The following is a 114,115-nucleotide window of genomic DNA, read 5'->3' as shown; positions in this document are numbered from 1 at the left end:
TCCGCGGGTACGCGATCACAGTGTGCTCGACTATGTCGCGAACCTGCCGGGGCCCGACGATGTCGTGGTGGCGCGGGTGCCGTTCAAGAAATTCGTGGTGGTGCGCAGTCCGGAGCTGGCGCGACATGTGTTGGTGCACAACCAGAACAACTATATGAAGAGCCCCGAGTACGACATGCTGGCGGTGGCCTTCGGACGCGGACTGGTCACCGATCTCAACGACGAACAGTGGCAACGCAATCGGCGACTGGTACAGCCGATCTTCGGCAAACGCAATGTGGATGGCTTCGCACCGCTGATGGTGGCGGCCGCCCAGGATGCCGTCACGCGAATCCGCGCGCTGTCGACCGAGCACGACACTGTCGATGTCGGGGCCGAAATGAACCGTCTCACACTGGATGTCACCTCACGCACCATGTTCGGCACCGATATCACCGGCCCCATGTCGGAGGTGGTGCTGGCGCGGCTGCTGCGGTTCTTCGGGCGCGGATTCATGACCAATCTCAGCCACCCGCTGCACAATATCGCCGCCTGGGCGCACCGCCGCGTCGGCCGTGACGGCGATGCCGCGAATTCGCGCTGGCCCATGCGAATCATGCGGGCGGGCGGCTGGATCATCGAACCGCGCACCATGCGCGATCTGCGCCATGCCGAACGCGTGGTCGACGGGCTCATCGCCGACCATCGCGCCGGACGCATCGACCGCACGGACAATCTCCTCGCCCTGCTCATGGACGCCTCCGATCCGGAGACCGGCTACCGCTACACCGATCAGGAGATCCACGACGAGCTCATGACCTTCATCGGGGCCGGAATGGAGACCACCGCAACGGCTTTGAGCTGGGTCTGGCAACTGCTCGCGGAGAACCCGAAGGCCCGCGACCGGCTCTACGAGGAGGTCCGCACCGTGCTCGGCGGCCGCCCGGCCACCGCCGCCGACCTGGACGAGCTGCCCTGGACCCATGCCGTCGTCGCCGAGACCATGCGCCTGCTCCCGCCGGTCATCGGCCTCGCCCGCACCGCCAAGGACGCCGATGTGCTCGGCGGCTACCCGATCGCACCCGGCACCACCGTGGCCATCGTCATCCACGGCGTACACCATCACGGCCGGGTCTGGGAACGCCCCGACGAGTTCGATCCGAGCCGCTATCTGCCGGAAAACCTGGAGCGCGAACAGAAACGGGCCTCGCTACCCTTCGGCGCGGGCAAACGCATGTGCGTCGCCTCGGGGTTCGCCAGCATGGAGGCGGCGCTGGTCGTGGCCACCTTCGCCCAGTATCTGCGCTTCGACGCCGTCACCGAACAGCGTGTGCGACGCCAGATCTCGTTCACCGGCGGCCCGGACGGCCCCCTGCCCATGCGACCGGTGTTCCTCGACGATCCGTCCTCGCTGCACCGGGCCGTATAGTCGCGCGATGTGAACCTGCCCCACGATCCGCGACACCGTCGCCGACGCGGCGGCACCCGGCGCTGGCATGAGCACAACTCCGCCCGGCAGACCCTCATCCTCGAATCCGCCGCCGCCCTCATCGAGGAAAGCCCTGCGGGACAGGAGGTTTCGGTGCAGCGGATCGCGCATCGCGCCGGGCTCGCCCGCTCGGTGATCTACCGGCACTTCGACAATCGCGAGGACCTCGACGCCCAACTGCGCGCCTTCATCCTGCGGCGCTACCTCGAACAGTTCGAATCCGTCCTCGTCCTCGACCCGGCGAAATCCGTGGCCGACACGATCCTCGACGTGATGCGCACCGTCGTGCGCTGGGCCGGTGAGCATCCCGCGCTCTACCGCTTCGCTCAGAGCGGCCCGGTGCACGGCCATGCCGCGGGGGAGTCCAGCCTCGCCATCGCCCGCCACAGCGTGTCCGACACACTGTGGCAACGCTTTTCGTCGTGGACCGCCGTACTCGGCATCGACGTCGAACCCTTCCACCCGCTCGTCTACGGTGTGGTCGGCCTGGTGGAAGGCGTTGTCACGCAATGCCTCGAAGCACCGACCGATCCCGCCTTCGCCGATCCGGAGGCCATCGCGCGCATGCTGTCCACCTCGGTCTGGCACCTGTTCGCCGGGCACGCCGCCGACCTCGGCTACCACTTCGACCGCTCGGCCAATGTGGCGGCCGTCCTCGGCGAGCTGTTCTCCCATGCCGCGGGCGGATTACCGCCGCCCGCACCGTGATTCAGCGAATCCGGTCCAACTGCTTGGCCACGAGGTCGAGAAAGGCGTCCACCTCGTCGCGGTGATACGCGGGCGACCCCTGCGCCGCCAGGGTGAACGCGGTGTGCCGCACCTCCTCGGCGGTCAGCCCGATCGGCCCGTCGTGGGCGAGGGTGGCCGCCAGCCGATCCAGGAACGCGCCCACCTCCTCCGCCGCGTACCCGGGCATGCCGTACGGCGGCGCGGAGAACTGGATGCGCAGCACATCGTCGTGGGTGAGCCGATCGGATTCGTTCACGCCCGGAATACGTCGCCGCCCCCGGCGCAGATACTCCAACTCGATACATAGGTGATCGAGAAAATCGTCCACCTGCTCCTGGTCGTATCCGCGATGTCCGAATGGCGGTGCGCCGAAACGGGCTTGGCGGATATCGGCGGCCGTGAGGTGATCGCGGCCGAGCAGCGTCTCGGCGATCCGCTCACGGAAGGCATCCACCTCGGCCGGGTTGTAGCCGTGGTGGCGGGCTTTGCCGAAGCGTTTACGGCGGACTTCCTCTGGAGTCACGCGGGTCATTGTGCAATGCGCCGGGAACACCGGTGTGGCCGAGGTGCTCTCCGGGGGCTCGCGGTTCAGTCCTTGCGCACGCCGTCGACGAGCAGCCGCCGAATCGCTTGCGTCATACCGGACATCGCGGACTCGTCGGGTTCGCGCATACCGTGCAGAATGGCCGCCAGGATCATGCCGGTGACCGCGCGCGCGGTATTGCGGGTGTCCAGATCGGCGCGCAGATAGCCCATGTCCACGCCGTGCTCGAGGTAGCCCGCGGTGAGCATGTCGGCGGTGTCGAGCAGCCCGTACAGCCGCATGGTCAACTCACTGTCGATACCCGTGGCCTGGAACAGCAGCAGCTGCGCCACCCGACGGTCCTCCAGGAAGATGCGGCTCAGCGCCGCGCCGATGCGCTCGGTCTGGCGGCGGTACTCCTCCAGGCTGGTCGCCGCGTCCGGCGCGTTCTCGGTGCCCAGGGATTCGATGATGCGCGCGGCCAGATCGTCGATGACGTGATCGATGATGTCGCGCTTGTTGGTGAAGTACCGGTAGAAGGTGCCGTGCCCGATGCCCAGCTCGGAGGCGATATCGGCGATGCCGGTGGCGTGATAGCCCTTCTCGGCGAAGCACGCGAACGCGGTGTCGATGATCTCCTGGCGGAGTTCGGCCTTGCGGCGCTCGATTCTCGAGGATGGCTTCGTCACGGACCCGATGATACGGTGTTCACAAACGGAATGAGATGTCATTCCGTGATAACTGATTCAGCTTCACAGTGCAGGGAGGTTCGGCGTGGCACCTCAGTACGACGCCATCGTGGTCGGTGCCGGTTTCGGCGGGATGGGTGCGGGCATCGAGTTGGATCGGCTCGGGCTGAGCGATTTCGTGATCCTGGAACGGGAGAACGACCTCGGCGGCACCTGGCATGTGAACCGCTATCCGGGCCTGGCGGTGGATATCGCCTCGGTGACCTACTCGTACTCCTTCGAGCCGAACCCGCACTGGTCGCGGCTGTTCGCGCCGGGCGCGGAGCTCAAGCGCTACGCCGAGCACGTGGCCGACAAGTACGACCTGCGTCGCCGCATGCGCTTCGACACCGTGGTCGGCGGCGCGCGCTGGGACGAGGAGCATCAGCACTGGGTGGTGGCCATCGAGAACGGCGAATCCCTCACCGCGCGGTACCTGCTCGCGGCGACCGGATTCCTGTCCCAGCCCTACACCCCGCCGTTCCCCGGCATCGACAGCTTCCAGGGCAAGATCATCCACACCACGGCGTGGGAGGACGATTACGACCTGACCGGCAAGAAGGCCGCCATCATCGGCACCGGCGCGACCGCGGTGCAGCTCATTCCCGAACTGGCCAAACAGGTTTCGGCGCTCACGGTCTTCCAGCGCACGCCCATCTGGGTGGTGCCCAAGATCGACGCCCCCATTCCGGCCCCGGTGCAGACGCTGTTCGAGCGCTTCCCGGTGACGCAGAAGGGCGCGCGGTTGGTGAACACCTCCATGCTCGAGGCCCTCATGGTGGTCGGCGTACTGCACTTCAAGCAGGCCAAGCCGCTGAACAAGGCCGCCGCGGTGCTCGCCAAGGCGCATCTGCGAGCCTCCGTGCGCGACAAGGAGACTCGCAAGAAGCTGACCCCGGACTACGACTTCGGCTGTAAGCGACCCACCTTCTCCAACCTGTACTTCAAGACCTTCAACGAGCCGCATGTGCGCCTGGAGACCAACTCCATCGACCACATCGAGCCCGACGGCATCGTCACCGCCGACGGCCACAAGACCGAGATCGACACCCTGGTCCTGGCCACCGGCTTCAACCTGTGGGACGTGAACTTCCCCGCCATCGAGATCATCGGCCGCGAGGGCGTGAACCTCGGAAAGTTCTGGCGCGACAACCGCTTCCAGGCCTACGAGGGCATCTCCGTGCCGAAGTTCCCCAACTTCATCTCGCTCAACAGCCCGTACTCCTACAGCGGCCTGTCGTACTTCACCACCATCGAGGCGCAGATGAAGCACATGGGCCGCCTGTTCGGTGAGATGCTGCGCCGCAAAGCCCAGGTCTTCGAGGTCACCGAGGCCGCCAACGCCAAATTCCTGGAGACCGTCACCGACAAGCTCGGCGACTCGGTCTTCTACAGCGGCCAGTGCTCCACCGCGCGCAGCTACTACTTCAACCAGCACGGCGAAGCCGCCCTGCTGCGCCCCAACAGCACTCCCACCACCCACCGCCACGCGGTCACCTTCCCGCTGGACGACTACACCTACGAGCAGGCCAGCGCCTGAGCTTCGGGGCTGGAGCCCCGCGAGGGTCGCGCGGTCAGTGGGTCGGCACTGACCGCGCGTCGCGCCCGTGTCCCCGCAGGTCTGCCGCAGGGCGAGGCCCGCGGCAGAGGCCATGCGAATGCCACCTACTGCCCCGAGGGCCTCGGGGTGGCCTCCGACCTGTCCTCACCTGCTGCCCGAGGGTTTCGGGGCCGGTTTTCCCGCCACGCCACATCCGACCTTCACCCCCTCCCCACGGGGTTTCGGGGGCGCAGCCCCTGAGAGTCCCCCGAGAGTTGGGCCAACCCGATGTGGCACTGGCTCGGACAGCTGGCAGACTGTGTGGGAAAGTACCCATCCGACCATTGACTAGGGGCTGACTTCGAGAATGGACCTTCTGCTTCCGCTGCTGTTGGTTGCCCTGCTCGTCCCGATGTTCCTCGGCATGCGCCGTCAGAAGCGCGAGGCGGCCAAGGTGACCGAAATGCAGGACTCCCTGAAGGTCGGCGATCGGGTCACCACCACCTCGGGTCTCTACGGCACCGTCGTCGATCTGGACGACACCACCGTTGATCTGGAGATCGCCGAGGACGTCGTCACCACGTGGCTGCGGCTGGCGATCCGCGACGTCCGCACCGAGGACGCCGAGGACACCGCCGAGGAGAACTCGACCGGAGCCGTCGAGATCACCGAGCCGCAGCAGGCCGACGAGACCACCCGCCTGACCAAGGACTGACAACACCGAGCCCCATCGGCGCACCCGGACACCGGGTGGGCGGTGGGGCCGCGGTGTGTTCACCTGTCCCCATCCTCGATTCCCGCCTAGGAGATACGAACCGTGCCACCTTCCCAGGGATCGGCGCATCCATGGCGCTTGCTCGGCGTCTGGGCCGCGCTGGTGGCCGTGATCTACGTGCTGATCTTCTTCACCGGAGACAAAGCCCTCACCCCGAAACTGGGCATCGACCTGCAGGGCGGCACCCGGGTCACGCTGACCCCGCGCACCCCCGACGGCGGTAAGCCCAGCCAGGAGAGCCTGCGCAAGGCGCAGAGCATTATCGAGCAGCGCGTGAACGGGCTCGGCGTCGGCGGCTCCGAGGTCGTCATCGACGGCGACAATCTGGTGATCACGGTCCCGGGTGACAGCGGCTCCCAGGCGAAGACCCTCGCCACCACCGCCAAGCTCTACGTGCGGCCGGTGATCGGTCAGCCCATCGCCGCGCAGCAGCAGGGCGGCCAGCAGACGCCACCGCAGACTCCGCCCACGGACGGCACCCAGCCCCCGGCCACCGAGACCCCGGGCGCACCGGAGACCACGGGGGCCCCGGCCCCCGAGACCCCCGCGACCACCGAGGCCCCGCCCGCGCAGAACCGGGTCTTCCCCGCGCAGAACCCCACCGACACACCGACTCCCACGCCGTCGCCGCAGCCGGGTTCCACCACCCAGGCCGAACAGACCAAGCAGGAGATCGACGCCGCCAAGGCGCTGCGCCAGAGCACCGATCCGCAGACCCAGCAGCTGGCCATGCTCACCATGGACTGCGGCAAGCCGGATCCGTTGGCGGGCAACGACGATCCCAATCTGCCCCTGGTCACCTGTAGCCAGGACGGCCAGTCGGTGTACCTGCTCGACAAGGCCCGCCTCGACGGCCAGGAGATCAAGGACGCCTCGCCGTCCATGGATCAGGCGCGCTGGGTGGTCAATATCGAGTTCAAGTCCGGTGGTTCGGAGACCTGGGGCCAGCTGACCAACGAGTACTACCAGAAGCAGTTGGCCTTCGTCCTCGACTCCGAGGTCGTCTCCGCGCCGACCGTGCAGGCCGCCGGACAGTTCAGCGGTTCCACCCAGATCTCGGGGTCGTTCAACAAGCAGACCGCGACCGAACTGGCCAATACCCTGAAGTACGGTTCGCTGCCGCTGTCGTTCACCACCTCCGAGGCCGAAACCGTCTCCGCCACACTGGGTCTGTACTCGCTCAAGGCCAGTCTCATCGCGGGTGCCATCGGCATGATCGCGGTGCTGCTGTACTGCGTGCTGGTGTACCGCCTGCTCGGCGTGCTGGCGGGCTTCTCGCTGCTCATGGCGGGTGTCGCGGTGTACGGCGTGATCGTGCTGCTGGGCCGCTGGATCGACTTCACCCTCGACCTCGCCGGTATCGCGGGTCTGATCATCGGTATCGGTCTGACCGCCGACTCGTTCGTCGTGTTCTTCGAACGAATAAAGGACGAGATGCGCGAGGGCCGCAGTTTCCGCTCGGCCGTGCCGCGCGGTTGGCAGCGCGCACAGCGCACCAACCTCTCCGGTAAGACCGTCTCGCTGATCGCCTCGGTGGTGCTGTACATGCTCGCCGCCGGTCAGGTGAAGGGCTTCGCGTTCACCCTCGGTGTCACCACCGTGCTCGACGTGATCGTGCTGTACCTGGTGACCGCGCCCATGCTGTTGATGGCCTCGCGTTCACCGTTCTGGGCCAAACCGTCGGTCAATGGTTTCGGCGTGGTCTCGCAGATCGCGCGGGAACGCAAGTCCGCCGTTGCCGTCAGCGCTGGCAAGGAGGCGTGAGAATGAGCAATCCGGGTATGGACTCCGAAATCGACTACGTCGAAGCGACCGACGCGCCGCGTCACGGTTTCTTCGAACGGCTCTACACCGGCACCGGCGGCTTCCAGATCGTCGGCCGCCGCAAGCTGTACTACAGCCTGGCCGCGGCCTTCGTACTCATCTCGCTGCTGAGCATCGCGGTGCGCGGATTCACCCTCGGCATCGACTTCGCGGGTGGCACGCGCATTCAGCTGCCGTCCGAGGGCGTCAGCGTCGAGCGGGTGGAGGAGGTCTACAGCCAGGCCCTCGGCCACGATCCGGTCACCGTCCAGAAGGTCGGCTCCGGCGCCTCGGCCACCATTCAGGTGCGCTCGGACACCCTCGATGTGGCGCAGGCCGATCAGCTGCAGACCGCGCTGTTCGACGCCTTCCACCCCAAGGACAGTTCGGGCAATCCGAGCAAAGCGGCCATCTCCATCGCCGAGATCAGCGAGACCTGGGGTGATCAGGTCACCAAGCAGGCCCTGATCGCGCTGCTGGTCTTCGTCGCATTGACCATGCTGTACATCGCGATTCGTTTCGAACGCGATATGTCCATCGCGGCCATCGGCTCGCTGTTCTTCAACCTCATCGTCACCGCGGGCATCTATTCGCTCGTCGGTTTCGAGGTGACCCCGGCCGCGGTCATCGGTCTGCTCACCATTCTGGGTTACGTGCTCTACGACAATGTGGTCGTCTTCGACAAGGTCGAGGAGAACACCCGCGGCGTCCTGCACCTGACCCGGCGCACCTACGGTGAACAGGCCAACCTGGCCGCCAACCAGACGCTCATGCGCTCGATCAGCACCACCGTCATCGGCATCCTGCCGATTATCGGCATGCTCGTCATCGCGGTCTGGATGCTCGGCGTCGGCACCCTGAAGGACCTCGCCCTGGTGCAGCTGGTCGGCATGATCGTCGGCGCGTACTCCTCGATCTTCTTCGCGGTGCCGCTGCTGGTCTCGATCAAGGAGCGGTGGGGTCCGGTGGCCGCGCACACCAAGAAGGTGCTGGCCAAGCGCTCCGGCGCGGCGACCACCCGGGTCGGCACCGCCGCCGCGGCCCGCGCCGGTTCGGCGGCCCGCCCCGTCGGCGTGGGCGCCGGACGGGAAGCCTCGGCCCCGCGATCGCGGGATGTGGAGGGTCCGCGCCCCGGTGCGCGGCCGAGCGGGAAACGACACAAGAGAAGGCACTGACAGTGCGCCGGGGGATGCGTACGTCGGGGCGTCGCGAACATCCAGCGGCGCGGCAGGACAGGGAAGCGCACCGGGCCGAGGGCCCGGTGCGCGCCACCAACTCGGGAGGCAGTGCACAGGTGCGACGGCTCACGCGTGGCAGCGACCGGTCGAGTGGCGCGCGGGCGGGGTCCGACCTCGCCCGGCCGCACAGGGCAACGGCGCGTGGACGTTTCACGCGCGCCGCCGCGGTGGTCGCCGCGGGTGCGGTCGCGGCCGGTGCGCTCGCCGGATGCGCCGGTAAGAACCAGGTGCCCTCCATCGGCTACGGCGTCGACGCGCTCATCTCGAGCTACAACGGCGGCAGCACCCTGGGCGCGAGTTCCGGTGCGGCGGCGGTATTTCCGCGCGTGCTGACCGGGTTCTTCTACACCGGCCCGGACGGGCAGCAGGTGGCCGACACCGATACCGGCACCGCCAAGGAGGTGCCGGGGGAGACCCAGACCATCCAGTACCGGCTCAATCCCGACGGTGTGTGGTCCGACGGCACGCCGACCTCGTGTGACGACCTCTATCTCGCCTGGGCCGCCCGCGGCGGGCGCTTCACCAAACCCGGTCCGGGCGGGCCGATTCCGCTCTTCGACGCCGCCAGCACCGCGGGCTACTCCGATATCGAGCGCGTGGAGTGCCAGCCGGGCTCCAAGGACGCCACCGTCACCTTCCGCCCGGGACGCAAGTACCAGGCGTGGAAGACACTGTTCGCGGCGGGCGAGCTCATGCCCGCGCATGTGGCGGCGCAGGCCGCCGATGTCGCCAATGTCGTCTCGGCCGTGGGCGGTAACGACGCGGGCGCGGCCGAGCGCATCGCCGACTTCTGGAACAACGGGTGGACGCTGACGCCCGGCAAGCTCGACGCCACCCTGCTGCCCTCCTCGGGCCCCTACCGGATCGAATCCTTCACCTCCGACGACGGTCTGGTGCTGGTGAAGAACGAGAAGTGGTGGGGCAATGCCGCCAAGACTCCTCGGATCGTGGTGTGGCCCAAGAACTTCGACCTCAAATCCAAGGTATCGGACAAGGAGGTCGGCGTCGTCGACATCGGCGCGGGCTCACTCGGCGAGGTCGATCTGGGCGGCTTCTCGACGCAGAACCTGCCCAGCCGAGGCGCGGAGCAGCTGGTGCTCGCCACCGGCGGCGTCTTCAGCTCGGCGGAGGCGCGTCGCGCGCTGGCGCTGTGCACCCCGCGCCAGGCCCTCTACGATCAGCTCGGCCACCCGGACTTCGACGCCGAGGGCGGCCTCGGCTCCGGCCCGCTGAATTCGCGCACCCTGCAACAGGATTCGCTGTACTACCCGTCGGTGACCGGTGCCGCCAACCGCTACAAGGGCGGCGACGCGGCGGCGGCGCAGCAGGCGCTCGGCGCGGCCAAGGTGTCGAATCCGACCGTGCGCATCGGCTACCTCGCCCCCGACGACCGACGCGCGCGGACGGTGCAGCTCATCGCCGACGCCTGCAAACCCGCCGGAATCAGCGTGGTGGACGCCGGAGCTCCGGACTTCACCCCGGCCCAGCTGGCCGATGGCCGGGTGGACGCCCTGCTGGGCGGCACCGCCTCGCTGCCCGGCCCCTCCGGTTCGCTGCCGGGCGTGGAGGCCGCCATGGCGCTCTACAGCGGTCAGGGTCTCGATTTCGGCCGGTTCAGCAATCCCCGCTACGATGCCATCGCGGATCAGCTTGCGGCGGAGGAAAATTCGACAACAGTACTGAATCTGCTGACCGAGCAGGAAAACCTGCTGTGGAACGAGATGCCGTCGATTCCGCTGTTCGTCACCCCGCGCACCATTGCCTTCGGTGACGGTATGGAGAACGGAATCGCCAACCCCACCAAGGCCGGTGCGGGCTGGAACATGGACCGCTGGGTTTTGAAGCGGTGAGGCTGCGGCGAGGTGATGAGGAGTGGGTGGAATGAGCAAGCACGAATTGGTGGAGTCACCCGAATTGGCCGGTGAGCGGGCCGCCCGCGCCGAGGACGCGGTGCGGCAGCTGACCCGATGGCACGACGATTTCCCCACGCCGGGTGTGCGTTTCGCGGATCTGACCCCGGTGTTCGCGGATTCCGAGGGTTTCCGCGCGGTGCTGGACTGTCTGGCGGGATGTGCGCCGGAGGCCGATCTGGTGGCGGGTGTGGACGCGCGCGGCTTCCTGTTGGGTGCGGGTGTGGCCGCGGTGCTGGGTACCGGTGTGGTGGCGGTGCGCAAGGCGGGCAAGCTGCCGCCGCCGGTGATCTCGCGGGAGTACACCCTCGAATACGGTTCGGCCGCACTGGAAATCCCGGCCGACGGTATCGATCTGCGGGGGCGCAATGTGCTGCTGCTCGATGATGTGCTCGCCACCGGCGGCACGCTGGCCGCCGCGGCGGAGCTGTTCACCTCGGCCGGGGCACACGTGGTCGCCGCCGCCGTGGTGCTCGAACTCGGCTTCCTCGGCGGCCGCGACCGTCAGGGCGACTACCCGCTGACGTCGATCGTGAAGCTCTGACCCCACTGGCGAGAGCACAGCGGCGTCAGGCGACGATCCGGGCGATGATGCCGGTGACGATCAGCCAGAAGATCGCGGCCAGACCGTAGTTCACGATGATGTCGAGATCGCCGTTGCCGGTGTGGAACAGGCCCGGGAAGAACAGGGCCAGCGGCTCGGCGAGCGACTTGATGAACGTGAAGAAGCGGTTGGTCTGATCGGCGTCGAAGACGAGCAGCAGGATGTAGACGGCTTCGATGAGTGCGAACAGTGCACCGACGCCTCCGATAACCCGGGCGGCGGTGCCCTCGTAATGGGTGCGGTACGTATAAGGCATGTGGTGGGAATGCCCGGATCGCGACACCCGAAACGGTCAGAGCCGGGCCACCATCCGCGCGCAGAAACTGGTTACGACCAGCCAGAAGATGGCCGCCAAACCATAGTTGAGCAAAACATCGAGTTTCACGCTGTCGGTGCGGAACAAGCCCGGGAAGAACAGCGCCAGCGGCTCGGCCCAGGACTGGACGAAGGTGAACAGTTTGTTCGCCGGATCCGCCTCCAGCACGAACAGCAGAATGTAGAAGGCCTCGACGATCGCGAACAGCGTGCCGACGCCTCCGATGATGCGGGCGGTGCCCTCATTGGTGCGATACGAAGCGGTCATGCCGCAGGGTATGCCCACGAGAGCGACTGGTAGAACCGGCTTTCCGCGTGTCGCGACCGATTCGCGGCCGGACCGATGGCATGTCGAGAACACCGCCCGACCAGGACGTTGTTCGTTCGCGCAGGCAGTGAGTGGGCCGCGCCGGTGCGGCGCGCGTCACGGAGATAACCCCTTGCGGGGTCCGGGGTCGGTCGTTAATTTGGACGAGTCTTGTTCCCGTTGATCGGAGTCATGCCGTTGATCTCTTGAGATAGCGCCCTGGGTGGCCCGCGTCCGCGCGCCGCACCGTCTTTCGCCTATCTCGAGGAGTGTGCATGTCCAGTACGTTTGTCGTTTCCTTCTCCGATCTCACCTTCGCCTGGCCCGTGGGCACCCCCGTCGTCGACGGGCTGGATGCCGTCCTCGGCCCCGGCCACGTCGGTCTGGTGGGCGGCAACGGCGCGGGCAAATCCACGCTGCTGCGGCTGATCACCGGTGAGCTGCGCCCGGTGCGCGGGTCGGTGACGACGCCGGAGCGGGTCGGCTATCTGCGCCAGGACCTCGGATTGGCGACCGGGCAGCGCGTCGACGAGGTGCTCGGTATCGCGCGGGTGCGAAAAGCCTTGCACCGCATCGAATCCGGGACCGGCACCGAGGCGGACTTCGATATCGTCGGCACCCGGTGGGATGTCGAGGCTCGCGCGGTGGCGTTGCTCGGTCGGCTCGGATTGCACTACGTGGCCGGTGCTGTCGCACAGTTGGACCGCCGCCTCGACACCCTCTCGGGTGGGGAGACGGTGCTGCTCGGCTTGGTCGCCGAACTACTGCGCGAACCGGAGCTGCTGTTGCTCGATGAGCCCACCAACAACTTGGATCTGGTTGCGCGGCAACGGCTCTACGAGGTGATCGGCCAGTTCCCCGGCACGGTGATCACGGTCAGCCACGACCGTGAACTGCTGGAGCGGGTCACCTCCATCGCGGAACTGCGGCAGGGCGAGATCCGTTCGTTCGGCGGCAATTTCAGCGATTACGAGCGGATCGTCGAGGCCGAGCAGGAGGCCGCGCGCGCCGCGGTTCGCGATGCGCGCGGCGATGTGCGCCGCCAGGCCCGGGAACTCGAGGAGGCGCGCATCAAGCTCGATCGGCGGCTGCGCTACGGCAAGAAAATGGAGGCACAGAAGCGTGAACCCAAGATCATCATGGCCGAGCGCAAGCGCCAGGCGCAGGTGTCGGCGGGCAAACTGCGCAACAACCACCTCGGCAAACTCGACGAGGCCAAGGACCACCTGACCCAGGCGCAGGAGCAGCTGCGCTCCGACAAGGAGATCCGCGTCGACCTGCCCGATACCCGGCTCTACCCCGGGCAGGACGTCGTCGACCTGGAGGAGGTGACCCTCGCCAACGGGCCGATCGTGACGCTGAAAGTCACCGGCCCGGAACGCATCGCCCTCACCGGCCGCAACGGCGCGGGCAAAACCACGCTGCTGCACCGGATCTGCGCGCAACCGCCGAAGGTCCCGTGGCGCATGCTGCCGCAACGCCTCGATATCTTCGACGAGAGCACCTCGGTCTTCGACAACGTCTCCGCCGCCGCACCCCATGTGCGTCCGGAACGGATTCGGGCCCAATTGGCCCGCTTCCTGTTCCGCGGCTCCGACGCCGATGTGCTGGCGGGCGCGCTCTCGGGCGGCGAACGTCTGCGCGCGGCCCTGGCCATGCTCCTGCTGGCCGACCCGGCCCCGCGCCTGCTGCTGCTCGACGAACCCACCAACAACCTGGATCTGCCCAGTCTGAAACACCTCACCGAGGCGCTGGCCAGCTTCCAGGGCGCGCTCGTCGTGGTCAGCCACGACCCGCGCTTCCTGACCGATATCGGCGTCACCCGCCGCGTCGACCTCTCGGCCGACGGGCTCGCCGAAATCCCGTTCGAGTAGCGGGTTTTCGATGAGGGCGGCGCGAATGTCGAATCCCGGAAACCGGTGCGGCGTCGCGGCTGGAGCAATCCGGACGCAACGCCGCGCCGAAACGGGTAGAAATGGTGGTAATCATGCAGCGGCGCGGCCGCCCGGCCGGGCGACACGCACCATCCCGACCCCGGTACGAAACCCGGATTAAAGTTGGTGTTCCGGGTGGTTGCATGGTCCGATACGGTGTTCCGATCGCGACCGGGAGAGGTGGTGTGGCATGACTCAGCATTTGGACAAGGCGAATGCCGGGCAATCGAGCAATGGCTCGTCGGCCACGCCTACGCCCAATGCCATGCCGCAGCGTCAGGGTGGCGCCCCGGCGGCCGTGCCGACCTCCGCGTCGCGGCGGGTGCGGGCCCGGCTCGCGCGGCGCATGACCGGTCAGCGCGGTATCGCGGCGGTCAAGCCGGTGCTGGAGCCCCTCGCCACCGTGCACCGCGAGCTGTATCCCAAGGCGAACCTGCAACTGTTGCAGCGCGCCTTCGACGTGGCCGACGAGAAGCACGCCCACCAGTTCCGAAAATCCGGTGATCCGTACATCACGCATCCCCTGGCGGTGGCCAATATCCTCGCCGAGCTGGGCATGGACACCACCACCCTGGTGGCGGCGCTGTTGCACGACACCGTCGAGGACACCGGCTACTCCCTCGACGAGCTGACCGAGGAGTTCGGTCAGGAGGTGGCGCACCTGGTCGACGGCGTCACCAAGCTGGACAAGGTCAATCTGGGCGCGGCCGCCGAGGCCGAGACCATTCGCAAGATGATCATCGCCATGGCCCGCGACCCGCGCGTGCTGGTGATCAAGGTGGCCGACCGGCTGCACAATATGCGCACCATGCGGTTCCTGCCGCCGGAGAAGCAGGCGAAGAAGGCCCGCGAAACCCTCGAGGTCATCGCGCCGCTCGCCCACCGGCTCGGTATGGCCACCGTCAAATGGGAGCTCGAGGACCTCGCCTTCGCGATCCTGCACCCGAAGAAGTACGACGAGATCGTGCGCCTGGTCGCCGACCGCGCGCCCTCGCGCGACACCTATCTGGCGAAGGTGCGCGCCGAGATCGTCAACACTCTCGCCGCGAGCCGCATCAACGCCATTGTCGAGGGCCGCCCCAAGCACTACTGGTCGATCTATCAGAAGATGATCGTCAAGGGTAAGGACTTCGACGATATCCACGACCTGGTCGGCATCCGCATCCTCTGCGACGAGGTGCGCGACTGCTATGCCGCGGTCGGCGTGGTGCACTCGCTGTGGCAGCCCATGGCCGGGCGCTTCAAGGACTACATCGCCCAGCCCCGCTACGGCGTCTACCAGTCGCTGCACACCACCGTGGTCGGCCCCGACGGCAAGCCCCTGGAGGTGCAGATCCGCACCCAGGACATGCACCGCACCGCCGAGTTCGGTATCGCCGCGCACTGGCGGTACAAGGAGACCAAGGGCAAGCACTCCAACGACTCCACCGAAGTCGACGATATGGCGTGGATGCGGCAGCTGCTCGACTGGCAGCGCGAGGCCGCCGATCCGGCCGAATTCCTGGAGTCGCTGCGCTTCGACCTGAAATCGCCGGAGATCTTCGTCTTCACCCCCAAGGGCGATGTGATCACGCTGCCGCAGAAGTCCACCCCGGTGGATTTCGCGTACGCCGTGCACACCGAGGTCGGCCACCGCTGTATCGGCGCGCGCGTCAACGGCCGCCTGGTCGCCTTGGAACGCCAGCTGGAGAACGGTGAGGTCGTCGAGATCTTCACCTCCAAGGCGCAGAATGCCGGACCCTCGCGGGACTGGTCGAATTTCGTGGTCTCCCCGCGCGCCAAGGCCAAGATTCGGCAGTGGTTCGCCAAGGAACGCCGCGAGGAGGCCCTCGAGGCGGGCAAGGACGCCATCAGCAAGGAGGTCCGCCGCTCCGGACTGCCGCTGCAGCGGTTGATGAGCGCGGACGCCATGTCGGCGCTCGCCCACGAACTGCACTACACCGATATCTCCGCCCTGTACGCGGCGGTCGGCGAGAACCAGGTCTCCGCGCACCATGTCGTGCAGCGGCTCATGGCGCAGCTCGGCGGCGTCGGCGATGTGGAGAACGAGCTGGCCGAGCGGTCCACGCCGTCCACGGTGCCGTCGCGCCAGCGCGGCAGTGGCGATGCGGGCGTGGAGATTCCGGGCGCGCCCGGCACGGTCGCCAAGCTCGCCAAGTGCTGCACCCCGGTGCCCGGCGACGAGATCATGGGCTTCGTGACGCGCGGCGGCGCGGTGAGCGTGCACCGCACCGACTGCACCAATGCCGACTCGCTGCGCACCGAACCGGAACGCATCATCGAGGTGAAGTGGGCCCCGTCCCCGTCCTCGGTCTTCCTGGTCGCCATCCAGATCGAGGCCCTGGACCGCACCCGCCTGCTCTCCGATGTCACCAAGGTGCTGGCCGACGAGAAGGTCAATATCCTCTCGGCCTCGGTCATGACCTCCGGCGACCGTGTGGCAATCTCCAAGTTCACCTTCGAGATGGGCGACCCGAAACACCTCGGCCACCTGCTCAACGTGGTCCGCAATGTGGAGGGCGTCTACGACGTCTACCGGGTGACCTCGGCCGCCTGACCTCCCGGCACACCTCGAGACAGCGCCACGTTAGTGTTGCCTGTCCCGAGGAACCGAGGAGAGTTCATGACCACGTTCGAGAATGTCACCGTCACCAAGCAGGCGAATGTCTACTTCGACGGCAAATGCGTGTCCTACAGCCTGCAATTGCCCGACGGCACAAAGAAATCCGTCGGTGTCATCCTGCCCGCCACGCTGACATTCACCACCGGAGCTCCCGAGGTCATGGAGCTGATCGACGGCGAGTGCAAGGTCACCCTCGCGGGCGCGACCGAGGCGGTCACCTACCGGGGCGGCCAGTCCTTCGACGTTCCCGGCGACAGCTCCTTCCAGATCGAGGTGCTCTCCCCGGTGCACTACGTCTGCCACTACGGCTGACCCGTTCTTCTCGCGGACCCGGTCGGGCAGTACCCGGCCGGGTCCGCGTCGTATTTCCCCGGCTCCCCACGGGCTCGGGTCGCTCCGCAGTACGCTGCGAGAGTGCTGATCGTTGCTGGATATCTGCGGGTCACCGAGCGCGAGCGCTACCTCGACAGCTGCCGCGAAGTCGTCGAACAGGCGCGAAAGGCCAACGGCTGCTTGGACTTCAACCTCGGAGCCGACCTGGTCGAACCCGACCGCGTCAACGTGTACGAGCGGTGGGCGACCCGCGCCGACGCGGAGGCGTTCCGTGGTGCGGGGACATCGGGGGAGCTGGCGGAGCGGATAGTCGGGGCCGACGTCCGAGAGTTCGAGTACGACACCGAGATACGCCTGTAAGGAGGCCGCCGACCCCGCCGCGCTGCGCGACTATCGCGCCGCGGCCGAACGCGGCGATCTCGACTACGTGCCGGTGTGGGCGGGCGAATCGGTGGACCTGATCACCGATCTGGAGCCCGCCGCCGCGCTGACCCGTCGCCTCGGTCGCGAGGCGGCAGCGGCGATCGCCCGCGTGGCGGGCTGAGAACATGGTCACTTCAAGGGAAGTGCCCCCTCCATACCGCCGACGTCGGTCACCTTCCAGTCCGCGCCGCGGTCCACGGTGACGTTGTAGGTGACGGTGGTCTGCGCGCCCTGCGGATTCTGCGCATTGGTGGAGCTCACGTTCACGAAGACGTTGACCTTGTACACGCCCCCGGATTCGGAGACCACCCTCGCGGTGATGGGCAGCGCGGTCGAGGTCCACTTCAGCGGTGTGAGGATCTCCTGGAGGGCGGGTGCGGTGCTGTCGAACTTGGTGGCCAGCGCGGGCGCGGTGTTGTTCTTGAGCCGGGTCACCCAGCCGGTGAAATCGGCGAAGTTCACCGTGGACGCGCCGACGGCGTAATCGGTGGCGATCTGTTCGGCACGGGCATGGTCGGCGGCGACGGCGTCGCGGTGGGCGATATCGTCGCGGGCGGCCACCAGCAGTACCGCGAGGACCACGGCGACAATGGTCGGCACGGCGACGGCGGCGGACCAGAGCAGGGTGGTCAGCGGAATCGAAATCGTGCGCGAACCCGCTGGGGCAGCGGCCTTCTCGGGGTCGGACTCCGGCTTCTTGTCGAGGTCGATGCTCATCGGAACTCCCACGGTGTCGGACTATTTGACGTTGATCTGCAAGCGCAAGGTGCCGTCGGGGGTGGTGGCGTGCAGCGCCTGGGAGATCAGGCTGCCCAGATCCAGACGGCCCAACAGCGGCGGCACCAGCGCGAAGACGGGTTGCAGCAGCGGCGCCAAGGGGGCCACCTCGGGGCCGATCCGCTCGAGCCGCACGGTGATCTCGCGCAGGAACGGCGCGAGCCCGATCGTCTCCGGGGTGTCCTCGAGGAAGGAGTGCGGCACATTGCCCGCGCGAATGATCGCCGCGATGGAGGCGGCCACCTCCACCACCCGAGGCCCGAACTGCGCCCACGGTTCCGCCGCCTGGCGCATGGCCGGACCCGTCCAGTCCATATCGGTCGCATTGGCCTGTAGCGCGATGAGCAGCCGCCGAATGACCTCGGTGCGGGCCAGCAGCGTCGAGGCGAGCAGCGTGGTGGAGCGCGAGAGCTGCGGAATCACCGCGTCGGTTCCGTCCACCGCGGCGCTGAAGGTGTCGACCAGTGAGGCCAGCGCGGGGGGATCCAGCTGCCGCAGCAGTTCGGTGGTGGTGCGCGCGATATCCGGAATCGACACCGGCGCGGCGAGTTCGGTGGCGTGCACCACCTGTCCGTCCCGTAGGTAGGGCCCCTCGCCCGAGGGCGGATCGAACTCCACATACGCCTCGCCGAGTCCCGACAGCCCCTCGATGCGCACCGCGCTCGCGGTGGGAATCCGGTACTTCGCGTCGATGCGGAAGGCCACCGCCACGCCCTCGGCCACATGCTCCACCGAGGTCACCTGCCCGACCTCCACACCGGAGAGCAGAATCTTCGACCGTGGCAGCAGCCCACCGGATTCCGGCACGATCATGCTGGCGCGCACCTGCTCCTGGAACCAGGTCACCCGCACCACGCCGAAGGTCAGATACACACAGCCCACGACGAGAATGACGGCGATACTCGCCAGCGACAGCAGGGTATTCGGCTTCACCGGACCACTCCGATCATGCGCAGGGCCCGCACAATGCCGTCGATCCGCTCGTCCCCGGCGATGGGGGCCCCGCCCTCGATCGTCACCGTCGTGACATTCACCTTGGGCCCGCGTTCGACGAACGGAATTATCTTGTCGCGCAACAGCGCGACCAGTCGATTGAGATTCGACGGCGCGCGCAGATCGAGCGGGTTCGCGGCGAACAGCAGCGGTACGAACGCCTTGGCCGCCGCGTCCCCGGCACGAAACAGCGGTGCGAACGGCTCCACCGAATGCCCGATCGTCCCCAGCGATCCGACAATGCCGAGGGTGTACACCAGCGACTGCACATCGGCCGGAATATCGCGTGCCCCTTGCTCACTCAGCAACGCGGCCACTTCGCGTGGATTGTCGAGCACCGCGTCGAGGTCGCGCTCGAACGCGTCGAGGAAGCCGTCGACGATATCGAGATTGGCGGCGACGTCCTGGACATCGGTGCCGAGCCGGTCGGCGATGCGCGCGGTATCGACCGGTTCGGCGGGCAGCACCGCGTTGGTCTGCTCGATGATCGATTGAATCCGTTGTGGCGCACCGCCTCCGATGAAAGTGGACAGCCCGGCGAGGAGATCCTCCACCTGCAAGGCCGGTTTGGTCTGCGCCAGCGGAATCACCCCGCCCGGCGCGAGGGTGGCCCCGGCATCGCCCGGCGGCGTGGTGAGTCCGATGAACACATCGCCGAGCAGGGTGTTCTGCCGCAATTGCGCCGTCGTGTCGGCCGGTAGCCGCACCGAGGTCGAGATGGCCACCACCGCGTCGATCCGCCCCGGCCCGGCGCTCGACGGATCGACCACGGTGACCGCGCGCAGGCTGCCGATCTTGGCGCCGTTGGCCACCACCTTGGCTTGGGCGGGCAGATTCAGCGCATTGGCGAATTCGATATGGATCTCGTAGGTGTCCCCGCCCACCGTCGCACCGGGCATCGGCACCGAGGCGGGATCGAAGCTACACGCCGCGGGCAGCGCCGCGGCCAGGGCCATCGCCATTGCGGCGACCGCGCGCCGACTTCGCGGACCGTTCATCGCGCACCCGCCAATCCCAGCACCAGGGGCACCAGATCCACCTGCGCCATCCCGTCGGCCGACGACCCGCAGCGCCCCGGCAGCACGGCGTTCACCACCGCGCAGACGTGATCGGCATCCGCTTGCGGCAGCGCCACTTTCGGCGCCGCGTAGGTCACCTTCGTCTCACCGGTCACCGGATCGATGAACTGTTCGAAGGCGGTGACGATGGCCGGAATCATCTCCAACAGCTGGCGCAGCGACCCGATATGGGCCGAGAGCAGCGTGAGTTTCGGGACGAGCGCGTCGAGGCCGCGCAGAATCGGCCGCCCGTACTTGTGCGCGATCCGGTCGAGCCAGGGCAGGATCACCAGCAGCGCGTCGACGATCGCCACCGCATGACCCCACATCGAATTGACGAAGTCGAAGCCCTCCGGTGCCCGGGTGACCGCGAGCTTGATATCGGCCCAGTTCAGCGCGACGCTCTCGGCAATGCCGCTGAAGGCGTCGATGATCTCGCCGAGATGCCCGATGGCGGCGTCGGGTTGGCGCAGCGCCGTGGCGAGATCCTTGATGAGCAGATTGAGCCGCTGCCCGGTGCCTTCGGTGGCCTGGTCGAAGGTGCGCACCCCGATGCGCAGGCGCTCCTGCTCGGCGGGATCGCCGTGCCCGGTCAGCTCGTCGGCGAGATCGGAGAACGCCTCGAGGGTCTGGCTGATGCTCTTGGGCGTGAAGGTCTTGTCGATACAGACGCGTTCGTCCCACGGAACGCGGGATTCGCTCTCGCCCAACACTTCCAGGTCGCGGTCGGCGAGAATCGTATCGGAGACCGTGGTGGCGGTGACGTCGCCGTAGAGCAGATGATCGGCGTCGACGTCGAATGTCACTCGCACCGAGTCGTTTTCGGGCCGCACGCCCGTGACGGTGCCGACCGGCAGCCCGAGCATGGTGACATCGTTGCCCGGATACAGGCCGATGGCATCGGGCATGATCGCGCAGTAGCCCACGGTGCGCTTCAACGGATCGAAGGCGATGAGGTACGCCGCGGCCGCCACGATCGCGACCGCGGTGACGCCGACGAGGGTGATGAACCCCTGGGAGCCGAGAAAGCGCTTCATCTCAACACCCCTGCCCCGGCAAGGGAATACACACCGTCGGCGCGGTCACGGTGAGCGCCGACTGGTCCACGGTGAGCCCGTCCTGCGGCGTGACCGCCGCGACCAGCCGGGTGCGCAGGTCGGCGAGGCCGGTGAGGGCCTGGTCGATGCGCCGACCGAGATCCTCCAGCTGCGGCACCGCCTCGACGAGTTTGTCCGCGAGCGGTTCGAGCACCGACGTCCAGGCGGGTTCGATGGCGGCGATGCGGGAGAGCAGTTCGCTGGTCACCACCAGCGCCTCGGCGATCTCGGCCTTCTTCGCCAGTCCGCGCGTCTCCAGCTCGCCGATCTTGCGCACGAAGGTGCCCAGCAGCGATTTGTTGCGGTCGATGGTGGTGAGGTACTCGTCCATCACGGTGAGCGCCCGGGAGATGTCGGAGTTCTGCCGATTGAGCAGACCGACCAGACTCTCCACGGCATTTCCCATGCGCCGCAGCGCATCCGGACTGCCGCTCAGCGACTGCTGGAGCGCGGTGAAGTTGCGTCGCAGCGTATCCCCGTCCACCTCGGCGGTCGGTGCGGCGGCATCCTGGAGCGTGCGAATCAGGCTGTAGGGCAGGCGAACCCGCTCCGGCGGAATCACCCCGTCGCCGAGCGGCTCGTCACCGGCGGGGAAGACGGCGATGTAGTGCCCGCCGACAACGGTGAGCATGCGCACCTCGAGGGAGGTGAGATCGCCCAGACGCACCTCGTCGTTGACGGTGAAGGTCATGCGCACCCGATCGGGTAGCAGCCGTAGCGATTTCACCGTGCCGACCGGAATGCCCGCGACGCGTACCTCGTCGCCGACATCCACCGCCCGCGCCTCGCTGAGCTCGGCGGTGTAGGTGGCCTTGCCGAGGGGGAGTACGTAGATCACCCCGGTGGCGACCAGTACCGCCGCGAGTACCGCCGCCCCGAACACGCCGAGCCGCAGTTCCCGCCGGGCTATCGCCGTCTCGTGCCGATCCGACGCGGTGAACAGTTCCGCCAGGCGCGCGCGAATACCCTTGGCGCGCAACGGAGTGCGAGGCTTCAGCGCTGACATATCGAAACCCTCTGTCCGGCGATGAGGACCGCGAACGGCGCGGGCACCTCGGCCGCGCCCTTCGAGCAGGTGAGGTCGACCCCGCCCGCACCACCGTCGGCGGGCGGCAGCAGGTTGGCCAGGGTCTGCAACAGGCCGGGCAGCCTACCCAGCACCTCCAGGGCCGCCTGGGGATCCGGGAACAGCAGCCGCAGATCCTCCTCCAACAGCGGATTGTCACGCGGGGTGAATCCGAGGGTCTTGAGCAGACTGTTCAACGGCCCCAACGTCGACGGCGCGACCGACGAGAAGTCCAGCAGCCCATCGAGTTCGACGGTGAAGGCGCTGAACACATCGGCGATACCGCGCAGCAGCGTCACCAGATGCGGGGATTTGCCACCGATCTGGGTGGAGATGTCCTGCAGGTTGGCCACGATCGCCGAGAGCACCGTCTGGCGGTCGGAGACATAGCGACTCAGCTGTTCGAAGGCGTCCAGGGCGGGTCCGATGCCATTGCCATTGCCCTGAATGACGGCGAGCACGCTCTCGGCGAACTGATTCAGCGCACCCGGCGAGAACTCCTCCAGCACCGGCTGCAAACCATTGAACAGCTGCGTGATGTCGAAGGAGGGAATGGTCTTGTCCATTCCGATCAGCGACCCCGGTTGCAAGCGCGCGGCGGGCTCATCCGGTTGCCGCACATCGACATACCGCTGCCCGGTCAGGGTCTGGTACCGGATCGCCAGCCCGCTGGTGACATACATGGGCCGGTCCCGCAGCACCGTGAAGCGCACGATCGCCCGCGTACCGTCGAGGTCGATGGCGCTCACCTTGCCCACCTGCACGCCGTACATGCGCACGTCGTCACCGGTCTTCAACCCGCTCACATCGGTGAATTCCGCACGGTAGTTCAGTGTTTCGCCGCTGACCGGCCGCCGGATGGCGCTGATGACGACCAGCAGCAGGACGACCATGGCGGCGGCGAACAGCCCCAACCGCACGATCACACCGCGTGTCGACGATGTTCTCATCGCACCCCCTCCGGTTGCGTCAGCGCCGTGAAAGCGGGCAGCCCGAGCAGCGGCACCCCGAGCCCCGGCACGCCCCGTAGCGTCACCTCGAGATCGACCATCGGTCCTTCGGGGGTGTCGACGAATACGCGGTCCAGTCGCGCCAGCAACTCCACCAGCTGGGCCTGCGAGGTCGCCGGATCGGGCAGCGTCGCGGCGAGCGCCTCGACGATCGGCGTCAACGGGTCGAGGAATCCACCGAACTGCGTGTGCAGCGTCCGGAAGGTCTCCGCCGCCCCCAACAGCACCCCATTGCGGATCACCGCGACCGAGGCGTTGTAGCGCTCCCGCTCGGTCCGGAAGATCTCGATATCCAACAGCGACGCCGACAGGAGGAAGGTGGAGGAGGTGAACGCGCCGAACCCGTCCAGGAACGACGCGTACTGCGCGATCAGATACGACGACGGGTAGCGCTGGGTATCGGCGACCAACCGGCTCATGGTGACCACCGCGTCCAAGATCGGCGTGAAAGCCCGGATATCGGAATCGAATCGGGTGATCAGCTCGGAGAGCTTCGGGGTGAGCACCTCGGTGGCCGTGGCGGTGAGCTGGCGCAGTAGCGCCCCCATGGTCACGTCCTCGACCCGGCCCGCGAGATCGATCACCTGCCCGTCGCGCAACGGCTCGCCGCCGGGGGCCGCCCGCAGCGCGACCGTGCTGATACCGAACAGATTCTCCGGGGCGTAGTCGACGCTGAACGTGTCGGTGAGACCGGCGGTTTGGGATTCGTCCAACTCCAGGGTGAGCAACTGCCGCCCCTGCCCGACGGCGGCGACCTCGGTGATCTTCCCGACCGCCACCCCGTCGAAGCGCACCGCCGCGCCCGCCACGATGCCCTCACCGATCTGCTCGGTGCGCAGCTGAATCCGCAGCCGATCCGGAATCGCCCTGTCGCGGTAGGCGTTCCACGCCAGCACGGAGATCACCACGAGCAGGATCACCACGACACCGAGACGGCGGGAGGCGCGCCGGTCGATGCGCACACCGGGAATCGCGTAGTTCGGCATGGCGGCTACCCCGGAAATTCGATGGCCGAGTTGACGCCCCACAGCAGCAGCGTCAGCACCATGTCCAAGACGACGATCGCGACGAAGCTCGCCCGCACCGCACGCCCGGACGCGATACCCACGCCCTCCGGGCCACCGGCGGCGAAGAAGCCGTAGTAGCAGTGAATGAGGATCACCGCGATCCCGAACACCAGAATCTTGATCACCGCCGCGAAAACGTCGTAGCCGCTGGTGAATTGGAAGAAGTAGTGGTCGTACACGCCGCCCGCCTGCCCGTGCAGCAGCACGATCACGGTGTCGCAGGCCAGATACGACAGGATCAACGCGATGAGGAAGGTCGGCACGATCGCCACCGCTCCGGCGATGACCCGGGTGGTCACCACGAAGGGGATCGACCGCAGCCCGAAGGATTCGATGGCGTCGATCTCCTCGGAGATGCGCATGGATCCGATCTCCGCGGTCATCCTGCACCCGGCCTGCGCGGCGAACCCCACGGCCGCCGCGATCGGGGCCAGTTCCCGGGTATTCGCGAAGGCCGACACCACGCCGGTCACCGACCCGAGCCCGAGCAGGTCCAGGGCCGCGAAGGATTGGATGCCGACCCCCGCCCCGATGGCGATGCCGAGCACCACCAGCATCGGCACCGTGCCGCCGCCGACAATGAGAGAGCCACGGCCCCAGGTCATATCGGTGATGGTGCGCATGGTCTGGGCGCGATAGCGCCGCAGCGTCAGCGGGATTCCGGCAATGGTCAGCGCCACGAAACCGAAGGCGAATCCGGCATTCTCCAGTGAGGAGAGGACCCGGCCGCGTTTGCGGTACGCCCGCGCCGCCCAGCCGAGGCCCTGGGGTTCATACGGTGCCGCCGTCATCACGCCACCCGAATCGGCAGGAACATCGTAACCACCTGCGTGATAGCGAGATTGACCACGATGATGGCGGCCACCGACAACACCACCGCCGCGTTCACGCCATCGGCGACACCGCGTGGACCACCGCGCGCCTCCAGACCGCGCTGGCAGGCCACGATGACCACGATGAATCCGAACAGCATGGCCTTGGCCAGGGAAATCCACACATCCGCGAGCACGGTGAACGCCCCGAAGGTGGCCCAGTAGCTGCCGGGCGTGACGTTCTGCGCGCCGATGGCGACGCCGTACCCGGCGACAATGCCCACGAAGACGATGAGGATATTGAGCAGCGGCGCGACGAACACCATGGCGACCACGCGGGGAATCACCAAGCGGTGCACCGGACTGATGCCCATCACGCGCAGCGCGTCGATCTCCTCGCGCACGGTGCGCGCCCCCAGGTCCGAGGCGATGGCCGAGGCTCCCGCCCCGCCGAGCAGCAATCCGGTGGCAATGGGCGCGCCCTGTTGAATGACCCCCAAACCACCGGCCGCGCCGATGAGCGAATCCGCCCCGAGCTGATGAATGAGATTGCCGACCTGTACCGATACCACCACACCGAAAGGCACGGCCATGAGAATGGCGGGCAGGGCGGTGACGGTGATCAAATACCAGGCCTGATGCAGCATTTCGCGCCACGGAAAGCGCCGTGCCAGCACATCGGTCACCGCGCCGCGGACCGATTCCACCGCCAGATCGACCGTTCTGCCGAAGGTGCGCAGGCTCGCTGTCGCGGTATCGGTGAAGTTCCGGCGGATGATTCGCACGGCGGAGTTCGGATCGCCCCGCGACGATTCGGGCCGCATGGACACCCCCCTCTCGGGTAGTGCTGCCACTGCCGCGCCCGGGCCGCCGAACTGATCACAGGTCCACGACAGCAGCGTCGATATTCGCGCGGAGACCGTCGGGATCCATTGGCCGGACAGGTGATTCGGACCGACACCGGTGCGGAGCCGGAGGGAATCGACTCGGAGTGCCCGACAGGCGCACTCCTCGAGGCTAACGGACCGGTTCTCGGGTTATCGCCGTATTCGACAGGCCGATTCCGCCATATCGTGGCGGCTTCGGTCGGGCCTGGACACCCCCTCCCGGCGTGCCGCCGTGGCGATAGCGGGTGGGCATGAATTAATTGCGCGCATGTTCGTTCGCTCGATATTCGCTGTCATAGCGGCGGCGGTCGCGGTGGGTTTGGCGCTGTGCACGTTCGTGATCGCGCGCTTCCAGGTACCCGAGCCGCTGCTGCGGTTCTCGCTGGTGGTCAGCAATTACGGCCTGTACCTGATTCCGGCGGCCGCGGTCGCGGTGGGGCTGGCGTTGCTGTCGCGGCTGCGCGGGGGTTGGTTCAGTCGCTGGTTCGGCGTGCTGATCGTGGTGGTCTGCGTCGTCGGCGCGGGTGCGGCCTTCGTACCCATGGTGGCGTCCTGGCGGGAGGCACAGCGCCACGACGCCAGCCTTTCGATCGGCGACTACCTCACGGGCGGCGCCAACACCGGGAAGCCGGATCCGCGACTCGCGGTCGGCTACAACACCATCGACAATCGCGAGTTGTTGATGGACGTGAAGCTGCCGCCCGGCGCCCCGGAGCGGCCGCGCCCGGCGGTGGTGTGGGTGCACGGCGGCGGCTGGGCCGAGGGGGATCGCGGTGAAGGACCGAAATGGCATCGGTGGCTGAACGAGCGCGGGTACGCGGTCTTCGCGATCGACTACCGGCTGTCTCCGCCAGCGCGCTGGGATCAAGCGCCCGCCGATGTGAAGTGCGCTATCGGCTGGGTGAAACAGCATGCGGGGGAGTATCGCGTCGATCCGGCGCGGATCATGGTGGCGGGTGGCTCGGCGGGCGGCAATCTCGCGCTCACGGGCGCGTACTCCGACAGCCGCGTACCGCCCAGCTGCGCGGTGACCGATACCGCCGTCGCCGCGGTGGCCGCCTTCTATCCGCCGACCGACCTGATCACCGGATGGCGAGACCCCGTGCTGCAACCCGAGATTCGGCAGCTGATCGAGGACTACACCGGCGGCACTCCGGCACAGTTCCCGGATCGCTACGCCCTGGCGTCGCCGATCACCTATGTGCGCCCCGGACTTCCGCCGACGCTGCTCATGCACGGCACCCGCGATCACGTGGTGCCCTACGGTCAATCGGTCGAGCTCGCCGAGCGTCTGGACGCCGTCGGCGTCGCCCGCGAACTGCTGCCGATTCCCTACGGTGAGCACGCCTACGACTTCGCCTGGGGCGACTGGGGTTCGCAGATCTCCCGAAAGGTGTTCGGCGACTTCCTGTCCCGCCACTTCCCGGCGGAGTGAGTGTCAGCGCCGCAGGCCGTGCGCCGCGGCGATGAGGCGTTCCATGACGGTGCGCGGCAGCACCCGGCGCACCGCGAACATGAGCGGCGCGTTGCTGCCCACCGCATACAGCGGTTTCGGACGCCGGGCCTCGATCGCCCGCACGATGGTCTCCGCGACCCGTTCGGGCGTGATGCCCTCGGCCTGCTTGCGGTCGAGCGCGGCCATGAACTTGGTGAATTCCGCGGTGTGCGGCGAACCTTCGCGCAGGTATTTGGTGCGGCGCTCGCGCAGCCCCGTATCGATCTGTCCGGGCTCGACGGTGGTGATCCACACGCCGAACGGTGACTCCTCGAACCGCGCCGAGGTCGCGAAGCCGCGCACGGCCGCCTTGGTCGCCACATACGAGGAGCGGTAGGGCATGGGGAAACTGCCCAGCATGGACCCGACCATCACCACCCGCCCGTGCCCGCGCTCGCGCATACCGGGCAGCACCGCCTGCGTAAGGGTCACGGCGCCAAGCACATTGAGCTGGAACAGGCGCGCGATCGCCTCGCGCGGCAGCTCCGCCAGGGGTCCGGCCTGACTCTCCCCGGCATTGTTGACCAGAATGTCGACCTCGCCGAGCCCCGCGGCGAAGGCGTCGATGGAGGCGTCGTCGGTGAGATCGAGGGCGCGGTACTCCACGCCGGGCACTCGATCGTCCGCGCCGAGGGTGTCCGGATTTCGGCTGGTGCCGATGACCCGGTAGCCACGCGCCGCCAAGGCGGCGGCGGTCGCCTTTCCGATTCCCGATGACGCACCGGTGATTACGGCCGTTCCGCTCATCTCCACGACCTTACTCGGCCCGAGGTGTCTGGGTCAGAGTAGATCAAGAGTCTTGGCGACGACCGGGAGCGCCCTCGCTTTCGTCCTGTTCGAGCTGTTTTCGGCCGAAATCGGGCGGGCCTGGTAGAAATTGAGCAGGGGGTGTCTGTGACAGATGCGCGGTTATTGTGTAAGTTCTGTCACACCTACGGCGTGGAGTTGATATATTTCGCCAACCCGAGGACTAGCCGATCGAATGTTTGATGAGGGTACGGGTACATGTTCGACTGGGATTCGCTGAGAAGTATCTCCGGCGTGCACATCGTGACGCGGCTGGCCCAGGAGCGCGGCCTGTCGGCGGCCGCCTGTCTGGCCGGGACCGGATTGCCGCCGGAGGCGGCGCTCGATCCGAAGACCGAGATCACCGCGCGTCAGGAACTGACGGTGGTGCGAAATCTGCTCGCCCACTGCGGCGCCGAGCCCGGCCTCGGGGTGGAGGCGGGCAGCCGCTATCACGTATCGCTCTACGGCCCTTGGGGATTGGCGCTGCTCAGCAGTCGCACCCTGCGTGAGGCCGTCGGGGTGGCGCTGCGCTATATCGAATTGACCTGCGCCTTCGGTGAATTGACCTTCGAGGAGTCCGGTGGCGAGGCGCGGCTCGCCTTCGCCGACGATCAGGTTCCCCACGATGCCCGCCCGTTCCTCACCGAACGCACCCTCTCCGGCATTCAGACCCTGGGCCGCGAGCTGTTCGCCACCGGTGTCCCGGTGCACCGGGTCGGCTTCCGGCACCAGCGTCCCGCCGATACCGCTCGCCATCGCGAAATCTTCGGTGTGGAACCCGAATTCGAGGCCGCGGTCAACGAGGTGGCCTTCGACAGCGCCTATCTGGACGTAGCGCTGCCGCAGGCCAACGAATGGGCCCGCAGCACCTGTGAACAGCTGTGCCGCGAGCTGCTGGCCCGCCGCCACGCTCGCACCGGGGTGGCGGGCGCGGTGCGAGATCTGCTGGTGCGCAATCCCGGTGAGATCCCCGATCAGGCGGCGGTCGCGGCCGAGCTGTTCATGAGCCCGCGCACCCTTTCGCGCCGACTCAACGAGGAGAACACCTCGTTCCGGGCCCTGCTCGACGAGGTGCGTCAGATGCTCTCGGAGGAGCTGCTCGACCACACCGATATGACGACCGAACAGGTCGCCGCCCGCCTCGGCTATGCCGAGGCGGCCTCGTTCATCCGCGCGTTCCGCCGCTGGAACGGCTGCCCGCCACAGGAATTCCGCGCCCGCACCGGTCGCGCGGCGACACGCACACCGGAACTGGTGTAGGGATTCAGCTGCGATCGGGGAAGCGCAGCCGAAAGACCGCTCCCCGGCCCGGCGCGGAGTCCACGGTGAGGTCCGCGCCGTGCGCGGCGGCGACCTGGGCGACAATGGCCAGGCCGAGTCCATGACCGGGGGTCGAGCGGGCGGCGGGGGAGCGGTAGAAGCGGTCGAAGACGTGCGGGAGATCCTCGGTAGCGATCCCGGGACCCTGATCGTGCACCGCGAGAACATGATTCGACAGCCGCACACGGACCACCGCGTGGTCCGGGCTGAATTTGGCGGCATTGTCGAGCAGGTTGGTGACCGCTCGCGACAGACGAGCCGGGACGCCGAAGACGGTCGTCGGCTCCAGGTGGGCGTCGAAAACGATGGCTGGCCAATGCCGTCGGGCGATGTCCACGCAGGTCGTGACCACGGTGTCGAGCCGCAGGTCCTCGCCGGGTTCGGGGAGCGCGGTCGGGTCGTCGGCGCGGGCCAGATCGATGAGATCGGTGACCAGCCCGGACATTTCGGCGGCCTGCGCGTGCAGTGCGCGCAGGGTCTCGTCGCGCTGTTCGGGGGTGAGGCGGGCCGCGCGGCCGAGCAGGTCGATATTGGTGCGCAGCGCGGTGAGCGGCGTGCGCAGCTCGTGCGAGGCATCGGCGATCAAACGCCGCTGTGCCGCACGGGAATCGCGCTCGGCGGCGAGGGCGGCATCGAGCTCGGTCAGCATGGTGTTGAAGCTGGCGGCCAGGCGGGCCAGCTCATCGGCGCCGGTGACCTCGATGTGCTGGCCCGGATCGCGAGTGCGCGCCACCTGCTCGGCGGTCCGGGTCAACGTCGTGACCGGGGCGAGCGCACGGCGGGCCAGGAGCGTTCCCGCGACCGCCGCCACGACGATGCCCGCGGCGGCAGCGGTCAGCAGGGCCAGCCCGACCCGGTGCAGGCTGGTGTCGACGGTGTCCGAGCGCTGCGCGATCTGCACCGCGCTGCCGGGTCGCAGCGGCGCGGTGTACATCCGCATCGGATAGCCCTCCACCGTGATATCGGCGAAGTACGGCCGTGCCGAACCCGCTGCCACGGAACGAGTTTCGCCATCCACCGGCAGGGCCTGGTCGGGGTCGTACTCGGATTCGATCCGCCCGTCGGCGGCCACCACCTGCACGCAGCTCGGCGCGGCGAGATACCGGCACGGTCCGGAGATCGTCGCCACCGACGGCTCCGTGTCGAACTGGCGCGCGATCCGGGTGGCCTCGCGCCGCAGACCGCGATCGAGCGAGGCCTCGAGCTCGTGCCCGAGCACCACGTAGGCGGCCGCCGCCATACCGGCCAGGGCCACGGCCATGGCGAGGACGAAGTAGACGGCGGTGCGGGCGCGCAGGCCGAAGCTCATACCGGTCCCAGCCGGTAGCCGATGCCGCGCACGGTGTGAATCAGCGGTGGTTCCTGCGGCGCTTCGAGTTTGCGGCGCAGGTACCGGATATAGACCTCCAGCGAATTCGACGAGGAGTCACGGCCCCAGACGCGTTCGACGAGCGTTTCGCGCGGCAGTGCCTGGCCCGCATTGCGCAGCAGCACCTCCAGCAGGGCGAATTCGGTGCGGCTCAACTCGATTCGCCGCCGACCGCGACGCACGGTGTGCGCGGCGGTATCGACCACCAGGTCCGCGCAGGACAACACCGCGCCGTCGTCCGGGTAGGTCCGTCGCACCAGGGCCCGCACCCGCGCCAGGAGTTCCTCGAGATCGAAGGGTTTGACGAGGTAGTCGTCGGCCCCGGCATCCAGACCGGCGACTCGATCGGCGACGGCGTCGCGGGCGGTGAGCAGCAGGATCGGGGTGCGGTTGCCCCGGGCGCGCAGGGTGCGGCAGGCGGTGAGCCCGTCCATGAACGGCATCAGCACATCCAGGACCACGACCTCCGGCTGCCAACTGGCAACCTCGGTGAGCGCGGCGGCGCCGTCGGCCACGCCCTTGGTCTCGTAGCCTTCGCTGTCCAGTGCGCGCAGCAGGGCGTCGCGCACCGCGGCTTCGTCGTCGACCACCAGAACGCGCATGCCACGGATCATACGGACGACATGACCTGTGACTTCTCATCGAACTCTCATCTGCGCGCAGCACCGTGGGCGGGCATGAGATATCGCAGACCTCGTCGCACCCGGGCCGCCGTGCTCATTGTCGCCTGCCTGGCAGCCGGAACCACCGCCTGCGGGCGCACCGACTCGACGGCGACGCCACACGTGGATGGCAATCGGGTGGTTATCCCTATGGGCGGGGCGTCGGCCGAGGTGGATACCGCCACATTGGCCGTCACCGCCGACGCGGACGGGCAGCAGGTGGAACTGTCCGACGCCGCCGCGGACCTCGGTACGGCCGGACCGGTCCGCATCGAGGGCGAGACCGCGCGCTGGACGTATCCCGAGCGCGCGCTGACCGTTTCGGTGAGCGCCGAGGACGGCCGGTTGCGCGTCACCGTGCACAGTGACCGGGACGGCACTCTCGCCTGGCCGCGCACGGGCGGCGACGCGACGGCGACGGCGCTGGAGATCCCGCGCGGTGAGGGCCTGTCCCTGCCGGTGCGCGATCCCTTCTGGAACGGCTCCGACGCCGGTCTCGTCGACAGCCCGCTCACACTGACCTCCGGGCTGTCCATGCCGTTCTGGGGCTACCGACTCGGCGGGCGCGGCGTCAGCTATGTGGTGCCCACCGATATCGGCACCTCCCTCACCGTGCGGTCCGAGGACGGCAGCCTGCGCGCCGACGCCGACCACGAATTCGACGCCCGCGCCGCGACCCGCGACTACACCGTCACCTTCGCGCTCACCGACGACTCCCCGGTGGCCTCGGCGCGGGACTATCGCGACTGGCTCATCCACCACGGCGAATTCCGCACGCTCCAGGACAAGATCGCGCGGAATCCGGAGATCGAACGACTGCTGGGAGCCTTCCACGCCTACGTGTGGGATGACGGGCGGACACCGGAAGCCATCGCGCGGATGCGGGAACTGGGGTTGAGCCGCATGTGGCTGGGCTACGACGCCGACGACCACCCGATGTCCGCGCAGGCCATCGCCGCCGCGAAAGCCGCCGGATACCTTGCCGGACCCTACGATTCGTGGGCCAACGCGCAGGACCCCGAGACCGCCGACAATCCGTCCTCCCGCTGGCCCGGCGACACCTGGCCCGACGGCTGCGTCCAGACCGCCGACGGCACACCGGAATCCGGTTTCGGAGGGCGCGGGTGTTACCTGAGTTCCGAAGCGCTCCAGCGGAATCCGAGCCTGTACCAGGTCCGGTACCGGCAGATGACCGCCAATGGGGCCAATACCTACTTCCTCGACGTGGACGCCGCGGGCGACTTCTTCGACGACTACAACCCCGGCCACCCGATGAACCAGGCGAAAGACCGCGACAATCGACTCGACCGCATGCGCTGGCTCGCGCAGGACCGGCGGCAGGTACTCGGCTCCGAATCCGCCGGTGCCTGGGCCGCGCCGGTGCTCGCCTTCGACCACGGCTCGCAGACCGTGGTCTCGGACCGGCTGTGGCAGCTCGAACGCGACCGGCAGGTGTGGGGCGGCTACGCGCCCGCTCGCGCGCCGCAGACCTACTTCAAACCCGTCGACCTGCCCGACTACCTGGTGAAGGCCATGTTCGACCCGGCCTACCGCGTGCCGCTCTACGAGACCGTGCTGCACGACTCGCTGGTCAATGTCGATCGCTGGGAACTCTCGTATTACAAACTGCCGCAACAGCAGTCGATGCGGGCGCTGACCGCCGTGCTCGACAACACACCGCTCAACTTCGTCCTCGACGCCGCCACCCTCGCGGCCCACGGTGACGAGATCGCGCGGCTGCAACAGTATTTCGCGCCCTTGCACCAGGCGGCGGGGACGCGGGCGATGACCGACTTCCGGTGGCTCACCGACGATCGGCTGGTACAGCGCACCGTCTTCGGCGACGACACGCTGACGGTCACCGCGAATTTCGGTACCGAGGACTACGACGGGCTGCCCGGCGGCTGCGTGGACGCGCGGCTCGCTGGCGACAACGCGCCGCGGCGATTGTGTATGACGCCGTGACGGCGAATCCGCGGCACGCCACCCCCTCGATGGCAGGTCTAAACCGTCCGGTCGGTAAGGTTGTCGTGGCACGTCCGAGCGGACGACGCTAACCTCGAGATCGGGACAATTACGGCGCTCGACCCGTGGTGAGCTGTCGCCCACGTCACTCACTGGCGCGTGACTCGTGTTCGAAAGGCATAGGAAAACAACAGTTTTGGAGTTCGACCGGTATGAATTCGCGTCCCGCACCAGCAGCACGACCCCACCCGCGGCCCGATGTGCCGGACCGGCCCGGCGGTGCCCTCGCCAGGCATGAGGGATCGATATGGTGGGACGCGAAGTGCGTACTGGTGACCCGCCCGATCGCCCCCGATCGCATCGCCACCACCCCGCATCTGGTGGTACCGGCCGACTACGGACGGTTCGCGTTCCTGCTCTCCTCCTACGGCGAGGAGGCCCAGCAGTTGGCCTACGACGGCCGGGTGGTGCTCCAGATCGGGGACTGGCGGGGTCGACCCGCCCTGGGCTCGCGCCAGCAGTACGGTACGGCGCGCATCATCGCCGACCGCCACCTGGCCGAGCGGGTGCAACTCGATATGCGCGGTAAGTACGGGGCGCGAACGAAATTGGCGCGGATGGCCCACCGGTTCGCCCACGGCGCGGTGCCCTACGGCGACCTGGTCGCACTGGTGGAGATCCATCCGCACCGGCCGCTCATGATCGCGCGCTGACGGGATGCGCCCGGCCGCCTCCCGGGGGCGGCCGGGCCGGTCACGGCCGATCGTCGAGATGCGCGCGGCGCACGCGCTGGAGGAAGTCCTCGAGCGGCGCCTCGTCGGCGCGCTTGGGCAGCGCCGTGGTCGCGGTATCGAATTTCCGCTCGTACTCCGCGATCAACGCCTTGGCCGCGGTCTCGCCGGATTCGCTCATCATCTGACGGCCGAACTCGAAATACGGCTCCGGATCCGGCAATCGGACCGGCAACACACCCGTGGTGTAGAGCTCGTAGCCCTGGTACAGCAGGCGCTTGAGATGGCGCGCGTGCTTGGCCAGACGCGGATCCTGCCAGCCCTGCGTATCCCGGCGGTGCAGCATGCGGCGGAACTGCGCCATGGCGTACCCGAAGTAGGCGTGCCGCACCCGCTCGGCGGCGAGGAAGTGCGAGCGCAGGCTCACCAGTTCCACACCGAAATCGGTTGTGACGGTGTAGTTCTCGAGCCACAGGATCTCGGTGACCGTGGGATTGCAGGACAGCACCAGGCCCATGGCCTTGCCGACCTCGTGGTAGGTGGCGTCCGCGCCGTCGCGGCCGTGTCGGGTGCCACGATCGCGCGTCGGCGGATGCAGGCCGAGGAAGGTGCGGGTGGGCTCCACGTACACGCCGAGATAGTCGGTATCGCTGTCGGGCGTGTCGAGGCCGTAGGCGTGCGAGCCGACGACGCCCTCCAACAGCAGATCGTTTCGCGTGCCCATCGCCTGTCCTTCCCCCCGGCTGGCCCGTCGGAATCCGGACCCGCACGGCAGGCCAACGGTCGCAGGGTGTGGGCGATCGCCGCAACGCATTTTCACCGGGATTGGGCGAGGACCTCGCGTGCCAGTGCCCGATACTGCTCCGCGCCAGCGGATTTCGGCGCCCAGGTGGTGATGGGCTCACCGGCGATGGTGGCGTCGGGGAAGCGGACCGTGCGCGAGATCACCGTCTCGTAGACGCGGTCGCCGAAGACCTCGCCGACGCGCGCCATGACCTGGCGGGCGTGCAGCAGGCGCGCGTCGAACATGGTGACCACGATGCCGGACAGCTCGAGCCGGGGGTTGAGCCGCTCGCGCACCTTCTCCATGGTGTCGGTGAGCAGGGCGAGCCCGCGCAGCGAGAAGAATTCGCACTCCATCGGAATGATGACGCCGTCGGCGCAGGCGAGCGCGTTGACGGTGAGCAGGCTCAGCGAGGGCTGGCAGTCGATGAGGATGTAGTCGTAGCGCTCGCGCACCGGATCCAGCACCCGCCGCAGCGACTGCTCCCGGCCCACCTCGTTGACCAGTTGAATCTCCGCGGCGGACAGGTCGATATTGCTCGGCAGCAGATCCATATTGTCGACAGTGGTCTTGATCAGCACCTCGTCGATATGCGGCGCGGACTTCCCGAGTAGGTCGTAGACCGTGAGCGTGAGGTCGTTGGGTGGCACGCCCAGGCCCGCCGAGAGCGCGCCCTGCGGATCGAGATCGACCAGCAGCACGCGCTGTCCGCACTCCGCGAGCGCCGCACCCAGATTGATGGTCGAGGTGGTCTTACCCACCCCGCCCTTCTGATTGCACAGCGCGATGGTTCGTGCTTCGCCATGAGGTAGCTCGGAAACTGCCGACTGCTCGGACACACTCACTGCACTCACGATCCGTTGACGCTCCTGCTCGCTTCTCTCCGTGACTGGCCTTCATTGCACGATAGGTCACCGGACCGCAGAAAGTTTGCCGACATGTCGCTAGATTGGTCACGGATCTTCGGTGTTCGTATCAGTCGGTCCACAGGCGAGGGTCGAATCGCCGCACCAGGTCACGAATGCGGGCCACCGCGCGCTCGGCAGGTTGAACGGGCAACCGTCGTCCGTCCCGCAGCCGCACCGCCACATCGCCTTTCGCCATTTCGGCGGGACCGAGCACGAATTGGTAGGGTGCCAGCCGGTTTTCGCGCACCCGGGCCCCGAGGCTCCCGGCGTCGGCATGGCGCACCTCGGCGCGCAGGCCCGCGGCGAGACAGCGGTCGCGCAGTGCGCTCGCCGCGGCCTCCTCCCGCGCCGAAATCGGCAGCACCGCCACCTGGAGCGGAGCCAGCCACGCCGGGAACGCCCCGCCCTGTTCCTCGATCATCTGGGCGACCGCGCGTTCGACGCTGCCGATAATGCTGCGGTGCACCATGACCGGCCGATGCTTCGCGCCGTCGGGGCCGATGTAGTGCAGGTCGAAGCGTTCGGGTTGATGGAAATCGACCTGCACGGTGGACAGGGTCGATTCGCGTCCCGCGTGATCGGTGACCTGCACGTCGATCTTCGGTCCGTAGAACGCGGCCTCACCCGCGACCGCCTCGTACCCGACCCCCGAGCGATCCAACACCTCACTCAGTATCTTGGTGGCCTGCCGCCACATCTCCGGTGCCGCAACGTATTTCCCACCCGGTCCCGGCAGTGACAGTCGATAGCGCGGAGCGGCGATCCCCATCGCCCGATACGCCGAACCGATCGCGGCCAGTGCGCCCGCGGCCTCGTCGGCCACCTGGTCCAGGGTGCAGAAGATGTGCGCGTCATTGAGCTGAATGCACCGCACCCGGGTCAAACCGCCCAATACTCCGGACAATTCGGACCGATACATGGCACCCAGCTCGGCCATTCGCAGCGGCAGTTCGCGATAGCTGTGCGACCGTGACCGAAACATCACCGCGTGGTGCGGGCACAGGCTCGGCCGCAGCACCACCTGCTCGCCGCCGATATCCATGGGCGGGTACATGTCCTCGTCGTAATGCGCCCAGTGCCCGGAGATTTCGTACAGCTCCCGCTTCCCCAGGACGGGCGAGTACACATGCCGGTAGCCCGCTCGTCGCTCCTGGGTCCAAGTGTATTCCTCGAGACCGTGCCGCACGATCGCCCCGTCGGGCAGCCAGTACGGCAATCCCGCACCGATGAGCGGGTCGGTGTCGAACAATCCGAGCTCACGGCCCAGCTTCCGGTGATCGAACATGGTGGTCTCCTCCTCTGGTGACGGACGGATGACCACGCGAAAAAGCCCCGGGCATCCGCCCGGGGCTTGGTGTCGAACAGGGTTCAGCGCGCCGGGACGTCGTCCGGCGTCGTGGTGAACTGAGCGCGCTGCACGAACACAGGGTACATCCGGTGCCGCTGTCGGCGGAGCGGCGGGGGAGTACGCGGTGTGGTTCCGCGGCGAGAGCCGTTGCGGCTCAGCCGGTTACGGTCGTACGTGTATCCCGAACCCGGTCGCGCCCGCCGCTTCCAGCCCCGGTTCGAGCCGCAAGGTGCGATCGTAGTCGCCGGAGTCCTGGGGTCGGTAGCGGATCGGCTCGGTCTTGGGCAGCTCGGTCAGGCGTTGGCGCAGTGCGTCCGCGATCTCGTCGAAGCGCTCCGTGTCGACGCGCAGCGTGCCGTGTACGACGAACGGCGGGAGCACATCCATACCCGGGTAGTACAGAATGCCGTGCTGGATGGGGAAGAGCAGGTCGTCGACCGGGCCGTTGATACCGCGATCGGAGTACGAGGGTTCGCGGCCCCCGATGGACACGACCAGCATGGCGCGACGGCCAGCCAAGCGCCCCGCGCCGTACCGCGGAATGGCGTCGCCGCCCGCGCCGTAGGCGAATCCGCAGGTGAACACCCGATCCACCCACCCCTTCAGAATGGCGGGCATGCTGTACCACCACAGCGGAAAGTGCAGCAGCACCACATCGGCCCACAGCAGTTTCTCCTGCTCGGCCCGAATATCCGCACTCAACGTGCCATTCCGATAAGCCTCCCCCGAGGCCAACATGAAGTTGCCCTCCTCCACCTCCCCGAAATCCCCGGTATCAGCCGCCGCCTTCCACCCCATCGCATACAGATCCGACACCCGAACCTCATGCCCCTCCCCCCGCAACTGCGCCACCGCGACGTCCTTCAACGCCCCGGTCAGTGAATCCGGCTTCGGATGCGCGTACACAACCAGTACTTTCATTCGAGCTGTAGTCACCTCCTGCGCAACACCCCCACCCGCGACCCGAATTCCGCCGACCGCTTCACCCTGGACAACCCCGGTTGGCGGTCCTTCTCGCCCGGCTCGGCTAGCGGGTCGCGAAAGTCCGTGGGTAGGAGGCTGTTGCGTGCATGCGTCCCGCAAGGTGTGCGCAAGGGTGGTGCAATTCGGGGTCGGCAGCGTTGTGGACATGACTTTTTCAGTGACGATCGTTGGTGCCGGGTTGGGTGGGCTCACCTTGGCTCGGGTGTTGCATGTGCATGGGATCGAGGCGGTGGTGTACGAGGCGGAGCCGTCGCCGACGGCTCGGACGCAGGGCGGGATGCTCGATATTCACGATTACAACGGGCAGGTCGCGGTGGCGGCGGCGGGGTTGATGGACGAGTTTCGGGGGCTGGTGCTCGAGGGGCGGCAGGCGATGCGGATTCTCGATACGACGGGGCGTGTGCTGCTGGAGAAGGGCGATGACGGGACCGGTGGGCGTCCCGAGGTGTTGCGGGGGGAGTTGCGGCAGTTGTTGCTCGACTCGTTGCCCGAGGGGACCGTTCGGTGGGGGCACAAGGTCAGCGGGGTGCGCGCTCTCGGTGGGGGTCGCCACGAGGTGCGGTTCGCCGACGGTGGTTCCGTGATCACCGATCTGTTGGTGGGTGCGGACGGCGCGTGGTCTCGGGTTCGGTCGTTGTTGTCCAGCGCCACACCGGAATACACGGGCGAATCGTGTATCGAGGGGTATCTGTTCGACGCCGACACCCGTCATCCGCAGACCGCGAAGACCGTCGGTGGGGGTTCGCTGATGGTGCCCGCACCCGGCAACGAGATCTTCGCCCACCGGGAGAAGGGCGATACGCTGCACTCCTATATCGTGCTCACGAGGCCGCTGGAGTGGTTCGCCGCCATCGATTTCAACGATTCGGGCGCGGCCGCCGCGCGCATCGCCCGCGAATTCGACGGCTGGGCACCGGAACTCACCGCGCTGATCACCGCGTGCGACAGCGCGCTGGTCTGCCGTCCGCAGTACGCGCTGCCGATCGGACACCGTTGGGATCGAGCGCCGGGTGTGACCCTGCTCGGTGACGCCGCCCATCTCGCACCCCCGAACGGCGAGGGCGCCAACCTCGCCATGCTCGACGGCGCCGAATTGGGCGAGGCCCTCGCCGCGCACCCCGGCGATATCGAGGCCGCCCTCGCCGCCTACGAACACGAGATGTTCGCGCGCAGCCGAGCGGTCGCCACCGAAATGGCGGAGTTCTTCACCCACCACTTCGACGGCACCGCCGAAAGCCTGGCCGCCGCCTTCACCGAACCCGACCACATCCCAGGGGTGCAGGCCAGCATCGCGGCCACGACAGCCGAGCCCAGCTGACACGAGACGAGGTGGGCACAAGGCCCACCTCGCGATGGAAGGGATCATGCGTACTCGAAGAGGACCCTGACAGGTGAGCGGGGGACGCCCGCGATGCCACGTCGGTGGCCGTGCGTTCGGCAGCCACTTACCGGCGCTGTCCGTGGAACGCCATGTGCGGGTATGTCTTACAACCCCCGCCACCATAGGTCTGATCGATCCGAATGGTGGCATCACCTCGCTCTCACCGAGAAGCGCGCTCTCGCGCGCGGCGTGTGCTCGGCCTCAACGTCCGGGCGGCGCGCGTTGGGTGGGCGGCACGGGGCGCGGCGGCCGTCCCCGCAGTCGCGGCGGCTCGACTGTTCGTGTGACTGTGCCGCCGCCAGCGGGCCGCGGGGCGTGTGCTCGGCCGCGATGCGGGTGCGTCGACCGCGCCTCGGCCTCACACAAGATGTCGTCGACCTCCGCGAACAACGTCTCGAGGTCGGGGTCCAGCGTGAGCAGCCGGTCGTCGAGCCACACGAGTTCCTGTGGCCGGGTATCGATCGTGGTCATCACCACCTCCGAAGAAGCGCTGGACCGCGGGGTCGGCGTCGATCATTCGACTCAGCTGATCTACGTCAGCTGACATAGTTTTGATATAGCACACTGAAGCGTCGGTCGCAACCCCTGATTTCCGCCTTTCCCTCGCGTCGATCCGGCGCCTATCCGGTTGTCGCACAGCGGGTTCGAATACCGCCGCGCAAGCTAGGTCGGCGCGCGGACAACGGTGGCGGAGTGGACCGGGACGCCGCCGTGTGCGGTCGGCGCGGTAATGGTGAGGATGGCGGTGGCGGTGAGGATGGAGGTGGTCACGAGGACGGGGATCGTCCAGGGGCGCAGGAGCATCGGGTCCGCCTTCCGGGCTGGACGGGGTCAGCGGGCCGCTTCCGTGAGCCAGCGGCGTAGCCAGTCCATTGTGGTGACGCCCGCATCATCCACTACATAGTGCGGGTAGGACTGGTGTACGGCGGATTCGAAGAATTCTCGGAAGCGCGCCTCGTTGTTGGGATCGCTCAGATGCAGCTGCAGCGTCGGCCAGCCGCCGGAGATCATGAGATCGTCCAGGATGGACTGGAATTCGGATTGGTAGCGGCCCATGTGCGCCGGGTCCGGTGCGGAGATCTGCGCGAAGAACCCGGCTATGCGGGTGGCGAAATCCGTTGTGGTGGTGGAGCAGTAGAGGTCGCCGACCGCGCAGAAGGTGCGCACGCGCGGGCTCAGCCAGCCGAACCCGGTGGGCCGGGGCCCGCCCGCACCGGCCCCCGGCACCGGCGGACCCACCAGCGGGTCGAGGGGCGAGCGGCGCGGATCGGCGATCAGACCGACGGCGGCCACCCGGTCGGCGGGCACCACGCCGAGCCCGGTGCCGATCTCGGCGGCCAGATCGCCGACCGCGTCCGCGCCCTGGCTGTAGCCGAGCAGCGCGAAACGCGTTGTGCCGCACTGCTGCGCCATGGATGAGACCAGTCCGCGCGCCCGCGTGAACGCCTCCATCTTGGACCGCCCGTACACCTCGCCCTCCCACGGCAGCGCGGTCGCCGGATAGTTCACGTAGTCGCTGCGCACATTGCTCGGCAGCCCGTCGGTCACCATGGACAACATGCCCTGGCGCGGATCGTCGAGGGAGGTCTCCCAGGTGCCGGGCGCGGCCACCACGTACAGGTCCGGACACCACGCCGGATCGGCCTGCGCGGGCGCGGCGCCGCACAGCACCCCCGCCGAAATCGCCACTGCCGCAGTGAGAACACCACCGTGCATTCGAACAGACATGACCCACACTCCCCGTATCACGCGATCTTGCGGCGGCGGGCGACGGTGCGAGCACGTTCACATCCGCGGGACCGGTCGGAATCACATCGCCCTGCCGGGCCGAAGGTAGCCGGATGACGCACCGCGTGACACACAGTTGAAAGGTCTTGGCCGTAAAGGCCAATCACCCGCACCCATTCTGGACTGATCTATCCAAAACGTGTTAGCGTGTGCCCATGGCCCGACCGAAGCAGTTCGACGAGGAGAAAGCCCTGGATGCCGCCATGCGCGCCTTCTGGCGCGCGGGCTACGACGGCACCTCCACCGAAGCCCTGTGTGAGGCCACGGGATTGGGCCGCAGCAGTATCTACAACACCTTCAGCAGCAAACACGACCTGTTCCAGCGCGCCCTGCGGCGATACATGGCGGACAAGAACTCCGACACCTTCGCCGTCCTCGACGGACCGGGCTCGGCGAAGGACAAGATTCGCGCGCTGCTGTGGCGCATCGTCGACGCGCCGGACGACGATCCCCTGGGCTGCCTGGTGGTGAACGCGACCGTCGAACTCGGCACCCGTGACGGCGAGGTGGCCCGGCTGCTGCGCACCGACCAGGACCGCCGTCGCGCCGCTCTCGTCACGGCCATCACCGCGGGGCAGCGCGCCGGAGATCTCGACACTCGCCGCGATCCCACCGATCTGGCGAACTTCGTGATCGCCACCATCGGCGGTATGCGCGTCGCGGCGCGTGGCGGTGCCACGCGCGACACTCTCGAGGCCATCGCGACCGTCGCCCTCGACTGCCTCTGACCGCCTGACGCCCAGCGCGCGTTGGGTTTTCGTCGCATCTGCCCATGCCCCAGTTTTGAACCGACCAATCCAAAACTATCCGATCCACCTGATGAAGGGACCGTTCGATGCCAGTGGCCGTCTACATCCTGGGCCTGTCCATATTCGCCCAGGGCACCTCCGAACTCATGCTGGCGGGCCTGCTCACCGAAATGGCAGGCGATCTGGGCGTTTCCGTGCCCCAGACCGGACTGCTCATCTCCGCGTTCGCCCTCGGCATGCTCGTCGGCGCGCCGATTCTCGCCATCGTCACCCTGCGCTGGCCCCGCCGCACCGCCCTGCTGGCCTTCCTCGCGGTCTTCGCCGCCGCCCACGTCGTCGGCGCGCTCACCTCGGACTACTGGGTGCTCTTCGCGACTCGCTTCGTCGCGGCCTTCGTCTACGCCGGATTCTGGTCGGTCGCCGCCGCCACCGCGGTCGGCCTGGTCGCCGAGAACGCCCGCGGCCGCGCCATGAGCGTGGTCGCGGGCGGCCTCACCGTCGCCACCATCATCGGTCTGCCCGCGGGCACCGTCATCGGCCAGCACCTGGGCTGGCGCGCCGCGTTCTGGACCGTCGCGCTGCTGTCGCTGCTGGCCATGGTCGGCGTCCTCGCCAAGGTCCCGGAGGGCCGCCCCACCGGCACCCCGCGCGTCCGAAACGAAGTGCGCGCCTTGGCCACCGCGCCGGTATGGCTGCTGTTCGGCACCACCACGCTGGCCACCGCCGCGCTGCTCGTCTCCTTCAGCTACCTCGGCGCCCTGCTCACCGACACCACGCGGCTGGCCGAGGCCGGTGTCCCCCTCGTCCTGGGCATCTACGGTCTCGGCGCACTGCTGGGAATCATGCTGGGCGGCAGGGTCGCCGACGCGCATCCGCTGCGCACCGTCACCGTCGGCATCACCGGCCTGACCGTCACCTCGGCGCTGCTGGCCCTCACCGCCGAACACCTCGTCCCGGTGGTGGCGCTGGTATTCCTGTTGGGCGCGTTCGGCTTCGGCACCAACCCGGTCCTCAACAGCCGCGTCTTCACCCTCGCCCCACAGGCTTCCACGCTCGGCGCGGCGGGCAATGTGGCCGCGTTCAATGTCGGCATCACCGCGGGTCCGTGGCTGGGTGGTCTGGCCATCGGCGCGGGCTGGGGCTACTCGTCGGTCGCCTGGATCGGCGCCGCCCTGGGCATCACCGCCCTCGCGGTGGTCGCCTGGTCGCACACCGTGACCCGACCCGCCGTGGCATCCCCTGAGATTCGCGGCTCCGAGCGTGTCGCGGAGCCCGCACGCCTATCGTGAAAGCACCGAAAGGGGATGCCATGAGCGGCGCGGAGAAGATTCTCGTGGTCGGCGGCGTGTTGACCCTGGTCTACGGTTTCCTACTGGGCTTTCCCATGACCGCGCTGCGCATGCGCGAGGGCAATCCACCCACGCCGCGATACCTCACGGTGGCCCATGTCGGCGCGGTCATGCAGGGCGTGATTCTGCTCGGCCTGGTCTGGGCGGTTCGTATGTCGGAGCTATCCGGCGCGTGGGAGGCCGCCGCGGCGTGGCTGCTGGTCCTGTCCGGAGTCCTGATCGCGGCCAAGGACACGCTCAATTGGCTGCTGGGTGTGAACGACGAGTTCGCCGAGAAGGCGCGCACCGGACCGCTCGGCCTGCTCGGTGTGCTCACCATGACACCCGCGCTCGCCATCCTCACCGTGGGAGTGCTGGCAGCGCTGTAGCATTCGGCGCTGGCCGAGGAATCGCCCTCGGCCAGCGCCGTTCTCGGCTAGCGGGGAGCCATGCGGATCGCGCCGTCGAGGCGGATCGTCTCACCGTTCAGCATCGGGTTCTCCACGATGTGGCGAACCAGGGCGGCGTACTCCTTGGGGTCGCCCAGGCGCGAGGGGTGCGGCACCTGCGCCTCCAGCGAGGCGATGGCCTCGTCGGAGAGCGTGGAGAACAGCGGCGTGCGGAACAGACCCGGCGCAATGGTGTTCACGCGAATCTTGTAACCCGACAGGTCGCGCGCGATCGGCAGGGTCATGCCGACGATGCCGCCCTTGGACGCCGAGTAGGCGGCCTGCCCGATCTGGCCGTCGAAGGCCGCGACCGACGCGGTGTTGACGATGACGCCGCGCTCGCCGTCGGCCTCCTCGGTGGCGGCCATCCGCTCGGCGGCCAGCCGGATCACATTGAAGGATCCGATCAGGTTGACAGTGACGACCTTGGTGAAGGCGTCGAGCGGGAACGCGCCCTTCTTGCTCACCGTGCGCACGGCATTGCCGATACCCGCGCAGTTCACCGCGATTCGCAGGGTGCCGAGTCCGGCGGCGGCATCCAGGGCGGCGGTCACATCCGCTTCGCTGGTCACGTCGCCGGGCGAGAACACCACGCGCTCACCGAGTTCCTCGGCCACTGCCTTGCCGTCGGACGACGGAAGATCGATGATCACGACCGAAGCGCCCGCGCCGTGGAGTTCACGTACGGTGGCCAGGCCGAGTCCGGAAGCGCCGCCGGTAACCACCGCGACGATATCTGCTGTCTTCACACAACCTCCTGTTACTAGGTCTTGTTAATGTAGATTCTCACCTCCTGAACTGGAAGAGCGGCCCCCCGCACCGGCTTTCACCCCGGTGGTTACTGGCGAGTACGCCGCTCGAGGGTGAAGCATGGTACCGGTCGGTCCGAGAGATTCGTTGAATTTCTGAGGGTGATTTCCGGCGCGTCGGCCGGTGCGATTCCCGCTCATGCGAGAGAATTTCCAATCGGGACCGTGTCCGGTTGCGGTGGGGTCCTGCTGTCCAGCACCACGCCCGCTTCACCGACCGCCGAGAGGGTTCGACGATGACGCACGACGCGCCACGCTCTCCGGAAATGTTGAAGTCGTACAAAAAGGTGTCCCGCTGGTACCCCGCGCTCGAACCCGAGCACGGCGACGCCGCCCCCGACGAGGCGCAGGCCGTCGCCGCCTTCGACGACGAGGACCGCGCCGCCGGATTCCCGTACTACATTCGCGACGAGGACGTCGAAGTCGTTCCGCCCGTCGAGGAATCGGTCTTCCGTCGCAGCCAGTTCTCCGGCCGCTGGTCGGACTGGGTGACCGACCGCGCCCCGGAACTGCGCCCCCGTGAGCGCCCCGCCGAGCTGTTGACCTTCCCGCTCGACGCGGATGCCGACGACGAGCCGACGGACCGAGACGACGAATCCGGCCCGCGCAAGCCCAAGTTCGGTAAGCGTGGGTCCAAAGCCGCCGCGGCCGAACGTGACTCCGAGGCCGAGGCGACCGCACCCGCGCCGCGCCCCGCGAAGCGCCCCGGTCGCCGTGAAAGCTCGCGCGGCGCAGAGACTTTCGCCACATCCGACCCCCTGGATGACGCCGAGCGCGCGGCCGAGGCCGCCGCCGCGTCGGCCAAGTTCCGCCGCCGTCGCCTGGTCGCCCTCGCCGCCGTGCTGATTGCCGTCTTGTTGCTGGCTCTGGCGGGCGGCGTTGCCCTGTATGTGCTCCATTCCCATGGCGGCACAGCGCAATCCATGGGCACCATGGTTGTCGACGCACGCACCACCACTGCGGGAATCCCGGCGGGATAAGAGGAGCACGGATATGGACCAGGACTGGAGCCGCTGGCTCGACGAGGCCCCCGAGGAGGGAGAGCCGTCGGGTCGGCCCGCGCGTGCTCCGGTAGTTCGCTTCCGCAAGCGACGCGACGATTCCGACGAAGGACCCATCCCGCGCCCGATTCTCGTGGTCGGCGGCTGTGGCGGGGCCGGAACCACCACCACCGCACTGGGAATCGCGGGAGAGCTGGGCGCGGTCGGCACCCAGACCGTGGCCGTCGACGCCACCTCGGCGGGCAGCGATATCGCCCTGCGCGGCGCCGACGAGCACCTGAGCCCGATCAGCCTGCAATCGTGGCTCTACGGCCGCGGCGACGACGAACCCGCCCCGCTGAAGGAATGCCTGTCCCGCGCCACCTCCGGCATCGGGCTGCTGTGGCGCGACGCCGCCCCGCTGCGCCGCCGCGCCACCTACCTCACGGTGGCCCGCGGCATCCACGACTCCGGCTACACCGGCGTCTACGACGGCGGCAATCCCATCGCCAGCCGCCATCTGCGCCCGCTGCTCGAAGACGCCGATATCGCTCTGGTCCTTGCCATTCCGGCCCGCGCCGACGCCGCGAACCGGCTGCGCATCACCCTGGAGTGGCTCGACGACAATTTCGGCGGCCAGGGCGAGGGGCAGGGCGCGGGCATCGTCGGCGACACCGTGGTGGCCATCTCACATCAGCTGCCCGGCAACGACTCTCGGATCGCTGAACATTTGCGGGAGCATCTGAGCGGTTGGGTTCGCGATATCCGCGAAATCCCCTACGATCCGCACCTCGCCCGGGGAGAATTGGTGCGGCACAGCAACCTCGCCCCGGAGACACGCCGGGCTTATCGCCGCCTGCTTGCTGGAGTGGCATCATGACCGCAGCCATGAAGGAACGCCGATCCGAACCCGCCATGGCGGCCGGTGTCGTCCCGCCGCCCGAAGCCCTGCGCGCACCCATCTGGGATCGCCCCGTCCCGGGCGCGGGCCGCGCCCCACTCGTCTGGCTACTGGGCGTGCACGGCGGGGCGGGCGCGACCACCCTCGCGCATGTGCTTGCGCCAGCGGCTGATTCGCACCGGCGCTGGCCCGGCGGCTTCGACCGGGAATCCCCGTTCGTGGTGCTGGTCGCCCGTGAGACCATCCCGGGTCTGACCCGCGCCCACGACCTGCTCCGTCAGCACCACGCCGATCTCGCCGGTCCCACCGAGGTTTTGGGGCTGGTGACCGTCGCCGCGCGCCCCGGCCGGATTCCGGCCGAGATCCGCCGCTACCGCGATGTGGTCGGCTCGCTCGCCGGACAGGTGTGGCAGGTGCCCTGGCACGAGGAGTGGACGCTGGTCGAGCCCGATCAGCTTCCGGTGTGGTCGCCCGGCGACCCACTGCCACAGCAGCGCAAGCGGAAATCCGATCCGCTGCACGAAGTTCCCTCCGATGTCCGCGAGCTCGGTGCGGGCATTGTCGCGGCCGTCCGGGAGGCGCTTGCCGACCCGGAGCCGTCGCACGACACGTCGGATTACGAAGGCTGAGCCGACATGCCGTGCCCGAATTGCCTGAGGATCGGCGAAATAGTAAGTAGCAGTGGGATTTTGGAGTTAGGACAGAGCAGATGAGCATGCTTCTCGCCGTACACGACGCGTACGGTGCCGTTCTCGCGCAGGTCGGGAATCCGACCCCCGAGGCGCCGCCCGCGTCGGACAAGCTGTTGAAACTGGTGCGCTACTTCACTTGGTTCGTGTTGTTGTCCGGAATCCTCGGAATCACCTACGCGGGTGGCAGGTTCGCGTGGGAGAAGTGGACAGGAGGCGGTTTGGAATCCCCGAAGATGGTCGCCGGTGCCATGATCGGCGGTATCATCGCTACCAGCGCGGGCACGATCATGAACGCTGCGATCGGCTGATGTCCGCGTCCGCGATGGTTACCGTGCTGGCCTACAAGCAGATGCCCGCCGACGTGATCAGGCCGATCATGCAGTTGATCGACTGGTTGCTCTGGTGCGTCCTGCTGTTCTGCATGGCCTGGATGATTCTGGCCGCGGGCAAGCTGTGGTACGCCTTCCGCGACGATATGGCCGCCAACGAGGCGACGCACGGGGTGGTGATGAGTCTGCTGGGCGCCATTATGGCCAGCTCCGCCAGCGGCATCGCCCTCGCGCTGCTGCCGACCTAGGCGCGCAACGGATTCCACTATGAACCCCACCGGCACCCCCACCCGCCTGCGGCGCTCCGCCGCCGGTGTACTCGGCGCGGCCGTACTGGCCACCGCCGCGTGCGACGGCGACGTGGCCGAGTATCCCGCGCCCACCGGGGTGCGCTGGCAGGTGTACCAGGGGGTGGCGCTGCCGGTCACCGACCAGGGGCCGCGCAGCGATACCGACGGCGCCGCAACGGGATTCGAACGCTCACCGGCCGGTGCCGCGGTCGCGGCCATCACCCACTCGGTGCGGCTGCTGGTGGCCGCCGACACCCAGTGGCAGACCGTGCTCGACCGCGAGGCCTTACCTGGGGCCGCGCGCGACGGCTGGGCGGTCTCCCGCATGCAACTGACCATCACCGAGCCCAGCAAACCGGAGTACACCCCCAGACTGCTCGGCTACCGCATCACCGGCTACTCCGAGGACAGATCCACCGTCGATGTGTACATCGAGAACGCCGACAGCTCCCGCGCGGTGAAACACACCACCGTGGAATGGTTCCGTGACGACTGGCGGCTGCGGCTGCCCGATCCGGACTCGACCGTCCCCGCGGTCGAGGCGATCGATGAATTACCCACCGGCATAGTGACTTTGGAGGCACCGAAATGAGCGACAAGGAGTCGCCCGAGCGGGAACGCGTCTCCTTCGGCGCGATCGCCTCGGCAGCTCTGCTGGCGCTCATCCTGGTGGTGGGCGTGGTCATGTGGATCAATCGCGACGAATCCGGTGCGAACGCGAACGGCGCTGCGGCCCAGACGACTTCGGGTGATCCGAATGCCACCGGCTTCGCCGAGCCCGATACCGATATCTTCGGCCGCCGGGTGGACGTGCCCAACAACACGGCCGGACAACCACTTCCGCAGCAGTCCTCCGCGCAGCGCAAGCCCAGCGACCAGGACTGGCTGACGGCCGCGCCGGAGGGCACCACCGAGCCGCACGGCTGGCAGCGGGTGTACGGGGCGTCGGTGCCGTTCTCCACCTCCGACGGCCCCACCCGTATCGAAAACGGTCTGGCGGTGGGGTATTCGCATACCCCGCAGGGTGCGGCGCTGGCGGCCGCGCAGATCACCTACCGGCTCAATGCCCGCCCCGCCGACCGGGAACTGTATGTGCGTCAGGTGCGGGTGTCGGCGCAGCAGGTCGCCGCCTACGACCAGGCGCTGGCGGACTCCCGGCTGCCCAAGCAGCAGCCGGAGAAGGTGACCAAGTACCTGGTGGCGCCGGATGCGTTTCAGGTCGAGAACTACGCCGACGATATGGCGATCGTGCGGCTCGCCGCGCGCGGACCCGTGATCGAGGGCAGACAGTTGTGGGCGGCGGTGCGGTTGATCATGGTCTGGGACGCCGGGGACTGGAGACTCAAGCCCGCGACGTCCAAGTCCTCGCAGACCGAGTACGTGGATTCGCTTGCGGGGTGGACGAAATGGTGAATGACCGGGCAACAGATCAGGAGAGGCGGATCATATGCTGAGGCGCATCCTCACGATCTTCGCGGTCGTGTTCACCGTCATGCTCGCCACCCCGACGGTCGCTTACGCCCAGTACGGTTTCGACGAGGCCTGCAACGAACTGCACGACTCCCTCGACGGTCTCGGCATTCCCGGTATCAGCCTGGGTGACGCCGCCTCGGCAGCGTGCAAGGCGGGCAATGTCGCGACCCATCCCGGTGACGCCGCCGCGGCGGTCCGGGACAAGGCGTGGGACTCCACCTTCGGCAAGGTGGTCGACTCGCTCATGAACGGCCTGGGCGAGGCGTTGATACTCGCGTTGACGTTCTGGATGAAGGTGCCCAATGAACGGGTCAGTGACTCGGGGGCGCTATTCACCAAGATCAACGACTACACGTATCAGGCGCAGATATTGCTCTTGATGGTGTCGGTCATCATCTCCGGTGCGAGATTGGCCGAGGCCAGACGCGGCGCGGCCATGAGCGAGGCCGCGGAATCCTTCCGCATGTTCGCGCGCGTGATCTTCAGCTCCTGGATGCTGGGGGCGGTGATCGTCGCGGGCACCCAGGCCTCGGACAAATTCTCCGAGTGGGTGATCAACGACGCCACCGACGGCAATGCCAAGAACCTGGCGGAACTGATGGTGAAAACCGCCAAGCTCCAGGCGTTCTCACCGGGCCTGGTGTTGATCATCGCGATAGTCGGGCTCCTCGGCGCGCTCGCGCAGATCGTGCTCGCCATCGTGCGACAAGGTCTGCTGATAGTCGCGGCGGGTGTGCTGCCACTGGCGGCCGCGGCGTCCGGGACGAACACCGGAAAACAGTCCTATCCCCGGCTCATAGCCTGGATCATCGCCTTCATGCTCTACAAACCCGTGGCGGCGATCGTCTACATGATCGCCTTCAGCACGGCCGGGCATGTGGACGAATTGACCTCCACGGCAGGGCTTCCCGATGCCGATCAGGCCCAGCGCATGCTGGTCGCCATCGTGCTGCTGTGCAGCGCGGCCTTCGTGCTGCCGGTGCTCATGCGCCTGGTCACCCCGGCGGTGGCCATCGTCGGTAGCGGTGGTTCGGGTCTGACCGCCACCACCGGCACCCTGGTCGGCGTGGCGGCGCTCGGCGCGGTCGGCACCCGAGCCGTCGCCGTGAAGAACACGGCCGCACCGGGTACCGCCGGATACGTGGGCAACGGGCGCGGTGGGCGACCGCCGCGCGGCACCGGCGGCGGTGGGCCGGGCGGCGGAGGCGGCGGTGGGGGCGGACCCCGCCCGACACCGCCACCGCGCGGACCCGCCGCGGCCGGAAGTCCCTCCGGCGGTGGACAACCCAGCGGCGGCGCGGTGCCGTCCGGGGCCTCGCGCGTGGCGGGCCGGGTCGCCTCGGTGCGGTCGGCGACCGCGGGGGCCAGCCGGGCCGAGAACGCCATGGGTGACATGGCCGGTGATCGCTGGACCAACCGTTCACCCGATCTGGGCAGGAGCACGATTCCGCGATGACGATGACCGACACCTACGAGCGTCGCGCCTACGGACTGTGGCAGAAGCCCCGCAGCGCCGGTCTTTTCGGCCTGCGCTGGGGCGAGACCGTCCTGGGCTTCGTCGTCGTCATCACGTCGCTGCTGACCGCGTTGGTCGCCGGGCCCAAACCGGCGTTCGTCGTGGCCGGATTCGGTCTGGTCGTGATGGTTCCACTGGTGTGGCGGACGGGGGGCCGCTCCGGCTACGAGAACGGATTGATGATGTTCCATTGGTTGCGAGGCCGCAGCAAGGGTGAGCACGTGTACCGCGGCGGGCGGTTCTCCCGGATTCCGGGCGGCGTCACCCGACTGCCGGGGCTGATGGCGCCGTCGCGGCTCTACGAGGGCATCGACGCGGGCGGCTACAGCTTCGGCATGATCCACCTACCCCAATTCGGGCAGTACACCGTGGTCTTGCGCGCCTGGCCGCAGGGGCACGAGGCGGTGGACCAACCGGTCATCGACCGCTGGGTGTCGGCGTGGGGCACCTTCCTGGCCTCGCTCGGGCAGACCTCCGACATCGTGGCGGTGGTGCCGGTCATCGACACCGTGCCCGAGACCGGAAACCGTTTGCTCACCGAGGTTTCCGCCATCACCCGGCCCGAAGCGCCGGATCTGGCGCAGCAGGTGATGTACGAGCTGGCGACCGAGCTGCCGCAGGAACGCGTGCAGTTGCTGCCGCGCGTGGCCATCACCTTCAAGGCCACCACCGCCGAGCGTCGCAAGAACCCGGCCGAGGAGGCGGTGGAGATCGGCCGCCGCCTGCCCGGTATCTGCGCGGCGCTGGCGGAGGCCGGGGTGCGCGCCCAGCCCATGTCGGCCGACGAGATCATCTCGTTCATTCGCCGCAGCTACGACCCGGCCTCGCAGGCCGATCTGGAAGTGGCGGCGGGGGAGCCGGGCGGGCACGGTCTGGATTGGGCCGATGCCGGGCCGGTCTCGCACGAGGAGCGGTGGGACCACTTCATTCACGACGGCGGCCGCTCGGTCACCTGGGAGATGGACACCGCCCCCGAGGGCGCGGTCGACGAACGGGTGCTGCAGCGGCTGCTCGCGCCCAATCCCGAGGTGCCGCGCAAGCGCATCACCATCGTGTACCGCCCGCACTCCGCGGGCGATGCCGCGCAGATCGTGGACGACGACTACAAGAACGCCCTCGTCGCCCAGCAGAGCGAACGCGGTGTGGTGTCGGCGGCGGCGACCCTGCGTGTGGGCGCGACCCAGCAGGCCCGCGAGGAACAGGCGCGCGGCCACGGCGTCACCCGCTTCGGCGCGCTGGTCACCATCACCGAACCGCTGCGCGGCGACCTGCCCCGCATCGAAGCCATCACCCGCGACCTGTCCACGCAGGCGCGCCTGAAGATCCGACGCTGCTACCGCTACCAGGCGGCCGCCTTCGCGGCCTCGCTGGGCTGCGGCGTCATCCTCCCCGAACACGCCACCATTCCGAAAGCACTCGCGGGGTGAGTTGATATGGCACGTGACCTCGAACCACCCGTGCGCGAACGGGATACGACCGCGCCCACCCGGCGCGGCCCCCGCCGCGACGTCCCCGGCGACCCCGCCGAGACGCCGCGCGACCCCGCGATCCCGGAGCCGGAGCGCCCCGCCGCCCCCCGCCTCCGCGACCACGAGCGCCCCCGCCGAGGCACGCTGCCCGACCGCCGCCTCCTCCGCCGCGACCCACCCGCGGACCCGGAAGAGCTGGCAGCCCAACGCGAACGAGAAGCCGCCGCGGCCGACACCGCGACCCAGCAAGGCACCGCCGACAAGGCGCAGCGCCGCGGCCGCATGACCCCGCCGGAACTGGAAGCCTCCGAAAGCGGCAGTGGCACAGCCGCTTACCACCGCGAGGTGGATGGCGAACGCACATCCCGCCGCGCACCAGCCGTGGATCCCGCCCAGCGCGAGCGCGATCTCGCGCCGGAGAACGCGGCCGCGAAGGCGCAACGCCGAGGCCGCATGGCACCGCCGGAGTTCGAAGCGGAGAACGGGAGCGTCGCAGCCTCCAACGGTCGCGAGGCGGATGCCGATCAGCCACTGCGGCGCGCGTCGGCCGCAGACCCGGCGGGGGTGGCGGCTGAGCGCGATCTCGCGACCGGTGTGGCGTCGGAAGGCGCTGAGGTCGCGGGTACGAAGGCGCAACGTCGGGGGCGTCTGACGCCGCCGGAGTTGGAGGCGGCGGGGACGGCGAGTGGGGCGGCGTCCACGAAGCAGCGGGGGGCGGGGAATCGGGGACCGGTCGGTCGCCCGACTCTGTGGGATGACGATGAGCCGGACGAGGCCGAAGTTGGTCGTGGCGAAGAGCTTTCGCGGGGGAGCGATCACGCTGCGGCGGCGGGTGGGCGCGCACGGCCTGGGCGTCCGACGCTGTGGGATGACGACGAACCGGGGCAACCCGCGGGCGATGTGATCCATGACGATGCCGTGGCGGGAATCGGAGCGGCCGCATCCACGGGCGGCGTAGGAGTGCGGGGCGAGGTCGCGCAGCGGGAGGTGGCCGGGGTCCGGCGCGATGGTCGCGGCGCGATGGTGCCTACCCGTGAAACGCCTGCGTCGGATTCCCCGGTGCGCGGTCATGAGTCCGTTGATGCCGTTGGGCGAGAAGAGATCTCCTCGGAGCGCGGCTCGCGGGCTGGCGAAGTCGTGCGGGGGCGCACCCGTACCGCGCGGGATTCGCGCCTGGCGGGCGAAGCGGACGAATCGGGCGCGGCGGAGTCGGCCGAGCGGGCGGTCGGTAGCCGCGCAGCGGACGAGTCGCCGGATTCCGGTCGACGGGCGGGGGCCGCAGCCGTCGAACACTCCTCGGATTCCAGTGGTTCCGCCACCGGAACCGTGCGGCGCGACGGCGGGTCCAGCGAGGTTGAGCGGTCTTGGCGTGCGCGCGGTCGGCGGGGCGTGGGGCCCGAATCGTCGGAATCCATGCCGCACACCGGCGAGTACACACGCCGTGGAACATCCGAGCCCGAGCGTCGTGGCCCTTCGGAGCCCGAGCGGCGTGGCTCATCCCAGTCCGAGCGGCCTGGCTCACCAGAGTCCGAGCGGTATGGTTCATCCCAGTCCGAGCGGCGTGGTTCGTCGGAGTCCGAGCGCCGTGGCTCATCCGAGCGGGCGCGGCGTGGTGGCCCGGAATCGACTGAATCCGGCCGAAATTCGGGGCGCGGGCGACGTGCCCGGGATGGGGAGGCCACTGGTCGGGAGCGGCCGAGGTCGGAACAACCGGTGCGCGAACGTGCCCGGGGTACGGATCTGCCGGAAGGTGAGCGGATGCGCAAGGCTGATCCGGGGCGGAAACGGCCACGTGTCGCCGACGAGGCGGGGCGGGGGACCGCGGCCGAGGACGGGCGGCGGGCCAAGGAGAACGGGCGCGGTCGGGCCGTCGAAGGTGATCGCGTGCATCTGGGCGGGCGCACCGGGTCGCCGGGGCGCACCCGTCGGCCGCGCCCGGACGGTGAGCCGTCGGACCGCTCGACGCGCGGCCGCACCTCGCGCGCGGCCGGAAAGGAACGCCCGGACCGGGCCACCGTCGCCGCCGAGCGAGCCGAACGGAAGCGCCGCGAGAAGGCCGCGCAGAAGGCCCGAAAAGCCAAGGCCGCCAAGCAGCGCAAGCAGGCGGGCCCGCGCCTGCTCGACGACTCCACCAGGGCGCGATTGGAGGCCGTGGCCCGGGAGAAGAACGGCCTGGGCGCGGCCTGGGCCGCGTTCCGGCTGCACACCGACGATCTGCGGCGGCGCAATCACGCGGCGCGCGTGGAGCGCATCGAATACGGCAGCTTCGACGAATTCGACCGCACCACCGCACAACTCACCGACCGCGGCTACCTGGGCGAGGGCGGCGGCCGCATGAACGTCGTCGGCCGCCCCGTCGAATACCGCGCCACCACCGCCCAGGTCGCCGGGCTCTGGCCCTGGTCCGTCGGCGCGGGCGCACCGCTCATCGGCACCCCGCTCGGCTCGCACCTGCACACCGGCGCACCGGTCTGCTTCGACCCCATGAACTGGTTCATGCGCGGCAGCTTCATCACCGCGCCGAGCCTGTTCGTGCTGGGCCTCAACGGTTTCGGCAAATCTTCCCTGGTGCGCCGCATCGTCCTGGGCGGCGTCGCCCAGGGCATCACCCCGCTCATCCTGGCCGACGTCAAGCCCGACTACCGCAAACTGGTGGAGTTGGTCGACGGCCAGGTCATCGACCTCGGCTACGGCCACGGCAAACTGAACCCCTTGGCCGCCGGTGTACTCGGGTCCATCATCCCGATGCTCGCCGACCTGCCCGCGCTGCAAACCCAGGTCCTCCAGGAGATGCGCGCCCGCCAGGTCACCCTCATCGCCGGTCTGGTCGAACTGGTCCGCGGCGCGCGCGTGCGCGACTACGAGGAGACCCTCATCTCCACCGCCCTGCGCATCCTCTACCGCGAGGGCAGCGGCTTCACCCCCGACCAGCCGCCCATCATCGAGAATCTGCTCGAGGTGGTGGTGGCGGGCGGCGACGAACTGCAACTCGACGCGGGCGCCGACAATCCCGACGAATACCAGACCGCCATCAAGGGCCTGCGCCGCTCCCTGCGCGCGCTCACCCAGGGCCCCTTCGGCGCGGTGTTCAACGGCCAGACCACCACCCCCATCGACACCACCGCCACCGCCGTCTGCATCGACGTCTCCCACATCCCCAGTGGCGACAAGAAACTCAAGGCCGCCGTCATGCTCGCCTGCTGGGCCGACGGTTTCGCCTCGGTCGAGGCCGCGCACGTGCTCGCCGACGCCGAACTCGGCCCGCAGCGCTACTTCCAGGTGGTCATGGACGAGCTGTGGCAGGTCCTCGGCCTCGGCGACTTCATGGTCGACCGCGTGGACGAGCTGACCCGCCTGCAGCGCGGCATCGCCACCTCGCTGATCATGATCAGCCACACCATCAAGGATTTGCAGTCGCTCGGCTCCGAGGCCGCCATCGCCAAGGCGCTCGGCTTCCTGGAGCGAGCGCGCGCCAAGATCTTCGGAGCCCTTCCGGCGGAGGAGATCTCGCGCCTGGATTCCACCGTGCCGTTCACCGCAGCCGAGGAGGAGATGGTGACCAGTTGGTCCGCGCCGCAGGCACTCACCGGCGAGGCGCTCAAACCGGGCCAACAGCGCCCGCCCGCGCCCGGTACCGGTAAATTCCTGCTCAAGATCGGCGAGGACCGCCGCCCCGGCATCCCCTTCCACATGGAGTTCACGCCCTCGGAGCGGGAGAGCGGAATCCACGACACCAACCAGCGTTTCAGCGAATTCACCGAATCCAATTCCCGGGGCTCCGACGAGGGGAGTGCCGCATGATGCCGCACCGGTCGTACCGAAGAGTCTCGCCCGAGGTGAGACAGGCCGCCGTCGAACAGGTCATTGCCCTCACCGGCAAGCTGCGCAGCGAATCCGAGGCCTGCCGGGTGGTGGCCGATCAGATCGGCGTGCACACCAATTCGGTGCGCAACTGGGTGCGCGCCGCCGAGGGTCCGGGCCTGGAGCGCATGGACGCGATCGCCCTGCGCCGCAAGGTCGCACTGCTGCAACAGCAATTGGCCGCCGCCGCCGAGATGAACCGCACCCTGGTGGACACCCTCAACGACGCCAAGCGCGGCGTATGACCGGACACGAGCTGAATATCGGACACGCCGACCCGGGAAAACCGCTGGTATCGCCCGGGTATCGGCGCGGGCGTCTAGCCTGGAGTGGAAGTCCGAACATACGCGCGAACCTGGCGGTGATACTGGTGGTGAGCGTCGCGATGCTGGTCGCCTCCTGTGGAAGCGACAGTGCCGAACCCGATTCGGGTGCGGGACAGCCACCCACGTCCACCACCCGGCTGCTGAAGAGCGCTCCGGCACCCGATCCCGCCAGTCCGGAGGGCGTCGCGGTCTCGGCACTGCACGAGATCTTCACCTGGTATCCGGCCACCGAAACCGAGGGCGCGGCGCTGTCGCGAGCCCGGGAATGGCTGGGTCCCACCCTGATCCGTACCCTGGACAGCACACCGACGGCCGTGGAGACGCCCAAGGCGACGGTGCGCTGGGCCGATTGGGGTAAGGCCGGGGCCACCGTCGAGGCGTTCACCTTCGCCTCCGGCGAGGCGGCGTCCGGCACCGACCCGAACCGGCAGCAGTACAAGATCGGGATCGAACAGACCGTCGTCTATCCCGACGGGCGGCGCGAACCGCTGCCCCCGTCGACGGTCGTCGCCACCGTCGTCCGCACCGCGGATGGCTGGCGGCTCGACGAATTCCGCTGAGCGGCAACGACTCACAGGTCATCGGAGGAGGCAGAGATGGCGAAGAAGAAGAAGGTGACCGATCCCGCCGTACCCGGGCCGGACGCCACCCTCTACATGATCTACGCGGGGTTCGCGATCTTCGGGACCCTGTGGTTGGCGCTGCAATTGGGCAACCTGTTCTCCTCGCCCAGACAGAACATCCCGATCAATCCGATCGCCATCGGCTTCGATCTGGCCCGCGGCAATCTGACCTGGCCGACGGCGTCGACCGTGATCATCGTGCTACTGCTGGTGGCCATTGTCGGCTGGTTCGTGGTGAACCGAAAGCTCAAGGCGCGCAAGTCGGTCGGCCGACTAGCCGTGGACGACAAAGCCGACTACATGGGCAGCGGCGGCGCCATCAAACCGCTCACCGAGGCCGGGGTGCGGGAGAAGGCCGGACAGCTCGGCATGCGGCTGGGCCGCGACGACGCGCCGGGTGTGCCGATCGGCGTCTCCGTCGCCGACGGCCAGATGGTCTACGGCTCCTACGAGGATCTGCACGTCGACATCTGGGGCCCGCGCCAGGGCAAGACCACCTCGCGCGTCATCCCGGCCATCCTGACGGCCATCGGCCCCGTACTCACCACCTCCAACAAGCGTGACGTCGTCGACGCCACCCGCGATGTGCGCGAAGGAAAAGGCAGCCGCACCTTCGTCTTCGACCCGCAGGGCGTCGCCGACGAGGAGCCCACCTGGTACTGGGATCCGCTGGCCTGGGTCGATGCCCACAGCCCGGGATGTGAGGTGCGCGCGGTCCGCCTCGCCGGTCACTTCGCCGACGGCGACGACAGCTCCGGCCCCGTCGCCACCACCGACTCCTACTTCGACCAGGAGGCCGAGGATCTCCTCGCGGGCCTGTTCCTGGCCGCCGCCGTGGACAACCGGCCCATCATCCAGGTCTGGGAATGGGTCAACAACTGGCGCGACACCGAACCCGTCGAACTGCTGCGCCGCTCCGGCCAGCACTACATGGCCTCGGGCTTGGCCCAGCAGTTCAACGTCGACGACCGCACGCGCAGCGGCATTTTCGGCTCCGCCAAGAAGATGGTGCGCTGCCTGAAGCTGTCGAACGTGCACCCGTGGATCACCCCGGGGGAGACCCGCACCCGAGATCGCGGCGTGGTCAACAGGATTCAGTTCGACGAACTCGAGTTCATCGAGGGCAACGGCACGCTCTACAGCCTCTCCCTCGAGGGTCGCGGCTCGGCCGCCCCCTTGGTCTCCGCGCTCACCGAGGCCGTCATCGACGTGGCCACCCGCAAGGCGTCGCGCTCACCCGGCGGCCGCCTGCCCATCCCGCTGCTCGCGGTCCTCGACGAGGCCGCCAACGTGGTGCGCTGGAAGGATCTGCCGAAGCAGTACTCGCACTTCGGATCTCGCGGCATCGTCGTCATGACCGTGCTGCAATCCTGGGCGCAGGGCGCGCGCTGCTGGGGCCTCGACGGTATGGAAGCGCTGTGGGCCGCCGCCAATATCAAGGTGCTCGGCAGCGGCGTGGACGACAGCAAGTTCCTCCAGGAACGCTCCGAGCAGATCGGCGAATACGACACCATCTCCGGATCGGTCTCGGAATCCAAAGGCGGCAAGAGCTATTCGCGCTCGCTCGGCTCCTCCAAGACCTTCAATGTGCACGCCCTGGCCACCCTGCCGCGCGGGCGCGCCATCGTCTTCTCCTCCGGTACACCGCCGGTCCTGGTTCGCACGGTGCCGTGGTGGGAGAGCGAGTACCGTGCCGATGTAACCAAGTCGATCGAGAACCACAACCCCACCGAACACAAGAAGACCGAGATCGCCGACCTGATCGGCGCTCCCTCGCTGGTCAAAGCGGATCCGGCCCCCGCCGGACGGATTGAGGAGGTCAAGCGGCTGTGAACGAACAGCAGCAACAGCCGATGGTCTACGCGAGCGTGGTGGAGTTCGTGGAGAACTACCTCTCGCTGGTGTACCGGCGGCAGGTGACCGATATCAGCGATACGGTGTGGTGTCCGGAGTGGTGGAAGCACGCGGAGGCGGTCGCGCGCCTCGACGCCATGTGGCGGGCGTGGGAGCACTATCGACTGGACGGCAAAACCGGTCTGTCCGTGTGGTTTCTGGATCACGCCGATCCGCATATGGCCAAGCTGTTCGACCCGAAGGGGCCGTTCAAGTACTGCAGTGTGCGCAATGGGCACAAGGACATGTTGACGCCGCTACCGCTGAAATCACCCCAGCAGGGGCTGTTCAGCGACCCGACGATGGGGGACTTCCGCATCTAGTCGGATCCGAGGGCGCTCGGCTCGCGTCCGAGCGCTTTCGGTGCTGTGCCGGTGTTCGGCACGTAATGCGCTGTGCCAGAAGGAATTCCGGGCCGGAAGAAATTCCGGCGCGTCAGGAGCGAACGCGCTGAAGCCCGCGGGCTTCCTGTTCGCGTGCCCGCCGCTGGACCGCCGCCGCCTCTTCCTGCCGGGTCCGCACCGCCTCCGCCGCCGACTGCGCCTGGCCCACCTCGAGCAGCATCCGCACGGCGGCGAGCTCGGGGGCGATTCCCATGCGAGTCAGGTGCTGCGCCAAGGCCGCACGCCGCTCCACGGAATCATGTCGAACCAGGGTTTTGGCCTGCGCGGCCTGGGTGGCGGCCATGCGAGTGGCCTCGGCCTGCGCGGCGAAGCGGTCCTTCTCCAGCGAAACACCCTTGTCCAGAGGGGGTTTCTCGATCATGCGCGCGAGTTCGAGATTGCGCGGATCTTTGGCCTTGGAATCCGCGGCCTCCCGGAGCTGACGCTCCCGGGCCTCCTTCTGCCGGGACTCGGTCATCTTGACGCGGGCTTCCGCTTCCTTCTGGCCACGTTCCCGGGTTCGCAGCGCGACAAGTGTCGCGAGCTGCAACATTTGCCTCATCATCGCCGCGGTTTCGCGGCCGATGTCGTCGAGTTCCTCGGCCATTGCCTGCTCCCCGATGCTGCAGTAATCACTGTGGATGATTGTGGTGTTTCGTCACGGACATCGCCACTCGAACGGTGGTTCGGGTCGCGGTGTCCCGCCTGCAAACGTGGACACCGGGAGCACTCCGGGCGCGGCACTTGCCCTGTGGGGGTTGCCCGATGGGGGTACTACGCCGCTTCGTACTCCGTTCTATGAGATTACCAGCGAGAACTCGGATACCGCCGTACGCGCGTGCTGCGATCCAGCATATATCGCACAATTCCGACAGACGCCGAAAAACTTCGGATTTTCTTTGGTTAGGGAACCCTTACACCGGAGGTTTCCGGGGTGTTGAGGGTGGTGGACACGAGAAAAAATCAGGCCCGACGCGGGAAGACGTCGGGCCCGAAAGATCGTGCCGGTCAGTCGATTCCGGCAGTACCCGACGGTTGCGGGTGCTAAACCTGGGAACCGGTACCGACTTGGGGGACGGTCGGTCTCGGTCGGCCGACCGGGCGGACACTATTGGTCACCCGATCCGGACCGGTCCGGGACCGACCATGCCGGTCAGTCGATTTGGACCGAATTGATGGTGACCGCGAGGTTCGGCTTACCGCCGCCCGGGTTGGGATCCAGCGAGCCGTCGTCACCGCCCGCGGCGACCTTGTCGAGGGTCTCGAGGCCCTTCTCGTCGATGGTGCCGAAGATGGTGTACTGCGGCGGCAGTTGCGAATCGCCGTAGACGAGGAAGAACTGGCTGCCGTTGGTGCCGGTGCCGTCCTGGTTCGGGCCGCCGTTGGCCATGGCGATCACGCCGCGCTTGTAGTCGACCGGCGTCTGCGCCGCCATATCGCCGGGCTCGTACTGGTCCGTCGGGTACTCGTTGTCGTAGGAGTAGCCGGGACCGCCGGTGCCGGTACCGGTCGGATCACCGCACTGCAGCACCTTGATGCCGCCGGTCACGAGGCGGTGGCAGCTGGTGCCGTCGAAGAACTTCTGCGCCGCCAGGCTCGCGAAACTATTGGTGGTGCACGGGGATTCGGCATTGTTGAGGGTGAGGCCGATGGGACCCTGGCTGGTGTCCATGCTCACGCTGAGGGTGGCGTCGCCGCCGGTGGTCTTGATGCCCTCGGTGCGGGGCTTGTCCACCGGGCGGGAGGCGGGCTGGTCCGGGGTGTCCCGGTAGGTGCAGTTGACCAGCTCGGCCTTGGGCTTGGCCGAGGGGGGAGCCGAGGCGAGCGACGCCTCGGGGGTCTCCGAGGCGGTGGTGGTGCTGCTGTCGTCACCACGGGCCAGGAAGTAGATGCCGACGCCCGCGGCCACGGCGACCACGACACCCAGGGCGGACGCGGCGATCGTGAGCTGCTTGCGCTTGCGGGCACGTTCGGCCCGGTTTGCCAGTTGACGCTCCAGCTTGCGTTTCGCCGCAGCGCGTCGCTGTTCATTGCTCGGCACTAGCTAGTCCCTCCGTGGTCGGTTGTATCCGGCATAAGAGTGTGCCATCAGTTCCTGAGGCAATCCTTTACAACCGCGGATGTATCACATATGAGCGCCGCGGGACAGTGCTGGGTAAACCGGTTGGACTTGTGTGACGGGCGTTTGAAACACTTGGGCCGTGACCAAGACCAGCAGCTTCAAGGCCCCGAAGGGTGTCCCCGATTACCTGCCGCCGACCTCGGCGGAGTTCGTCGCCGCGCGTGACGGGCTGATCCGCGCCGCGCGACTGGCCGGATACGGGCATATCGAGCTGCCGGTCTTCGAGGAGACCGCCCTGTTCGCGCGGGGCGTCGGCGAGTCCACCGATGTGGTCAGCAAGGAGATGTGGACCTTCACCGACCGCAAAGGACAGAGCTTCACGCTGCGGCCCGAAGGCACCGCCGGGGTGATGCGCGCGGCCATCGAACACAACCTCGATCGCGGCGGGCTGCCGGTGAAGCTCTGCTACGCGGGTCCGTTCTTCCGCTACGAGCAACCGCAGGCGGGTCGGTACCGCCAGCTCCAGCAGGTCGGTGTGGAGGCCATCGGCATCGACGATCCGGCGCTGGACGCCGAGGTCATCGCCATTGCCGACGCCGGTTTCCGCACGCTCGGGTTGACCGATTTCCGGTTGGAGATCACCTCGCTCGGCGATGACACCTGCCGTCCGCAGTACCGGGAGCTGTTGCAGGACTTCCTGTTCAAGCTGCCGCTGGACGAGGAGACCCGCCGCCGCGCGGAGATCAATCCGCTGCGCGTGCTCGACGACAAGCGACCCGAGGTCAAGGAGATGGTCGCGGACGCGCCGCTCATGATCGATCACCTGTCGGAGTCGGCCAAGGCGCACTTCGACCAGGTGCTCGGCTACCTCGACGGGATCGGCGTGCCGTATGTGGTGAATCCGCGCATGGTGCGCGGACTGGACTACTACACGAAGACCACCTTCGAATTCGTGCACGACGGGCTCGGCGCGCAGTCCGGTATCGGCGGCGGCGGCCGCTACGACGGGCTGATGGCTCAGCTCGGCGGACCGGAACTGTCCGGCATCGGCTTCGGCCTCGGCGTCGACCGCACCGTGCTCGCCCTGCAGGCCGAGGGCAAGTCCGCCGGTAGCACCGCCACCTGCGAGGTGTACGGCGTGCCGATGGGCGAGACCGCCAAACAGCACCTGGTGACCCTCGCGGCGCGGCTGCGCGCGGCCGGAATCCGCACGGACCTGGCCTACGGTGGGCGCGGGCTCAAGGGCGCGATGAAGGCGGCGGACCGCTCCGGCGCGCGCTTCGCGCTGGTGCTCGGCGACCGCGAGGTGGCCGAGGGGGTCATCGCGCTGAAGGATCTGCGCAACGGCGAGCAGCGCGAGGTGCCGCTGGATCAGGTGGTGGCCCAGGTGGCCGCCGACCTGGCCGAGTAGTTCCCGCCGACCGCGCCCCGGCACGCGCCAGCTGCCGGGGGCAGTCGCGGCCGCCATACCCGCTGTGCCCCACGGGATTCGGTGGGCGAGCCGTCTTTTCGCCCGGTGCCGGTCGTCGCGGGCGGCCTCGTCGCGACCCGAAGTTCGGCGCGCTACCCCCTCCTACTGGTAGCGTCCCCGACGGTGTTCGACCCCGACGGCTGGCACCCTCTCCCACCTGGACGAATGCGTACCCGTGACTGATCAACCGAATTCCGAGCCCCCCGCGCCCGTCGGGCTCGATCTCATCGCTCCCGAAATGTACGCACCGGCCCTGCGCCGCCTGGCGCTCGCCGCCATGGGTGTGGGCATCGGCGTCGGCCTGCTGCTGGCGCTGCTGGTGAACTGGCCGGTCGCGGTGGCGGCGGCGCTCGTCCTCGGCGCGCCCACCGCGCTCTACGCCGTCGCCGCGCAGCGTCGCCGAATGTCGTTGGTGGGCACGGTACTTCACGCGCACACCTGGTCCGGCGAGCATCGGCTCGATATCGCCGACGCCACCGGCGTGGAGCTCCTGGTCTATCCGGGCCGACTCAGCCGAGTGGTCCTGCGCGTCACCACCGTTCCCGACGTACGCGTGATCCCGCTGGCCATGTACACCGACAGCGGCAGCGGGCGTGAACTGCACATTCTGGGTCTGCGCCGCCTGGCCGACGCGCTCGCGCAGTGCCAGCTCGCCGCCGCCTTGGCCGTCTCCAGCCTGCTCGTACAGCAGCTGCGCGCCGAGGCCCGCGACGCCATGGCCGAGGAACGTCCGCTCTACCGCGCCGCCCGGATGGTCCGCGACCGCGATGCGGTGCAGCCCGTGGTCCTCAGCGACCGCGATATCGCCGAACTGACCGGCTAGCACCAGTCACGGCGGTAGGTCGCCCAATCCCGTGGTGTGGCAGCGAAATCCACATACAGGGCTACTCCGAAGGTCTGACGGCCGGGGGAGTGGCGGCCCAGGGCGAGGCGGATACCGCGCAGGGCGGCGGCGACCGTTTCGGCGTCGCCGTGGTGGCCTGGGTCGTCGGCCCAGAACGCGGGAGCACCCATGAGCAGGTCGACCTGTGCGGGGGTGACCTGGAGCGCGAGTTTCGTTTGGTGCGCGACATAGCCGCCGTAGAGGGATTGGGTCGGCATGGCCGTGTCGTAGGACATGAGCGCGACCTGGTCGACCCTGCGGGCGACCTCGGCGAAATACGCTTGGGACCACCACTTTCCATGGTCGAACAGGGCGATGCCGACCGAGTGCGCGCCGGGGAGCGGGTCGAGCTGCGGGGCCGAGACCGACAGGGGCACTTGGCGAGTCGAGGAGAGCGCGCGGGTCCTGTCCAGCAGGGCGAGGTAGCCGGGCGAGCCGGAGCGGATGGGTTCCAGATCGTAATGGATACCGTCGAAGCCGAGATCCAGGGCCTTGGCCGCCGAGGTGACGACGCGGTCGCGGACCGCTGGGTCCTCCACGTTCAATCCGGCGAATTCGGGCTGGACGATATCGCCGAGCCAGGACTGCACACGAACGCCGGGCAGTTGTCGGTGCACCGCCTCGGTGAACCATGATGCGCGCGGCGACAATTCGGCGGGCAGGCCGCCGTCGTGCTCCAACGGGCCGGTGTGGACGAACAGGTCCTTGATGCCGGTGCCGGAGACCAGGGCCGCGAGTCGGTCGATATCGGCGTCGGTCTTGCGTCCGTCCACCCAGGCGTGGCCCAGCCACACCGCGTCACGGCCACGCGTGCGGGCATCCTCGGAGAGCTCCCCGGCGTACTCGAGCCGCAAGGCCACCGCGGCGGCGAGCACCGGGGCGAGCAGCAGGGCGACGACCGTCGAACAGATCACCCCTGCGCGCCGCCATCTCGACCATCCCTGCCACCCACGCCGCGCCGCGGCCAGCATTCTCCCCACGCCGCGGACGCTATCCGGCGATCATGGGGGTTCGATGCGGTCGGTGTGGAGATTCTGTGGCGATTGCCGTGTCGGAGCACGGCGGTGGGCGCGGGCGTCCGTAATCTCGGGCGGGCCACCTGTGCGAAGCGACGAAAGGGGACGCCCGGAATGTTCGAGCGCGCACTGCACAAATCCGTCGAAGCCGTGCTTCGCGCGGGCAGCGGGGTACAGGCCCCGCTGGCGGCGAAGTACGTCGACCACCTGCGGCGGCGGCACCCCTCCCGCTCACCCGAGGACATCGCCAAGGGCTTGGAGACGCGGTATCTCGCCCTGGTGATCACCAGTGGCACGTTGGCGGGGCTCAGCGCGGCCGTACCGGGCGTCGGCACGGTGATCGGGTTGGTGGCCAGCGGCGCGGAGTCGGTGTTCTTTCTGGAGACCTCGGCCCTGTTCGCGGCCTCGATGAGCGCCGTGCACGGGATGGAGTCCATTCCGCCGAAGCAGCGCCGCGCCCTGGTCGCGGGAGTCGTACTCGGCGAGGGCGGCGCGGAGATGCTGGGGAAGAACGCGAGTCAGTCCGCCCGCGATTGGGCCGGGGCGCTGGCCGACCACCTGCCCGTGGTCCGCAATGTCGACAATGCCATGGCACGCCGCTTCATCACCCAATTCATCGTCAAACGCGGCGTGCTCATGTTCGGCCGCACCCTGCCCGCCGGAATCGGCGCGGTGATCGGCGCGGTCGGCAACCGGGCGCTGGGCAAAGCCGTCATCGCCAATGCCGAGCGCACCTTCGGTCCGGCCCCGGCGAGCTGGGACGACGTGCGGCCCGAATTGCGTTCCGCCACTTACTGAACCGTTCGGGCGACAAACCCCGTTCGTGCCCCGTCGCGGAATGTGGCGGGGCACGAACGCGTGTGAGGACGGTTTGCTGAATCGCTTTGCCCGCGGCTAGGTTTCGCGGGTGAGGTTCTTCGACAGGCGAACGTTGTTGGCGTCCAGTGCGATCGCGGCCGGTGGGCTGTTGGCCGCCCGGCCCGCCGCGGCGGACACACCGGTTGCTGGCAAGGCGTTCGACGTGGAATTCCAGGGCGTTTCGCGGCTGGCCGGTGGCCGCTGGCACTGCCTGGTCACCGATCTCAGCTCCGGTACGCGGGTCCCGGTCGTCGACCAGGACGCCGACTTCCTGATGGAGGGCGCGAGCGTGCAGAAGCTGGCCGTCATGACCGCCGTCCTGGCCGAGGTGGACGCGGGCCGGGTGCGGCTCACCGACACCACCACCCTGGACGCGGATATCGTCGCCCAGGGCAGCGGAATCTTCTTGAACCAGGCCGCCTTCGGCGATCGGCTGACCGTCGCGAATCTGCTGACCGCCATGGTGCAGGTCTCCGACAACACCGCCGTGCGACTGCTCTCGCGATTCGTCTCCGGCGAACGGATCAACGAGATCCTCGACGGCCTCGGCTTCGTCCACACCCGGGTCGAGCCGCTCCCCGGCCAACAGCGCTTCTACCTCGGCTTCACCACCCCGCGCGAGAACAACGACCTGCTCTACCGCCTGGCCACCGGCACCCTGCTCTCACCGGAGTCGACCAGGGCGGCGCTGCGCATTCTGACCTGGTCGGCGATCGGCTACACCGACGGCATCCGGCGAAACATGTCCTCCGACGAGCGTTCTCGCTTCGGCGGCAAACACGGCGCGTCGGAGGATCGGCGGCACGAGACCGGCGTCATGTTCGACGAGAACGGCGGACCCCTGGTCGTCTACTCGTTCTTCACCGACCAAGCACCCGAGCCCGGCAACTACGGCGCGACGAATCCGGTGGTGCAGGCGCACGCCGTACTGGGGAGGCTCATGCTCGACACCTACGACGGACTCTCGCCGCTGCGCGGCTTCATCAACCCGAAGGACACCGCGGCGGCGGGGCGCTGATCAGTGCACGGCGATGCGGTCGGCCCACGCCGAGGGCAGCGCCGTGGTCGAGATGTCCGCGATCTCCAACAGCCGGTCGCGGTCGATTCCCATGCGGCTCAACTGAATCAGGCCCTGGGCCACCAGGACGATATTCGCGCTGTGCGCGGAGATCAGGGCCTCGTCGACGGTGCCGTCGTCGCGGCGGGCGGCCTGGCGTAGCCGCTCGGCGACGCCCTCCTCCATGGCCGCCGTGGTCCGCGCGCCCATGGCGACCACCTCGGGGATGCGGCCGCCCAACTGGGCCACGCTGTTGATCATCAGGCAGCCGCGGCGATCCGGATGCGAGGTGCAGTCGTCGATGATCGCCTCGAACAGCGCTCGCACCGCGGCCCGCGCCGAACCGGGCGCTGCGAGCACCACCTCGCGGACGAAACGCCCGCGGCCCGCGCAATAGCGTTCGAACGCCGCGAGGAACAGACCCCGCTTGTTGCCGTACGCGCCGTAGATACTCCCATTGCCGACGCCGGTCACCCGCGACACGTCCTCCACCGACGTGTCGTCGAATCCCCGCGACCAGAACAGCTCAGTGGCGGCGTCCAGCAGGCTCGATTCATCGAACTGTCGTGGCCGTCCCATTCGCTCACCGTACCAATCCGGGTGCGCTGGCCCACACCGCTTGTTTTGGAGGCACGCCTCCAGAATACTGGATGACATGGCCACCAATCTCTCGGAGCAGCCCCGCCGACGCGTGGGCATTCTCGTCTTCGACGGCGTCAAAATGCTCGACTTCGTGGGTCCGGCGGAGGTCTTCGTGGAGGCCAACCAGACGGTGCCCGGCTATGAGGTGGTGCTGGTCTCGCCGGACGGCGCGAACGTGGCGACCTCCATCGGCGCGAAGGTCGAGGTGAGCGCACCGGCGGCCGAGGCCGGACGCTTCGACACGGTGATCGTTCCCGGCAGTGAACTTCCGGCCGCGAAGTTCATGACCCCCGCACTGCTCGCGGCGGCGCGGGAGTTGTCGGCGCGCACCCGGCGACTGGCGTCGATCTGCAGCGGTGCGGTCGTGCTGGCCGAACTCGGGCTTCTCGACGGGCGTCGGGCCACCACGCATTGGAAATTCGCGGCGGATCTGGCGCGGCGCTATCCCTCGGTGGTGGTGGAGCCGGACGCGATCTTCGTGCGGGACGGAAACCTGTACAGCTCGGCCGGAGTCGCGGCGGGCGTGGATCTCGCGCTCGCTCTGGTGGAGGAGGACTACGGTGCCGACGTGGCCCGCCGGGTCGCACAGCTGCTCGTGGTCTACATGCAGCGATCGGGTGGTCAATCGCAGTTCTCCGCGCTGCTCACCGGGCCGGTGCCGCGTAGTCCGCTGGTGCGCAAGGTGATCGACCTGATCTGCGCGGATCCGGCGTTCCCGCATACGGTGCAGACGCTGGCCGCGCACGCCCGGGTGAGTGTGCGGCATTTGACCCGGCTGTTTCGGGCGGAGCTGGAACGTTCGCCCGCCGAATACGTGGCCTTCATTCGCTTCGGGGTGGCACGCGACATGCTGCATGCGGGCCACAGCGTCACCGAGGCCGCCATGGCGGCCGGATACGGCAGCAGTGAGGCGCTGCGCCGCGCTTTCGTCGCGCGGCTCGGCATTTCGCCGCGTAAGTACCAGCAGCGGTTCCGATCCACCGGTTCGGTCGCGGCGGATCCGCCCATGGTGGCGGCCGTGTCCTGATCGGTGGTTTTCACGGCCCGTGGCGAGGGGCGCGGAGGGGGTTGCTCGGCGGAAACTGAGTGCGGCACAACGCCATCCCTATCGATCCGAGCGATCGAGGAAGGAACCTCGTGTCGTCCTCCGCAACAACCATCGTGCTCGTACACGGCGCTTTCGCCGATGCCGCCAGTTGGGCGCCGGTCACCGCGCGGCTGCTCGCTCGCGGTCATCGGGTGCTGGCGCCGCCGGTCTACAACCGCAGCCTGAGCGCGGACGTCGCGTCCATCCGGGCGGTCGTCGAAAGTATCAGCGGCCCTGTGCTTTTGGTCGGGCATTCCTACGGCGGCGCGGTCATCACCGTCGCCGGAGTCGCCGACAATGTCGTCGGACTGGTCTACGTCTCGGGCTACGCCCTGGACGAGGGTGAGAGTCTCGGGCAGCTGCAAGGCGGTTTCCCGGATTCGGACCTGGCCGCCAACCTGGTGTACACGCCGTACCCGACCGAGAGTGGCGAGCCGGGGACCGATGTGTCCGTCGATATAGCCGCCTTCCCGGAAGTCTTCGCGGCGGGGCTGGATTCGGCCACGGCGCGGGTTCTCGCCGTCTCGCAACGGCCGCTGTCGGCCTTCGCTTTCGGCGAGACCGCCTCGGCGGCGGCCTGGAAGACCAAGCCCGGGTGGGGGATCGTGTCCAGCGCCGACCGCACCATCAATCCCGAGGTCGAACGCTTCGGGTACCAGCGCGCCGGATTGCGTTCGGTCGTCGAGATCGACGGGCCGCATCTGGTCATGCGGACCCACCCCGACGAGGTCGTCGGCGTCATCGTCGACGCCCTGGCCGCTCTGGGCTGAACCACACAACACATCTTCGGAAAGGAATCCCCATGTCTGGAAATCCGTTGGGAATCGCCCTCGAGCAGGCTGCTCAGGAGTTCGTCGACGCCACCTCTGAGCCGCCGTTCCTCTACCAACTGCCGCCGGAAGAGGGTCGCAAAGCCGTTGACTCGGTGCAGGATTCGCCGATCTTCAAGCCGGAGGTCGCCGAGGAGTGGATCACCGTGGAAGGCGGGCCGACCGGGTCGGTGCGTGCGCGGATCGTGAAACCGCAAGGTGCGCAGGGGTCTTTGCCGGTGATCGTCTACACGCATGGTGCGGGTTGGGTTTTCGGTGACGCGCACACGCACGATCGCTTGGTGCGCGACCTCGCCGTGGGGGTGGGCGCGGCCGTCGTGTTCCCTGAGTACGACCGTTCGCCGGAGGTGCGGTACCCGGTGGCCAACGAGCAGTCCTACCGTGTGGCGCAATGGGTTTCGACCGAGGGCGCGACAAAGGGTCTGGATTCCTCGCGCATCGCGGTCGCGGGCGATTCGGTCGGCGGCAATATGGCCATCGCGCTGACCCTCATGGCCAAGGAGCGCGGCGACGTATCCTTCACCCAACAGGTGCTGTTCTACCCGGTCACCGACGCGAATTTCGACACCGGTTCGTATAAGGAGTTCGCCACCGGCTACTTCCTGACTCGCGAAGGCATGCAGTGGTTCTGGGACCAGTACACCACCAGCGCCGAGGACCGCGCCCAGATCACCGCCTCGCCGCTGCGCGCCACCACCGAACAGCTCACCGGCCTGCCGCCCGCCCTGGTCATCACCGCCGAAGCCGACGTGCTGCGCGACGAGGGTGAGGCATTTGCCGGAAAGTTGCGTGCCGCCGGTGTTCCGGTGATTCAGACTCGCTACGGCGGCATCATCCACGACTTCGTCATGGTCAACTCCATGCACGACACCTACGCCGCCAAAGCCGCTGTCGCCCAAGCCGTCGCGGTCCTGCGCGCCGCGCTGTACGCCTGACCCCCTCCGCCCGACAAGGAATAGACCCGTGAGCAACAAACCCACCATCGTCCTGGTCCACGGCGCTTTCGCCGACTCCTCCAGCTGGAACGGCGTCATCGACAACCTCCGCGCCCAGAACTATCCCGTCCTCGCCGCCGCCAACCCCCTCCGCGGCCTCAGCAGCGACGCGGCCTACGTCGCCTCGGTGGTCGACAGCGTCGAGGGCCCGGTCGTCCTGGTCGGCCACTCCTATGGCGGCAGCGTCATCAGCGTCGCGTCGGCCGGGAAACAGAACGTCAAAGCCCTCGTTTACATCGCGGCTTTCATTCCCGCCGAAGGGGAGAGCGCCCTCGGACTGACCGACAAGTTCCCCGGATCGACGCTGGGGCCGACCACCCGGGCGGTGGAGTACCCAGGGCCGGAAGGCAAGTCGGAGACGGAACTCTACATTCGCCAGGACGAGTTTCCAGCGCAGTTCGCCGGGGATGTCCCCGCTTCGGTCGCCGCAGCCATGGCCGCGACTCAGCGACCTGTTGCTCTCGCCGCGCTACAGGAGGGTGCCGGTGCTGTCGGTTGGCGAGATATCCCTGTCTTCTCGCTTCTCACCACCGCGGACAAGAATATTCCGATCGAGGCGCAGCGATTTATGGCCGAGAGGGCTGGCGGCTATTCCGTGGAAGTCGATGGGTCGCACGCTGTCAGTGTCTCCCGCCCGAATGTGGTGAGTGATGTGATCGCGTTGGCAGCTAAGTAGGAATGTCCCTGATCGGCTGAGGGTCGTGTGATGGAGCGGAATCCGCGACCTTCAGCCTGGAATGAGACGGATGTTTTGGGAACGCCTGTCTTTAAACGACATTAAGTGTGGTTGCGTCGCCAGCCTTTCCTGACTTTAGCTGACGCGACATTGGGTGCCGTAAGCCCGCGATCCCAGCCTGCGGACTGCACTAATGCTGTTTTAGAGATGATTCACCGACATATACACCCGAGGTTGTAGTGCGGCGGGGCCTCCGCCTGGGATTGTCACTACGGGGGCTCGGGTGCGGCGGGCCCTCCGCTCGGGTGTCATGACGGGGGCTCGGATGTGGTGGGATTTCGTCCCGGTGCGACTTGCCGAGGGCTCGAGCGCGTGGGATTACCTCACGGCGCAACTCCGGGACTCGGCGCGGAGGAGTTGCCTCAAAGGACGACACGCGAGGGCCGCTGGCGCGGCGAGGTTGCTCGGCGAGTCTCACCACGTAGGTTGTGGCGCGGCTTCGCTGCGCTGCGTGGTGCCCAGTGTTGTGCGCGGGGATTGTGGTGCGCTGGGTTCGTTTGCGGTGGCGCGGGTTTCGCGCTGGCGGAGTGCCTGTATTCGGAATGATTCACCTTGAGTAGACCGACCGGGTCTACATGGGCGGGTGCTCGCCACCCGACTCTGCCGGATGGTTCGAATTGTCTTCCAGGACTTCGGGCTCGCCACCCCGACGCGGTGCCGGTGATCCCGGCGTGGCTTCTGGAACTCGAGCGCGGCGGGTTGGGTCCCGGCCTGACTTCTGGGACTTGTGCGCGGTGGGATTGCCTCGCAGGACAACACGCGAGGGTTCTCGCACGGCGGGGTTGCCCGGCAAGTCTTAGAACGGGGGTTGTGGCGCGATCGGCTCGCTGCCCGGGGGGAGTGGCGCGGCGGGGACGCTGTCCGGTGCGGTGCCCGGAGATTGTGCTTCGGTGGATTCATTTGCACTGGTGCGGGTCTCGCGCAGGTGGCGTGCCTCTATTCGGACGTCGGCCTGATACAGGACCTCGTCGGGATGATGCACATGATTGACCTCGAGTAGACCGACCGGGTCCACATGCGCGGGGGCTCGCCACCCGACTCTGCCCGGATGGTCCGAATCGGCGTCGAGGACTTCGGTTTCCCACCCCGACTGTGTGCCGGTGATTCTTGCGTGGCATCGATCGCACGCCAAGGTGAGGTTTTCGATGTGGGTGAGCCCGCCTTGGGCGAAGCCGAGGACGTGGTGCATCTGGCACATCGTCGCCGGTGCCGAACACCCGGGACGGGTGCAGCCGCGATCGGTCGCGATCCTGGCGAGGCGCTGCCACTTGTTCGCCAGTCGCACACCGGGTGCGAGGTGCAGGGGCTTGTTCTGGGTGTGGTCGAACACCATCAGTGTCGGAATCGAGCCTTCGGCCATTTCGAGGGCGGTCTTCATCGGCACCGTCCCGCCGGTGGCGGTCGTGGCGCACCCGGATGCCTTCTCGACGTCCTCGACGGTCATGGTCAGCACGACACTCACGGGGATACCACGGTGCTTGCCAAGCGTTTCCGGGCCGCCGTGCTTGAGGTAGGCCAACAGCGCGTCGTGATTGCGCTGGGCTTGGCTGCGCGTGTCGCGCGCGGCGGCGGCTTCGACGAGGCTGCGGTCGTCCCCATCGGGATCGGCGACCATCGGGCTGTCGGGGTCCTCCGGGTTGCACATCCCCGGGCGCGCCCACTTCGCCAACATGGTGTCGAGGAACGCGGTGGCCTCCGGGTTGAGCAGGCCCTTGAATTCGATCATGCCGTCGACGCGTTGGGTGCTGCGTACCAGCGAGCGCATCCGCGCCCGATCCCGGTCGGAGGTCAGTTTCCCGTCCGGGTCGAGGAAGGCGAGGATCCGCGCGCCGACCTTCTTGAGCCCATCGGGCGTGCACACCCGCGCGGACTCGACCAGCCGCTCCTCGGCCTCGGTCCGCGACTGCTGTTCGACACTGCTGGGGATGCGGTCCATGACCGAGATGATCACGCGCACATGGTCGGCGGAGACTTCGCCCGCGGCCTGCGCGGCCGCGGTAAGGGGCAGCGCGGGTGGCAGGTAGCCGTTGGGGCTGAACCGGCGGTCGTCGAGGTGCTCGGCGGCGTTCGCCCGCGCCGCCGCGTCCCCCTTGGACAGATTCAACGTCTCCACAAGAAAGCTGCGCACCCCGGCGGTCGGACTGAACCCGTACCGCTGGGCGAGGCCGCGGTCGGCGACCGCTTGGGCGAATCGGTGTTGCACGACGGCGACTTTGCGCGCGAAGGCTTCGAATTCACGCATGTGGTCGATAAATTCATCATCCGACAAAGAGGTGCACGAATTGTCGAGCAGAGAATCGAGAAGGACGTCGAGGTTCGCCAAAATGACGACCACGCCCTTCTCGTTGATTTCCCCACCCGAAGTCATGCATCAATTCTATCGCGAAATGTATTGTCCCAGTACAGGAAATATATCTGATATACGGATCTTCAAATTCTGGCGAATATCGTGTGCAACCATCGAGCCGAACTGTCTGGTTGCTCACCACCCCCGCCCCCGCCCCACACTCGTCGTTAGGCTGAAGGACGGAGTCACCTACGACCACTAGGAGCCCGATGTCGACCCCTGCCCGCCCCACCACCGTCACCGTCACCGGAGCCGCCGGACAGATCGCCTACGGGTTGCTGTTTCGTATAGCCTCCGGCGCGATGCTCGGAGCGGACACCCCGATTCGCCTGCGGCTGCTCGAAATCCCCTCCGCCGTAGCGTCTCTGGAGGGCGTGGCCATGGAGCTGGAGGACGGCGCGTTCCCGCTCCTGTCCTCGATCGACATCTCCGACGACCCCTGGACGGGTTTCGATGGGGCCAACATCGCCCTGCTCGTGGGCGCTCGTCCACGTACGGCGGGCATGGAACGCGGCGATCTGCTCGCCGCGAACGGCCCGATCTTCACCGACCAGGGCGCGGCCATCAATGCCAGCGCCGCCGACGACATCAAGGTGCTCGTGGTCGGAAACCCCGCCAACACAAACGCTTTCATCGCGATGAGCAACGCCCCGGACGTCCCGGCCGAGCGGTTCACCGCCCTCACTCGCCTCGACCACAATCGCGCCCTCGCGCAGGTGGCCAAGAAGACCGGCGCGGCGGCCGCCGATATCCACCGCGTCGCCATCTGGGGCAACCACTCCGCGACGCAGTACCCGGACCTGTCGTACGCCACCGTGGCGGGCAAGCCCGCGCTCGACGTCATCGACGATCGGGACTGGGTGGAGAACGACTTCATTCCGACCGTGCAGCAGCGCGGCACCGCGATCATCAAGGCTCGGGGGGCCTCCTCGGCGGCCAGTGCCGCGAGCGCGGCCATCGACCACATTCACGATTGGGCGCGCGGGTCCGCCGCGAACGACTGGGTGTCGATGGCGGTGCCGTCGGATGGCTCCTACGGCGTGCCGGAAGGGCTGATCAGCTCGTTCCCCGTGACCTGCGCGGACGAAAAGTACTCCATCGTCCCGGATCTCGCGATCGACGAGTTCTCGCGGGCGCGCATCGATGCCAGCGTGGCCGAGCTCGTCGGCGAACGGGATGCCGTGATCGAGCTCGGCTTCGCCAAGCGGTCCTGAATCAGGCGAGTTTGGCGATCACGTTGTCGCCGTACCACTTGATCTTGGTGATCTTGTCTTCCAGCGACTCCGTGTCGTGCTCCATGGCGTAGGAGTTGCGGAAGCCGACGATCAGGTCGGTGATGCCCTTCTCCTCGAGGCGCTTCACGCCGTCCGGCGTGTAGCCGTCGCGGGAGACGGCGTGGATCTCGAACGGGGTGGAAAGGTCACGCTCGCTGCGCAATTCGTTGATGCGGGCAAGGTACTTGTCGAGCTCCTCGGCATTGCCGCCCGCGTGCATCCAGCCGTCGGTGAGGCGGACGGCGCGCTTCAGCGCGGCGTCGGAGTGGCCGCCCACGAGAATCGGCAGCGGCTCGGTCGGCGCGGGGGTGAGCTTGATCTTGGGGATGTCGTAGAACTCGCCGTGGTACTCGAAGTACTCGCCGGTCGACAGGCCCTTCACGATCTCGATGCACTCGTCGAGGCGCTTTCCTCGTTTCTCGAACGGCACGCCCATGATCTGGAAGTCCTCCGGCCACGGGCTGATGCCCACGCCCAGGGCGAAGCGGTTGTTGCTCAGGCGCGCAAGGGAACTCGCCTGCTTGGCGACCAGCACCGGCGGGCGGATCGGCAGCTTCAGCACGAACGGCGTCAAGCGCAGGGTGGTGGTGGCCGCCGCGATGGCCGCCGACAGCACGAAGGTCTCGATGAACGGTTTGCCGTCGAGGAATTCGCGGTTGCCGTCCTTGGTGTAGGGGTACTTCGAGTCCGACTCGGCCGGGTAGGCGATGCTGTCGGCGATGGTCATGCTGTGGAACCCGGCTGCCTCCGCGGCCTGCGCCAGCGGGATGTAGTAGTCCGGATTGGTCATCGCCTCCGCATAGGTGAAGCGCATCGGGTCGTCCTCTCGACAATGGGCGGGCGAAAACTAGAACAGATTCTAGTTCTTGTCGTGATGCTAGTCCGGCCCGTCGGGATCGGCGAGCGAACGGGCGAACCGGGGCTCGGGCGCGCCATGGGCCCGGTGGTGCAGGTTCAGTCGTAGCGGCTTCGGCGCGCTCTCGCCGGTGGCGGTCCCGCTGGCCGAGATCGCATTGCCAGCACGTTCTGCATCCTGTTCTAATCGCAGGCATGACGATCGCCATCACCGGCTCCGCCTCGGGTATCGGCGCGGCCACCGCCGCCGCTCTCGCCGCGGCCGGGCACGACATCATCGGCATCGACCTGAAGGACGCCGATATCACCGGCGACCTCACCGATGCGGCCGTGCGCGCGGCGGCGGTCGAGCAGATGCTGGAACGTAGCGGGGGAGTGCTGAACGGACTCGTCCTGTGTGCGGGCGTCGGCCCGCAGGTGCCCGATCCGATGCGCATCGTCGAGATCAACTACCGCAGCACCATCGCGCTGCTGGACGCTCTGCTGCCCGCTCTGCGGAAGGGGGAATCGCCTGCCGCCGTGGTGGTTTCGTCGGTGGCCTCCACCCACCTAGCCTGGGATCAGAACCCGATCGCGTCCGGCAACGAGGCCGAGGCCTTCGCGCAGGCCGGTGAGTACGCGGGCAGCTATGCCTACGCCGCCTCCAAGAACGCCGTCACCGTAGCCGTTCGGCAGCGCGCGGCCGAGTGGGGTGCCGCGGGTGTCCGGCTCAATACCGTCGCACCGGGCAGCGTCGATACTCCGCTGCTGCAAGCCGGTATGGACGACCCCCGCTACGGTGAGGCGATCCGCAACTTCACCTCGCCGGTGGGGCGCAATGGCCGCCCGGACGAAATCGCTTCGCTCATCGCCTATCTGCTCGGTCCACAGGCCGGGTTCATTCACGGCTCGCAGTTCGTGATCGACGGCGGCACCGACGCTCAGGCCCGGCCCACGGCCGTCTGACAGTCGCACCGTCGGAGGTGAATTTGCTTCCCGCCGAGCGGTTGTGGGCCCGGTGGATCGGCCCGCACACCGCACGAAACAGCCCCCGTGGTGGACCGTAGGTCCCTCGCGGGGGCTGTTTCACGATTCAGGCCTGCTCCTCGCTGGCGTCCTCGTCCTGGCTCTCGCCGATGACGCCCGGCCCGGAGGCACCCAGGTTTCCGGTGAGTTCGCTTTCGCCGGAACGGTTTTGGTAATGCTGCACGTTCCGCGTGTACTCCTGGTCCGTGCCCCGCTGCCCGGCACCGGCACCGTGCGGCGCACCCATGAATCCGCCCGGCGCGGCACCGCCCATCGCGGCCGCGCCCGCCCCACCGGAGCCGAACGGATTGCCCGCGTTCGCGGCGATCTTGCCGCCGGGGATCGAGGAGCCGGGGCCGCCCGGCTTGGCCGCGATACCGCCCGCGCCACCGCCGATACCTCCGCCGCCGCCCGCGCCGCCGCCACCACCGCCACCGACTCCGGCGGCCTTGGTATCCAGATCGCCCGGCTTGCCCGGGGTCGGGTCGGTGCCCGCGGCCTTCGTGGCCTGTTCGACGCCGGATTTCAGCAGCTCCTGTGCCTGCGACAGGATCGGCTGTCCGACATTCTGGGCCAAGGATTGCGCGACCTCGGCGGGATTCGGGCCACCGCCCTGACCGAGTAGCTGACCGACCACGCCGCTCAATTGCGCTGTGTAGCCGCCCAATTCACCCCGCGTGGCATTGACGACCGCCACCGCCGCGCCGAGATGTTCGGTGGCGGCGGCGATCAGGGCCGCCTGGCCGGGCGGAGTGAGCGCCACCGGGGCCATAGCGGTGGCCTGCGTGGCGAACGACTGCGCGATCGCCGTCAGTTGCAGATTGCCCCGCTGCACCACCGCGGCCGCCTGCTGTGTCAGCGCCGAGATGTCCACGCCGCGATTGGCCGTCTCCTCCCCGTGCCGCTGCGCGTCCTGTCCCGCCGATTGGGCGGCATTGCCGGACTTGCCCTTCCACACCGTCTCGACGGTCTTGAGCGCGCCACTGCCGACCTGCATCGCCCCCTCGATGACCTTCGACGACTGACTCAGCACGGTCGTCGGATTCACCGCCCCGAGCACGCCGGTGCCGAAACTGTTCATGAGATCGAGGAACGGCTTGAACAGCGCGTCGATACCCGGGATGGCGGGCAAGGCCATGCCGCTCATGAGCGCGGCCACCGGATCCTGCGGCAGCGGCGGCAGCGGCGGCAGCGGACCAGGATGCACCGCACCCTGCGCGAGCGCCGCCTGCGCGGACGCAGCCGCGGCGGGCGCGTTGTTCAGCGCCGACCGCGCCCCATCCAACACGCCCTGAGCCCCATCAAGGGCCTGCTGTGCCGAATCCACAGCGCCCTGCCCGACGTCGAATGCGGCTCGCGCTCCCGGGTTGTCGAGTACGCCCGGCTCAGCAGAACCACCGAGAACACCGGCGGCATAGGTGGAATCCCCGGCCGTGCCATGCGGCATCGCACCCAACCCCGGCGACCCACCGCCCTGCTCGAATTCCTTGCGCGACACCACGAATGCGGGAGCCTCGAACGGCGCGACATCGTCGGGCAGCTGGAGCAACGGCACGTCGGGCAGCCCGGTGCGCGCCGCCTCCGCGGTCTGCGGTGCGGGCACGGCGGGGGAGGCGTCCGGCGCGATGATCCCCGAGACCCTCGGATCGCTCGGAGTCATTCCGCCGCTCCGATCGTCGCGGCGTCCATCCACGCGTTCATGCCTGCTCCCCGATCGTCCCGCCGAGTTGCCCGAGCCCACCCGCGAAGGTCGCGTCGGTCGTCTCGATGGTGGTCGCCGATCCGGTCGCCGTCGCGCCTAGGTGCGCGTATCGCCCCGACAGCGCGTTGATGTCCTTGGCGTGCAATAGCTCCGCGACCGCGTACATGGCCAGGTAATCCGCGCCGATCAAGCCGAAGACGGGCGTCATGGCGGCGACACCGGCTACAGTGTCGAGGTTGCCTGCGGCGGCGATATCGGCCGCGACGCCGTTCTGGGTGGTGGCGAAGGCGCGGACCGCCTCCGGATCGACCGAGATTCCGGTCATGAGTAGTCCCCCGGATCGTCGTGGAGAAATAGCGGTCCTGAATATATAGGACCCCTCCGACCAGCGAAGCGGGGACGTAATCCCAGTTCGTAAACTAGAACTTGTTGCAAATTAGAACAGGTTCTATATTCTCGTCTCATGAAGGTCGCAGTCACCGGCGCTGCCGGGTTCCTTGGCACCAATTTGCTACGCCTGCTTACCGATCGCGGTCACGAGGTGACCGCGATCGATCGTGTTCGGCCCACCGGCGCTACTGAACCCGGTGTCACCTGGGTGACCGGTGACGTGCTCGACCCCGCCTCCATGCGCTCCGCGCTCGAGGGCGCGGAGGTCGTCTACCACCTGGTCGCGGTCATCACCCTGGCGCAGAAGAACGATCTCGCCTGGCGCATCAACACCGAGGGCGTGCGGGTCGTCGCCGAGGCGGCGCTGGCCGTCGGCGCGCGCAGGTTCGTGCACGCCAGCTCCATCCACGCGTTCAACCAGTACCAGTGCGGCGGCAAGATCGACGAGCGCACCGCCCGCTCCATCAGCCCGGACCTGCCCGTCTACGACCGCTCCAAGTGGCAGGGCGAGGTCGAGCTGCGCAAGGTCGTCGACAAGGGCCTCGACGCCGTGCTCTGCAATCCGACCGGCGTGTACGGCCCGGTCGACTACACCCGTTCGCGGATCAACGGCACCCTGCTGGACGCGGCCAAGGGCCGGGTGCCCGCCATGATCGGCGGCAGCTTCGACCTGGTCGACGTGCGCGATGTCGCCCTCGGCCTGATCCTCGCCGGAGAGCGCGGCCGCACCGGTGAGAACTACCTGCTCACCGGACATATGCAGACCATGTGGGACGTCACCCGGCTGGCGGCCGCGGTGAACGGCAAGAAGGGTCCGCGCGTGCTCATTCCGGCGCAGGTCGTCTCGGCGGTGATTCCGGTGCTGGAACCGGTCGGCAAACTCTTCGGCAGCGATGTGCTGTCCAAGGCGGCGCTCGGCGCGCTCATCTCCGCGCCCGTCGTCGACGGCACCAAGGCGCGCACCGAACTGGGCTATCAGCCGCGCAGTACCGAGGAGACGGTGCGCGATCTGGTGGCCTTCGCCAACAACAGCCTGGAGAAGGCCGACACGCGGAAGATCGCTTGACAGCTGCTAGAACAAGTGTTCGACTTGTGGAGTGCGGTGGCAGAACCAGACCCTGGACGCCGATGACGGCGCGCTGCCGGGACTGGAGCGGGCTGGTCTCGTGCGGACGGTACAGACTCCCGAGTTCGAAGGCATCACATTCCACGAAGTGCTCTGCAAGAGCGCGCTGAACCGGGTCCCCGAGGGCGGCAATATGCCGTTCAACTGGACCATCAATCCGATGCGCGGCTGCTCGCACGCGTGCCGCTACTGCTTCGCTCGCGGTTCGCACGAGTACCTCGACCTCAATGCCGGGACGGACTTCGACAATCAGATCGTCGTCAAGACGAATGTCGCGGCCGTCCTGCGCAAGGAGGTACACAAGCGCTCCTGGCGGCGCGAAACCGTTGCGCTGGGGTCGAATACGGACCCATACCAGCGGGCCGAGGGGCGTTACCGGCTCATGCCGGGCATCATCTCCGCGCTCACCGAATCGGGAACGCCCTTCTCGATTCTCACCAAAGGCACCCTGCTGCGCCGGGATCTGCCGCTGCTCACCCAGGCGGCGAGTCAGGTCCCGGTGAGTGTGGCGGTGTCGCTGGCCATTCTGGATCCGGACCTGCACCGCGGGCTGGAATCCGGAACGCCGTCGCCCAAGGCCCGGCTCGAACTCATTCGCGCCCTCGCCGATGCCGGATTCGCCGTGAATGTCATGGTGGCCCCGGTGATTCCGTGCCTCACCGACTCCAAGGCGCATCTCGACGAACTGTTCGCGGCCCTCGCCGACGCCGGTGCCGCCGGGGTCACCGCCTTCCCCATGCACCTGCGCGGCTCCACCCGCGGGTGGTTCCTGGAGTGGCTGGTCACCGAGCACCCCGCGCTCATCCGACGCTACCGACAGCTGTACGGTCGCGGAAGTTCCGTGACACCCGAGTATTCTGCCTGGCTACGCGGTCGCATCGAACCGCTGTTGGAGAAGTACCGTTTCAATCGGGAACGGCAGGCCGAGCCCGAGGTTCGGGCCGCCGCCGCTTTCGACACGCGGCCCGCCGCAGTACCCACGCCCGACCGGCAACTGGCGCTTTTCGCCTGAGCCCGGCGCAGTTTCACCCAGTTCGGCTGAGATTCACCACGTTCTACCGCTCACTTCGCGGGTGTGTCGCGAATACAGCGGAGTAGTTTGGCGTTGATACCTCACAGCGACGAGGAAGTGATGCAGGCGCATGGTTTCGCAGCACGACGATGATTCCGTGGCACACTCCGATGGCTCTGTGGCCGCGCCCGGAAACGGCGGCGCGCCAGAGAAATTGGAAAAGGTCGTAATTCGGTTCGCGGGTGACTCCGGTGACGGTATGCAGCTCACCGGTGACCGATTCACCCACGAGGCCGCCGCATTCGGCAACGACCTCGCCACCCAGCCCAACTTCCCGGCGGAGATCCGCGCGCCCCAGGGCACGCTGCCGGGCGTCTCGTCCTTCCAGATCCAGATCGCCGACTACGACATCCTCACCGCCGGTGACCAGCCCGATGTGCTGGTGGCCATGAATCCGGCCGCGCTCAAGGCGAATCTGGAGGATCTCGCGCGCGGGGCCACGGTCATCGTCAACACCGACGAGTTCACCAAACGCAATCTGGCCAAGGTGGGTTACCAGGGCGATCCGCTCACCGATGACACGCTCTCGGATTTCGTGGTGCATCGGGTGCCCATGACTTCGCTGACGCTGGGCGCGACCGAACCGACCGGTGTTGGTAAAAAAGACGGACAGCGCGCGAAAAACATGTTCGCGCTCGGTTTGCTGTCCTGGATGTACGGTCGACCCATTGATGGAACCGAGCAGTTTGTTCGGGAGAAATTCGCCGCCAAACCCGATGTGGCCGAAGCAAATATTCTCGCAATTCGGGCGGGATGGAATTACGGCGAAACAACCGAGGCATTCGCGAGCACCTACGAGGTCGCTCCCGCGACGCTGCCGCCGGGGACCTACCGGCAGATCACCGGCAACACCGCACTCGCCTACGGCATCGTGGCGGCCGGGCAACTCTCCGGTTTACCGGTGTTCCTGGGGACCTATCCGATCACCCCCGCCTCGGACATCCTGCACGAGCTGAGCAAGCACAAGAACTTCGGCGTCACCACCTTCCAGGCCGAGGACGAGATCGCGGGAATCGGTGCGGCACTGGGGGCTTCGCTGGGCGGGGCGCTCGGCGTGACCAGCACCTCCGGCCCGGGGTTGGCGCTCAAGAGCGAATCCATCGGTCTCGCGGTCATGACCGAACTGCCGCTGCTGATCGTGGACGTGCAGCGCGGCGGTCCCTCCACGGGCCTGCCGACCAAGACCGAACAGGCCGACCTGTTGCAGGCCCTGTACGGGCGCAATGGCGAGTCGCCGGTGGCGGTCCTCGCACCGCGCTCACCCGCCGACTGCTTCGACACCGCGGTGGAGGCGGCGCGCATCGCGCTCACCTACCGCACGCCGGTGCTGCTGCTCTCCGACGGCGCGATCGCGAACGGCTCCGAGCCGTGGGCGATTCCGCGGGTCTCGGACCTGGAGCGCATCGATCCGGCCTTCGAGCCGGAGGCCGAGGACGACAGCGAATTCCTGCCCTACGCCCGCGATCCGGAGACCCTCGCCCGCCCGATCGCGGTGCCCGGCACCAAGGGCCGCGCGCACCGCATCGGCGGACTGGAGAAGGCCGACGGCAGCGGCAATATCTCCTACGATCCGGCCAATCACGAACTCATGGTGCGACTGCGCCAGGCCAAGATCGACGGTATCGCCGTACCCGATCTGGCGGTGGACGATCCGGACGGTCGCGCCGAACTGCTGCTCATCGGCTGGGGGAGTTCCTACGGGCCGATCGGCGAGGCGTGTCGGCGGGCGCGGCGGCGCGGGGTGCCGGTGGCGCAGGCGCATCTGCGGCATCTGAATCCCTTGCCCGCCAATCTCGATGAGGTGCTGGGCCGCTACCGCACGGTGGTCGCGCCGGAGATGAACGGCGGCCAGCTGGCGATGCTGCTGCGCGCGAAGTACCTCGTCGACGTCCAGCCGTGGACGAAGGTCGCCGGAACCGCCTTCTCGGCACAGGAATTGGTCGGCGTCATCGACGCCGCACTGGACGGCTCCATCGCGGATATGGAACAGGACAAGGCCTTCGCCGCGCGGGCGCGGGCCACCTACCGCACCCCAGGGGGAATGTGATGACCATTGTCGAAAACCCGCTCGTCGGCACCGATCTGGGGCTCACCGGACTGTCCGGTGTGCCCAGGGCCGAGGGGCCGCAGAAGGTCAAGGAGTTCACCTCCGATCAGGAGGTGCGCTGGTGCCCCGGCTGTGGTGACTACGTCATCCTGGCGACCGTGCGCGGATTCCTCGCCGAACTGGGCCTCAAGCGCGAAAACCTCATGTTCGTCTCCGGGATCGGCTGCTCGAGCCGGTTCCCGTACTACCTGGAAGCCTATGGGCTGCACTCGATTCACGGTCGCGCCCCGGCCATCGCGACCGGGTTGGCGGTGACCAGGCCCGACCTGTCGGTCTGGGTGGTGACCGGTGACGGCGACGCGCTGTCCATCGGCGGCAATCACCTCATCCACGCGCTGCGCCGCAATGTGAACATGACGATCCTGCTGTTCAACAACCGGATCTACGGGCTCACCAAGGGTCAGTACTCGCCGACCTCGGAGACCGGCAAGGTCACCAAGTCCACGCCGCTGGGATCGGTCGACCATCCGTTCAACACGCTGTCGGTGGCACTCGGCGCCGAAGCCACCTTCGCCGCACGGGCTTTGGACTCCGACCGCGCCGGGCTCACCGAGGTGCTGCGCGCGGCCGCCGAGCACCGCGGCACCGCGTTCGTGGAGATCCTGCAGGACTGCCCGATCTTCAATGACGGGTCGTTCGACATGCTGCGCAAGGACAATGCCGCCGCGCACCTCATCCCACTGCGGCACGGCGAGCCCATTCGCTTCGGCGCGGACGGTGAATTCGCCGTGGTGCGCAGCGGTTTCGGCCTGGAGGTGGCGCGCACCGACCTGGTGGCCGAATCCGACATCGTGGTGCACGACGCGTACACCGACCATCCGGAGTACGCGTACGCGCTGTCTCGGCTGTCGGATCAGGATCTGTCACATGTGGTGACCGGGGTGTTCCGCAGTGTGTCGCGGCCGACCTACGACGACGGCGTGCGCGCGCAGGCCACCATGGCCCAGGAACGCAAACCGGTGGGCGAGGACTCCTTGCAGCAGCTGCTCACCGGCCGCGAAACCTGGACGGTCGGTTAGGTTTTCGGTCCCGGCCTCAGCGATCGGCCACGAAGGCGTCGAGAAGCTTCTTGTACAGGGTGGCGAACCGGCCGCGGTTCGCCTGCTGGTCGGCGTCGAGGCCGTCGCTGAACTCGGGCGCGTAGGCGATCAGGTGCACATCCTGGTCGGCCTGCTGCGGGGTGTAGTCGATAATGAGACTGCCCTGATCGGAGACGGTGGGCATGCCCAGATCGACGGGGGCCAGCGCCTGCGTCTCGGCAATGGCGGCGGTGAGCACATCCCGCGGGATGGAACCGGTCACCTCCTTGGCGGGAGTGTCCGCCTTGCGATTCGGATCCGCGCCGTCCGGTCGCTTGACGGCCCGGCCGTCGGCCTGCACCTCGAGCAGGGGACGCAGATCGGTGCGGCCGATGAGCCACCCGTTCGGCATGGACGTGAGGGTGAAGAGCATCGGGCCGGTGACCGGAGCCGGGGCGGCCGGTTCCGCGGTGGCGATACCGCTGGTCAGCGCCATCGCCGCGATCAGGGCCAGCCCCGCCGCCGCACTCCGCCGCCCGAATTGTCTTGCCGCACCGACACTTCGCATCGATCGATCCCTCCGTTCCGCCGAGCCGACGCTCGCCGCCGGTGATTGTCCAACGCGGACAGGGGCGTACGCCAGAGGCACGCCGAATTCCGGTGGGAGGGGTGCGAGATCACAACGACCGGTCGGAACAGCACGTCCCCGGAGCGCTTGTGACACCCGGATCAGGGGCGTTCGCGGAACGAGTGAGGTGAGCCGCCTACCGGGTCAGCGCGGGCGGGTTGTCCAGATTGCGGGCACTGTAGGTGTCGCACGCCTTGACCTGCCCGCTCTCGTAGCCCGCCAGGAACCACTTCTGGCGCTGCTCCGACGAACCGTGCGTCCAGGCCTCCGGATTGACCCGACCGGTCGCCGCCTCCTGGATGCGGTCGTCGCCGACCGCCGAGGCGGCCGAGAGACCGTCGCGAATATCGGTGTCGGTCAACGCCTTCAGGAAGGGCTGATCACTGCCGGGCGCGGGCAGCTTGTCGGCGTAGTAGGCCCAGACGCCCGCATAGCAGTCGGCCTGGAGTTCGGTGCGCACCGCGCCGGATTCGGGGCCCTGCGGATCGCGTTGCGAGCGACCGAGATCCCCGAGCAGATTCTGAATGTGGTGGCCGAACTCGTGGGCCACCACGTACTCCTCGGCCAGCGGGCCGCCGCTCGAACCGAAGCGATCCTTGAGCTCCTGGAAGAAGGCGGTGTCGAAGTACGCCGTCTGGTCGGCGGGACAGTAGAACGGGCCGACCGCCGAGGTGGCGCGCCCGCACCCGGTGTTCACCGCACCGGAGAACAACACCACCTGCGGTTCGGTGTAGCGGCGGCCGACCTGCTGGGCGAGTTCGCTGCCCCACACCGAGTCGAGGCTCTGCACGGTCAACACCACGCGACAGTCCACATACTTGTTGGCGTCCGCTCCGGTCTTGCAATGCTCCGGCGTGCCCGCGGTGCCCTGTTCGGCCTGACTGTCGGCCCCGGTGAACTGTCCGAGCACCGACCCCGGATCGCCGCCGAGCAACAGCGACACCACCAAGGCGATGAGTCCGAGCGCGCCGCCGCCGAGCACCAGACCGCCACCCATACCGGGACCGCCGCCGGAAGAGACCCGATCCGGATCGATCTGCATACCTTCGTTGAAGGTCATCTGCCTGCTCCCGTCTGCGAACGCCCCGAACGTGCGGTGTGGCATGAGGATCAGCGGGTCCGAGAACCCGCCGTCACACAGCTTGGCACGGGCGAACCGATATCGGTTTCCTCTCCGCGCACGTGTCTCACTACGATGTACCCCGCACCCGCTCGTTTACCGGGTGTGCCAATCCGTCGAAAGGACTCCCGTGCTGCGCACCCACTTGGCTGGTTCGCTGCGAAGCGAGCACGCTGGCCAGACCGTCACCCTCACCGGTTGGGTGGCCCGGCGGCGAGACCACGGTGGCGTGATCTTCATCGATCTGCGCGATGCGTCGGGTGTCTCGCAGGCGGTCTTCCGTGAGGGCGAGCCCGCCGAACAGGCGCACAAGCTGCGCAACGAATACGTCGTCAAGGTGACCGGCATCGTGGAGAACCGACCGGAGGGCAGCGGGAACCCGAACCTGCCGACCGGTCAGATCGAGGTCAATGTCACCGACCTCGAGGTGCTCAACGAGGCCGCGCCGCTGCCGTTCCAGCTGGACGAGACCCCCGGCGAGGAGGCCCGACTCAAGTACCGCTACCTCGACCTGCGTCGCGAGGGCCCGGGCCACGCCATCCGGCTGCGGTCCAAGGTCAACGCCGCCGCCCGCGACGTGCTCGCCAAGCACGCCTTCGTCGAGGTCGAGACGCCGACCATGACCCGCTCCACCCCCGAGGGCGCGCGCGACTTCCTGGTGCCCGCGCGATTGCAGCCCGGCAAGTTCTACGCCCTGCCGCAGAGTCCCCAGCTGTTCAAGCAGCTGCTCATGGTCGCCGGTATCGAGCGCTACTACCAGATTGCGCGCTGCTACCGCGACGAGGACTTCCGCGCCGACCGGCAGCCGGAGTTCACCCAGCTCGACATCGAGATGAGCTTCGTCACCCAGGAGGACGTGATCCTGCTGGCCGAGGACATCCTGGTCGCGCTGTGGAAGCTCATCGGCCACGAGATCCCCACGCCGATTCCGCACATGACCTACGCCGAGGCCATGCGCCGCTACGGCTCCGACAAGCCCGACCTGCGCTTCGGCATCGAGATCACCGAAATGGCGGAGTACTTCAAGGACACGCCGTTCCGGGTGTTCCAGTCGCCCTACGTCGGCGCGGTCGTCATGCCGGGTGGCGCGAGCCAGCCGCGCCGCCAACTCGACGCCTGGCAGGAGTGGGCCAAGCAGCGCGGCGCGAAGGGTCTGGCCTACATCCTCGTCAACGAGGACGGCACCCTCGGCGGCCCCGTCGCCAAGAACCTCACCGACGCCGAGCGGGAGGGCCTGGCCAAGTACGTCGGCGCGAACCCCGGCGACTGTGTGTTCTTCGCCGCCGGTGAGGTCAAGTCCAGCCGCGCGCTGCTCGGCGCCGCGCGTGGTGAGATCGCCCGCAAGTGCGGCCTCATCGACGAGAACGACTGGGCCTTCGTGTGGATCGTGGACGCGCCCATGTTCGAGCCCGCCGCCGACGCCACCGCGAGCGGCGATGTGGCGCTGGGACATTCGGCCTGGACCGCGGTGCACCACGCGTTCACCTCGCCCAAGCCGGAGTTCCTCGACACCTTCGACACCGATCCGGGGTCGGCGCTGGCCTACGCCTACGACATCGTCTGCAACGGCAACGAGATCGGCGGCGGCTCCATCCGTATCCACCGCGGTGACGTGCAGGAGCGGGTGTTCAACGTGATGGGCATCAGCCACGAGGAGGCGCAGGAGAAGTTCGGCTTCCTGCTCGACGCCTTCAAGTACGGCGCGCCCCCGCACGGCGGCATCGCCTTCGGCTGGGACCGCATCACCGCGCTGCTGGCCGGATTGGACTCCATCCGCGAGGTCATCGCCTTCCCGAAGTCCGGCGGCGGTGTCGACCCGCTCACCGACGCGCCGACGCCGATCACCTTGCAGCAGCGCGCCGAGGCCGGGCTCAATGCCAAGCTCGATGCCGACGGCAACCCGATCGTCGAGGGCAAGGACAAGTAGGACGCATCGACTCGACCGCCCATCCCGCGACCGCGCGGGATGGGCGGTCGTCGTTCACAGCGGCGCGACCAGCCCGCCGGTGAGGGTGCGATAGGCGTAGGTCACCGCGATGGCCGACACCGGTCCGGCCACCAGTAGGCCCAGACCGCACAGCAGCAGGCCGATGACGGTGATCACCACGATGGACAGCGCCAACAGCAGTACCTGGAAGGGGTTCGCGATCACCAGGCGCGCACTGGATTTGATCGCCTCGATCGGATTCTGATCCTGGTCGATGACGAAATTCAGCGCGAACATGCACAGCACGCCGACCAGGAACGCCGGGACGACGCAGAAGATCGACGCGATCAGGCAGGCGACGAAGACCATGAGCGCGGTGAGCAGCACATTGCCCGCGTTGACGAAGCCGAAGAAGGTCGGGAAATCGGCTGGGGTGCCGTCGGTTTCGTAGAGCGCGCCGCGAATCATGGCGGCCTGCAGCAGCCACACCATGAGCGAGGCGATGGCGAAGACCAGCAGCACCACCGGTAGTGAGCGCACGTCGGCGATATTGATCAGCAGCGTGACCACCAGATAGGCGATCAGGCCGACCAAGACGATGCCCGCCCACGGAATCGGGTTGAGGCGGAAGCGATCCCAGCCGTAGGCGAGGGCGTGTCCGACATCGAGGGAGTCGTGATCACCCGGTGCCCCGCCGGGCGGGCGTTGACCGGCGGGGGCGGCTCCCGGCAGGCCGCCCGATTGCCGCGGCGTCGACCCACCCTGCGGAAACGATCCCGACTGCGGTGCTTGCCCCGGCGGGGCGGACTGCTCGTAGCCTTGCTGTGGCGCGTGGCCATATCCGGATTGCGGCGCTTGGCCGTACCCCGGTGCCGCGCCCTGTCCGTAACCCTGTTGGGGCGCTTCGCCATAACCCGGTCGCGCGCCCTCGCCGTAACCCTGCTGCGACGCCTGACCGTAATCCTGCTGCGGCGCGCCCGACTGCGGGGGTGGGGCGTAACTTGGCGGCGCGCCCATACCGGACCCGCTCACCGGCGCTTGGCGCGGCATGGGCGGGGGCGGTTCGAGGGGTTCGCTGCCGTATTGCGCCGCACCCGGCCCCTCGAACTGCGGGTATCCGCGCGGACCCGGCATTTCGTGGCGGCCGTGTTCGGGGGTGAGTTCCTGGCTCGCGGAATGTGGTGGCGGCTCGGGATTTTGATGCTGGCCGGGGCGGGTCGGAGGGTGCTCGGCGCCCGCGCGTGCGGGCGTTTCGTCCGATTCGTTCGGTTGCGCGGGCGGTGTGCCGGTCATCGTCACAGACCTTTCACATGTACCGGTTTACGGTGTGGCGCACAGCAGTTGAACATGAGACAACCGGAGCCCGATGGTTGTGTCAAGCAACCAGCGCCGGGTGGGCAAACCCCGGAGCGGGACACGCCGGACGACGCGCGAAAGGTTGCGCAACCGCTCGCTGAAAGTGACCTGGAGCGAGTAACTTGGGACGCGATGACCGCACTATTGGCCGAACGCGCCGCCGAAGTCGTGTCCGCGGCACAACATTTGCTCACAAAGCGAATGGGTGCTCCGGTAAAGCTGAGCGATCCTATCGAACTCAGCGGTAGTGGTAGAACGACGGTGCTACGTGTGCGTGTTGCGGAGAACGCCTTTTCACTTCCTCGCACCCTCATAGTCAAGCAGGTGCGCGGCGCCGCGCAGGATCGACGCACCGGAGGCATGGCACCCGGTGTGGCCAGTATCGATTCGGCCTTCCTCCGCGAGGCGGTGTCGTATCAATTCACCACCGCGCTCGGACGCGACCATCGGCCCGGGGCGTATCTGCTCGCCTACAGCCTGCCCGATCGGTTGCTCGTCCTGAGCGATCTGGGGGAGAACAGCCCACTCACCGCCGTCCTGCAGTCCGGGGCCGAACCCGCGACGCGCAATTCACAGATGGCGTTCGCGCAGGCGCTGGGTCGCATGCACGCCGCGACCGTCGGCCGCGAGGCGGATTTCGTCGCGCTGCTGCGCCGGGTCGACGTGGTGCACCGCGTGGACGGGATCGCCCAGCAGGCCGAGGTCGCCGTCGCCGAGGTGCCGTTGATGCTGCAACGAGAACTCGGTATCGAGGTGCCCGGCGAGATCGCCGAACGCATCGTGCGGGGCAACCGGCTGTTCTCGGCGGGCCGCTATCGCGCCTTCAGCCCCTCGGACCTGTGCCCCGACAATGTCATTCTCAACGAGGAGGGCGCGCGCTTCCTCGACTACGAGTGGGGCGGATTCCGCGACGCCACCCTCGATATCGCCTACGCGCTGGTCTCCTTCCCCGGCTGCCTCTGCGATTTCGAACTCTCCCGCGAGCGCGCCCGGCAGATGGTCGAGGCGTGGCGCTCCGAGGTGGTGGCGGTGTGGCCGTCGCTCGCCGACGACGAGGTGTTGGCCGAACGCATTCTCGAGGCGCGGCTCATCTGGGTGTGGCTGTCGACCTACTGGTTCCTGCCCGCCGATCACACGCGCATCGCGGCGGCGCGCGAACACGGACTGTCGGTGCCGCGCTCGGCGGCGCTCATCAACCGCTGGGCCGCGGTGGCCGAGGACGCGCGATGCATTGGCGACGACACGCTCGGCGATTTCGCGGAGCACGTCTCGGCGACCCTCGAGGAGCACTGGGAGGAGTAGCGCGCCCTCCCAGGCTCTCACCTCGAGGTCAGTCGGCCACGGGGCCGGGGCGCTGTTCGAGGCGTCCGCCCCGCCGCACCGCGAACGAGGTGCCATGGCGCACACCGGTATTCGGGTCTGCCACATCGTTGACGTAGAACCAGTCCATCTGCGTCTGCTCGGCATCCACGTGCAGGACGCCGTAGCCGTGCGAGTCCAGCTCCGCGTAGCGCAGATGGTGATTCACGCCCAGCAACGCGGTCTCCGCGCTGACCGAGGCGGTGCGCGGCGGCGTGTTCATCACATCGCCCATGCTCTGCGAGGTGACCGACGGGACCACGAACTCCACCCCGGCGGTCGGACCGGCCGGATAGTTGGCGGCGTTCAGCGGCAGGTCGGCGGCCCAGGAGGTGTGGATATCGCCGGTCAGGAACACCACATCCGCGACCTGGTTGTCGGCGATGGTGTGCAACAGCTTCGAGCGATCGGCCGCGTAACCATCCCATTGGTCCGGGTTGGCCATAATGCCCTCGTGCGGGAGGCCGAGCAGATCGGTGAGCGCGGTGGTGGTCGCCGGTTCCAGCGGCGGGAACACCAGCGGCGCGATCATGACCGGATTGCCGATGAGCTTCCATGCCACCGGTGAGGAGGTCAAACCCGAAGACAGCCAATCCATTTGGGCCTGACCGGTAATGGTGCGGTTCGGATCGTCCACCTGCCGCCAGCCCGGACCGGCGTGCACCTCCTGGCTGCGGTAGCTGCGCAGATCCAGCATGGACAGCTCGGCCAAGGTGCCGAAGCGCAGCCGTCGGTACAAGCGGCGGTCCGCGCCGGAACGCACCGGCATCCACTCCAGATACGCCTGGAGCGCGGCGGCCTTGCGCGTCTGCCAGTCGCCCTCGGTGGCGGGATCGTGATTGCCCGCGCCGCCCGACCAGGTGTTGTCGGCGGTTTCGTGATCGTCCCAGGTACAGACGAACGGCACCCGGGCGTGCAGTGCGGCGAGGTCCGGGTCGGTCTTGTACTGGGCGTGGCGAATTCGGTAGTCCGACAGGGAGATGATCTCGTGCGCGGGCTCGTGCGGGCGCACCGAACCGGCGCGGCCGCCGTACTCGCCGCGCGGATACTCGTAGAGGTAGTCGCCGAGATGAATGATCGCGTCGAGATCGCCGCGCGCGGCGAGGTGGCGGTAGACGGAGAAGTACCCGGCCTCCCAGTTCGCGCACGAGACGACGCCGAAGCGCAGGCGATCGGGGGTGTCGGCGGTGGCGGGAGCCGTGCGGGTGATGCCGACCGGGGAGGTCTGGCCCAGGGCGCTGAAGCGGTAGCGGTACTCGCGCGCGGGCTCGAGGCCCGAGACGTCGACCTTGACGGTGTGGTCGGAATCCGCTGTGGCCGTGAGAGTTCCGGAGGCGACGATGCGGCCGAAGTCCTCGTCGGACGCGACCTCCCACCGCACGGTCACCGCGTCGCCGACCCCCGAACCGGGCGTGGCGTCGGCGCTCGGCGTGACACGGGTCCAGAGCAGGACACCCGTGGGCAGTGGATCGCCCGAGGCTATGCCGTGCTGGAAGACGGGGTGCTCGGCGTGTGCGAGGGCGTTGGGCAGCAGACTCGCGGCGACGGCGGTGCCGCCCGTGAGCACCACCGCGGTACTGCCCTTGAGGACTGTGCGGCGATCGAGCCGGGCGGAGATGATCTCGCGAAGAGGCACCGGATGATCTCAGCCGATCGGGCACACCCAAGGCAAACTGGACGGGTGAACAGTTCATAACGATCTCCGGCCGGACCTGCGGGGCAATTGTGTCGGGGTGGATCGGTAGGGTCGGGTTCGTGAGCGAAGGGCTGTTCGACGCACCGGGGACCGACACCGGGTCCGAGGAGTTCACGGCGGGTGCGGCGGCCGTGAGCGGCAATGACCGTTTCGCGCCCCTGGCAGTGCGGATGCGTCCCAGAAGCCTCGACGAGGTCGTCGGACAACAGCATCTGCTCGGGCCGGGTTCGCCGCTGCGCCGTCTGATCGAAGGATCCGGGGCCGCGTCGGTGCTGCTGTTCGGTCCGCCCGGTACCGGTAAGACGACCCTGGCCTCGCTCATCTCGCAATCCACCGGCCGTCGGTTCGAGGCGCTGTCGGCGCTGTCGGCGGGGGTGAAGGAGGTGCGCGCGGTCATCGACCTGGCGCGTCGCCGCCTACTGCACGGCGAGCAGACGGTGCTGTTCATCGACGAGGTGCACCGGTTCTCCAAGACCCAGCAGGACGCGTTGCTCGCCGCGGTCGAGAACCGGATCGTGCTCCTGGTCGGCGCGACCACGGAGAACCCGTCGTTCTCGGTGGTGTCGCCGCTGCTGTCGCGGTCGCTCGTGCTGCAGCTGCAATCGCTGTCGGAGAACGACATTCGCACCGTGCTGCGGCGCGCGGCCGAGGATCCGCGCGGCTACGCGGGGGAGTACACCATCACCGACGCGGCCCTCGACCACATCGTGCGCATCGCGGGCGGTGATGCTCGGCGCGCGCTCACGGCCTTGGAGGCCTCGGCCGAATCCTCCCTCGACGGCACCGTGGACGTGGACCTCGTCGAGGCGAGCGTGGACAAGGCGGCCGTTCGCTACGACCGGGCGGGCGATCAGCACTACGACGTCATCAGCGCCTTCATCAAATCGCTGCGCGGCTCCGATGTCGATGCCGCGCTGCACTACCTGGCCCGCATGATCACCGCGGGGGAGGACCCGCGATTCATCGCCCGCCGCTTGATGATTCAAGCCAGCGAGGAAGTCGGCATGGCCGATCCGACGGCCCTGCAAACCGCCGTGGCCGCCGCCCAGGTGGTGCAACTGGTCGGTATGCCGGAGGCGCAACTCGCCCTCGCCCAGGCCACCATCCACATCGCCACCGCCCCCAAATCCGGCGGCGTCGTCAAGGCCATCGGCGCGGCCATGGCCGATATCGGCAAAGGCAAGGCGGGCGCGGTCCCACCCCACCTACGCGACGGCCACTACGCCGGTGCCGCCGCCCTCGGCAACGCCCAGGGCTACAAATACCCCCATGACCACCCCGACGGCGTCCTCGCTCAGCAGTACCCGCCCGACGAACTGATCGGCGTGGACTACTACCAGCCCACCGACCACGGCTACGAACGCGAGGTCGGCCCACGCGTCACGAAACTCCGGAAGATCGTGCGCGGGAAGTAGCCGCGCCGAACATCCGCACAAGGGTGCGAAGACGGCTGCGCGGGTGCGAGTCGGCTTATGTCGTCGCGGGTTTCGGCTCCGGGGTCGGGCGGGTGCGGCGGGTGCGGGTGTTCTGGTCGGGGCGGAACTTGTTCAGCAGGGCGAGTGCCGCCGCGCCGGAGACGGTGAGGGCGAAGGCGGTCCAAGCGGGGGCCGCGGGGTCGGTGGGTGCGAAAGCCAGTGGTTCGGAGTGGGATTCGGCGGGGAGGGCGGTGACGATCGACGGGAGGAACAGGACCGCGGCGGCCAGGATGCGGCCGCGCACCGAGACCGGGCGGGCGGTGCCGCAGCCGTAGCCGACCACGAAAGCCAATGCCGCGCTGGCGAGCGCCGCCACCATATGCCGGTCGGGGTCGATCCACGGCGTCACGGCGGCGAGCGCGGCCACCAGCGTCATGGCCATCCCGATCGAGGCCCGGCGTACTCCGGCGAACAGGCCGAGCCCGGTGATCACGATCAGCAGCGGCACACTCCACCATGGTCGCGGCATCACGCCTTGCGCCGCGCTGACCGCGGTCAGGCTCAGCGCCACCAGGATTCCCGAACCGTCCCGACCGGGCAGCAGGAAAGCCGCCACCGTCGCGGCGATGACCACCGCGGCCACCGCGAACGCGATATCGACCACGTCCAGAGATTCCTGGACGAGTCGTTCCGCGACCACCAATACCACCAAGACCAGTAACACCATCGCATAGATCGGCGAGAGCGGCAGCTCCGTCGGCGCGTTCGGCGTCAACCGCGTGCGATAGGCGCGCACACCGCTGTAGGCCACCAAGGCGAGGGTCAGCGCGATGAACCACAGCGGCGGCGAGGCCACCAGCGGGAAAGGTTCGATGCCATGCCAATTCACTTCGGTGCCGTGCACCGGATCGGCGGAGTTGCCGACCACCAGCACGGCCGCCGCGCCGAGGGCGAACGCCGCCGCGGGCACCGGTCGCCGCAGCACCGCCGCGCCCAGCCCGCCCAGGACGAGACCGGCGCACAGCGCGTCGACGTAGTTCAGCGTCGTCAACAGTCCGGCGGAATTGGCATTGTGTTCGACCGCGTGGTTGACGAACAGCCCGACCATGCCCACTCCGGCCACCATCCAGGCCGTCACCGCGCGATTGTCGGTGACCACCACGGCACCGACCGCGACGGCGGCGATCACCCCGACCGCCGCGCCCTCGGGCACGCCGAGCAACAGCCGATCCACCGCGTACGGCGCGGCCTCGCTCATCCAGGGGAAGCGAATCGGCATGAGCAGGGTGCCTCCGGCCAGCCAGGCCGCGGCGAAGGCCGCCAGGGCCGCCGCGACATCGCCGAAGTGTGGCGTCGACCTACCCCGAACCGGTGTGGACACTGGTCACCTTTCGCCGGAAAGTCCTGGTCCGTCAGGTGTGGAGCCTATAGCCCGGAGTTTGCTGGACTGCGCCGACAGTCGCCGCAATGTTGCAGTGTGTGCACGTCCGCATCGTGTGCCGCGCGAACGTGCCTGTCCGACAGCGCTATTCGCCCAGCAGTCCGTTCTCGACCGCGATCTTCTCGATATCGGCGGGTGTGCCCGCCATGATCGCCCGCACATGCTCGGTGACCAGTTCGACCGGCCAGTCCCACCACGCGGCCCGCAGCAGCCGCGCCACATCCTCCTCGGAGTAGCGCCGCTTGACCGGCTGCGCCGGATTGCCGCCGACGATCGTGTACGGCGCGACGTCGGCCGTGACCACCGCGCCCGTCGCGATGATCGCCCCGTCCCCGATGCGCACGCCCGGCATGACCATGGTGTTGTAGCCGAACCACACGTCGTTGCCCACCACGGTGTCGCCCTTGCTGGGAATCGAGGTGATGATGTCCATGGTCTCGTCGGCCCAGGTGCCGCCGAAGATGGTGAACGGGAAGGTGGACACCCCCTGGGTGGGATGGTTCGCGCCCGCCATGATGAACGTGGTTCCGGTGGCCAGCGCGCAGTATTTGCCGATGATCAGCTTCTCGGGCCCGAAGGCGTAGAGCACGTTGTTGCGCTCGAAGTCGGTGGCCGCGTCCGGATCGTCGAAGTACGTGTAGTCCCCGACCCTGATCTTGTCGGACTCGATATGCGGCTTCAGGAACACCGTCCGATCGGTGTGCGGCAGCGGGAAGGGCGCGGAGGGGTCGGGGATCACAGTCACCCGGCGATGCTAGCTACCGCCCGGTGGTCGGCTAAAACCCGCAGGACCGGCACCGGTAGGCTGGATACCTGTGCAGACCCACGAGATTCGACGGCGCTTCCTGGAGCATTTCGTTCGTGCGGGACACACCGAGGTACCGAGTGCCTCGCTGGTCCTGCCCGACCCCAACCTGCTGTTCGTCAATGCGGGCATGGTCCAGTTCAAGCCCTACTTCCTGGGCCAGGAAGCAGCGCCCTACTCGCGGGCCACGAGCGTGCAGAAGTGTGTGCGGACCGGTGATATCGAAGAGGTCGGCGTCACCACGCGCCACAACACCTTCTTCCAGATGGCGGGCAACTTCTCCTTCGGCGACTACTTCAAGGAGGGTGCCATCACCCTCGCCTGGGAGCTGATCAGCAAGTCCCAGGAAGAGGGCGGGTTCGGCTTCGATCCCGAGCGCATCTGGGTGACCGCCTACGAGTCCGATCCCGAGGCCGCCGAGATCTGGGAGCGCGTCGCCGGAATCCCCAAAGAGCGCATCCAGTTCCGTGACGGCAAGGACAACTACTGGGATATGGGCGTGCCCGGCCCCGGTGGCCCGTGCTCGGAGATCTACTACGATCGCGGCCCGGCCTACGGCAAGGAAGGCGGCCCGGTCGCCGACGAGGACCGCTACCTCGAGATCTGGAACCTGGTGTTCATGCAGGACATCCGCGGCGAGCTGAGCCCCAAGCTGGGCCACCCGCCGATCGGATCGCTGCCCAAGAAGAACATCGACACCGGTATGGGCATCGAGCGTGTCGCCATGCTGCTGCAGGGTGTCGAGAACGTCTACGAGACCGATCTGCTGCGCCCGATCATCGACAAGGCCGAGGAGCTGACCGGCAAGTCCTACGGCGTCGAGCACGCCGCCGATGTGCGCTTCCGCGTCATCGCCGATCACGTGCGCAGCTCCGCCATGCTCATCGCCGACGGCGTGAACCCGGGCAACGACGGCCGCGGCTACGTGCTGCGCCGCCTGCTGCGCCGCATCGTGCGCTCGGCCCGCATCCTGGGTGCGGAGAAGCCGGTCATGGCCGAGTTCATGAAGGTCGTCAGCGATCTCATGGCCCCGTCCTACCCGGAGCTGGCCACCGACTTCCGCCGCATCGAGACCGTCGCGGTGGGCGAGGAGACGGCCTTCCTCAAGACGCTGAACACCGGCTCCAAACTCTTCGATGAGACCGTCGACGAGGTGAAGGCCAAGGGCGGCAAGAAGATCGCCGGTTCGGATGCCTTCACCCTGCACGACACCTACGGCTTCCCGATCGACCTCACCCTCGAAATGGCCGCCGAGGCGGGCCTCGAGGTGGACGAGGACGGCTTCCGCTCGCTCATGGCGCAGCAGCGCCAGCGCGCGAAAGAGGATGCGCAGCAGCGCAAGCACGCCCACGCCGACCTGTCCATCTACAAGGAACTGGTCGACCGTGGCGCCACCGAGTTCACCGGCTTCGACGAACTGACTTCCGAGGCAACGGTTCTCGCGCTGATCAAGGACGGCGTGCGGGTGCCGGTCGCCGACACCGGGACCGATGTCGAGGTCATTCTCGACCGCAGCCCGCTCTACGCCGAGTCCGGCGGTCAGATCGCCGACCGCGGCACCATCACCGCCTCCAACGGCCTGAAGCTGCGCGTCAACGATGTGCAGAAGATCGCCAAGAAGCTGTGGGTGCACAAGGCCACCGTCGAACACGGCCAGATCACCGAGGGCGATGTGGTGCTCGCCCAGGCCGACCCGTCCTGGCGGCACGGCGCGACCCAGGGCCACTCCGGCACCCACATGGTGCACGCCGCGCTGCGACAGGTGTTGGGCCCCAACGCCGTTCAGGCCGGTTCGCTCAACAAGCCCGGCTACCTGCGCTTCGACTTCAACTGGCAGGGCCAGCTCTCCGAGCAGCAGAAGGCCGATATCGAGGCGGTCTCCAACGACGCCGTCGCCGACGACTTCGCGGTGAACACCTTCGTCACCGATCTGCCCTCGGCCAAGAAGATGGGCGCGCTGGCGCTGTTCGGCGAGAACTACGGCGATCAGGTGCGCGTCGTGGAGATCGGCGGACCGTTCTCCATGGAGCTGTGCGGCGGCACGCACGTGCGCCACTCCTCGCAGATCGGCCCGATCACCCTGCTCGGTGAATCCTCGGTCGGCTCGGGCGTGCGCCGCGTGGAGGCCTTCGTGGGCCTGGACTCCTACAAGTACCTCGCCAAGGAGCGCGCGCTGCTGGCCGGTGTCGCCTCCTCGCTGAAGGTGCCCTCGGAAGAGGTTCCCGCGCGCGTCGAACAGCTGGTGGAGCGCCTCAAGGTCGCCGAGAAGGAGCTCGAGCGCACCAAGATGGCCGCCGTGCTCGCCTCGGCGGGCAAGTTCGTCGACGCCGCGCAGCGCGTGGGTGAGGTGCTGCTGGTCGCCGAGGCCGCGCCCGAGGGCGTGGGCGCGGGCGATCTGCGCAATCTGGTCTCCGATATCAAGGGCCGCTTCGGAACTCAGCCCGCCATCGTGGTGCTGCTCGGCAATGCCGATGGCAAGGTGCCGTTCGTGGTGGCCGTGACCAAGGCCGCCCAGGACCTCGGCGTCAAGGCCGGTGACCTGGTCGGCGCGTTCGGTCCGAGCATCGCCGGTCGCGGCGGCGGCAAGCCGGAGATGGCACAGGGCGCGGGTTCGGACCCGTCGGGCATCGCGGCCGGGCTGGCCGCGGTACGGGCGCGGGTGGCCGAGCTCGTCGGCTGATGGACGACTCCGGTACAGCACGGCCGGGCGCCGACAGCGGTGCCCGGCCTCCACGACCGACCATCGAACCCGCCCGACCCGATCCGGCCGATGATCCGGGCCGCGGTCGGCGCATCGGCATCGATGTCGGTACTGTCCGAATCGGTGTCGCGGCATGCGATCCGGACGGCATACTCGCCACGCCCGTCGAGACCGTGCAACGCGCGAAACAGATTCCCAAGGGCGCGATTGCACCCGAGCTGACGCGAATTGCCGATATTGTGCGGGAGTACGAGGCGGTCGAGGTGATCGTTGGTCTGCCGCGCACCCTGCGCGGCGAGAACGGATCCTCCGCGAAGCTCGCCACCGTATTCGCTGAACGTTTGCGGCAGTTGGTGGCCCCGGTGCCGGTGCGACTTTCCGACGAACGTTTGACTACGGTGTCAGCTGCACGCGCGTTGCGGGACAGTGGAGTTCGCGCACGCGGGCAGCGGCGGGTCATCGATCAGGCGGCCGCCGTATCGATCCTGCAAGGATGGTTGGACGAACGGAGTGCGCTTTTGAAGTCGGTCGACCGCGGGGATGATGCATGACGGACCGCTGGACGCGAGCCGAGGAACGATACCGGCAGGACGCCGAACGTCGTTATCGTCGCGATGACCTCGACTGGGATGAGGTGGCGGACGACTACGAGGACGACACCACCGTCATCCCCCGATACACCGATGAGGACGAACCCCCGCAGCGCGAGACCATGCGGCGGGCCGGGGATCGCTCGCGCCGCGAGGCCGCCGAACCCGACGCGCCGCCGCGCATGGTCGGCAGACGCACGCCGAGCGGCGGCACGCGCGGCAAGTCCGGGACCCGCGCGGGCGTGCAGCGCTCCCGCCGCTCCTCGCGCGCCGCGTCGCGCAAGGCCGCCGAGCGCAAGCGCCGTCGCCGCAATCTGTGGATCTTCGGTTTCGTCTTCGCGCTGCTGTTCGCGGGCGCAACGGGATTCGCGGTGCTGAAGGTGATGGACCGCTACACCCCGCCCGAGGATTTCGCCGGTCCGAGCGGTCCGGTGACCGTGGTGCGGGTGCACGCCGGTGACACCGCCAGTCAGATCGCCAAATCCATGTTCGAGAAGGGCGTGGTCGCCAGCAGCGGCGCGTTCTACGAGGCCGCCGTCCAGAACGACGGTATGAATTCGCTGCAACCCGGCTACTACGCCATTCCGACGCACAGCCCGGCCGCCGAGGCGGTGGCGACGTTGGTGGGCAAGCAGTCTCGCGTCGGCAACCTGGTCATCTCCGAGGGCCGCCAGCTGCACGACTCCAGCGATGTGCACACCGGCGCCCGCAAGGAGGGCATCTACCGCAAGATCGCCGAAGCCAGCTGTGTCGCCAGCAAATGCGTGACCTACGAACAGTTGGACGCGGCCGGTGCCGCCGATCCGGTGTCGCTCGGCGTCCCGCAGTGGGCGCTGGACCGGGTCCGTGAGGTGCCCGATCGCAGCCGCCAGCTCGAGGGTCTGATCTCCGCCGGTACCTGGGATTTCGATCCCTCCGGCACGCCGGAACAGATTCTGCGGCAACTGGTTTCGGAGAGCGCCGCCAGTTACGAGGCGACCGGTCTGTTGCAGTCGGGTGCGGCGAACAGCCTGAGCCCCTACGAAACCCTCGTCGCCGCCTCGCTGGTGGAGCGCGAGGCGCTGCCCCAGGACATGGCGAAGGTCGCGCGCGTAATCGTGAACCGGCTGAAGGTGGACCAGCCCTTGCAGTTCGACTCCACGGTCAACTACACCCTGGACAAGACCGAGGTCGCCACCACCGACGCCGACCGCGCCACGAAGACGCCGTGGAACACCTATGCCATGGCCGGTCTGCCCGCCACTCCGATCGCCGCGCCGTCCCTGGATGCCTTGCGCGCCATGGAGAATCCGGCGTCCGGGCCGTGGTTGTACTTCGTGACCATCGACAAGCAGGGCACCACGCTGTTCACCGAGGACTACAACGAGCACCTGCGCAATATCAAGAAGGCCGAGGACAGTGGGATTCTCGACAGTGGACGATGAGGTGCGCCGCGCGGCCGTACTGGGCAGCCCGATCGCGCATTCGCGTTCGCCGCAACTGCATCTCGCGGCCTACCGCGCGCTGGGTCTGAACTGGACCTACGAACGTGTCGAATGCGATGCCGAGCGCTTGCCGGGCTTCGTGGACGGGCTCGGACCGGAATGGGTCGGCCTGTCGGTGACCATGCCCGGCAAGGTCGCCGCGCTCGCCTACGCGGGGGAGCGGACCGATCGGGCCGAACTGGTCGGATCGGCGAACACCCTGCTGCGCACCGAGAATGGTTGGCGCGCCGACTGTACCGATGTGGACGGGGTGCGCGGCGCGCTGGAGGGCGGCTGTGTCACGGAGTTGGCGCGCGCCGTGGTGCTGGGCGCGGGCGGTACCGCGCGCCCGGCGCTGTTGGCTCTCGCCGATCTGGGCGCGCACACCGTCACGATCGTCGCCCGGGACAAGGGCCGCGCCGCCGACACCCTGGAATTGGCCGAGCGCCTGGGCATGTCGGCCGAGATCATCGACTTCGACCCGGAGACCGTGGGTTTCGTGTGCTCCGATGTCGATGCCGTCGTGAGCACGGTCCCGTCCAACGCGGCCGCGCCCGTCGCCGACGCGGTCGCGCAGGCCCCCGTTGTACTGGACGCCATCTACAACCCGTGGCCCACTCCGCTCGCCGAGGCGGTGACACGCGCGGGCCACACCGTCATCAGCGGTCTCGAGATGCTGCTGAATCAGGCCTACGGTCAGGTCGAGCAGTTCACCGGAAAATCGGCCCCGCGCGCCGAGATGGCGGCCGCGCTGCGAGAATGACCGTAATTCTGAAACGAGTTTCAGTTCGGCGGCGGAGCCGGACAGGTTAGGGTGATCGACATGAATGCGTGGGTGTTGCGCGCCGTAGGCCTCGGAGCGCTGACCGTAGTGCTCCGGACCGTGCTCGGCTTCGCCATGGTGGACTGGCCGACCCAAGGCTCCTGGATGCGCCCGTTGGGCCTGCTCGTCCTGGTGGCCGCCGTCGTCGCGTGGGGTGTGCTGGACGGCCGCGCGGACGAGCGTTCCGGCGCGAACGCCGACCTCACCATGCGCTGGCTGAAGGCCGGTCTGGCGGGCGGTATCGGTGCGGGCGCGGTGGCCTGGATCCTCGACTTCCTCCCGAAGTTCGACCTCGGCGACAACGGCTTCCTGTTCGAGATCACCGCGGGCGCGTCGTTCATCGTGCTGCTCATCTTCATTCCGGGCGTTATCGGCGTGACCGTCGGCCGCTTCCTGGTCCGCCGCGAAGCCAAGGGCAAGGACAACGCGGCGCCGAGCCTGAAGAAGGAACCCGCCGCGGCCTGAGCCCGGTCCACGAACACACGGTGCCGCATCCCCGATGGGGATGCGGCACCGTTGTTTTCGCGGGAGGTCAGGCGAGATCGAACCGGTCGTTGTTCACGACCTTGACCCAGGCGGCCACGAAGTCGTTCACGAACCGGGCCTGGGCATCGCGCTGCGCGTACACCTCGGCGATCGCGCGCAACTGCGAGTGCGAGCCGAAGACGAGGTCGTTGGCGGTGGCCGTCCACTTGCGCTGACCGGAGGCCCGGTCGACGCCCTCGAAGACGTTCTCCGCCGACTCCGACGGCTTCCACTCGGTGTTCATATCGAGCAGATTGACGAAGAAGTCGGTGGTCAACGCGCCCGGCCGATCGGTGAAGACACCGTGTTCGCTGCCACCGTAATTCGCGCCGAGCGCACGCAGGCCGCCGATCAGGACCGTCAATTCCGGAGCCGTCACATCGAGCATGTAGGCCCGCTCGAGCAGCAGCCGCTCCAGCGGGGCCTTCTCACCGACGCGCACGTAGTTGCGGAAACCGTCGGCGCGCGGTTCGAGCACCGCGAAGGAGTCCACATCGGTGTTGGCCTGCGTGGCATCGGTGCGGCCGGGGGCGAACGGCACCGTGATGTCGTGGCCCGCGTCCTTGGCCGCCTTCTCGATGGCGGCGGATCCGGCCAGGATGATCAGGTCGGCGAGCGAGACCTTCTTGCCGCCGGATGCCGAGCCGTTGAAGTCCTGCTGGATCTGTTCGAGGACCGGCAGCACCTTGGCCAGTTCGGCGGGTTCGTTGACCTCCCAGTTCTTCTGGGGCTCGAGCCGAATCCGAGCGCCGTTCGCGCCGCCGCGCTTGTCGGTGCTGCGGAAGCTCGCGGCCGACGCCCACGCGGTCTTGACCAGCTGCGCGGTCGACAGGCCGGACTCGAGAATCTTGGCCTTGAGCGCCGCGATGTCCTGGTCGTCGACGAGGGCGTGATCGACCGCGGGCACCGGGTCCTGCCACAGCTGCGGTTCGGGCACCCAGGGTCCCAGGTAGCGGCTGATCGGTCCCATATCGCGGTGCAGCAGCTTGTACCAGGCCTTGGCGAAGGCCTCGGCGAGCTCCTCGGGATGCTCCAGCCAGCGGCTGGTGATCTCCCGGTAGATCGGGTCCTCGCGCAGCGCCAGGTCGGTGGTGAGCATGGTCGGGGTGCGCGCCGGTCCGCCGAACGGGTCGGGGATGGTGCCCTCGCCGCCCTTGGCCTGCCACTGCCACGCCCCGGCGGGGCTCTTGGTCAGCTCCCATTCGAAGCCGTAGAGATTCTGCAGAAAACCGTTGCCCCACTTGGTCGGAGTGGAGGTCCAGACGACCTCGAGACCGCTGGTGATGGCGTCCTTGCCCTTACCGCTGCCGAAGGAGCTCTTCCACCCCAGGCCCTGCTGTTCGATCGGTGCGGCTTCGGGTTCGGGGCCGACCAGATCGGCGTCACCCGCACCGTGGGTCTTGCCGAAGCTGTGGCCGCCGACGATGAGCGCGGCGGTCTCCTCGTCGTTCATCGCCATGCGCGCGAAGGTTTCTCGAATGTCGCGGGCGGCGGCGATCGGGTCCGGACGGCCGTTGGGGCCCTCGGGATTCACGTAGATCAGGCCCATCTGGACCGCGCCGAGCGGATTCGACAGCTCGCGGTCGCCGCTGTAGCGCTCATCGCCGAGCCAGGTGTCCTCCGGACCCCAGAACACCTCCTCCGGCTCCCAGATGTCGGGGCGGCCGAAGCCGAATCCGAAGGTCTTGAAGCCCATCGACTCGAGGGCCACGTTTCCGGCGAACACCAGCAGGTCGGCCCAGGAGATCTTGGTGCCGTACTTCTGCTTCACCGGCCACAGCAGGCGTCGGGCCTTGTCCAGATTGGCATTGTCGGGCCAGCTGTTGAGCGGCGCGAACCGCTGCGCGCCCTGCCCGCCGCCGCCGCGTCCGTCGGCGATGCGGTAGGTGCCCGCCGCATGCCAGCTCATCCGGATGAACAGGCCGCCGTAGTTGCCGTAGTCGGCGGGCCACCAGTCCTGCGAATCGGTCAGCACCGCGGCGACATCGGCCTTGAGCGCCTCGACATCGAGGGACTGGAATTCCTTGGCGTAGTCGAAATTCTCGCCGAGCGGATTGGCCTTGGACGAGTGGGCGTGCAGCACCGAGACGTCGATCTGCTCCGGCCACCAGTCCTTGTTGGTGCGCGGACGGTGGTCGGTCTTGGGTGTCGGCGAGGGGATCGCCGGGTTCTCGCTCTCGCTCTCGCTGCGAGTCTCGGTGTCAGGAGTGGGTGGGCGGCTATCGGAGGTCACGATATTCCTTTCCTGAATGGTGGTGCGGGCTGCGATCAGGTCTGTGGTGCGCTGGCGGCGGCGCAGTCGGGGCACCGTCCCCAGTAGATGACCTCGGCCTCGTCGATCGCGAAGCCGTGGGTGTCGGAGGCGGTGAGGCAGGGCGCTTCGCCGACCGCGCAGTCGACGTCGGCGATGGCCCCGCAGTCGCGGCAGACGACGTGATGGTGGTTGTCGCCGACTCGCGACTCGTACCGCGCCACCGAACCGGAGGGCTGAATACACCGAATGAGTCCCGCGGCGGTGAGGGTGTGCAGTGAGTCGTACACCGCCTGGTGCGAGACCGCCGAGAGTCGGGCTCGGACGGCGCGAATGATCGAATCGGTATCGGCGTGCGGGTTGTCGTGCACCGCGCCCAGCACCGCGACCCGTGGTGCTGTCACGCGCAGCGAAACTCCCCGCAGCATCTGCTGGAATTCCGTGGCCGTAGGCACGTCCGAGAGTCTTGTCCGTTGTCTGGAACGAGTCAAGGGTCAGGGGGTTATCGGCGGGCCCTGGCGAAGCGGCCCGGGGTGGTGCCGGTCCAGCGGGTGAAGGCGTGGGTGAAGCTGGAGGCGTCGGCGTACCCGAGGCGCTGGGCGACGTCTTCCACCGTGGTGCCGATGGTGAGCAGCTCCTCGGCCAGCAGTTGGCGCGTCTCGGTGGCCAGGTCCCGGAAGGAGATGCCCTCGGCGTCGAGGCGGCGGCGCAGGGTGCGCACGCTCATGCGCAGTTGGGCCGCGATCTCCTCCTGACTGGTGGCCACGCCGTGGGTGAGCAGCGCGGCGCGCACCCGGGCCGCAGTGCCCTGGCGTTCGCGGCGGCGCTGCATGATGTCGACGGCCTGCTGCTCGGCCACCGCGGCGGCATGCGGATTCGCCTGGGGCATGGGCAGATTCAGGATCTCGTCGGTCATGGTGATGCGGGTGACCGGTGCGTCGTAGACCGGTTCGACGCCGATCAGCTCGGTGAACATATCGGCGTATGCCGGTGCGGGGCAGGACAGTTCGACCATGCTGGGCGAGACCGGGGCCCCGAACACCTCGCGGTCGACGGTGATCAGTTCGGCGATATCGCGTTCGAGCAGGAAGGTGCGCACATCGTCGGGGAGGCCGGAGTAGTCGACGACGGCGACGGCGGTGTCGCCGTTGTGTTCGTCGAAACGCCAGCGGCCGAACGAGTAGGCGATGTCCATGTACTCCACGCCCACTCGCCAGGCGTGGCGCACCGTCGGGCTGCTGAGCACCGCGAACGCCCAAATCCCATGGGAGTACAGGTGATAGCGCTGGCCCGCCTGGAGTCCGAGGCCCGGGATGTCGCCCAGCGCGGTCACGAGGTTGCGCACCACGTGCAGCTCCTGGCGGGCGCGGATCTCCGCGCGCGGATTCTCCAGGTCGGCGGGCGTGATCCCGGAGCCGCGCAGGCATTGCGCGAGGGTCAGGCCGTGTTCGGTGCCGAGTTCGACCAGAAGGGCCGCGCTCATGGTCGAGCGGGGCAGGTTCAGCCGATCGGTCATGTGCCGATCGTCACGGATTTGGCCGCGATGATCAAGTTTTGGCCGCGGCCCACATGGTCGCCGGGTGGTTGCGTGCCTAGCCTGGTCACACACCACACAGGCAAGGACTCGATGATGAGTAGTGATGTTCACGGCGCGCGGGTGGCGATCACCGGCGGGGCGAGAGGGATCGGCCGGGCGACCGCGGAAGCCTTTCTGGCGGCGGGGGCGAGTGTCGCGATCGGCGATATCGACGCCGAGGAGGTGGTGAGAACCGCTGCGGCGCTGTCGGAGTCGTTCGGCTGCCCGGTGGTCGGAGTACCGCTCGACGTGACCGACGCGCAGTCGTTCGAGACCTTCCTCGACACCGTCGAAGCGCGACTGGGCGGACTCGACACGTTGGTCAACAATGCGGGCATCATGCCGACGGGGCGATTCCTGGACGAGCCGCTGGAGGTGGCCGACCGGACGATCGACATCAATCTGCGGGGTGTGCTCATCGGGTCGAAACTGGCCGGGCGGCGGTTCGCGCTCGAGGGCCGCGGTCACATCGTCAATGTCGCCTCGATATTGGGCGTGGTCGGCACACCCGGTGTGGCGACGTACTGCGCCTCGAAGTTCGCGGTGGTCGGCATGAGCGCGGCGCTGCACCAGGAACTCGCGGAGCACGGGGTCGCGGTGTCCACCATCTGCCCGGCGTTCGTGAATACCGAACTGATCGCGGGATTGACGCCGAATTGGCTGGCCCGGCGCATCGGGTTCGTCGAGCCCGGCGACGTGGCGCGGGCGGTGGTGGCCGCGGTGGCGAGCGGGCGCGGTGGACGACGGGTGATTCCCGCGCTCACCGGGGCGGCGGCGCGGGTGCTGACGCCGCTGCCGGAGAACCTGGCCAATCGCATCGGCCGTCTGCTCGGTACGCACGACACCATCGGCAAGGCCGATACCGCCGTGCGGGCGGCATACCTGAATCGTGTCGAGGGATCGAAGGGGCGGAACATCGCATGAGCGCGACCGAGAAGACCGGCGGCGCGGGGATATCCGTCGCGATCATCGGCGCTGGCTTCGGCGGCTTGGCCGCGGCCATCGAACTGGAGCGCCACGGCATCGGCGAGTACACCGTCTTCGAACGCGGCGACGGCGTGGGCGGCGTGTGGCGGGCCAACCACTATCCGGGCGCGGCCTGCGATGTGCCGTCGCCGACCTACTCGTACTCCTTCGAACTGGAGTCGGAGTGGTCGCAGCGGTTCGGCACGCACGGCGAGATTCGCGCCTACTTGGAGCGGTGCGCGGTCAAATACGGTGTCGCGCCGAAGGTTCGGACCAATACCGAGGTGGTCGCCGCGAGTTTCGACGAGGCCAGCGGGCGCTGGGAGGTGGAGCTGGCCGGTGGTGAGCGGCACTGGTTCGACGCGCTGATCTGCGCGACCGGCCAGCTGTCGCTGCCCAAGATTCCGGCGATCGACGGATTGGATACCTTCGCGGGCAAGAACTTTCACTCCGCGGAGTGGGACGATTCGGTGGATCTCACCGGCAAGCGCGTGGCGGTGGTGGGCAGTGGGGCCAGCGCCATCCAGCTCGTCCCGGCCATTGTCGACCGGGTGGGGGAGCTGCATGTCGTTCAGCGCTCCCCGAACTGGGTGGCCAACAAGTGGAATCACAAGACCAACCCGCGTATGCGCTGGCTGATTCGCACGGTGCCCGGTCTGGCTCGCGCCCAGCACAATCTGGAGTGGCTGTGGTACGAGACGCGTGTTCCGATCATCTTCAACGCCTTCGATCCGTTGCGCGGCGTACTGCACGCCTGGCTGCACTGGAAGATCCGCCGCGAGATCCGCGACCCCGAACTGCGCCGCAAGGTCACCCCGGACTACAAGGTCGGCTGTAACCGGGTGCTGCTGTCCAACGACTGGTATCCGGCCCTGGATCGCGACCACGCCGAGGTGCACACCGAAGGTGTTGCGCGGGTGCGGGAATCGGGCCTGGAACTCACCGACGGCACGGTGGTCGACGCCGATGTGATCATCTGGTGCACCGGCTTCGCGGCCGCCGATTACCTCGCCCCGATCGATATCACCGGGCGCGACGGTCGCACACTGCGCACCGAGTGGAAGTCGGGGCCGGAATCCTATCTGGGCCTGACGGTGTCGGGATATCCGAACCTGTTCATGATGTTCGGGCCCAATACCGGGTCGCTCACCAACACCATCATCTTCCTGTTGGAGAAGCAGGCGCGCTACGCCCGGCTCGCGCTCGAACACAGTGCCCGCACCGGTACCTGGCTCGACGTGCGCCGTGAGATCCAGGACGCCTTCAACCGGAAGCTGCAACGGCGTTTGGCCGCAACGGTATTCACCAGCGGCTGCCCCGGCTGGTACCACACCGAGACCGGCAAAGTGTTCGCGGTCTGGCCCGGCTCGCACATCGCGTATGCCCGAGCCACCGCCCGCGTCGACCTGTCCGAGTACGAAACCGGGCCGCGCACTGGCGAACCGGTGTCCTGACGGGATCGCTAGGTCAGATCGAGAGCGGTGACGGTTTCGGCGGTGAGGTCGATGCGGGCGAACCAGGTCATCGGTTGTGTCGACGTGGGAGAGATTGCCTCGTAGGTGGCTTCGAGGTCGATATGGCGTAGGCCATCGACCTCGGCCGCCACGAAGCGAAACTCGTACCAGCTGAGGGCCGAGCCGGTCGGCGCGTGCAGTTCGGTGCCGTCGCGGCTGCCGTTCGCCTGTCCGGCCACCGAACCGGTGTGCAGGCCCCGGATCAGAATCGCCACCGCGGCATAGACTTCCAGCCCGCTCGCGGTCGTCAGCCGCTCGGCCGGATACCGCCGGTTCCAGGCCGCCGGATCGGCGAGTTCGACTTCGTGCAGCGGCCTCGCGATCAGACGGTGCGGCGCTTCCGGATGAGGTGCGGCCGTGCTGCACCCTGTCCGGCCACGCAGCAGCGGGTGCACCGTCACGAAGACCGACGTGGGGAGCCCGGAACCGGGTGCCGCGCCGGTCGACCAATGCGATTGCCGGTACAGGTCGTTCCCGGTCCGGAGCCCGACGAGCGTGGCGGCCTCCGCGCCGTCGATCGTGACGCACAGCGGCGAGTACCCGCCGCCGCCGAGGCGACGTTGGGTGAGTGGCGTGTCGAGTGGCCATGCGGCGGGGGAGTCGAGTTCCTTGTCTTGTTCCGGCGTCGCCGGGGCGAGGTCGATATCGAGCGCGGTCGGTGTGTACGGTGCGCGGCGTTGAGTGGTGAGGCGTTCGTCGTCGGGCAAGGTCCGCAGCCGGTGGATCACCTCCGACAGTGTGCGCCGTTCGCCGGTGCCGGACGGTTGGCTGGACCTCAGGTCCACGCCGTAGACCGAGACGCCGACCGGTGCGTCGAAGTTCGCGTACACGAAGGTGATGGGCAGGTCGGTCACGTTGAGTTCGGGGTAACTGGCGTCGTTGAACGCGATATCGCTGAACCACGCGCGGACCTGTTCGATACCCTCGCCGGTGAGCTTTGCCGAGTAGACACCGAATTCGCTCTGCTGGGCGGTGGCCTTCACCGTGGTGAAAACCGTGCCGTCGCGCCGCAATTCGAAGAAGGGGACGCGCGATTCACCGGCCCTGTCGCCGTTCAATACGATCGCCGAATCGTCCACCGCCACCAGAATGTCCGAATCACGCGCCGCGGGGGGATCGTTCTCACCCCGTCCGGACGGCTCGTCGCACGCGGCGATCAGGAACGCCGCGAGCAGTGCCGCGACGAGAACGATGGAGCGACAAGCCATATCCGAACCTCACGCGTTCGTTCGATGGCAACCAGGGTAGCGGCGACCGGCGCGGGCCGGTCGCCGAAACCTGTTCACCTCACGCGGCGCTCACGCCCCCGAGGTGCCGGGCGAAGAACCGGGTGTCTACTCCGCCATCCCTCGGCACCTGGTGATGCCCGCCCGGGAAGGCATGCAGCACTTTGTTTTCCGAGGCGAAAGCGCCGAACAGTTCGAGACCGAACTCGCGGGGGATCTCCTGGTCGTCCCACGGGAGCAGGTACTCGATCGGCACGGTGACGCGTTTGGCCGCTTCCAGGAGGTCGTCGTGCGCGGAGGCCCAACCGAACATGGCCGCGGTGATTCTGGGTTCGTTTGCCGTCAGCGGGATTCCGATCGCACTGGACAGCGACATGCCGACGTAGCCGATCGGCGCACCCGCACCGATGTCGGGCAGTGACTGCAAGGCGTCGATGGTGGCCCGCCATTCCGGGACCGCGCGTTCGGCCACGCAGGCGCAGTAGTCGGCGAGGATGCGGCCGAACGACGGATCGCCATCGGCTCGCGCCCGGCGGAATCCGTCGATCAGGTGGTTGTCCCGCGCGGTTCGGGGCCGGTCGCCGTGGCCGGGTATGTCGATGGTGGCGACATGGAAGCCGTCGGTGGTGACCGACGCGTGGGCGCGGGCCACATGGATCGGAGCCTTCTTGTCCATACCGGCGGGATGCCCGGACAGCAGCAGCGGCGCACCGTCGGCGGCGGATTCCGGTGACCACAGCACACCGGTGATGTCGCCCAGGGTGAAAGTGCGTTCGATGACACCGTTCGACGATGTCTCGGAGATGACGTGCATGGCAGTGCCTTTCGGGAGTGCTTCTCAGGCGCTCCCGGCGACACCTACCTCGATCGCCCGACCGTGCACACGAGTGGGAGCACCCACATGGTTGCAGCGTTCATGGGTCTCACCTCCTCGCGTGACGTCACGGTCGGGGACACACTATCGAGTCGGACGCGAGCGCGTCCAACCATTTTCGGAACGGCTCAGAGGAGAATCGCTCCGCCGCCGGGGTTCTCGTTGCGGGCGACCGCCGAGTAGGCGGCCGCGAGCAGGCTCGGATCCGGCCCTTCGAGGCGGCCGGGCTTGGCGAGGCCGTCGAGGACCACGAAACGCAGTACGCCCGACTGAGTCTTCTTGTCGGTCTGCATGGACTTGAGCAGATCGGGGAGCGCCTCGGCGTCATAGCTGATGGGCAGGCCGATGCTGGCGAGAATGGCGGCGTGGCGATCGGCGGTGGCATCGTCGAGGCGGCCCGCGAGACGGCCCAGTTCGGCCGCGAACACGAGACCGACCGAGACGGCCGCGCCGTGCCGCCACCGGTAGCGCTCGCGGCGTTCGATGGCGTGGCCGAGCGTATGCCCGTAGTTGAGGATTTCGCGGAGGTCGGATTCCTTGAGGTCGGCGGCGACCACATCGGCCTTGACCTGGATGGCGCGGCGGATCAGCTCCGGCAGCACCTCGCCGGTGGGGTCGAGGGCGGCCTCCGGATCGCGTTCGATCAGGTCGAGAATGACGGGGTCGGCGATGAAACCGGCCTTGATGATCTCGGCCATGCCCGCGATGATCTCGTTGCGCGGCACGGTCTCCAGGGTCGCCAGATCGACCAGGACGGCGGACGGTTCGTGGAACGATCCGACGAGGTTCTTGCCCGCCTCGGTATTGATGCCGGTCTTGCCGCCCACGGCCGCGTCGACCATGGCCAACAGGGTGGTCGGCACGTGCACGATGCTCACACCGCGCATCCAGGTGGCGGCGACGAAACCCGCGAGGTCGGTGGCCGCGCCACCGCCCAGGCTCACGACGACATCCTTGCGGGTCAGCCCGATTCGCCCGAGCACCTCCCAGCAGAAGCCCGCGACCTGCAGATCCTTACCGGCCTCCGCATCCGGAATCTCCACCCGGTGCGCGTCGATCCCCTTGTCCACCAACGCCTTGCGCACCACCTCTGCCGTCTCGGCCAACGGCGGCTGATAGAAGATGGCGACGGTCCGCACCCCGGACTTCTCGGTGACCTGATCCACCAGATCCCCCAACAGTCCACGCCCGATAATCACCGGATACGGGTCCGCGGTACGAACGTCGATACGGGTCGGCTCGCTCATCAGTGCAGCTCCGATTCTTCTCGTGCGGGTGGTACCGCTGATCGCTGTTCATCCCCCTGCTCACCACGCAACCGACGGGCCCGAGCCCGCCGAGCGCGAGCGCGCCGAGACCGCCCGGGGGAGGGGTTCGCGGCGGACTCCTCGCCCGCCCCGGCCGAGCCCCTCTGTCCGCCGCCAGGATTCGCGTCGCCGCGACCAGCATCCTCACGACTGCTGCCCGCGGCCAGTCCGCCGTGCTCGGAATTTGTCCCGGTGCTGTCCGGACCGAAGCTGTCGCGCTCGGCGTTCGGGTCGCTCTGGGGCGTAACGGCACCAGCGACGGCGGTCTCGTCCGACGCGACGCCTCTCGGCGGAGAGTTACGCGAAACCCGTTCTGCTGCCGTGGAATTCGGGTCGGCCGGACCGGTGGGGCGCGTCGCGCGGCGCGAGCGGCCGCGTCGACCGGCGGATCGACTCGCTGAGCCTGATTTGTCCGGAGCGGCGACGGGAACACCAGCTGTGGTGGAGGGCGACCGCGGTGTGTCGGCCGACGTTGCTCCGTCGGTTGTTTCGGTCGAGACGGGTTGCGTGTCGGTGTTTCCCACTGCGGCTTGCGACGCCGACTCGCCACCACGGCGGCGGCGCGAGCGGCGGCTGCGGCGTTTGCGTTTGGGCGGATCGCCACCGGCGTTGTCGGTGTCTTGGCGTGCTGCGCTTCCACGCTGTGGGGTGTCCGTCGTGCTCGTGGTGACCGTGACGGCGGCGGGGGCGGCATTCGACGAATCCGTCTCTGTGGCAGTGGGATTCGTGTCGCTTCGCGTTTGCGCGTCGCCGCGACCACGTCCGCGGCGACGGCGGCGGGAGCGGGATTTGCCGCTGGCGGCCGGGGTTTCGGATGTGCTGGGGGTCGAGTCCTCGGGGCGCTCGGTCGGTTCGATGCCGAGTTTGGCGAGGATCATGCGGACGACGCGGCCGGGGGAGCGGCCGTCGGTGCGTACCCGGATGGTCGCCACCTCGCGGTAGAGGGGGCGGCGGATCTTCATGAGTTCGCGGTACTTCTTGGCGGGGTCGTCACCCGCCAGCAGCGGGCGGTTGGTGCTCGCGCCGGTGCGGCGGAGCCCTTCGCCCACACTGATTTCCAGGTAGATGACGGTGTGGCCGCGCAGCACCTCGCGGGTGGCGGCGGACAGCACGGAGCCACCGCCCAAGGAGATGACGCCGCGGTGGGTGCGCACGGCGTCGCGCACCACCTGTTCCTCGATGCGGCGGAACTCCGGTTCGCCGTGCTCGGCGAAGATCTCCGGAATGGTGCGTCCGGTCTGCTCCTCGATTCCGGCATCGGTGTCGTAGAGGTCGACGCCGAGTTCACGCGCGAGTTTGCGGCCGATGGTCGATTTGCCCGCACCGGGCGGCCCGACCAGTACTACCGAGACCGCCCGCTCGTCGTTCTCGACTGTCGCGTCCGCATCCGCCGGGGTCGGTGACTCCACCCCCGACGGACCGGTCTCATCGGTCACCGCGGCGTGGCGCCCGGAATATGCGGCCGGGCATTGATGCGCTTCAGGTAGCTGTTGAGATTGTCGACGGTCTCGGTCAGCGAGTCGCCGCCGAACTTCTCCAGCGCCGCCTGCGCCACCACCAGCGCGACCATGGCCTCGGCCACCACACCGGCGGCGGGCACGGCGCACACATCCGAACGCTGATGAATGGCGACCGCCTCGTCACCGGTGGACATATCGACGGTGGACAGCGCCCTCGGCACGGTGGAGATCGGCTTCATGGCGGCGCGCACCCGCAGCGGCTCGCCATTGGTCATACCGCCCTCGAGTCCGCCCGCGCGATTGGTGGAGCGCAGCACGCCGTCGGGGCCGGGCTTCATCTCGTCGTGGGCCTGGCTGCCGCGGCGGCGCGCGGTCTCGAACCCGTCACCGACCTCGACACCCTTGATGGCCTGAATGCCCATGAGCGCGGCGGCGAGTCGCGAATCCAACCGGTCGGCACCGCTGATGAACGATCCCAGGCCGACGGGCAGCCCCTCGATCACGACCTCGACCACGCCACCGAGGGTGTCGCCATCCTTCTTCGCCGCCTCGATCTCGGCGATCATGGCCGCCTCGGCGTCCTTGTCGAAGGCCCGCACCGGGCTCTCGTCGATCGCCGCCAGATCCGACGCCGACGGCACCACACCCGTGGTGTTGGCGGCCCCGCCGATGGAGATCACATGCGAGATCACCTCGACGCCGAGCGCCTGGCGCAGGAACTGCTTGGCCACGGTGCCCGCCGCCACGCGCGCGGCGGTCTCACGCGCACTCGCGCGCTCGAGCACCGGACGCGCGTCGTCGAAGCCGTACTTGAGCATGCCCGAGTAGTCGGCGTGGCCGGGCCGCGGCCGGGTGAGCGGCGCGTTGCGCGCCAACTCGGCCAGCTCGGCCTCGTCGACCGGATCGGCCGACATGACCTGGGTCCACTTGGGCCATTCGGAGT

Annotated in this window: 103 protein-coding genes and 1 pseudogene (2 of these 104 cut by a window edge); 58 read left to right on the top strand and 46 right to left on the bottom strand. The window is 68.1% G+C overall.

Annotated features, from left to right (window positions below):
* Together ACIBH2_RS06330 and ACIBH2_RS06325 are read left to right on the top strand one after the other, a co-directional pair.
* Positions 1-1,408 carry the 3' portion of a cytochrome P450 gene (locus ACIBH2_RS06330; RefSeq protein WP_397114084.1) on the top strand. The gene continues 17 nt to the left of window position 1, outside the view, so the window shows 1,408 of its 1,425 coding nt (coding positions 18-1,425); its start codon lies beyond the left edge, outside the window; it ends in the stop codon at positions 1,406-1,408.
* A 9-nt stretch (positions 1,409-1,417) separates the two neighbouring features.
* Entirely contained in the window at positions 1,418-2,176 is a 759-nt protein-coding gene (locus ACIBH2_RS06325) for a TetR/AcrR family transcriptional regulator (protein WP_397114082.1), read from the top strand.
* A 1-nt stretch (position 2,177) separates the two neighbouring features.
* Here the strand turns inward: ACIBH2_RS06325 and ACIBH2_RS06320 are convergent, their stop codons facing one another.
* Positions 2,178-2,729 (bottom strand): DivIVA domain-containing protein, encoded by a 552-nt coding sequence (locus tag ACIBH2_RS06320; protein WP_397114080.1) that lies wholly within the window; start codon positions 2,727-2,729, stop codon positions 2,178-2,180.
* Positions 2,730-2,785: 56 nt separating this feature from the next.
* Positions 2,786-3,451, bottom strand: a complete 666-nt coding sequence (locus ACIBH2_RS06315) for a TetR/AcrR family transcriptional regulator (RefSeq protein WP_397114078.1) — start codon at positions 3,449-3,451, stop codon at positions 2,786-2,788.
* A 43-nt stretch (positions 3,452-3,494) separates the two neighbouring features.
* Here ACIBH2_RS06315 and ACIBH2_RS06310 point away from each other — a divergent pair, with 43 nt between their 5' ends.
* From ACIBH2_RS06310 to ACIBH2_RS06285, 6 genes are all read left to right on the top strand, one after another.
* The gene (locus ACIBH2_RS06310; RefSeq protein ID WP_397114076.1) at positions 3,495-4,988 is read left to right on the top strand and encodes a flavin-containing monooxygenase; all 1,494 of its coding nucleotides are present in this window, start codon (positions 3,495-3,497) and stop codon (positions 4,986-4,988) included.
* 367 nt (positions 4,989-5,355) lie between these two features.
* Entirely contained in the window at positions 5,356-5,703 is a 348-nt protein-coding gene (gene yajC / locus ACIBH2_RS06305; protein ID WP_397114074.1) for a preprotein translocase subunit YajC, read from the top strand.
* Positions 5,704-5,805: 102 nt separating this feature from the next.
* Positions 5,806-7,527 carry a protein translocase subunit SecD gene (secD, locus tag ACIBH2_RS06300; protein ID WP_397114072.1) on the top strand — a complete coding sequence of 574 codons (1,722 nt, stop codon included), beginning with the start codon at positions 5,806-5,808 and terminating at the stop codon, positions 7,525-7,527.
* A 2-nt stretch (positions 7,528-7,529) separates the two neighbouring features.
* Positions 7,530-8,741, top strand: coding sequence for a protein translocase subunit SecF (secF, locus tag ACIBH2_RS06295; RefSeq protein WP_397114070.1), 1,212 nt, complete (start codon positions 7,530-7,532; stop codon positions 8,739-8,741).
* A 230-nt stretch (positions 8,742-8,971) separates the two neighbouring features.
* Positions 8,972-10,654 carry an ABC transporter substrate-binding protein gene (locus ACIBH2_RS06290; protein WP_397116840.1) on the top strand — a complete coding sequence of 561 codons (1,683 nt, stop codon included), beginning with the start codon at positions 8,972-8,974 and terminating at the stop codon, positions 10,652-10,654.
* Between the two features lie 31 nt (positions 10,655-10,685).
* Positions 10,686-11,258 carry an adenine phosphoribosyltransferase gene (locus ACIBH2_RS06285; RefSeq protein WP_397114068.1) on the top strand — a complete coding sequence of 191 codons (573 nt, stop codon included), beginning with the start codon at positions 10,686-10,688 and terminating at the stop codon, positions 11,256-11,258.
* A gap of 25 nt (positions 11,259-11,283) precedes the next feature.
* Here the strand turns inward: ACIBH2_RS06285 and ACIBH2_RS06280 are convergent, their stop codons facing one another.
* Both ACIBH2_RS06280 and ACIBH2_RS06275 read right to left on the bottom strand, forming a co-directional pair.
* Positions 11,284-11,574 (bottom strand): hypothetical protein, encoded by a 291-nt coding sequence (locus ACIBH2_RS06280; protein ID WP_397114066.1) that lies wholly within the window; start codon positions 11,572-11,574, stop codon positions 11,284-11,286.
* 36 nt (positions 11,575-11,610) lie between these two features.
* Positions 11,611-11,901: a hypothetical protein gene (locus ACIBH2_RS06275; protein ID WP_397114064.1), complete on the bottom strand. Its 291-nt coding sequence runs from the start codon at positions 11,899-11,901 to the stop codon at positions 11,611-11,613.
* A 314-nt stretch (positions 11,902-12,215) separates the two neighbouring features.
* On the opposite strand from ACIBH2_RS06275, the gene ACIBH2_RS06270 reads away from it, so the two are divergent.
* The 4 genes from ACIBH2_RS06270 to ACIBH2_RS06255 all read left to right on the top strand — a co-directional run bounded on the left by ACIBH2_RS06270 (position 12,216) and on the right by ACIBH2_RS06255 (position 17,190).
* Complete coding sequence (locus tag ACIBH2_RS06270; protein WP_397114062.1) at positions 12,216-13,814, top strand: ATP-binding cassette domain-containing protein; 1,599 nt, start codon at positions 12,216-12,218, stop codon at positions 13,812-13,814.
* Positions 13,815-14,064: 250 nt separating this feature from the next.
* Positions 14,065-16,431 (top strand): RelA/SpoT family protein, encoded by a 2,367-nt coding sequence (locus tag ACIBH2_RS06265; RefSeq protein ID WP_397114060.1) that lies wholly within the window; start codon positions 14,065-14,067, stop codon positions 16,429-16,431.
* Between the two features lie 66 nt (positions 16,432-16,497).
* On the top strand, positions 16,498-16,809 hold the full coding sequence (locus tag ACIBH2_RS06260; RefSeq protein WP_397114058.1) for a pyrimidine/purine nucleoside phosphorylase: 312 nt from the start codon (positions 16,498-16,500) through the stop codon (positions 16,807-16,809).
* Positions 16,810-16,911: 102 nt separating this feature from the next.
* Complete coding sequence (locus ACIBH2_RS06255) at positions 16,912-17,190, top strand: putative quinol monooxygenase (RefSeq protein ID WP_397114056.1); 279 nt, start codon at positions 16,912-16,914, stop codon at positions 17,188-17,190.
* A gap of 192 nt (positions 17,191-17,382) precedes the next feature.
* Here the strand turns inward: ACIBH2_RS06255 and ACIBH2_RS06250 are convergent, their stop codons facing one another.
* The 9 genes from ACIBH2_RS06250 to ACIBH2_RS06210 are packed head-to-tail and all read right to left on the bottom strand — an operon-like array spanning position 17,383 to position 25,957.
* The gene (locus ACIBH2_RS06250; RefSeq protein WP_397114054.1) at positions 17,383-17,970 is read right to left on the bottom strand and encodes a hypothetical protein; all 588 of its coding nucleotides are present in this window, start codon (positions 17,968-17,970) and stop codon (positions 17,383-17,385) included.
* 21 nt (positions 17,971-17,991) lie between these two features.
* Entirely contained in the window at positions 17,992-18,963 is a 972-nt protein-coding gene (locus ACIBH2_RS06245) for an MlaD family protein (protein WP_397114052.1), read from the bottom strand.
* Complete coding sequence (locus tag ACIBH2_RS06240; RefSeq protein WP_397114050.1) at positions 18,960-19,985, bottom strand: MlaD family protein; 1,026 nt, start codon at positions 19,983-19,985, stop codon at positions 18,960-18,962. Before ACIBH2_RS06240 ends, ACIBH2_RS06245 begins: the two co-directional genes overlap by 4 nt.
* 32 nt (positions 19,986-20,017) lie before the next feature.
* Entirely contained in the window at positions 20,018-21,118 is a 1,101-nt protein-coding gene (locus ACIBH2_RS06235) for an MlaD family protein (protein WP_397114048.1), read from the bottom strand.
* A gap of 1 nt (position 21,119) precedes the next feature.
* Positions 21,120-22,184, bottom strand: coding sequence for an MlaD family protein (locus ACIBH2_RS06230; RefSeq protein ID WP_397114046.1), 1,065 nt, complete (start codon positions 22,182-22,184; stop codon positions 21,120-21,122).
* A complete protein-coding gene (locus ACIBH2_RS06225; RefSeq protein ID WP_397114044.1) occupies positions 22,172-23,194 on the bottom strand; it encodes an MlaD family protein in 1,023 nt (340 codons plus the stop codon). The genes ACIBH2_RS06230 and ACIBH2_RS06225 overlap by 13 nt, the downstream gene beginning before the upstream one ends.
* Positions 23,191-24,240, bottom strand: a complete 1,050-nt coding sequence (locus ACIBH2_RS06220; RefSeq protein ID WP_397114042.1) for an MlaD family protein — start codon at positions 24,238-24,240, stop codon at positions 23,191-23,193. The genes ACIBH2_RS06225 and ACIBH2_RS06220 overlap by 4 nt, the downstream gene beginning before the upstream one ends.
* A 5-nt stretch (positions 24,241-24,245) precedes the next feature.
* Positions 24,246-25,112, bottom strand: a complete 867-nt coding sequence (locus tag ACIBH2_RS06215; RefSeq protein ID WP_397114040.1) for an ABC transporter permease — start codon at positions 25,110-25,112, stop codon at positions 24,246-24,248.
* Complete coding sequence (locus ACIBH2_RS06210; RefSeq protein ID WP_397114038.1) at positions 25,112-25,957, bottom strand: MlaE family ABC transporter permease; 846 nt, start codon at positions 25,955-25,957, stop codon at positions 25,112-25,114. Before ACIBH2_RS06210 ends, ACIBH2_RS06215 begins: the two co-directional genes overlap by 1 nt.
* Positions 25,958-26,288: 331 nt before the next feature.
* Between ACIBH2_RS06210 and ACIBH2_RS06205 the strand changes: the two genes are divergently transcribed.
* On the top strand, positions 26,289-27,455 hold the full coding sequence (locus ACIBH2_RS06205) for an alpha/beta hydrolase fold domain-containing protein (protein WP_397114036.1): 1,167 nt from the start codon (positions 26,289-26,291) through the stop codon (positions 27,453-27,455).
* A 3-nt stretch (positions 27,456-27,458) separates the two neighbouring features.
* Here ACIBH2_RS06205 and ACIBH2_RS06200 read toward each other — a convergent pair whose 3' ends face one another.
* The gene (locus ACIBH2_RS06200; protein WP_397114034.1) at positions 27,459-28,262 is read right to left on the bottom strand and encodes an SDR family oxidoreductase; all 804 of its coding nucleotides are present in this window, start codon (positions 28,260-28,262) and stop codon (positions 27,459-27,461) included.
* 258 nt (positions 28,263-28,520) lie between these two features.
* Here ACIBH2_RS06200 and ACIBH2_RS06195 point away from each other — a divergent pair, with 258 nt between their 5' ends.
* Complete coding sequence (locus tag ACIBH2_RS06195; protein ID WP_397114032.1) at positions 28,521-29,564, top strand: AraC family transcriptional regulator; 1,044 nt, start codon at positions 28,521-28,523, stop codon at positions 29,562-29,564.
* A gap of 4 nt (positions 29,565-29,568) precedes the next feature.
* Here ACIBH2_RS06195 and ACIBH2_RS06190 read toward each other — a convergent pair whose 3' ends face one another.
* Positions 29,569-30,933, bottom strand: coding sequence for an ATP-binding protein (locus tag ACIBH2_RS06190; RefSeq protein ID WP_397114030.1), 1,365 nt, complete (start codon positions 30,931-30,933; stop codon positions 29,569-29,571).
* Positions 30,930-31,595, bottom strand: a complete 666-nt coding sequence (locus tag ACIBH2_RS06185) for a response regulator transcription factor (protein ID WP_397114028.1) — start codon at positions 31,593-31,595, stop codon at positions 30,930-30,932. The genes ACIBH2_RS06190 and ACIBH2_RS06185 overlap by 4 nt, the downstream gene beginning before the upstream one ends.
* Before the next feature lie 75 nt (positions 31,596-31,670).
* On the opposite strand from ACIBH2_RS06185, the gene ACIBH2_RS06180 reads away from it, so the two are divergent.
* Together ACIBH2_RS06180 and ACIBH2_RS06175 are read left to right on the top strand one after the other, a co-directional pair.
* Positions 31,671-33,620 carry a glycoside hydrolase gene (locus ACIBH2_RS06180; protein WP_397114026.1) on the top strand — a complete coding sequence of 650 codons (1,950 nt, stop codon included), beginning with the start codon at positions 31,671-31,673 and terminating at the stop codon, positions 33,618-33,620.
* A gap of 332 nt (positions 33,621-33,952) precedes the next feature.
* A complete protein-coding gene (locus ACIBH2_RS06175) occupies positions 33,953-34,333 on the top strand; it encodes a hypothetical protein (protein ID WP_397114024.1) in 381 nt (126 codons plus the stop codon).
* A gap of 40 nt (positions 34,334-34,373) precedes the next feature.
* On the opposite strand, the gene ACIBH2_RS06170 is transcribed toward ACIBH2_RS06175, so the two are convergent.
* From ACIBH2_RS06170 to ACIBH2_RS06155, 4 genes are all read right to left on the bottom strand, one after another.
* Positions 34,374-35,075 (bottom strand): DNA polymerase beta superfamily protein, encoded by a 702-nt coding sequence (locus ACIBH2_RS06170; RefSeq protein WP_397114022.1) that lies wholly within the window; start codon positions 35,073-35,075, stop codon positions 34,374-34,376.
* Between the two features lie 92 nt (positions 35,076-35,167).
* Positions 35,168-35,980, bottom strand: a complete 813-nt coding sequence (locus tag ACIBH2_RS06165; RefSeq protein ID WP_397116838.1) for a ParA family protein — start codon at positions 35,978-35,980, stop codon at positions 35,168-35,170.
* Positions 35,981-36,110: 130 nt separating this feature from the next.
* Complete coding sequence (gene thrS, locus ACIBH2_RS06160) at positions 36,111-37,364, bottom strand: threonine--tRNA ligase (RefSeq protein WP_397114020.1); 1,254 nt, start codon at positions 37,362-37,364, stop codon at positions 36,111-36,113.
* Between the two features lie 189 nt (positions 37,365-37,553).
* Positions 37,554-38,312, bottom strand: coding sequence for an NAD(P)H-dependent oxidoreductase (locus tag ACIBH2_RS06155; RefSeq protein ID WP_397114018.1), 759 nt, complete (start codon positions 38,310-38,312; stop codon positions 37,554-37,556).
* Between the two features lie 208 nt (positions 38,313-38,520).
* Between ACIBH2_RS06155 and ACIBH2_RS06150 the strand changes: the two genes are divergently transcribed.
* Positions 38,521-39,693: an FAD-dependent oxidoreductase gene (locus ACIBH2_RS06150; protein ID WP_397114015.1), complete on the top strand. Its 1,173-nt coding sequence runs from the start codon at positions 38,521-38,523 to the stop codon at positions 39,691-39,693.
* Between the two features lie 264 nt (positions 39,694-39,957).
* On the opposite strand, the gene ACIBH2_RS06145 is transcribed toward ACIBH2_RS06150, so the two are convergent.
* The 3 genes from ACIBH2_RS06145 to ACIBH2_RS06135 form a co-directional block, all read right to left on the bottom strand.
* Entirely contained in the window at positions 39,958-40,227 is a 270-nt protein-coding gene (locus ACIBH2_RS06145) for a hypothetical protein (RefSeq protein ID WP_397114013.1), read from the bottom strand.
* 192 nt (positions 40,228-40,419) lie between these two features.
* Positions 40,420-40,560 (bottom strand): hypothetical protein, encoded by a 141-nt coding sequence (locus tag ACIBH2_RS06140; RefSeq protein WP_397114011.1) that lies wholly within the window; start codon positions 40,558-40,560, stop codon positions 40,420-40,422.
* A gap of 27 nt (positions 40,561-40,587) precedes the next feature.
* Complete coding sequence (locus ACIBH2_RS06135) at positions 40,588-41,484, bottom strand: cutinase family protein (protein WP_397114009.1); 897 nt, start codon at positions 41,482-41,484, stop codon at positions 40,588-40,590.
* A 215-nt stretch (positions 41,485-41,699) separates the two neighbouring features.
* Here ACIBH2_RS06135 and ACIBH2_RS06130 point away from each other — a divergent pair, with 215 nt between their 5' ends.
* The 3 genes from ACIBH2_RS06130 (at position 41,700) to ACIBH2_RS06120 (ending at position 44,010) form a co-directional block, all read left to right on the top strand.
* Positions 41,700-42,272: a TetR/AcrR family transcriptional regulator gene (locus ACIBH2_RS06130; protein ID WP_397114007.1), complete on the top strand. Its 573-nt coding sequence runs from the start codon at positions 41,700-41,702 to the stop codon at positions 42,270-42,272.
* Positions 42,273-42,379: 107 nt separating this feature from the next.
* Positions 42,380-43,582 (top strand): Cmx/CmrA family chloramphenicol efflux MFS transporter, encoded by a 1,203-nt coding sequence (locus ACIBH2_RS06125; RefSeq protein ID WP_397114005.1) that lies wholly within the window; start codon positions 42,380-42,382, stop codon positions 43,580-43,582.
* 20 nt (positions 43,583-43,602) lie between these two features.
* Positions 43,603-44,010, top strand: coding sequence for a hypothetical protein (locus ACIBH2_RS06120; RefSeq protein ID WP_397114003.1), 408 nt, complete (start codon positions 43,603-43,605; stop codon positions 44,008-44,010).
* A gap of 47 nt (positions 44,011-44,057) precedes the next feature.
* Here the strand turns inward: ACIBH2_RS06120 and ACIBH2_RS06115 are convergent, their stop codons facing one another.
* Positions 44,058-44,819, bottom strand: a complete 762-nt coding sequence (locus ACIBH2_RS06115; protein ID WP_397114001.1) for a 3-hydroxyacyl-CoA dehydrogenase — start codon at positions 44,817-44,819, stop codon at positions 44,058-44,060.
* Positions 44,820-45,145: 326 nt separating this feature from the next.
* Between ACIBH2_RS06115 and ACIBH2_RS06110 the strand changes: the two genes are divergently transcribed.
* The 14 genes from ACIBH2_RS06110 (at position 45,146) to ACIBH2_RS06045 (ending at position 59,555) form a co-directional block, all read left to right on the top strand.
* Positions 45,146-45,859 carry a hypothetical protein gene (locus tag ACIBH2_RS06110; protein WP_397113999.1) on the top strand — a complete coding sequence of 238 codons (714 nt, stop codon included), beginning with the start codon at positions 45,146-45,148 and terminating at the stop codon, positions 45,857-45,859.
* Between the two features lie 13 nt (positions 45,860-45,872).
* Complete coding sequence (locus tag ACIBH2_RS06105) at positions 45,873-46,739, top strand: MinD/ParA family protein (protein WP_397113997.1); 867 nt, start codon at positions 45,873-45,875, stop codon at positions 46,737-46,739.
* Positions 46,736-47,389: a hypothetical protein gene (locus tag ACIBH2_RS06100; RefSeq protein ID WP_397113995.1), complete on the top strand. Its 654-nt coding sequence runs from the start codon at positions 46,736-46,738 to the stop codon at positions 47,387-47,389. Before ACIBH2_RS06105 ends, ACIBH2_RS06100 begins: the two co-directional genes overlap by 4 nt.
* An 80-nt stretch (positions 47,390-47,469) precedes the next feature.
* Positions 47,470-47,760, top strand: a complete 291-nt coding sequence (locus tag ACIBH2_RS06095) for a hypothetical protein (protein ID WP_397113993.1) — start codon at positions 47,470-47,472, stop codon at positions 47,758-47,760.
* The gene (locus ACIBH2_RS06090) at positions 47,760-48,029 is read left to right on the top strand and encodes a hypothetical protein (protein WP_397113991.1); all 270 of its coding nucleotides are present in this window, start codon (positions 47,760-47,762) and stop codon (positions 48,027-48,029) included. The genes ACIBH2_RS06095 and ACIBH2_RS06090 overlap by 1 nt, the downstream gene beginning before the upstream one ends.
* A 19-nt stretch (positions 48,030-48,048) precedes the next feature.
* Complete coding sequence (locus ACIBH2_RS06085; RefSeq protein WP_397113989.1) at positions 48,049-48,663, top strand: hypothetical protein; 615 nt, start codon at positions 48,049-48,051, stop codon at positions 48,661-48,663.
* Complete coding sequence (locus ACIBH2_RS06080; RefSeq protein WP_397113987.1) at positions 48,660-49,484, top strand: hypothetical protein; 825 nt, start codon at positions 48,660-48,662, stop codon at positions 49,482-49,484. Before ACIBH2_RS06085 ends, ACIBH2_RS06080 begins: the two co-directional genes overlap by 4 nt.
* Positions 49,485-49,518: 34 nt before the next feature.
* A complete protein-coding gene (locus ACIBH2_RS06075) occupies positions 49,519-51,000 on the top strand; it encodes a hypothetical protein (RefSeq protein ID WP_397113985.1) in 1,482 nt (493 codons plus the stop codon).
* Positions 50,997-52,487, top strand: coding sequence for an SCO6880 family protein (locus ACIBH2_RS06070; RefSeq protein WP_397113983.1), 1,491 nt, complete (start codon positions 50,997-50,999; stop codon positions 52,485-52,487). The genes ACIBH2_RS06075 and ACIBH2_RS06070 overlap by 4 nt, the downstream gene beginning before the upstream one ends.
* Before the next feature lie 1,800 nt (positions 52,488-54,287).
* Positions 54,288-56,330 carry a hypothetical protein gene (locus ACIBH2_RS06065; protein WP_397113979.1) on the top strand — a complete coding sequence of 681 codons (2,043 nt, stop codon included), beginning with the start codon at positions 54,288-54,290 and terminating at the stop codon, positions 56,328-56,330.
* 35 nt (positions 56,331-56,365) lie between these two features.
* Positions 56,366-56,635 carry a transposase gene (locus ACIBH2_RS06060; RefSeq protein ID WP_397113977.1) on the top strand — a complete coding sequence of 90 codons (270 nt, stop codon included), beginning with the start codon at positions 56,366-56,368 and terminating at the stop codon, positions 56,633-56,635.
* Positions 56,636-56,760: 125 nt separating this feature from the next.
* Positions 56,761-57,276, top strand: a complete 516-nt coding sequence (locus ACIBH2_RS06055; RefSeq protein ID WP_397113975.1) for a hypothetical protein — start codon at positions 56,761-56,763, stop codon at positions 57,274-57,276.
* A gap of 36 nt (positions 57,277-57,312) precedes the next feature.
* Positions 57,313-59,172 (top strand): type IV secretory system conjugative DNA transfer family protein, encoded by a 1,860-nt coding sequence (locus ACIBH2_RS06050; RefSeq protein ID WP_397113973.1) that lies wholly within the window; start codon positions 57,313-57,315, stop codon positions 59,170-59,172.
* Complete coding sequence (locus ACIBH2_RS06045; protein ID WP_245720122.1) at positions 59,169-59,555, top strand: DUF4913 domain-containing protein; 387 nt, start codon at positions 59,169-59,171, stop codon at positions 59,553-59,555. The genes ACIBH2_RS06050 and ACIBH2_RS06045 overlap by 4 nt, the downstream gene beginning before the upstream one ends.
* 112 nt (positions 59,556-59,667) lie before the next feature.
* Here the strand turns inward: ACIBH2_RS06045 and ACIBH2_RS06040 are convergent, their stop codons facing one another.
* On the bottom strand, positions 59,668-60,222 hold the full coding sequence (locus tag ACIBH2_RS06040) for a hypothetical protein (protein ID WP_397113970.1): 555 nt from the start codon (positions 60,220-60,222) through the stop codon (positions 59,668-59,670).
* Positions 60,223-60,768: 546 nt separating this feature from the next.
* Positions 60,769-61,656: a peptidylprolyl isomerase gene (locus ACIBH2_RS06035; protein ID WP_397113968.1), complete on the bottom strand. Its 888-nt coding sequence runs from the start codon at positions 61,654-61,656 to the stop codon at positions 60,769-60,771.
* 160 nt (positions 61,657-61,816) lie between these two features.
* Here ACIBH2_RS06035 and hisS point away from each other — a divergent pair, with 160 nt between their 5' ends.
* Together hisS and ACIBH2_RS06025 are read left to right on the top strand one after the other, a co-directional pair.
* Positions 61,817-63,088: a histidine--tRNA ligase gene (gene hisS / locus ACIBH2_RS06030; protein ID WP_397113966.1), complete on the top strand. Its 1,272-nt coding sequence runs from the start codon at positions 61,817-61,819 to the stop codon at positions 63,086-63,088.
* Positions 63,089-63,323: 235 nt separating this feature from the next.
* Positions 63,324-63,971: a hypothetical protein gene (locus ACIBH2_RS06025; protein WP_397113964.1), complete on the top strand. Its 648-nt coding sequence runs from the start codon at positions 63,324-63,326 to the stop codon at positions 63,969-63,971.
* On the opposite strand, the gene ACIBH2_RS06020 is transcribed toward ACIBH2_RS06025, so the two are convergent.
* Entirely contained in the window at positions 63,968-65,002 is a 1,035-nt protein-coding gene (locus ACIBH2_RS06020; RefSeq protein ID WP_397116836.1) for a hypothetical protein, read from the bottom strand. The two genes, ACIBH2_RS06025 and ACIBH2_RS06020, sit on opposite strands and share 4 nt — an antisense overlap.
* Before the next feature lie 159 nt (positions 65,003-65,161).
* Between ACIBH2_RS06020 and ACIBH2_RS06015 the strand changes: the two genes are divergently transcribed.
* Both ACIBH2_RS06015 and ACIBH2_RS06010 read left to right on the top strand, forming a co-directional pair.
* Entirely contained in the window at positions 65,162-65,845 is a 684-nt protein-coding gene (locus ACIBH2_RS06015) for a hypothetical protein (RefSeq protein ID WP_397113962.1), read from the top strand.
* A gap of 109 nt (positions 65,846-65,954) precedes the next feature.
* Positions 65,955-66,923, top strand: a complete 969-nt coding sequence (locus tag ACIBH2_RS06010) for a serine hydrolase (protein WP_397113960.1) — start codon at positions 65,955-65,957, stop codon at positions 66,921-66,923.
* Here the strand turns inward: ACIBH2_RS06010 and ACIBH2_RS06005 are convergent, their stop codons facing one another.
* Positions 66,924-67,541: a TetR/AcrR family transcriptional regulator gene (locus tag ACIBH2_RS06005; RefSeq protein WP_397113958.1), complete on the bottom strand. Its 618-nt coding sequence runs from the start codon at positions 67,539-67,541 to the stop codon at positions 66,924-66,926. It abuts the gene before it with no gap.
* A 76-nt stretch (positions 67,542-67,617) separates the two neighbouring features.
* Between ACIBH2_RS06005 and ACIBH2_RS06000 the strand changes: the two genes are divergently transcribed.
* The 4 genes from ACIBH2_RS06000 (at position 67,618) to ACIBH2_RS05985 (ending at position 71,192) form a co-directional block, all read left to right on the top strand.
* Positions 67,618-68,631: a GlxA family transcriptional regulator gene (locus tag ACIBH2_RS06000; protein WP_397113956.1), complete on the top strand. Its 1,014-nt coding sequence runs from the start codon at positions 67,618-67,620 to the stop codon at positions 68,629-68,631.
* A 110-nt stretch (positions 68,632-68,741) separates the two neighbouring features.
* The gene (locus tag ACIBH2_RS05995; protein ID WP_397113954.1) at positions 68,742-69,461 is read left to right on the top strand and encodes an alpha/beta fold hydrolase; all 720 of its coding nucleotides are present in this window, start codon (positions 68,742-68,744) and stop codon (positions 69,459-69,461) included.
* Positions 69,462-69,493: 32 nt separating this feature from the next.
* A complete protein-coding gene (locus tag ACIBH2_RS05990) occupies positions 69,494-70,456 on the top strand; it encodes an alpha/beta hydrolase (RefSeq protein ID WP_397113952.1) in 963 nt (320 codons plus the stop codon).
* A 28-nt stretch (positions 70,457-70,484) separates the two neighbouring features.
* Complete coding sequence (locus ACIBH2_RS05985; RefSeq protein WP_397113950.1) at positions 70,485-71,192, top strand: alpha/beta fold hydrolase; 708 nt, start codon at positions 70,485-70,487, stop codon at positions 71,190-71,192.
* 856 nt (positions 71,193-72,048) lie between these two features.
* Here ACIBH2_RS05985 and ACIBH2_RS05980 read toward each other — a convergent pair.
* Positions 72,049-73,620, bottom strand: coding sequence for a DUF222 domain-containing protein (locus ACIBH2_RS05980; RefSeq protein ID WP_397113948.1), 1,572 nt, complete (start codon positions 73,618-73,620; stop codon positions 72,049-72,051).
* A gap of 188 nt (positions 73,621-73,808) precedes the next feature.
* On the opposite strand from ACIBH2_RS05980, the gene ACIBH2_RS05975 reads away from it, so the two are divergent.
* Positions 73,809-74,813: a malate dehydrogenase gene (locus ACIBH2_RS05975; RefSeq protein ID WP_397113946.1), complete on the top strand. Its 1,005-nt coding sequence runs from the start codon at positions 73,809-73,811 to the stop codon at positions 74,811-74,813.
* 1 nt (position 74,814) lies between these two features.
* On the opposite strand, the gene ACIBH2_RS05970 is transcribed toward ACIBH2_RS05975, so the two are convergent.
* Positions 74,815-75,687: a TIGR03619 family F420-dependent LLM class oxidoreductase gene (locus tag ACIBH2_RS05970; RefSeq protein WP_397113944.1), complete on the bottom strand. Its 873-nt coding sequence runs from the start codon at positions 75,685-75,687 to the stop codon at positions 74,815-74,817.
* 236 nt (positions 75,688-75,923) lie between these two features.
* Between ACIBH2_RS05970 and ACIBH2_RS05965 the strand changes: the two genes are divergently transcribed.
* Positions 75,924-76,673, top strand: coding sequence for an SDR family oxidoreductase (locus ACIBH2_RS05965; RefSeq protein ID WP_397113942.1), 750 nt, complete (start codon positions 75,924-75,926; stop codon positions 76,671-76,673).
* Positions 76,674-76,800: 127 nt separating this feature from the next.
* On the opposite strand, the gene ACIBH2_RS05960 is transcribed toward ACIBH2_RS05965, so the two are convergent.
* Together ACIBH2_RS05960 and ACIBH2_RS05955 are read right to left on the bottom strand one after the other, a co-directional pair.
* On the bottom strand, positions 76,801-78,393 hold the full coding sequence (locus ACIBH2_RS05960; protein ID WP_397113940.1) for a hypothetical protein: 1,593 nt from the start codon (positions 78,391-78,393) through the stop codon (positions 76,801-76,803).
* 37 nt (positions 78,394-78,430) lie between these two features.
* Positions 78,431-78,760 (bottom strand): type VII secretion target, encoded by a 330-nt coding sequence (locus tag ACIBH2_RS05955; protein WP_397113938.1) that lies wholly within the window; start codon positions 78,758-78,760, stop codon positions 78,431-78,433.
* A 138-nt stretch (positions 78,761-78,898) separates the two neighbouring features.
* Here ACIBH2_RS05955 and ACIBH2_RS05950 point away from each other — a divergent pair, with 138 nt between their 5' ends.
* The 4 genes from ACIBH2_RS05950 (at position 78,899) to ACIBH2_RS05935 (ending at position 84,149) form a co-directional block, all read left to right on the top strand.
* Positions 78,899-79,891 carry an NAD-dependent epimerase/dehydratase family protein gene (locus tag ACIBH2_RS05950; RefSeq protein ID WP_397113936.1) on the top strand — a complete coding sequence of 331 codons (993 nt, stop codon included), beginning with the start codon at positions 78,899-78,901 and terminating at the stop codon, positions 79,889-79,891.
* Positions 79,892-79,922: 31 nt separating this feature from the next.
* Complete coding sequence (locus tag ACIBH2_RS05945; RefSeq protein ID WP_397113934.1) at positions 79,923-80,963, top strand: Rv2578c family radical SAM protein; 1,041 nt, start codon at positions 79,923-79,925, stop codon at positions 80,961-80,963.
* 130 nt (positions 80,964-81,093) lie between these two features.
* Positions 81,094-83,070 carry a 2-oxoacid:acceptor oxidoreductase subunit alpha gene (locus tag ACIBH2_RS05940; protein ID WP_397113932.1) on the top strand — a complete coding sequence of 659 codons (1,977 nt, stop codon included), beginning with the start codon at positions 81,094-81,096 and terminating at the stop codon, positions 83,068-83,070.
* Positions 83,070-84,149, top strand: a complete 1,080-nt coding sequence (locus tag ACIBH2_RS05935; protein ID WP_397113930.1) for a 2-oxoacid:ferredoxin oxidoreductase subunit beta — start codon at positions 83,070-83,072, stop codon at positions 84,147-84,149. The genes ACIBH2_RS05940 and ACIBH2_RS05935 overlap by 1 nt, the downstream gene beginning before the upstream one ends.
* A 16-nt stretch (positions 84,150-84,165) precedes the next feature.
* On the opposite strand, the gene ACIBH2_RS05930 is transcribed toward ACIBH2_RS05935, so the two are convergent.
* Together ACIBH2_RS05930 and ACIBH2_RS05925 are read right to left on the bottom strand one after the other, a co-directional pair.
* Positions 84,166-84,717, bottom strand: a complete 552-nt coding sequence (locus ACIBH2_RS05930) for a hypothetical protein (RefSeq protein WP_397113928.1) — start codon at positions 84,715-84,717, stop codon at positions 84,166-84,168.
* 196 nt (positions 84,718-84,913) lie between these two features.
* The gene (locus tag ACIBH2_RS05925) at positions 84,914-85,837 is read right to left on the bottom strand and encodes a neutral zinc metallopeptidase (RefSeq protein ID WP_397113926.1); all 924 of its coding nucleotides are present in this window, start codon (positions 85,835-85,837) and stop codon (positions 84,914-84,916) included.
* 190 nt (positions 85,838-86,027) lie between these two features.
* On the opposite strand from ACIBH2_RS05925, the gene aspS reads away from it, so the two are divergent.
* A complete protein-coding gene (gene aspS, locus ACIBH2_RS05920; protein WP_397113924.1) occupies positions 86,028-87,824 on the top strand; it encodes an aspartate--tRNA ligase in 1,797 nt (598 codons plus the stop codon).
* Between the two features lie 54 nt (positions 87,825-87,878).
* Here the strand turns inward: aspS and ACIBH2_RS05915 are convergent, their stop codons facing one another.
* On the bottom strand, positions 87,879-89,117 hold the full coding sequence (locus ACIBH2_RS05915) for a hypothetical protein (RefSeq protein WP_397113922.1): 1,239 nt from the start codon (positions 89,115-89,117) through the stop codon (positions 87,879-87,881).
* Positions 89,118-89,312: 195 nt separating this feature from the next.
* On the opposite strand from ACIBH2_RS05915, the gene ACIBH2_RS05910 reads away from it, so the two are divergent.
* Complete coding sequence (locus ACIBH2_RS05910; protein ID WP_397113920.1) at positions 89,313-90,482, top strand: phosphotransferase family protein; 1,170 nt, start codon at positions 89,313-89,315, stop codon at positions 90,480-90,482.
* Between the two features lie 28 nt (positions 90,483-90,510).
* Here ACIBH2_RS05910 and ACIBH2_RS05905 read toward each other — a convergent pair whose 3' ends face one another.
* The gene (locus ACIBH2_RS05905) at positions 90,511-92,175 is read right to left on the bottom strand and encodes an alkaline phosphatase D family protein (protein ID WP_397113918.1); all 1,665 of its coding nucleotides are present in this window, start codon (positions 92,173-92,175) and stop codon (positions 90,511-90,513) included.
* Between the two features lie 119 nt (positions 92,176-92,294).
* Here ACIBH2_RS05905 and ACIBH2_RS05900 point away from each other — a divergent pair, with 119 nt between their 5' ends.
* Positions 92,295-93,650: a replication-associated recombination protein A gene (locus ACIBH2_RS05900; protein ID WP_397113916.1), complete on the top strand. Its 1,356-nt coding sequence runs from the start codon at positions 92,295-92,297 to the stop codon at positions 93,648-93,650.
* A 55-nt stretch (positions 93,651-93,705) separates the two neighbouring features.
* On the opposite strand, the gene ACIBH2_RS05895 is transcribed toward ACIBH2_RS05900, so the two are convergent.
* Together ACIBH2_RS05895 and ACIBH2_RS05890 are read right to left on the bottom strand one after the other, a co-directional pair.
* Entirely contained in the window at positions 93,706-95,031 is a 1,326-nt protein-coding gene (locus ACIBH2_RS05895; protein ID WP_397113914.1) for a hypothetical protein, read from the bottom strand.
* 145 nt (positions 95,032-95,176) lie between these two features.
* Positions 95,177-95,830 (bottom strand): CatB-related O-acetyltransferase, encoded by a 654-nt coding sequence (locus ACIBH2_RS05890; RefSeq protein WP_397116834.1) that lies wholly within the window; start codon positions 95,828-95,830, stop codon positions 95,177-95,179.
* Positions 95,831-95,906: 76 nt separating this feature from the next.
* Here ACIBH2_RS05890 and alaS point away from each other — a divergent pair, with 76 nt between their 5' ends.
* From alaS to ACIBH2_RS05865, 5 genes are read left to right on the top strand one after another with little or no spacing between them, the layout of a single operon-like run.
* A complete protein-coding gene (alaS, locus tag ACIBH2_RS05885; RefSeq protein WP_397113912.1) occupies positions 95,907-98,576 on the top strand; it encodes an alanine--tRNA ligase in 2,670 nt (889 codons plus the stop codon).
* Positions 98,576-99,148 (top strand): Holliday junction resolvase RuvX, encoded by a 573-nt coding sequence (ruvX, locus tag ACIBH2_RS05880; protein WP_397113910.1) that lies wholly within the window; start codon positions 98,576-98,578, stop codon positions 99,146-99,148. Before alaS ends, ruvX begins: the two co-directional genes overlap by 1 nt.
* Positions 99,145-100,611 (top strand): endolytic transglycosylase MltG, encoded by a 1,467-nt coding sequence (gene mltG, locus ACIBH2_RS05875; protein ID WP_397113907.1) that lies wholly within the window; start codon positions 99,145-99,147, stop codon positions 100,609-100,611. The genes ruvX and mltG overlap by 4 nt, the downstream gene beginning before the upstream one ends.
* Positions 100,601-101,413, top strand: coding sequence for a shikimate dehydrogenase (locus ACIBH2_RS05870; protein ID WP_397116832.1), 813 nt, complete (start codon positions 100,601-100,603; stop codon positions 101,411-101,413). Before mltG ends, ACIBH2_RS05870 begins: the two co-directional genes overlap by 11 nt.
* Positions 101,414-101,473: 60 nt before the next feature.
* The gene (locus ACIBH2_RS05865; protein ID WP_397113905.1) at positions 101,474-101,938 is read left to right on the top strand and encodes a B-4DMT family transporter; all 465 of its coding nucleotides are present in this window, start codon (positions 101,474-101,476) and stop codon (positions 101,936-101,938) included.
* Between the two features lie 67 nt (positions 101,939-102,005).
* Here ACIBH2_RS05865 and katG read toward each other — a convergent pair whose 3' ends face one another.
* The 3 genes from katG to ACIBH2_RS05850 all read right to left on the bottom strand — a co-directional run bounded on the left by katG (position 102,006) and on the right by ACIBH2_RS05850 (position 105,765).
* Positions 102,006-104,231 carry a catalase/peroxidase HPI gene (katG, locus tag ACIBH2_RS05860; RefSeq protein WP_397113903.1) on the bottom strand — a complete coding sequence of 742 codons (2,226 nt, stop codon included), beginning with the start codon at positions 104,229-104,231 and terminating at the stop codon, positions 102,006-102,008.
* A gap of 35 nt (positions 104,232-104,266) precedes the next feature.
* Entirely contained in the window at positions 104,267-104,677 is a 411-nt protein-coding gene (locus ACIBH2_RS05855; protein ID WP_397116830.1) for a Fur family transcriptional regulator, read from the bottom strand.
* Between the two features lie 74 nt (positions 104,678-104,751).
* The gene (locus ACIBH2_RS05850) at positions 104,752-105,765 is read right to left on the bottom strand and encodes an AraC family transcriptional regulator (protein ID WP_397113901.1); all 1,014 of its coding nucleotides are present in this window, start codon (positions 105,763-105,765) and stop codon (positions 104,752-104,754) included.
* 114 nt (positions 105,766-105,879) lie between these two features.
* Here ACIBH2_RS05850 and ACIBH2_RS05845 point away from each other — a divergent pair, with 114 nt between their 5' ends.
* Together ACIBH2_RS05845 and ACIBH2_RS05840 are read left to right on the top strand one after the other, a co-directional pair.
* Positions 105,880-106,749: an SDR family oxidoreductase gene (locus ACIBH2_RS05845; RefSeq protein ID WP_397113899.1), complete on the top strand. Its 870-nt coding sequence runs from the start codon at positions 105,880-105,882 to the stop codon at positions 106,747-106,749.
* Positions 106,746-108,245 (top strand): flavin-containing monooxygenase, encoded by a 1,500-nt coding sequence (locus ACIBH2_RS05840; protein WP_397113897.1) that lies wholly within the window; start codon positions 106,746-106,748, stop codon positions 108,243-108,245. Before ACIBH2_RS05845 ends, ACIBH2_RS05840 begins: the two co-directional genes overlap by 4 nt.
* A gap of 8 nt (positions 108,246-108,253) precedes the next feature.
* Here ACIBH2_RS05840 and ACIBH2_RS05835 read toward each other — a convergent pair whose 3' ends face one another.
* The 5 genes and pseudogenes from ACIBH2_RS05835 to aroC form a co-directional block, all read right to left on the bottom strand.
* Positions 108,254-109,513, bottom strand: a complete 1,260-nt coding sequence (locus tag ACIBH2_RS05835; protein WP_397113895.1) for a hypothetical protein — start codon at positions 109,511-109,513, stop codon at positions 108,254-108,256.
* A gap of 79 nt (positions 109,514-109,592) precedes the next feature.
* A complete protein-coding gene (locus tag ACIBH2_RS05830) occupies positions 109,593-110,345 on the bottom strand; it encodes an alpha/beta hydrolase (protein WP_397113893.1) in 753 nt (250 codons plus the stop codon).
* Positions 110,346-110,533: 188 nt separating this feature from the next.
* The gene (gene aroB, locus ACIBH2_RS05825) at positions 110,534-111,652 is read right to left on the bottom strand and encodes a 3-dehydroquinate synthase (RefSeq protein ID WP_397113891.1); all 1,119 of its coding nucleotides are present in this window, start codon (positions 111,650-111,652) and stop codon (positions 110,534-110,536) included.
* A gap of 920 nt (positions 111,653-112,572) precedes the next feature.
* A pseudogene (locus tag ACIBH2_RS05820) lies at positions 112,573-113,052 on the bottom strand (shikimate kinase); the annotation flags it as partial.
* Positions 113,053-113,144: 92 nt separating this feature from the next.
* Positions 113,145-114,115: the 3' portion of a chorismate synthase gene (gene aroC / locus ACIBH2_RS05815; RefSeq protein WP_397113889.1), read on the bottom strand. The gene runs 235 nt beyond the window's last position; 971 of the gene's 1,206 nt are visible here — the last part of the coding sequence; the start codon falls outside the window, past its right edge — the gene reads right to left on this strand; it ends in the stop codon at positions 113,145-113,147.

Source organism: Nocardia sp. NPDC050406 (genome assembly GCF_044459025.1).
GTDB lineage: Bacteria > Actinomycetota > Actinomycetes > Mycobacteriales > Mycobacteriaceae > Nocardia.
Note: the sequence above shows the minus strand (reverse complement) of the source record. Positions and strands in the feature narration are given on the sequence as shown.

What these genes read in the sequence shown, in the direction of transcription:
- ACIBH2_RS06320 (WP_397114080.1), bottom strand. Translation starts at nt 2,729, where the DNA reads ATGACCCGCGTGACTCCAGAGGAAGTCCGCCGTAAACGCTTCGGCAAA.
- ACIBH2_RS06315 (WP_397114078.1), bottom strand. Translation starts at nt 3,451, where the DNA reads ATGACATCTCATTCCGTTTGTGAACACCGTATCATCGGGTCCGTGACG.
- yajC (WP_397114074.1), top strand. Translation starts at nt 5,356, where the DNA reads ATGGACCTTCTGCTTCCGCTGCTGTTGGTTGCCCTGCTCGTCCCGATG.
- secF (WP_397114070.1), top strand. Translation starts at nt 7,530, where the DNA reads ATGAGCAATCCGGGTATGGACTCCGAAATCGACTACGTCGAAGCGACC.
- ACIBH2_RS06285 (WP_397114068.1), top strand. Translation starts at nt 10,686, where the DNA reads ATGAGCAAGCACGAATTGGTGGAGTCACCCGAATTGGCCGGTGAGCGG.
- ACIBH2_RS06280 (WP_397114066.1), bottom strand. Translation starts at nt 11,574, where the DNA reads ATGCCTTATACGTACCGCACCCATTACGAGGGCACCGCCGCCCGGGTT.
- ACIBH2_RS06275 (WP_397114064.1), bottom strand. Translation starts at nt 11,901, where the DNA reads ATGACCGCTTCGTATCGCACCAATGAGGGCACCGCCCGCATCATCGGA.
- ACIBH2_RS06270 (WP_397114062.1), top strand. Translation starts at nt 12,216, where the DNA reads ATGTCCAGTACGTTTGTCGTTTCCTTCTCCGATCTCACCTTCGCCTGG.
- ACIBH2_RS06265 (WP_397114060.1), top strand. Translation starts at nt 14,065, where the DNA reads ATGACTCAGCATTTGGACAAGGCGAATGCCGGGCAATCGAGCAATGGC.
- ACIBH2_RS06260 (WP_397114058.1), top strand. Translation starts at nt 16,498, where the DNA reads ATGACCACGTTCGAGAATGTCACCGTCACCAAGCAGGCGAATGTCTAC.
- ACIBH2_RS06250 (WP_397114054.1), bottom strand. Translation starts at nt 17,970, where the DNA reads ATGAGCATCGACCTCGACAAGAAGCCGGAGTCCGACCCCGAGAAGGCC.
- ACIBH2_RS06240 (WP_397114050.1), bottom strand. Translation starts at nt 19,985, where the DNA reads ATGGCGATGGCCCTGGCCGCGGCGCTGCCCGCGGCGTGTAGCTTCGAT.
- ACIBH2_RS06235 (WP_397114048.1), bottom strand. Translation starts at nt 21,118, where the DNA reads ATGAAGCGCTTTCTCGGCTCCCAGGGGTTCATCACCCTCGTCGGCGTC.
- ACIBH2_RS06230 (WP_397114046.1), bottom strand. Translation starts at nt 22,184, where the DNA reads ATGTCAGCGCTGAAGCCTCGCACTCCGTTGCGCGCCAAGGGTATTCGC.
- ACIBH2_RS06225 (WP_397114044.1), bottom strand. Translation starts at nt 23,194, where the DNA reads ATGAGAACATCGTCGACACGCGGTGTGATCGTGCGGTTGGGGCTGTTC.
- ACIBH2_RS06220 (WP_397114042.1), bottom strand. Translation starts at nt 24,240, where the DNA reads ATGCCGAACTACGCGATTCCCGGTGTGCGCATCGACCGGCGCGCCTCC.
- ACIBH2_RS06215 (WP_397114040.1), bottom strand. Translation starts at nt 25,112, where the DNA reads ATGACGGCGGCACCGTATGAACCCCAGGGCCTCGGCTGGGCGGCGCGG.
- ACIBH2_RS06210 (WP_397114038.1), bottom strand. Translation starts at nt 25,957, where the DNA reads ATGCGGCCCGAATCGTCGCGGGGCGATCCGAACTCCGCCGTGCGAATC.
- ACIBH2_RS06205 (WP_397114036.1), top strand. Translation starts at nt 26,289, where the DNA reads ATGTTCGTTCGCTCGATATTCGCTGTCATAGCGGCGGCGGTCGCGGTG.
- ACIBH2_RS06200 (WP_397114034.1), bottom strand. Translation starts at nt 28,262, where the DNA reads ATGAGCGGAACGGCCGTAATCACCGGTGCGTCATCGGGAATCGGAAAG.
- ACIBH2_RS06195 (WP_397114032.1), top strand. Translation starts at nt 28,521, where the DNA reads ATGTTCGACTGGGATTCGCTGAGAAGTATCTCCGGCGTGCACATCGTG.
- ACIBH2_RS06190 (WP_397114030.1), bottom strand. Translation starts at nt 30,933, where the DNA reads ATGAGCTTCGGCCTGCGCGCCCGCACCGCCGTCTACTTCGTCCTCGCC.
- ACIBH2_RS06185 (WP_397114028.1), bottom strand. Translation starts at nt 31,595, where the DNA reads ATGCGCGTTCTGGTGGTCGACGACGAAGCCGCGGTGCGCGACGCCCTG.
- ACIBH2_RS06180 (WP_397114026.1), top strand. Translation starts at nt 31,671, where the DNA reads ATGAGATATCGCAGACCTCGTCGCACCCGGGCCGCCGTGCTCATTGTC.
- ACIBH2_RS06170 (WP_397114022.1), bottom strand. Translation starts at nt 35,075, where the DNA reads ATGGGCACGCGAAACGATCTGCTGTTGGAGGGCGTCGTCGGCTCGCAC.
- ACIBH2_RS06155 (WP_397114018.1), bottom strand. Translation starts at nt 38,312, where the DNA reads ATGAAAGTACTGGTTGTGTACGCGCATCCGAAGCCGGATTCACTGACC.
- ACIBH2_RS06150 (WP_397114015.1), top strand. Translation starts at nt 38,521, where the DNA reads ATGACTTTTTCAGTGACGATCGTTGGTGCCGGGTTGGGTGGGCTCACC.
- ACIBH2_RS06145 (WP_397114013.1), bottom strand. Translation starts at nt 40,227, where the DNA reads ATGACCACGATCGATACCCGGCCACAGGAACTCGTGTGGCTCGACGAC.
- ACIBH2_RS06140 (WP_397114011.1), bottom strand. Translation starts at nt 40,560, where the DNA reads ATGCTCCTGCGCCCCTGGACGATCCCCGTCCTCGTGACCACCTCCATC.
- ACIBH2_RS06135 (WP_397114009.1), bottom strand. Translation starts at nt 41,484, where the DNA reads ATGTCTGTTCGAATGCACGGTGGTGTTCTCACTGCGGCAGTGGCGATT.
- ACIBH2_RS06130 (WP_397114007.1), top strand. Translation starts at nt 41,700, where the DNA reads ATGGCCCGACCGAAGCAGTTCGACGAGGAGAAAGCCCTGGATGCCGCC.
- ACIBH2_RS06125 (WP_397114005.1), top strand. Translation starts at nt 42,380, where the DNA reads ATGCCAGTGGCCGTCTACATCCTGGGCCTGTCCATATTCGCCCAGGGC.
- ACIBH2_RS06120 (WP_397114003.1), top strand. Translation starts at nt 43,603, where the DNA reads ATGAGCGGCGCGGAGAAGATTCTCGTGGTCGGCGGCGTGTTGACCCTG.
- ACIBH2_RS06110 (WP_397113999.1), top strand. Translation starts at nt 45,146, where the DNA reads ATGTTGAAGTCGTACAAAAAGGTGTCCCGCTGGTACCCCGCGCTCGAA.
- ACIBH2_RS06105 (WP_397113997.1), top strand. Translation starts at nt 45,873, where the DNA reads ATGGACCAGGACTGGAGCCGCTGGCTCGACGAGGCCCCCGAGGAGGGA.
- ACIBH2_RS06100 (WP_397113995.1), top strand. Translation starts at nt 46,736, where the DNA reads ATGACCGCAGCCATGAAGGAACGCCGATCCGAACCCGCCATGGCGGCC.
- ACIBH2_RS06095 (WP_397113993.1), top strand. Translation starts at nt 47,470, where the DNA reads ATGAGCATGCTTCTCGCCGTACACGACGCGTACGGTGCCGTTCTCGCG.
- ACIBH2_RS06090 (WP_397113991.1), top strand. Translation starts at nt 47,760, where the DNA reads ATGTCCGCGTCCGCGATGGTTACCGTGCTGGCCTACAAGCAGATGCCC.
- ACIBH2_RS06085 (WP_397113989.1), top strand. Translation starts at nt 48,049, where the DNA reads ATGAACCCCACCGGCACCCCCACCCGCCTGCGGCGCTCCGCCGCCGGT.
- ACIBH2_RS06080 (WP_397113987.1), top strand. Translation starts at nt 48,660, where the DNA reads ATGAGCGACAAGGAGTCGCCCGAGCGGGAACGCGTCTCCTTCGGCGCG.
- ACIBH2_RS06075 (WP_397113985.1), top strand. Translation starts at nt 49,519, where the DNA reads ATGCTGAGGCGCATCCTCACGATCTTCGCGGTCGTGTTCACCGTCATG.
- ACIBH2_RS06070 (WP_397113983.1), top strand. Translation starts at nt 50,997, where the DNA reads ATGACGATGACCGACACCTACGAGCGTCGCGCCTACGGACTGTGGCAG.
- ACIBH2_RS06065 (WP_397113979.1), top strand. Translation starts at nt 54,288, where the DNA reads ATGCGCAAGGCTGATCCGGGGCGGAAACGGCCACGTGTCGCCGACGAG.
- ACIBH2_RS06050 (WP_397113973.1), top strand. Translation starts at nt 57,313, where the DNA reads ATGGCGAAGAAGAAGAAGGTGACCGATCCCGCCGTACCCGGGCCGGAC.
- ACIBH2_RS06040 (WP_397113970.1), bottom strand. Translation starts at nt 60,222, where the DNA reads ATGGCCGAGGAACTCGACGACATCGGCCGCGAAACCGCGGCGATGATG.
- ACIBH2_RS06020 (WP_397116836.1), bottom strand. Translation starts at nt 65,002, where the DNA reads ATGCTGGCCGCGGCGCGGCGTGGGTGGCAGGGATGGTCGAGATGGCGG.
- ACIBH2_RS06015 (WP_397113962.1), top strand. Translation starts at nt 65,162, where the DNA reads ATGTTCGAGCGCGCACTGCACAAATCCGTCGAAGCCGTGCTTCGCGCG.
- ACIBH2_RS06005 (WP_397113958.1), bottom strand. Translation starts at nt 67,541, where the DNA reads ATGGGACGGCCACGACAGTTCGATGAATCGAGCCTGCTGGACGCCGCC.
- ACIBH2_RS06000 (WP_397113956.1), top strand. Translation starts at nt 67,618, where the DNA reads ATGGCCACCAATCTCTCGGAGCAGCCCCGCCGACGCGTGGGCATTCTC.
- ACIBH2_RS05990 (WP_397113952.1), top strand. Translation starts at nt 69,494, where the DNA reads ATGTCTGGAAATCCGTTGGGAATCGCCCTCGAGCAGGCTGCTCAGGAG.
- ACIBH2_RS05980 (WP_397113948.1), bottom strand. Translation starts at nt 73,620, where the DNA reads ATGACTTCGGGTGGGGAAATCAACGAGAAGGGCGTGGTCGTCATTTTG.
- ACIBH2_RS05975 (WP_397113946.1), top strand. Translation starts at nt 73,809, where the DNA reads ATGTCGACCCCTGCCCGCCCCACCACCGTCACCGTCACCGGAGCCGCC.
- ACIBH2_RS05970 (WP_397113944.1), bottom strand. Translation starts at nt 75,687, where the DNA reads ATGCGCTTCACCTATGCGGAGGCGATGACCAATCCGGACTACTACATC.
- ACIBH2_RS05965 (WP_397113942.1), top strand. Translation starts at nt 75,924, where the DNA reads ATGACGATCGCCATCACCGGCTCCGCCTCGGGTATCGGCGCGGCCACC.
- ACIBH2_RS05960 (WP_397113940.1), bottom strand. Translation starts at nt 78,393, where the DNA reads ATGACTCCGAGCGATCCGAGGGTCTCGGGGATCATCGCGCCGGACGCC.
- ACIBH2_RS05955 (WP_397113938.1), bottom strand. Translation starts at nt 78,760, where the DNA reads ATGACCGGAATCTCGGTCGATCCGGAGGCGGTCCGCGCCTTCGCCACC.
- ACIBH2_RS05950 (WP_397113936.1), top strand. Translation starts at nt 78,899, where the DNA reads ATGAAGGTCGCAGTCACCGGCGCTGCCGGGTTCCTTGGCACCAATTTG.
- ACIBH2_RS05940 (WP_397113932.1), top strand. Translation starts at nt 81,094, where the DNA reads ATGGTTTCGCAGCACGACGATGATTCCGTGGCACACTCCGATGGCTCT.
- ACIBH2_RS05935 (WP_397113930.1), top strand. Translation starts at nt 83,070, where the DNA reads ATGACCATTGTCGAAAACCCGCTCGTCGGCACCGATCTGGGGCTCACC.
- ACIBH2_RS05930 (WP_397113928.1), bottom strand. Translation starts at nt 84,717, where the DNA reads ATGCGAAGTGTCGGTGCGGCAAGACAATTCGGGCGGCGGAGTGCGGCG.
- ACIBH2_RS05925 (WP_397113926.1), bottom strand. Translation starts at nt 85,837, where the DNA reads ATGACCTTCAACGAAGGTATGCAGATCGATCCGGATCGGGTCTCTTCC.
- ACIBH2_RS05915 (WP_397113922.1), bottom strand. Translation starts at nt 89,117, where the DNA reads ATGACCGGCACACCGCCCGCGCAACCGAACGAATCGGACGAAACGCCC.
- ACIBH2_RS05910 (WP_397113920.1), top strand. Translation starts at nt 89,313, where the DNA reads ATGACCGCACTATTGGCCGAACGCGCCGCCGAAGTCGTGTCCGCGGCA.
- ruvX (WP_397113910.1), top strand. Translation starts at nt 98,576, where the DNA reads ATGGACGACTCCGGTACAGCACGGCCGGGCGCCGACAGCGGTGCCCGG.
- mltG (WP_397113907.1), top strand. Translation starts at nt 99,145, where the DNA reads ATGACGGACCGCTGGACGCGAGCCGAGGAACGATACCGGCAGGACGCC.
- ACIBH2_RS05865 (WP_397113905.1), top strand. Translation starts at nt 101,474, where the DNA reads ATGAATGCGTGGGTGTTGCGCGCCGTAGGCCTCGGAGCGCTGACCGTA.
- ACIBH2_RS05855 (WP_397116830.1), bottom strand. Translation starts at nt 104,677, where the DNA reads ATGCTGCGGGGAGTTTCGCTGCGCGTGACAGCACCACGGGTCGCGGTG.
- ACIBH2_RS05850 (WP_397113901.1), bottom strand. Translation starts at nt 105,765, where the DNA reads ATGACCGATCGGCTGAACCTGCCCCGCTCGACCATGAGCGCGGCCCTT.
- ACIBH2_RS05845 (WP_397113899.1), top strand. Translation starts at nt 105,880, where the DNA reads ATGAGTAGTGATGTTCACGGCGCGCGGGTGGCGATCACCGGCGGGGCG.
- ACIBH2_RS05840 (WP_397113897.1), top strand. Translation starts at nt 106,746, where the DNA reads ATGAGCGCGACCGAGAAGACCGGCGGCGCGGGGATATCCGTCGCGATC.
- ACIBH2_RS05835 (WP_397113895.1), bottom strand. Translation starts at nt 109,513, where the DNA reads ATGGCTTGTCGCTCCATCGTTCTCGTCGCGGCACTGCTCGCGGCGTTC.
- ACIBH2_RS05830 (WP_397113893.1), bottom strand. Translation starts at nt 110,345, where the DNA reads ATGCACGTCATCTCCGAGACATCGTCGAACGGTGTCATCGAACGCACT.
- aroB (WP_397113891.1), bottom strand. Translation starts at nt 111,652, where the DNA reads ATGAGCGAGCCGACCCGTATCGACGTTCGTACCGCGGACCCGTATCCG.